The 112002-nt window shown below is 53.9% G+C and carries 118 protein-coding genes, 2 tRNA genes and 2 pseudogenes (2 of these 122 running past the window's edge); 83 read left to right on the forward strand and 39 right to left on the reverse strand.

Annotation, left to right across the window (positions count from 1 at the left end; all coding sequences use genetic code 11):
- From Q0W94_RS04180 to tgt, 5 genes are all read right to left on the reverse strand, one after another.
- A protein-coding gene (locus tag Q0W94_RS04180; protein ID WP_297761544.1) for an AAA family ATPase crosses the window boundary here: on the reverse strand, positions 1-113 show its start. The gene continues 1393 nt to the left of window position 1, outside the view; the window shows 113 of its 1506 coding nt (coding positions 1-113); the start codon lies at positions 111-113; its stop codon lies off the left edge, out of view.
- The gene (locus Q0W94_RS04185) at positions 110-607 is read right to left on the reverse strand and encodes a DUF177 domain-containing protein (RefSeq protein ID WP_297761548.1); all 498 of its coding nucleotides are present in this window, start codon (positions 605-607) and stop codon (positions 110-112) included. The genes Q0W94_RS04180 and Q0W94_RS04185 overlap by 4 nt, the downstream gene beginning before the upstream one ends.
- A 1-nt stretch (position 608) precedes the next feature.
- Positions 609-1040 (reverse strand): BLUF domain-containing protein, encoded by a 432-nt coding sequence (locus Q0W94_RS04190; RefSeq protein WP_297060137.1) that lies wholly within the window; start codon positions 1038-1040, stop codon positions 609-611.
- Between the two features lie 88 nt (positions 1041-1128).
- The gene (locus Q0W94_RS04195; protein ID WP_297761552.1) at positions 1129-1605 is read right to left on the reverse strand and encodes a DUF2752 domain-containing protein; all 477 of its coding nucleotides are present in this window, start codon (positions 1603-1605) and stop codon (positions 1129-1131) included.
- Complete coding sequence (tgt, locus tag Q0W94_RS04200) at positions 1589-2725, reverse strand: tRNA guanosine(34) transglycosylase Tgt (RefSeq protein ID WP_297761555.1); 1137 nt, start codon at positions 2723-2725, stop codon at positions 1589-1591. Before tgt ends, Q0W94_RS04195 begins: the two co-directional genes overlap by 17 nt.
- 366 nt (positions 2726-3091) lie before the next feature.
- Between tgt and rplC the strand changes: the two genes are divergently transcribed.
- The 33 genes from rplC (at position 3092) to Q0W94_RS04365 (ending at position 20414) form a co-directional block, all read left to right on the forward strand.
- On the forward strand, positions 3092-3730 hold the full coding sequence (gene rplC / locus Q0W94_RS04205) for a 50S ribosomal protein L3 (RefSeq protein ID WP_297761558.1): 639 nt from the start codon (positions 3092-3094) through the stop codon (positions 3728-3730).
- Positions 3731-3746: 16 nt separating this feature from the next.
- Positions 3747-4379, forward strand: a complete 633-nt coding sequence (gene rplD / locus Q0W94_RS04210) for a 50S ribosomal protein L4 (protein WP_297761561.1) — start codon at positions 3747-3749, stop codon at positions 4377-4379.
- Positions 4372-4674 (forward strand): 50S ribosomal protein L23, encoded by a 303-nt coding sequence (locus Q0W94_RS04215; protein ID WP_297761563.1) that lies wholly within the window; start codon positions 4372-4374, stop codon positions 4672-4674. The genes rplD and Q0W94_RS04215 overlap by 8 nt, the downstream gene beginning before the upstream one ends.
- 11 nt (positions 4675-4685) lie before the next feature.
- Positions 4686-5552, forward strand: a complete 867-nt coding sequence (gene rplB, locus Q0W94_RS04220) for a 50S ribosomal protein L2 (RefSeq protein WP_297761566.1) — start codon at positions 4686-4688, stop codon at positions 5550-5552.
- A 22-nt stretch (positions 5553-5574) separates the two neighbouring features.
- Positions 5575-5853, forward strand: coding sequence for a 30S ribosomal protein S19 (rpsS, locus tag Q0W94_RS04225; RefSeq protein WP_011055940.1), 279 nt, complete (start codon positions 5575-5577; stop codon positions 5851-5853).
- Between the two features lie 30 nt (positions 5854-5883).
- On the forward strand, positions 5884-6252 hold the full coding sequence (rplV, locus tag Q0W94_RS04230; protein WP_011055941.1) for a 50S ribosomal protein L22: 369 nt from the start codon (positions 5884-5886) through the stop codon (positions 6250-6252).
- A 12-nt stretch (positions 6253-6264) separates the two neighbouring features.
- Positions 6265-6981 (forward strand): 30S ribosomal protein S3, encoded by a 717-nt coding sequence (gene rpsC, locus Q0W94_RS04235; RefSeq protein WP_297761570.1) that lies wholly within the window; start codon positions 6265-6267, stop codon positions 6979-6981.
- A gap of 14 nt (positions 6982-6995) precedes the next feature.
- Complete coding sequence (gene rplP, locus Q0W94_RS04240; RefSeq protein WP_297761573.1) at positions 6996-7427, forward strand: 50S ribosomal protein L16; 432 nt, start codon at positions 6996-6998, stop codon at positions 7425-7427.
- A gap of 2 nt (positions 7428-7429) precedes the next feature.
- Entirely contained in the window at positions 7430-7642 is a 213-nt protein-coding gene (gene rpmC, locus Q0W94_RS04245; RefSeq protein WP_297761576.1) for a 50S ribosomal protein L29, read from the forward strand.
- Entirely contained in the window at positions 7642-7890 is a 249-nt protein-coding gene (gene rpsQ / locus Q0W94_RS04250; protein ID WP_297761580.1) for a 30S ribosomal protein S17, read from the forward strand. The genes rpmC and rpsQ overlap by 1 nt, the downstream gene beginning before the upstream one ends.
- 12 nt (positions 7891-7902) lie before the next feature.
- Complete coding sequence (rplN, locus tag Q0W94_RS04255; protein ID WP_126987913.1) at positions 7903-8271, forward strand: 50S ribosomal protein L14; 369 nt, start codon at positions 7903-7905, stop codon at positions 8269-8271.
- Positions 8271-8624: a 50S ribosomal protein L24 gene (rplX, locus tag Q0W94_RS04260; RefSeq protein ID WP_297761587.1), complete on the forward strand. Its 354-nt coding sequence runs from the start codon at positions 8271-8273 to the stop codon at positions 8622-8624. The genes rplN and rplX overlap by 1 nt, the downstream gene beginning before the upstream one ends.
- A 58-nt stretch (positions 8625-8682) precedes the next feature.
- Positions 8683-9228: a 50S ribosomal protein L5 gene (gene rplE / locus Q0W94_RS04265; protein ID WP_024125571.1), complete on the forward strand. Its 546-nt coding sequence runs from the start codon at positions 8683-8685 to the stop codon at positions 9226-9228.
- A gap of 29 nt (positions 9229-9257) precedes the next feature.
- Entirely contained in the window at positions 9258-9659 is a 402-nt protein-coding gene (rpsH, locus tag Q0W94_RS04270; protein WP_297761590.1) for a 30S ribosomal protein S8, read from the forward strand.
- 18 nt (positions 9660-9677) lie between these two features.
- Positions 9678-10241 carry a 50S ribosomal protein L6 gene (gene rplF / locus Q0W94_RS04275; protein ID WP_297761593.1) on the forward strand — a complete coding sequence of 188 codons (564 nt, stop codon included), beginning with the start codon at positions 9678-9680 and terminating at the stop codon, positions 10239-10241.
- Positions 10242-10604, forward strand: coding sequence for a 50S ribosomal protein L18 (gene rplR / locus Q0W94_RS04280; RefSeq protein ID WP_297761596.1), 363 nt, complete (start codon positions 10242-10244; stop codon positions 10602-10604).
- Positions 10605-10615: 11 nt separating this feature from the next.
- Entirely contained in the window at positions 10616-11140 is a 525-nt protein-coding gene (gene rpsE, locus Q0W94_RS04285) for a 30S ribosomal protein S5 (protein WP_011055952.1), read from the forward strand.
- An 18-nt stretch (positions 11141-11158) separates the two neighbouring features.
- Positions 11159-11623: a 50S ribosomal protein L15 gene (gene rplO, locus Q0W94_RS04290; protein ID WP_297761600.1), complete on the forward strand. Its 465-nt coding sequence runs from the start codon at positions 11159-11161 to the stop codon at positions 11621-11623.
- A gap of 12 nt (positions 11624-11635) precedes the next feature.
- Positions 11636-12946 (forward strand): preprotein translocase subunit SecY, encoded by a 1311-nt coding sequence (secY, locus tag Q0W94_RS04295; protein WP_297761603.1) that lies wholly within the window; start codon positions 11636-11638, stop codon positions 12944-12946.
- The gene (locus Q0W94_RS04300) at positions 12946-13533 is read left to right on the forward strand and encodes an adenylate kinase (protein ID WP_297761606.1); all 588 of its coding nucleotides are present in this window, start codon (positions 12946-12948) and stop codon (positions 13531-13533) included. The genes secY and Q0W94_RS04300 overlap by 1 nt, the downstream gene beginning before the upstream one ends.
- The gene (gene infA, locus Q0W94_RS04305) at positions 13526-13750 is read left to right on the forward strand and encodes a translation initiation factor IF-1 (RefSeq protein WP_011055956.1); all 225 of its coding nucleotides are present in this window, start codon (positions 13526-13528) and stop codon (positions 13748-13750) included. Before Q0W94_RS04300 ends, infA begins: the two co-directional genes overlap by 8 nt.
- Before the next feature lie 60 nt (positions 13751-13810).
- Positions 13811-13924, forward strand: a complete 114-nt coding sequence (gene rpmJ / locus Q0W94_RS04310) for a 50S ribosomal protein L36 (RefSeq protein ID WP_011055957.1) — start codon at positions 13811-13813, stop codon at positions 13922-13924.
- A gap of 35 nt (positions 13925-13959) precedes the next feature.
- Positions 13960-14340, forward strand: coding sequence for a 30S ribosomal protein S13 (gene rpsM, locus Q0W94_RS04315; RefSeq protein ID WP_024125578.1), 381 nt, complete (start codon positions 13960-13962; stop codon positions 14338-14340).
- Between the two features lie 45 nt (positions 14341-14385).
- The gene (gene rpsK / locus Q0W94_RS04320) at positions 14386-14778 is read left to right on the forward strand and encodes a 30S ribosomal protein S11 (RefSeq protein WP_011055959.1); all 393 of its coding nucleotides are present in this window, start codon (positions 14386-14388) and stop codon (positions 14776-14778) included.
- Between the two features lie 29 nt (positions 14779-14807).
- Positions 14808-15773 carry a DNA-directed RNA polymerase subunit alpha gene (locus Q0W94_RS04325; RefSeq protein ID WP_297761611.1) on the forward strand — a complete coding sequence of 322 codons (966 nt, stop codon included), beginning with the start codon at positions 14808-14810 and terminating at the stop codon, positions 15771-15773.
- A gap of 24 nt (positions 15774-15797) precedes the next feature.
- Positions 15798-16148: a 50S ribosomal protein L17 gene (rplQ, locus tag Q0W94_RS04330; protein ID WP_024125581.1), complete on the forward strand. Its 351-nt coding sequence runs from the start codon at positions 15798-15800 to the stop codon at positions 16146-16148.
- Positions 16149-16154: 6 nt separating this feature from the next.
- The gene (truA, locus tag Q0W94_RS04335; protein ID WP_297761616.1) at positions 16155-17009 is read left to right on the forward strand and encodes a tRNA pseudouridine(38-40) synthase TruA; all 855 of its coding nucleotides are present in this window, start codon (positions 16155-16157) and stop codon (positions 17007-17009) included.
- Between the two features lie 16 nt (positions 17010-17025).
- Entirely contained in the window at positions 17026-17484 is a 459-nt protein-coding gene (rplM, locus tag Q0W94_RS04340) for a 50S ribosomal protein L13 (RefSeq protein WP_297761619.1), read from the forward strand.
- A gap of 2 nt (positions 17485-17486) precedes the next feature.
- Complete coding sequence (gene rpsI / locus Q0W94_RS04345; protein ID WP_297761622.1) at positions 17487-17900, forward strand: 30S ribosomal protein S9; 414 nt, start codon at positions 17487-17489, stop codon at positions 17898-17900.
- Positions 17901-17938: 38 nt separating this feature from the next.
- On the forward strand, positions 17939-18214 hold the full coding sequence (gene rpmE, locus Q0W94_RS04350; protein WP_297761625.1) for a 50S ribosomal protein L31: 276 nt from the start codon (positions 17939-17941) through the stop codon (positions 18212-18214).
- Positions 18215-18223: 9 nt separating this feature from the next.
- The gene (locus Q0W94_RS04355; protein WP_297761628.1) at positions 18224-19249 is read left to right on the forward strand and encodes an agmatine deiminase family protein; all 1026 of its coding nucleotides are present in this window, start codon (positions 18224-18226) and stop codon (positions 19247-19249) included.
- On the forward strand, positions 19246-20103 hold the full coding sequence (aguB, locus tag Q0W94_RS04360) for an N-carbamoylputrescine amidase (RefSeq protein ID WP_297761631.1): 858 nt from the start codon (positions 19246-19248) through the stop codon (positions 20101-20103). Before Q0W94_RS04355 ends, aguB begins: the two co-directional genes overlap by 4 nt.
- Positions 20104-20264: 161 nt before the next feature.
- The gene (locus tag Q0W94_RS04365; protein WP_297761634.1) at positions 20265-20414 is read left to right on the forward strand and encodes a hypothetical protein; all 150 of its coding nucleotides are present in this window, start codon (positions 20265-20267) and stop codon (positions 20412-20414) included.
- 206 nt (positions 20415-20620) lie between these two features.
- Here Q0W94_RS04365 and Q0W94_RS04370 read toward each other — a convergent pair whose 3' ends face one another.
- On the reverse strand, positions 20621-20992 hold the full coding sequence (locus Q0W94_RS04370) for a ferredoxin-thioredoxin reductase catalytic domain-containing protein (RefSeq protein WP_297761637.1): 372 nt from the start codon (positions 20990-20992) through the stop codon (positions 20621-20623).
- Positions 20993-21077: 85 nt separating this feature from the next.
- A tRNA-Ile gene (locus Q0W94_RS04375) sits at positions 21078-21150 on the reverse strand.
- A 111-nt stretch (positions 21151-21261) separates the two neighbouring features.
- Between Q0W94_RS04375 and Q0W94_RS04380 the strand changes: the two genes are divergently transcribed.
- Both Q0W94_RS04380 and Q0W94_RS04385 read left to right on the forward strand, forming a co-directional pair.
- The gene (locus Q0W94_RS04380; protein WP_297761640.1) at positions 21262-22413 is read left to right on the forward strand and encodes a cysteine desulfurase family protein; all 1152 of its coding nucleotides are present in this window, start codon (positions 21262-21264) and stop codon (positions 22411-22413) included.
- 307 nt (positions 22414-22720) lie between these two features.
- A complete protein-coding gene (locus Q0W94_RS04385; RefSeq protein WP_297761643.1) occupies positions 22721-23059 on the forward strand; it encodes a hypothetical protein in 339 nt (112 codons plus the stop codon).
- Between the two features lie 6 nt (positions 23060-23065).
- On the opposite strand, the gene Q0W94_RS04390 is transcribed toward Q0W94_RS04385, so the two are convergent.
- The 5 genes from Q0W94_RS04390 to Q0W94_RS04410 all read right to left on the reverse strand — a co-directional run bounded on the left by Q0W94_RS04390 (position 23066) and on the right by Q0W94_RS04410 (position 28285).
- On the reverse strand, positions 23066-23338 hold the full coding sequence (locus tag Q0W94_RS04390; RefSeq protein ID WP_297761647.1) for a DUF3143 domain-containing protein: 273 nt from the start codon (positions 23336-23338) through the stop codon (positions 23066-23068).
- The gene (locus Q0W94_RS04395) at positions 23335-23814 is read right to left on the reverse strand and encodes a J domain-containing protein (RefSeq protein ID WP_297761650.1); all 480 of its coding nucleotides are present in this window, start codon (positions 23812-23814) and stop codon (positions 23335-23337) included. The genes Q0W94_RS04390 and Q0W94_RS04395 overlap by 4 nt, the downstream gene beginning before the upstream one ends.
- Positions 23815-23822: 8 nt before the next feature.
- On the reverse strand, positions 23823-25043 hold the full coding sequence (locus tag Q0W94_RS04400) for a type II secretion system F family protein (RefSeq protein WP_297761653.1): 1221 nt from the start codon (positions 25041-25043) through the stop codon (positions 23823-23825).
- A gap of 50 nt (positions 25044-25093) precedes the next feature.
- Positions 25094-26191: a type IV pilus twitching motility protein PilT gene (locus Q0W94_RS04405; RefSeq protein ID WP_297761656.1), complete on the reverse strand. Its 1098-nt coding sequence runs from the start codon at positions 26189-26191 to the stop codon at positions 25094-25096.
- Between the two features lie 69 nt (positions 26192-26260).
- Positions 26261-28285, reverse strand: a complete 2025-nt coding sequence (locus Q0W94_RS04410; protein ID WP_297761659.1) for a GspE/PulE family protein — start codon at positions 28283-28285, stop codon at positions 26261-26263.
- A 261-nt stretch (positions 28286-28546) separates the two neighbouring features.
- Here Q0W94_RS04410 and Q0W94_RS04415 point away from each other — a divergent pair, with 261 nt between their 5' ends.
- The 3 genes from Q0W94_RS04415 to Q0W94_RS04425 are packed head-to-tail and all read left to right on the forward strand — an operon-like array spanning position 28547 to position 30510.
- Positions 28547-28771: a hypothetical protein gene (locus tag Q0W94_RS04415; protein ID WP_297761662.1), complete on the forward strand. Its 225-nt coding sequence runs from the start codon at positions 28547-28549 to the stop codon at positions 28769-28771.
- Positions 28772-28969, forward strand: coding sequence for a lipopolysaccharide assembly protein LapA domain-containing protein (locus Q0W94_RS04420; RefSeq protein WP_297761665.1), 198 nt, complete (start codon positions 28772-28774; stop codon positions 28967-28969).
- Positions 28933-30510, forward strand: a complete 1578-nt coding sequence (locus Q0W94_RS04425; protein WP_297761668.1) for a right-handed parallel beta-helix repeat-containing protein — start codon at positions 28933-28935, stop codon at positions 30508-30510. The genes Q0W94_RS04420 and Q0W94_RS04425 overlap by 37 nt, the downstream gene beginning before the upstream one ends.
- Here Q0W94_RS04425 and Q0W94_RS04430 read toward each other — a convergent pair.
- Complete coding sequence (locus Q0W94_RS04430) at positions 30507-31478, reverse strand: SPOR domain-containing protein (RefSeq protein WP_297761670.1); 972 nt, start codon at positions 31476-31478, stop codon at positions 30507-30509. The two genes, Q0W94_RS04425 and Q0W94_RS04430, sit on opposite strands and share 4 nt — an antisense overlap.
- Positions 31479-31593: 115 nt before the next feature.
- Here Q0W94_RS04430 and Q0W94_RS04435 point away from each other — a divergent pair, with 115 nt between their 5' ends.
- Complete coding sequence (locus Q0W94_RS04435; RefSeq protein ID WP_297761672.1) at positions 31594-32535, forward strand: glycosyltransferase; 942 nt, start codon at positions 31594-31596, stop codon at positions 32533-32535.
- A 177-nt stretch (positions 32536-32712) separates the two neighbouring features.
- Positions 32713-32850, forward strand: a complete 138-nt coding sequence (locus tag Q0W94_RS04440; RefSeq protein WP_024125599.1) for a hypothetical protein — start codon at positions 32713-32715, stop codon at positions 32848-32850.
- Here the strand turns inward: Q0W94_RS04440 and Q0W94_RS04445 are convergent.
- Positions 32847-35609 (reverse strand): SMC family ATPase, encoded by a 2763-nt coding sequence (locus Q0W94_RS04445; protein ID WP_297761675.1) that lies wholly within the window; start codon positions 35607-35609, stop codon positions 32847-32849. The genes Q0W94_RS04440 and Q0W94_RS04445 overlap by 4 nt on opposite strands.
- Before the next feature lie 343 nt (positions 35610-35952).
- On the opposite strand from Q0W94_RS04445, the gene Q0W94_RS04450 reads away from it, so the two are divergent.
- Positions 35953-36318, forward strand: a complete 366-nt coding sequence (locus Q0W94_RS04450; RefSeq protein WP_297761678.1) for a hypothetical protein — start codon at positions 35953-35955, stop codon at positions 36316-36318.
- Between the two features lie 11 nt (positions 36319-36329).
- Here Q0W94_RS04450 and menD read toward each other — a convergent pair whose 3' ends face one another.
- From menD to ftsH3, 3 genes are all read right to left on the reverse strand, one after another.
- The gene (gene menD, locus Q0W94_RS04455) at positions 36330-38018 is read right to left on the reverse strand and encodes a 2-succinyl-5-enolpyruvyl-6-hydroxy-3-cyclohexene-1-carboxylic-acid synthase (RefSeq protein ID WP_297761681.1); all 1689 of its coding nucleotides are present in this window, start codon (positions 38016-38018) and stop codon (positions 36330-36332) included.
- Between the two features lie 145 nt (positions 38019-38163).
- A tRNA-Gly gene (locus Q0W94_RS04460) sits at positions 38164-38234 on the reverse strand.
- A 55-nt stretch (positions 38235-38289) separates the two neighbouring features.
- Entirely contained in the window at positions 38290-40128 is a 1839-nt protein-coding gene (gene ftsH3, locus Q0W94_RS04465) for an ATP-dependent zinc metalloprotease FtsH3 (RefSeq protein WP_297761685.1), read from the reverse strand.
- Positions 40129-40238: 110 nt separating this feature from the next.
- Between ftsH3 and Q0W94_RS04470 the strand changes: the two genes are divergently transcribed.
- Entirely contained in the window at positions 40239-41078 is an 840-nt protein-coding gene (locus Q0W94_RS04470) for a pentapeptide repeat-containing protein (RefSeq protein WP_297761688.1), read from the forward strand.
- Here the strand turns inward: Q0W94_RS04470 and hisB are convergent.
- A complete protein-coding gene (gene hisB, locus Q0W94_RS04475; protein WP_297761691.1) occupies positions 41075-41707 on the reverse strand; it encodes an imidazoleglycerol-phosphate dehydratase HisB in 633 nt (210 codons plus the stop codon). The two genes, Q0W94_RS04470 and hisB, sit on opposite strands and share 4 nt — an antisense overlap.
- A gap of 6 nt (positions 41708-41713) precedes the next feature.
- Positions 41714-42322 carry a hypothetical protein gene (locus Q0W94_RS04480; protein ID WP_297761694.1) on the reverse strand — a complete coding sequence of 203 codons (609 nt, stop codon included), beginning with the start codon at positions 42320-42322 and terminating at the stop codon, positions 41714-41716.
- A gap of 127 nt (positions 42323-42449) precedes the next feature.
- Between Q0W94_RS04480 and Q0W94_RS04485 the strand changes: the two genes are divergently transcribed.
- Positions 42450-43364 (forward strand): cell division protein FtsQ/DivIB, encoded by a 915-nt coding sequence (locus tag Q0W94_RS04485; RefSeq protein ID WP_297761696.1) that lies wholly within the window; start codon positions 42450-42452, stop codon positions 43362-43364.
- Positions 43365-43426: 62 nt separating this feature from the next.
- The gene (locus Q0W94_RS04490) at positions 43427-44158 is read left to right on the forward strand and encodes a peptidylprolyl isomerase (RefSeq protein ID WP_297761698.1); all 732 of its coding nucleotides are present in this window, start codon (positions 43427-43429) and stop codon (positions 44156-44158) included.
- Here the strand turns inward: Q0W94_RS04490 and Q0W94_RS04495 are convergent.
- Together Q0W94_RS04495 and Q0W94_RS04500 are read right to left on the reverse strand one after the other, a co-directional pair.
- Positions 44118-44654 (reverse strand): DUF2062 domain-containing protein, encoded by a 537-nt coding sequence (locus Q0W94_RS04495; RefSeq protein ID WP_297761701.1) that lies wholly within the window; start codon positions 44652-44654, stop codon positions 44118-44120. The two genes, Q0W94_RS04490 and Q0W94_RS04495, sit on opposite strands and share 41 nt — an antisense overlap.
- 78 nt (positions 44655-44732) lie before the next feature.
- On the reverse strand, positions 44733-45944 hold the full coding sequence (locus Q0W94_RS04500) for an MFS transporter (RefSeq protein ID WP_297761704.1): 1212 nt from the start codon (positions 45942-45944) through the stop codon (positions 44733-44735).
- 345 nt (positions 45945-46289) lie between these two features.
- Between Q0W94_RS04500 and Q0W94_RS04505 the strand changes: the two genes are divergently transcribed.
- Entirely contained in the window at positions 46290-47693 is a 1404-nt protein-coding gene (locus Q0W94_RS04505) for a BCD family MFS transporter (protein ID WP_297761707.1), read from the forward strand.
- Between the two features lie 6 nt (positions 47694-47699).
- On the opposite strand, the gene Q0W94_RS04510 is transcribed toward Q0W94_RS04505, so the two are convergent.
- Both Q0W94_RS04510 and Q0W94_RS04515 read right to left on the reverse strand, forming a co-directional pair.
- The gene (locus Q0W94_RS04510; RefSeq protein WP_297761710.1) at positions 47700-48950 is read right to left on the reverse strand and encodes a hypothetical protein; all 1251 of its coding nucleotides are present in this window, start codon (positions 48948-48950) and stop codon (positions 47700-47702) included.
- Between the two features lie 291 nt (positions 48951-49241).
- On the reverse strand, positions 49242-49646 hold the full coding sequence (locus Q0W94_RS04515) for a hypothetical protein (protein WP_297761713.1): 405 nt from the start codon (positions 49644-49646) through the stop codon (positions 49242-49244).
- A 512-nt stretch (positions 49647-50158) separates the two neighbouring features.
- Here Q0W94_RS04515 and Q0W94_RS04520 point away from each other — a divergent pair.
- Both Q0W94_RS04520 and cobA read left to right on the forward strand, forming a co-directional pair.
- Positions 50159-50800 (forward strand): L-threonylcarbamoyladenylate synthase, encoded by a 642-nt coding sequence (locus Q0W94_RS04520; protein ID WP_297761716.1) that lies wholly within the window; start codon positions 50159-50161, stop codon positions 50798-50800.
- Positions 50801-50853: 53 nt separating this feature from the next.
- Positions 50854-51621 (forward strand): uroporphyrinogen-III C-methyltransferase, encoded by a 768-nt coding sequence (gene cobA / locus Q0W94_RS04525; RefSeq protein WP_297761719.1) that lies wholly within the window; start codon positions 50854-50856, stop codon positions 51619-51621.
- On the opposite strand, the gene Q0W94_RS04530 is transcribed toward cobA, so the two are convergent.
- Complete coding sequence (locus tag Q0W94_RS04530; protein ID WP_297761722.1) at positions 51595-53484, reverse strand: chloride channel protein; 1890 nt, start codon at positions 53482-53484, stop codon at positions 51595-51597. The genes cobA and Q0W94_RS04530 overlap by 27 nt on opposite strands.
- Before the next feature lie 81 nt (positions 53485-53565).
- Positions 53566-54285, reverse strand: a complete 720-nt coding sequence (locus Q0W94_RS04535) for an NnrU family protein (RefSeq protein ID WP_315863099.1) — start codon at positions 54283-54285, stop codon at positions 53566-53568.
- A gap of 151 nt (positions 54286-54436) precedes the next feature.
- Here Q0W94_RS04535 and Q0W94_RS04540 point away from each other — a divergent pair, with 151 nt between their 5' ends.
- From Q0W94_RS04540 to Q0W94_RS04555, 4 genes are all read left to right on the forward strand, one after another.
- Complete coding sequence (locus tag Q0W94_RS04540) at positions 54437-55483, forward strand: AI-2E family transporter (protein WP_297761728.1); 1047 nt, start codon at positions 54437-54439, stop codon at positions 55481-55483.
- Between the two features lie 125 nt (positions 55484-55608).
- Positions 55609-56217 (forward strand): 30S ribosomal protein S4, encoded by a 609-nt coding sequence (gene rpsD, locus Q0W94_RS04545; protein WP_024125616.1) that lies wholly within the window; start codon positions 55609-55611, stop codon positions 56215-56217.
- Between the two features lie 18 nt (positions 56218-56235).
- Complete coding sequence (gene prfA / locus Q0W94_RS04550; protein ID WP_297761733.1) at positions 56236-57330, forward strand: peptide chain release factor 1; 1095 nt, start codon at positions 56236-56238, stop codon at positions 57328-57330.
- Positions 57331-57339: 9 nt separating this feature from the next.
- Positions 57340-57609, forward strand: a complete 270-nt coding sequence (locus Q0W94_RS04555; protein WP_297761736.1) for a YciI family protein — start codon at positions 57340-57342, stop codon at positions 57607-57609.
- Between the two features lie 25 nt (positions 57610-57634).
- On the opposite strand, the gene chlP is transcribed toward Q0W94_RS04555, so the two are convergent.
- Positions 57635-58843 (reverse strand): geranylgeranyl reductase, encoded by a 1209-nt coding sequence (gene chlP / locus Q0W94_RS04560; RefSeq protein WP_297761763.1) that lies wholly within the window; start codon positions 58841-58843, stop codon positions 57635-57637.
- 286 nt (positions 58844-59129) lie between these two features.
- On the opposite strand from chlP, the gene gpmI reads away from it, so the two are divergent.
- Both gpmI and Q0W94_RS04570 read left to right on the forward strand, forming a co-directional pair.
- The gene (gene gpmI, locus Q0W94_RS04565; protein ID WP_297761766.1) at positions 59130-60725 is read left to right on the forward strand and encodes a 2,3-bisphosphoglycerate-independent phosphoglycerate mutase; all 1596 of its coding nucleotides are present in this window, start codon (positions 59130-59132) and stop codon (positions 60723-60725) included.
- A gap of 79 nt (positions 60726-60804) precedes the next feature.
- Positions 60805-62616 (forward strand): ABC transporter ATP-binding protein, encoded by a 1812-nt coding sequence (locus Q0W94_RS04570; RefSeq protein WP_297761769.1) that lies wholly within the window; start codon positions 60805-60807, stop codon positions 62614-62616.
- Between the two features lie 8 nt (positions 62617-62624).
- Here Q0W94_RS04570 and Q0W94_RS04575 read toward each other — a convergent pair whose 3' ends face one another.
- From Q0W94_RS04575 to Q0W94_RS04590, 4 genes are read right to left on the reverse strand one after another with little or no spacing between them, the layout of a single operon-like run.
- Positions 62625-63374, reverse strand: a complete 750-nt coding sequence (locus Q0W94_RS04575) for a cation transporting ATPase C-terminal domain-containing protein (protein WP_297761773.1) — start codon at positions 63372-63374, stop codon at positions 62625-62627.
- The gene (locus tag Q0W94_RS04580) at positions 63283-64707 is read right to left on the reverse strand and encodes an HAD-IC family P-type ATPase (RefSeq protein ID WP_297761777.1); all 1425 of its coding nucleotides are present in this window, start codon (positions 64705-64707) and stop codon (positions 63283-63285) included. The genes Q0W94_RS04575 and Q0W94_RS04580 overlap by 92 nt, the downstream gene beginning before the upstream one ends.
- Positions 64667-65107, reverse strand: a complete 441-nt coding sequence (locus tag Q0W94_RS04585) for a hypothetical protein (RefSeq protein WP_297761780.1) — start codon at positions 65105-65107, stop codon at positions 64667-64669. Before Q0W94_RS04585 ends, Q0W94_RS04580 begins: the two co-directional genes overlap by 41 nt.
- A 3-nt stretch (positions 65108-65110) precedes the next feature.
- Positions 65111-65542 (reverse strand): universal stress protein, encoded by a 432-nt coding sequence (locus tag Q0W94_RS04590; protein WP_297761783.1) that lies wholly within the window; start codon positions 65540-65542, stop codon positions 65111-65113.
- Between the two features lie 491 nt (positions 65543-66033).
- On the opposite strand from Q0W94_RS04590, the gene Q0W94_RS04595 reads away from it, so the two are divergent.
- Genes Q0W94_RS04595 through Q0W94_RS04605 form a run of 3 tightly spaced genes read left to right on the forward strand, consistent with a single transcriptional unit; the run spans position 66034 to position 68897 of the window.
- Positions 66034-67188, forward strand: coding sequence for a Re/Si-specific NAD(P)(+) transhydrogenase subunit alpha (locus Q0W94_RS04595; protein ID WP_297761786.1), 1155 nt, complete (start codon positions 66034-66036; stop codon positions 67186-67188).
- Between the two features lie 24 nt (positions 67189-67212).
- Complete coding sequence (locus tag Q0W94_RS04600; RefSeq protein ID WP_297761788.1) at positions 67213-67491, forward strand: NAD(P) transhydrogenase subunit alpha; 279 nt, start codon at positions 67213-67215, stop codon at positions 67489-67491.
- Between the two features lie 5 nt (positions 67492-67496).
- Entirely contained in the window at positions 67497-68897 is a 1401-nt protein-coding gene (locus Q0W94_RS04605; protein WP_297761791.1) for an NAD(P)(+) transhydrogenase (Re/Si-specific) subunit beta, read from the forward strand.
- Here the strand turns inward: Q0W94_RS04605 and Q0W94_RS04610 are convergent.
- The gene (locus Q0W94_RS04610) at positions 68894-69607 is read right to left on the reverse strand and encodes an HAD family phosphatase (protein ID WP_297761793.1); all 714 of its coding nucleotides are present in this window, start codon (positions 69605-69607) and stop codon (positions 68894-68896) included. The two genes, Q0W94_RS04605 and Q0W94_RS04610, sit on opposite strands and share 4 nt — an antisense overlap.
- Positions 69608-69609: 2 nt before the next feature.
- Positions 69610-70533 (reverse strand): indole-3-glycerol phosphate synthase TrpC, encoded by a 924-nt coding sequence (gene trpC, locus Q0W94_RS04615; RefSeq protein ID WP_297762359.1) that lies wholly within the window; start codon positions 70531-70533, stop codon positions 69610-69612.
- Positions 70534-70650: 117 nt separating this feature from the next.
- On the opposite strand from trpC, the pseudogene Q0W94_RS12380 reads away from it, so the two are divergent.
- The 11 genes and pseudogenes from Q0W94_RS12380 to malQ form a co-directional block, all read left to right on the forward strand.
- Positions 70651-70920, forward strand: a pseudogene (locus Q0W94_RS12380) (cryptochrome/photolyase family protein); the annotation flags it as partial.
- Between the two features lie 67 nt (positions 70921-70987).
- Positions 70988-71167 (forward strand): cryptochrome/photolyase family protein, encoded by a 180-nt coding sequence (locus Q0W94_RS12385; RefSeq protein ID WP_399372385.1) that lies wholly within the window; start codon positions 70988-70990, stop codon positions 71165-71167.
- Positions 71157-71237, forward strand: a pseudogene (locus tag Q0W94_RS12390) (hypothetical protein); the annotation flags it as partial. The gene Q0W94_RS12385 and the pseudogene Q0W94_RS12390, both read left to right, overlap by 11 nt.
- The gene (locus Q0W94_RS12395; protein ID WP_297761799.1) at positions 71234-71842 is read left to right on the forward strand and encodes a hypothetical protein; all 609 of its coding nucleotides are present in this window, start codon (positions 71234-71236) and stop codon (positions 71840-71842) included. The pseudogene Q0W94_RS12390 and the gene Q0W94_RS12395, both read left to right, overlap by 4 nt.
- Positions 71842-72099: a hypothetical protein gene (locus Q0W94_RS12400; RefSeq protein WP_297761802.1), complete on the forward strand. Its 258-nt coding sequence runs from the start codon at positions 71842-71844 to the stop codon at positions 72097-72099. Before Q0W94_RS12395 ends, Q0W94_RS12400 begins: the two co-directional genes overlap by 1 nt.
- Positions 72100-72665: 566 nt before the next feature.
- Entirely contained in the window at positions 72666-73838 is a 1173-nt protein-coding gene (locus Q0W94_RS04635) for a hypothetical protein (protein WP_297761805.1), read from the forward strand.
- Positions 73839-73920: 82 nt separating this feature from the next.
- Positions 73921-74847 (forward strand): isoaspartyl peptidase/L-asparaginase, encoded by a 927-nt coding sequence (locus tag Q0W94_RS04640; RefSeq protein WP_297761807.1) that lies wholly within the window; start codon positions 73921-73923, stop codon positions 74845-74847.
- Between the two features lie 119 nt (positions 74848-74966).
- Positions 74967-75680, forward strand: coding sequence for a photosynthetic/respiratory NAD(P)H-quinone oxidoreductase subunit K (gene ndhK, locus Q0W94_RS04645; protein WP_297761810.1), 714 nt, complete (start codon positions 74967-74969; stop codon positions 75678-75680).
- Positions 75681-75718: 38 nt separating this feature from the next.
- Positions 75719-75949, forward strand: coding sequence for a photosynthetic/respiratory NAD(P)H-quinone oxidoreductase subunit L (ndhL, locus tag Q0W94_RS04650; RefSeq protein ID WP_297761814.1), 231 nt, complete (start codon positions 75719-75721; stop codon positions 75947-75949).
- Between the two features lie 5 nt (positions 75950-75954).
- Complete coding sequence (locus Q0W94_RS04655) at positions 75955-76287, forward strand: DUF3007 family protein (RefSeq protein ID WP_297761817.1); 333 nt, start codon at positions 75955-75957, stop codon at positions 76285-76287.
- Between the two features lie 25 nt (positions 76288-76312).
- Positions 76313-77863: a 4-alpha-glucanotransferase gene (malQ, locus tag Q0W94_RS04660; protein WP_297761825.1), complete on the forward strand. Its 1551-nt coding sequence runs from the start codon at positions 76313-76315 to the stop codon at positions 77861-77863.
- Positions 77864-77865: 2 nt separating this feature from the next.
- Here the strand turns inward: malQ and Q0W94_RS04665 are convergent, their stop codons facing one another.
- Positions 77866-79236 carry a pentapeptide repeat-containing protein gene (locus tag Q0W94_RS04665; RefSeq protein ID WP_297761828.1) on the reverse strand — a complete coding sequence of 457 codons (1371 nt, stop codon included), beginning with the start codon at positions 79234-79236 and terminating at the stop codon, positions 77866-77868.
- A 1495-nt stretch (positions 79237-80731) separates the two neighbouring features.
- Between Q0W94_RS04665 and Q0W94_RS04670 the strand changes: the two genes are divergently transcribed.
- From Q0W94_RS04670 to Q0W94_RS04700, 7 genes are all read left to right on the forward strand, one after another.
- A complete protein-coding gene (locus Q0W94_RS04670; RefSeq protein WP_297761831.1) occupies positions 80732-81871 on the forward strand; it encodes a glycosyltransferase in 1140 nt (379 codons plus the stop codon).
- 371 nt (positions 81872-82242) lie between these two features.
- Complete coding sequence (locus Q0W94_RS04675) at positions 82243-83322, forward strand: glycosyltransferase (protein ID WP_297761833.1); 1080 nt, start codon at positions 82243-82245, stop codon at positions 83320-83322.
- Between the two features lie 90 nt (positions 83323-83412).
- The gene (gene asnB, locus Q0W94_RS04680; RefSeq protein ID WP_297761835.1) at positions 83413-85389 is read left to right on the forward strand and encodes an asparagine synthase (glutamine-hydrolyzing); all 1977 of its coding nucleotides are present in this window, start codon (positions 83413-83415) and stop codon (positions 85387-85389) included.
- A gap of 77 nt (positions 85390-85466) precedes the next feature.
- Positions 85467-86552: a glycosyltransferase gene (locus tag Q0W94_RS04685; RefSeq protein ID WP_297761837.1), complete on the forward strand. Its 1086-nt coding sequence runs from the start codon at positions 85467-85469 to the stop codon at positions 86550-86552.
- A gap of 450 nt (positions 86553-87002) precedes the next feature.
- Positions 87003-88181, forward strand: coding sequence for a DegT/DnrJ/EryC1/StrS aminotransferase family protein (locus Q0W94_RS04690; protein WP_297761840.1), 1179 nt, complete (start codon positions 87003-87005; stop codon positions 88179-88181).
- Positions 88182-88417: 236 nt separating this feature from the next.
- Complete coding sequence (locus Q0W94_RS04695) at positions 88418-89422, forward strand: 2-hydroxyacid dehydrogenase (RefSeq protein WP_297761841.1); 1005 nt, start codon at positions 88418-88420, stop codon at positions 89420-89422.
- A gap of 97 nt (positions 89423-89519) precedes the next feature.
- Entirely contained in the window at positions 89520-90725 is a 1206-nt protein-coding gene (locus tag Q0W94_RS04700) for an argininosuccinate synthase (RefSeq protein ID WP_297761842.1), read from the forward strand.
- On the opposite strand, the gene Q0W94_RS04705 is transcribed toward Q0W94_RS04700, so the two are convergent.
- Positions 90722-90994: a YciI family protein gene (locus Q0W94_RS04705; RefSeq protein WP_297761843.1), complete on the reverse strand. Its 273-nt coding sequence runs from the start codon at positions 90992-90994 to the stop codon at positions 90722-90724. The genes Q0W94_RS04700 and Q0W94_RS04705 overlap by 4 nt on opposite strands.
- Positions 90995-91099: 105 nt before the next feature.
- Here Q0W94_RS04705 and Q0W94_RS04710 point away from each other — a divergent pair, with 105 nt between their 5' ends.
- Positions 91100-92401 (forward strand): pentapeptide repeat-containing protein, encoded by a 1302-nt coding sequence (locus Q0W94_RS04710; protein WP_297761844.1) that lies wholly within the window; start codon positions 91100-91102, stop codon positions 92399-92401.
- Between the two features lie 5 nt (positions 92402-92406).
- Positions 92407-93687, forward strand: coding sequence for a CCA tRNA nucleotidyltransferase (locus Q0W94_RS04715; RefSeq protein WP_297761845.1), 1281 nt, complete (start codon positions 92407-92409; stop codon positions 93685-93687).
- Here Q0W94_RS04715 and Q0W94_RS04720 read toward each other — a convergent pair.
- Positions 93684-94730, reverse strand: a complete 1047-nt coding sequence (locus tag Q0W94_RS04720) for an extracellular solute-binding protein (RefSeq protein WP_297761846.1) — start codon at positions 94728-94730, stop codon at positions 93684-93686. The two genes, Q0W94_RS04715 and Q0W94_RS04720, sit on opposite strands and share 4 nt — an antisense overlap.
- A complete protein-coding gene (locus tag Q0W94_RS04725) occupies positions 94730-96319 on the reverse strand; it encodes a glucose-6-phosphate isomerase (protein WP_297761848.1) in 1590 nt (529 codons plus the stop codon). Before Q0W94_RS04725 ends, Q0W94_RS04720 begins: the two co-directional genes overlap by 1 nt.
- 158 nt (positions 96320-96477) lie before the next feature.
- Between Q0W94_RS04725 and Q0W94_RS04730 the strand changes: the two genes are divergently transcribed.
- From Q0W94_RS04730 to Q0W94_RS04740, 3 genes are all read left to right on the forward strand, one after another.
- The gene (locus tag Q0W94_RS04730) at positions 96478-99948 is read left to right on the forward strand and encodes a helicase-related protein (protein ID WP_297761850.1); all 3471 of its coding nucleotides are present in this window, start codon (positions 96478-96480) and stop codon (positions 99946-99948) included.
- On the forward strand, positions 99945-103658 hold the full coding sequence (locus Q0W94_RS04735; RefSeq protein ID WP_297761852.1) for an Eco57I restriction-modification methylase domain-containing protein: 3714 nt from the start codon (positions 99945-99947) through the stop codon (positions 103656-103658). Before Q0W94_RS04730 ends, Q0W94_RS04735 begins: the two co-directional genes overlap by 4 nt.
- 189 nt (positions 103659-103847) lie before the next feature.
- On the forward strand, positions 103848-104417 hold the full coding sequence (locus Q0W94_RS04740) for a transposase (RefSeq protein ID WP_297761855.1): 570 nt from the start codon (positions 103848-103850) through the stop codon (positions 104415-104417).
- Between the two features lie 330 nt (positions 104418-104747).
- On the opposite strand, the gene ndhD1 is transcribed toward Q0W94_RS04740, so the two are convergent.
- Both ndhD1 and Q0W94_RS04750 read right to left on the reverse strand, forming a co-directional pair.
- Positions 104748-106349: a photosynthetic/respiratory NAD(P)H-quinone oxidoreductase subunit D1 gene (gene ndhD1, locus Q0W94_RS04745; RefSeq protein WP_297761857.1), complete on the reverse strand. Its 1602-nt coding sequence runs from the start codon at positions 106347-106349 to the stop codon at positions 104748-104750.
- A 49-nt stretch (positions 106350-106398) separates the two neighbouring features.
- Positions 106399-108378: an NAD(P)H-quinone oxidoreductase subunit 5 gene (locus Q0W94_RS04750; protein ID WP_297761860.1), complete on the reverse strand. Its 1980-nt coding sequence runs from the start codon at positions 108376-108378 to the stop codon at positions 106399-106401.
- Positions 108379-108736: 358 nt separating this feature from the next.
- On the opposite strand from Q0W94_RS04750, the gene Q0W94_RS04755 reads away from it, so the two are divergent.
- The 3 genes from Q0W94_RS04755 to Q0W94_RS04765 all read left to right on the forward strand — a co-directional run bounded on the left by Q0W94_RS04755 (position 108737) and on the right by Q0W94_RS04765 (position 110854).
- Positions 108737-109456, forward strand: coding sequence for a lipid-binding SYLF domain-containing protein (locus tag Q0W94_RS04755; RefSeq protein WP_297761862.1), 720 nt, complete (start codon positions 108737-108739; stop codon positions 109454-109456).
- A gap of 61 nt (positions 109457-109517) precedes the next feature.
- Entirely contained in the window at positions 109518-109865 is a 348-nt protein-coding gene (locus Q0W94_RS04760) for a YbaB/EbfC family nucleoid-associated protein (RefSeq protein ID WP_011056570.1), read from the forward strand.
- Positions 109866-110329: 464 nt separating this feature from the next.
- Entirely contained in the window at positions 110330-110854 is a 525-nt protein-coding gene (locus Q0W94_RS04765) for a DUF4330 domain-containing protein (RefSeq protein WP_297761864.1), read from the forward strand.
- Here the strand turns inward: Q0W94_RS04765 and Q0W94_RS04770 are convergent.
- Positions 110841-111239: a RidA family protein gene (locus Q0W94_RS04770; protein ID WP_297761865.1), complete on the reverse strand. Its 399-nt coding sequence runs from the start codon at positions 111237-111239 to the stop codon at positions 110841-110843. The two genes, Q0W94_RS04765 and Q0W94_RS04770, sit on opposite strands and share 14 nt — an antisense overlap.
- A gap of 415 nt (positions 111240-111654) precedes the next feature.
- On the opposite strand from Q0W94_RS04770, the gene psaA reads away from it, so the two are divergent.
- A protein-coding gene (gene psaA, locus Q0W94_RS04775; protein WP_399372387.1) for a photosystem I core protein PsaA crosses the window boundary here: on the forward strand, positions 111655-112002 show its 5' end (the start). The gene runs 1860 nt beyond the window's last position; only the first 348 of its 2208 coding nucleotides appear in the window; its start codon is at positions 111655-111657; the stop codon falls past the right edge of the window.

Genomic DNA, 112002 nt, shown 5'->3' on the forward strand with positions numbered 1-112002 from the left:
CGATCGCTAATCCTATGCAGCGTCGCCTCAAGGCGTTCTTCCTCCGTTGTGGCCACATACAACAGGGGATAGCGTGCCCGCAGCAAGAGTTCAAGGTCAGACTGAGCACTCACGGCGATGGTTCTGCGCCCTCCAGAGCCGACTGTAGTTGCGCTAGCATTGCCCAGCGGTGATCCACGGGGGGTTCTGCGGGGGTGGGGGGGTGAATACCGCCACAGTGGGGATCACAGTACTTGGGATAGGGCAGGGCAAGGCACAGTTGCTGGTAGAGCCAATCTCCAAGATCAATGCGACCTGTGGCCGGCAAGGTCTCCACTAGATCATCGTCGGGCTGACTCGTTGGGCTTTCCGCCAGCCAAATCAGTTCACTGGTCGCACACTCTAGGCGGTGATTATAGTACTGCAAACAGCGATCGCAAGAGAGGGTGACAATGGTCTGCACACTGGCCCACAGTTCTAAGTAGGTGTGGCGGTGACTGGCAGTAACCATCCCTTGCACAGGAGTTAGCGTTGCCAAGTCTGGAAAATGGGTATCCACCCGCCACTCGTAGGTCTGGGCGGGCAGCCGCAACAGTTCAGGAATGCTTAGCCAGTGGATAGGGGTCACGTTAGGATCCTTGACTTATATCATAGAGTTCTTTCAGGAAACGGAAGCACTGCTCGGCCGTCATTGAGCTTGGCTGAAACGTTGCTGCTGGAGAGTATTTTAACCGCAGGCGCCGAATGGTGTCGCTATCCATCTCACCCAACTGCACCAGACGCATTGACCAATTGATAAAGGTTCGCTCTTCGATCCCCTTAAATTCAATAATTTCAGCGCTGTGGTGGCGGGGATCCTTAAGAATACGGGCGTAGGTTTCACTGACTTTCTGGCGATCGCCCTCAAGGGTTTGCAGAAACATGCCATTGCCATAGCACAGCATTCCCGTAATGCCATCGCGCACATTGTTCACCTCTGACTTGGCCATAATATCCCGCAGGTCTGGGTAGGACAACCCATCTGTGGCACAACTGAGATAGATTAGGCGATGTAGTCTCATGGGTTTTCTGTTCTCGATCGCACACAGTTGAGTTTTACTATCCCATAAAAGGGTTCTTTTCTTTAGCTGAATTTTGTTATTAGTATTTCTAAAGGATTTTTATTATTAGTATCTCTAAAGGATTGATATAGAACTCCCCTGTGTGGAATAGGCTGTACAGCCGCAGGCCATAGTAGCCAAGGTAAATGCCCCCCAGCCACCACCAGTTTTGAATGCGTTCATTGATGTAGCGAAAGGGGGTGTGCTGCAATCGTCGCCCTGCTTTTAGTTCAAGGGCCATCAATACAGCAGCCACTGTAAATGCGAGAAAGAGTATAGGGCCAAAGAGATGCATTCTCAGGGCATCTGCAAGATTGCCGCGAGCGATCGCCATAAAAGAACGAGTCAGGCCACACCCCGGACAGGGAATGCCCGTTGTTGCCCAAAACGGACACAGTAAGAAAGGCGGCGTTCCCGTATGGTTAAACAGTGCCGCTCCCACTAAAGGTGCCGTAGTCAGTCCCAAAAAGCCCCAACGGCTCAAGCGTTCCTGTTTAGATAAAACAGCATCAGAGAAGCGCAGCATCGGGTTCCTCAGCATTCACCACTAGTCGCTGCTCCCATTCTGCCGCAAAGGCCGCAAATCGCTCCTCTAAAATTGCCTGCCGTGCTGCTTGGGTAAAGCGAATCAGTTCTGTCACGTTATGAATTGAGAGCAGGGTATAGGCGAGGAGTTCCTTGGCACGCACAAGATGACTGAGGTAGGCGCGGCTAAATGTCCTACAGGTATAGCAGGGACAGGTTGGATCGAGGGGGTCATAGTCGCGGCGGAAGCGGGCATTTTTCAGGTTCCAGCGCTGCCCTTGGACAATGGCACAACCGTGGCGAGCCAGACGCGTAGGAATCACGCAGTCAAAGAGGTCAACACCGGCAGCGATCGCCCGCAGCATTTCTAGGTGCGTCCCCACACCCATGAGATAGCGCGGCCTATGGGCAGGCAGCAGGGGAGCTGTCGCCGCAACAATTTCATGCATGGCGCGATTGGGCTCACCGACACTGACGCCACCAATGGCATAGCCCGGCAAGTCGTAGGGCACCATGGCCTCAGCGCACTCCCGCCGCACATCGCCATAGACACCCCCCTGCACAATGCCAAAGAGGGCTTGATCGGTGCGTTCCTTGACCGCAAGACAACGTTCTAGCCACTGAAGGGTACGGCGAGTTGCCTGGATCACCACCTCACGGCTAGCAGGGTAGGGGGGACACTCATCAAAGGCCATGATGACATCTGCCCCCAAGGCCTCTTGAATGGCGATCGCTCGCTCCGGTGACAACTCAACGATCTGACCATCGTGGGGTGACCGAAACACCACCCCCTGATCGGAAATTTGCCGCATTTCACTGAGGCTAAAGACCTGAAACCCCCCCGAATCCGTGAGAATTGGCCCTGACCAGCCCATAAAACGGTGGAGCCCCCCCGCTGCAGCCACAATGTCTTCCCCCGGTTGCAGGTGCAGATGGTAGGTGTTAGCCAAGATCATTTGGGCGCCCGCTGCCTTCAGGTGTTCTGGAGTGAGGGTTTTCACATTGGCTAAGGTGCCCACTGGCATAAAACGCGGCGTTGCCACTGTGCCATGGGGGGTGTGAAACAGGCCGGCCCGGGCTTGGGTATGGGCACATCCCTGCTGGCAGACAAATTCAAACACGCTGTGGATCCACAAGAAGGCGTAAAAAATGTTACCAAATCCCTAGACAAACCCACAACCGCTGATCTATGATTAAAACTTGTGACCAAAAACGGATACTGAGTGGGAGCGATCGCCTCAACCCCCTTAAGTCCTTGGTCCCACTGATCCAGGGATGGCAGCGTGTTCGCAACTTGCAATCATAGCCTTGCCATCTTTACCTGCGCCTGTCCTTGATCAATGATGGATGCGCCCTGGGCGTCATCGTCTTGACCGTATAACTGCTGGGTCAATCCACTATTCCTAACTGTAGGAATCTGCCGAAGTGTAGCCTTGCGGCTACCTCTCGCTGTTTTGTTGTGATTCGTATTTTTAAGGAACGCGATCGTGACAGTTGGTATTTTAGGGACAAAGTTGGGCATGACCCAAATCTTTGACGAGGCGGGCCGATCTGTCCCCATTACGGTGGTACAAGCGGGGCCGTGTCCGATCACCCAAATTAAAACCCCCCAAACCGACGGCTATACGGCGATTCAACTTGCCTATGGCGAAGTGCGGGAGAAAAGCTTAACCCGCCCTGAGTTGGGCCACCTCCAGAAATCACAAACGCCTCCCATGCGCCATCTGCGGGAATTTCGCCTCGAAGATGCCTCCGCCTATCAACTAGGTCAGGCCATCACCGTTGATATTTTTAGTCCAGGGCAGCTTGTGGATGTCCACGGCACCAGCATTGGTCGCGGCTTTGCCGGCTACCAAAAACGCCACAACTTCAAGCGCGGTCCGATGGCCCACGGCTCAAAAAACCATCGTCTACCCGGTTCTACGGGGGCAGGGACGACACCGGGTCGTGTCTTCCCCGGCAAGCGGATGGCCGGTCGCATGGGCAACAGCGCGGTTACCATTCGCAAGTTGCAGGTGGTGCGCGTTGATCCTGAGCGCAATTTGATTCTCATTAAAGGGGCATTGCCGGGTAAACCGGGGGCACTGGTGAGCATTACCCCCGCCAAGGTTGTCGGTCGCAAATAGGGGCTGGAGAGTAGTTATGGTTGCATGTGTGGTTAAAGACTGGCAGGGTGCCGACAGTGGTGAAGCCACCCTTGATCTGGCGACAGCAAAACCTGAAACTGCCAGTCATATTGTTCATCGTGCCCTTGTGCGGCAGTTGGCCAACGCCCGTCAGGGGACCGTTTCCACCAAAACTCGTGCCGAAGTGCGCGGCGGCGGGCGCAAACCTTGGCGGCAAAAGGGAACAGGACGTGCCCGCGCCGGCTCGATTCGTTCTCCCCTCTGGCGGGGGGGCGGTGTGATCTTTGGTCCGAAGCCCCGCGACTATAGCCAGAAAATGAACCGTAAGGAGCGGCGGCTTGCCCTGCGCACAGCTCTGATGAGCCGTGTCGAAGATTTAATTGTGGTTCAGGACTTTGCCGCTCACCTGCCACGTCCGAAAACCAAGGAATTGGTGACGGCTTTGCAACGTTGGGGCATTGAGCCGGCGCAAAAAGTACTGCTACTGGATGCAGACATTACCGAAACGGTGGCACTCTCAGCGCGAAATGTGCCCACTTTGAAACTGCTGCGTGCTGATCAATTGAATGTTTTTGATTTGCTCTATGCCGATCGCATTGTTGCCACCACCGGTGCGATCGCCAAGATTCAGGAGGTGTACGGTGACTAAAGTCCAACCCCGCGCCCTTGCGGATCTCATCAAGCGCCCCATCATCACAGAGAAGGCCACAATTTTGCTAGAGAACAATCAATACACCTTCGATGTGGATCGGCGCGCCACCAAGCCGCAAATCAAGGCGGCCATTGAGGAACTCTTTAACGTTAAGGTGAAGGCGGTGAATACCTATCATCTACCCCCTAAGGAGCGCCGCGTGGGTCGGTTCGTTGGGCATCGTCCTCGCTATAAGCGGGCGATCGTCACCCTTGCCCCCGACAGCAAGATTGTTCTCTTCCCCGAAGTTTAACGGAGTAGATCATGGGCATTCGCGTTTACCGACCCTACACCCCCGGCGTTCGCCAAAAAACCGTTTCTGACTTTGCTGAAATTACCACCGACAAGCCCGAAAAGTCGCTGACCCGTGGCTTCAAGCGCGACAAAGGCCGCAACAATCGCGGTGTGATTACCAGTCGGCGGCGGGGTGGTGGCCACAAGCGTCGCTACCGCATTGTTGATTTTCGCCGCAGCAGCAAGCTCAATATCCCTGCCAAAGTGGCAACCGTGGAGTACGACCCCAACCGCAATGCCCGCATTGCCCTGCTCCACTACCGTGATGGTGAAAAGCGCTACATCATCCATCCTCGCGATTTGACCCCTGGCACGGAGATTATTGCCAGTCCTGAGGCCCCTATCGAAGTGGGTAACGCCCTTCCCTTGGGTAAAATTCCCTTGGGTACCAGCGTTCACAATGTGGAAATTACCCCCGGTCGCGGTGCGCAAATGGTGCGAGCTGCTGGTGCCATGGCCCAGGTGGTGGCCAAGGAAGGTGACATGGTCACCCTCAAGCTTCCTTCGGGTGAAGTGCGGCTCTTCCGGAAGGAGTGCTATGCCACCATTGGCCAGGTGGGGAATGTGGAAGCCAACAACATCAGTTTGGGCAAAGCCGGTCGCAATCGCTGGAAAGGTCGTCGTCCGAAGGTGCGTGGTTCGGTGATGAACCCTGTGGATCACCCCCACGGTGGTGGTGAAGGGCGGGCTCCCATTGGTCGTCCTGGACCTGTTACTCCTTGGGGTAAGCCCACTCTAGGTTACAAAACTCGCAAGAAGAAGAAACTCAGTGATGCCCTCATTGTGCGTCGTCGCAAGAAGTCTTCCAAGCGGGGTCGCGGTGGTCGTCAGTCTTAGGTTTTTGCGGAGAAGTTAGGTTATGGGACGTTCATTAAAAAAAGGCCCCTTTGTGGCGGATCATCTCTTACGCAAGATTGAAGCCCTCAATGAGCGCAATGCCAAGGAAGTGATCAAAACCTGGTCGCGTGCCTCAACAATTGTGCCAGAAATGATTGGCCACACGATCGCCGTCCACAACGGCAAACAGCACGTGCCCGTGTACATCACTGAGCAAATGGTGGGTCACAAACTGGGGGAATTTGCCCCCACCCGCAACTTCCGCAGTCATGTTAAGGGCGATAAAAAAGCCCGCCATTGATTCTCTTGTTCGCCTCTGGGATCGCCGTCTATGGTTTCTACCTCTTCTCCTACTGCCCGTGCCTGCGCCAAGTATGTCCGCATGTCACCCCACAAAGTGCGGCGGGTACTAGATCAACTGCGGGGTCGCACCTACCGCGATGCCCTCATTATGCTGCGCTTTATGCCCTATCGTGCCTGCGAGCCGATTACGAAGGTCCTGCGCTCGGCGGCAGCTAATGCCACCCACAATTTAGGCTTGGATCCCGCCACCTTGGTGATTAGTCAGGCCTATGCCGATCAAGGGCCTTGCCTGAAGCGGTTCCGCCCCCGTGCCCAAGGCCGCGCTTACCAAATTCGCAAACCCACCTGCCACATCACAATTGCTGTGGCGCCCCAAAACACTGCTGACGAATCGTAGAAGGATACCACCGTGGGACAGAAGATTCACCCAATTGGCTTTCGCCTCGGCATTACACAAGAACATCGCTCCCGCTGGTTCGCCGATAGCGATCGCTATCCCGAGCTCTTGCAGGAGGATCACCGCATCCGCACGTTTATTAACAAGCAACTGGCCAACGCTGGCATTGCGGAAGTGCGCATTGAGCGCAAAGCGGATCAAGTGGAGTTGCAAATTCGCACCGCCCGTCCCGGTGTCGTGGTTGGCAAAGGCGGCCAAGGGATTGAGGAATTGCGCAAGCAACTGCGGCAGATGCTTCCTAGTAACCGCACGATCAAAGTGAACGTGGTGGAAGTCAGCCGAGTGGATGCGGAGGCCAGCCTCTTGGCGGAATACATCACCCAGCAACTAGAGCGACGGGTGGCCTTCCGCAGGGCCGTGCGCCAAGCTATTCAGCGGGCGCAGCGAGCAGGGATTGAGGGGATCAAAGTCCAAGTGGCGGGTCGCCTGAATGGGGCAGAAATTGCCCGCACCGAGTGGACACGGGAAGGGCGAGTTCCCCTGCATACCCTCAGGGCAGACATTGACTATGCCTACCGCACCGCCCGCACGATTTATGGCATTTTGGGTGTGAAGGTGTGGATCTTTAAGGGTGAAGTTCTGCCGGGACAAACGGAAGTAGTTCCACGGGAAGCCACTCGCCGTAGCCCACAGCGCCGTCTACCCCAATTTGAAAATCGCTCTAACTAACAGGGAAGCTACCGATGCTAAGTCCAAAGCGTACAAAATTTCGCAAACAGCAGCGGGGTCGCATGACGGGGGTTGCCAGTCGCGGTAACTCCATCCACTTTGGCGACTATGCCCTTCAAGCCCTTGAACCTGCTTGGATCACTGCACGGCAAATTGAGGCCGGCCGTCGTGCCATGACCCGCTATATCCGCCGCGGTGGCAAAATCTGGATTCGCATTTTCCCCGACAAGCCCGTGACGATGCGGCCTGCAGAAACACGGATGGGGTCAGGGAAAGGGTCACCGGAGTACTGGGTGGCGGTGGTCAAACCTGGTCGCATTATGTATGAAATTGCTGGTGTGACAGAGGAGGTTGCTCGCGAAGCCATGCGTCTTGCTGCCTACAAAATGCCGATCAAGACCCGTTTTCTGGTGCGCAATCAAGACGAGCAACAACAGGAGGGTTAAGAATGGCACTCACGAAAATGAAAGATCTGCGGCAACTAACTGATCAAGAGGTGAGCGATCGCATTGCTGCGATTAAGAAAGAGCTTTTTGAGCTGCGCTTCAAAAAAGCCACTCGTCAAGAGGTCAAGCCCCATCAATTTAAACATCTGCGCCACGAGTTGGCACAGCTTTTAACCCTTGAGAATGAACGTCGCCGCAGTGGAGGTCAAGGCTAGTGGCAGTTAAAGAACGTGTTGGCGTTGTCGTCAGCGACAAAATGCAAAAAACCGTGGTCGTGGCCGTCGAAAACCGCGCCCCCCATCCCAAGTACGGCAAAATTGTCGTCAAAACCCGCCGCTATAAAGCCCATGATGAAAACAACGAAGCCAAAGTGGGCGATCGCGTGCGCATTCGGGAAACCCGTCCCCTGAGTCGCACCAAGCGTTGGGTCATTGCCGAGATTCTCAGCCCTCGCACTACCTAAGGAGAGCCAGCCATGATTCAACAGGAAACCTATCTCAATGTTGCTGATAACAGCGGCGCCAAAAAGCTCCTCTGCATTCGTGTGCTCGGGGGCAGTAACCGTCGCTACGGTAGTGTGGGCGATGTGATCATTGCCACCGTCAAAGATGCGACTCCCAATATGGCAGTAAAAAAATCCGATGTGGTTCGCGCTGTCATTGTGCGCACCCGCAAAACCATCCGCCGCGAAAGTGGCATGAGCATCCGCTTTGATGATAACGCCGCTGTCTTGATCAACCAAGATGGCAACCCTCGCGGTACCCGTGTCTTTGGCCCTGTGGCTCGCGAGCTACGGGATAAAAACTTCACAAAAATTGTTTCATTGGCACCGGAGGTACTCTAATGGCGGCCAAGAAAGCAAACAAAAAGCCCGTGCGCTATCGCATGCACGTGAAAAAAGGGGATATGGTTCAAGTCATCGCCGGCAAGGACAAAGCCAAAGTGGGTGAAGTCCTCGCCGTTTTTCCCAAAACCAGTCAGGTAATTGTCAAAGGAGTCAACCTGAAAACCAAACACATCAAGCCCCGCCAAGAGGGAGAATCGGGGCAAATTATCACCAAAGAAGCCCCGATTTACAGTTGCAAGGTGATGCTCTACTCCACCAAGCAAAACGTGGCCAGCCGCATCTGCTACACCTACACCGAAGATGGTCGTAAGGTACGGATGCTCAAGAAAACTGGCGAAATCATTGATTAGGTCTCACCTGTTTCCCCCTCTCTGACCCAGCCCAGAGAATGCCCCTAGGAGAAGCCCCATGTCCCAACGCCTCAAAGATCACTACAACAAAACCGTTGTGCCGCAGCTGATGCAGCAATTCCAGTACAAAAATATTCACCAAGTGCCCAAGATTGTCAAAGTGACCGTCAACCGGGGTCTCGGTGAAGCGGCGCAAAATGCCAAAGCCCTTGAAGCCACCCTGGCAGAAATTGCTACAATTACAGGCCAAAAGCCTGTGGTGACCCGTGCCAAGAAGGCGATCGCTGGCTTCAAAATTCGCAAAGGCATGCCGGTGGGGGTTGCTGTGACGTTGCGTTCCGATCGCATGTATGCCTTCTTGGATCGCTTGATTAACTTGGCACTGCCACGTATTCGTGACTTTCGTGGTGTCAACCCCAAAAGCTTTGATGGCCGGGGCAACTACACCCTAGGTTTGCGTGAGCAACTGATTTTCCCCGAGGTCAACTACGACGACATTGATCAAATTCGCGGCATGGATGTCTCAATCATCACCACTGCCAATACTGATGAAGAAGGACGTGCCCTGCTTAAAGCAATGGGCATGCCGTTCCGTGAGAACTAACGCCGGAGGCAGATTTTTAAGGAGCAACTATGGCAGTAAATGACACGATTGGCGATATGCTAACTCGCATCCGCAACGCAAACCTTGCGCGTCATCAAACCACCACAATTCCGGCCACGCGCATGACCCGCAGTATTGCGCAGGTCCTGAAAGCGGAAGGGTTTATTCGCGATTTTGAAGAGCAAGGGGAGGGCGTCAAACGGCATCTTGTGGTTTCCCTAAAATATCGCGGCAAGCAGCGCCAGCCGATTATTACTGCGCTCAAGCGGGTGAGTAAACCTGGTCTGCGCGTCTATGCCAATTCCCGTGAGTTGCCCCGGGTGCTCGGTGGCATCGGCATTGCCATCATTTCCACCTCAAGCGGCATCATGACTGATCGCGAGGCACGGAAGCAGGGCATTGGCGGCGAAGTACTCTGTTACGTTTGGTAAGTTCGGAGGAAGTCCCACATGTCTCGTATTGGCAAGCGTCCCATCCCTCTGCCAAAGAATGTCACCCTTACCCTAGACGGGCAGCAAGTCACGGTCAAGGGTCCTAAGGGTCAACTCAGTCGCATTTTTCCCCCGGAAGTGAATGTTGCCCAAGAGGGCGAAACGATTGTCGTCAAACGCCGCGATGACTCTCGACCGGCCAAAGAACGCCACGGCCTCTGCCGCACACTACTGGCCAACATGGTAGAAGGTGTCTCCCAAGGGTTTACGAAAAAGCTCGAGATTCAAGGGGTTGGTTACCGTGCCCAGCTCCAAGGCAAAACCCTTGTCCTCAGTATGGGCTACAGCCACCCCGTTGAGATCGTGCCGCCTGAGGGCATTACTCTAGAAATCGAGGACAACCAAGGTAAAAAAGTCCAGCAAGGCACGATTGTCCTCGTCAGTGGTATTGATAAAGAACTGGTCGGCAACACCTCTGCCCGTATTCGCGCCGTGCGCCCCCCTGAACCTTACAAGGGCAAGGGTATCCGCTATATGGGTGAATTTGTGCGTCGTAAAGTTGGTAAGACAGGGAAGAAATAGATGAAGCAAACTCGTATTGCAGCTCGCCAAAGTCGGCATCGGCGCATTCGCCGCAAAGTCAAAGGGACCAGCGATCGCCCCCGCCTCGCTGTCTTCCGTTCCCATCAGCACATCTATGCCCAAGTGATTGATGACACCCGGCACCACACCCTGGTTGCCGCCTCAAGCCTTGAGCCAGAACTGCGGCAAAAACTGGGGGATGGAAGCACCTGCGCTGCCTCCATCGAAGTGGGGCGACTGATTGCAGAGCGCGCCAAAGCCGCTGGCATTGAGCGCGTTGTCTTTGATCGGGGTGGCAATATCTACCATGGTCGTGTTAAGGCCTTGGCGGAGGCTGCCCGTGAAGCTGGATTAGACTTTTAGAGGATCACCCGATGGCAAATCGTCGTAAAAACCCCCGCAAAGTTGAAAAAGAAACCGACTGGCAAGAGCGGGTCGTTCAGATCCGCCGCGTCTCCAAAGTGGTGAAAGGCGGTAAGAAACTCAGCTTCCGCGCCATTGTTGTCGTTGGCAACGAGCGTGGCCAAGTGGGTGTGGGTGTCGGCAAAGCCGCCGATGTCATTGGTGCGGTGCGCAAAGGCGTAGCTGATGGCAAGAAGCACCTTATTGATGTCCCGATCACCAAATCCAACTCTATTCCCCACCCCACCTTTGGCGAAGGCGGTGCTGCCCGCGTCATGATTCGCCCCGCTGCACCGGGAACTGGGGTGATTGCTGGTGGCTCTGTGCGCACCGTCCTTGAACTAGCAGGTGTACGCAATGTGCTGGCCAAACAACTGGGATCCAGCAACCCCCTCAACAATGCCCGTGCCGCTCTTGAAGCCCTTGCGGCGTTGCGCACCTTCCAAGAAGTCGCCGAGGAGCGGGAAATCCCCATTGAAAATCTCTACAGCAAATAGTTTAGTTAGGAGTTATCCATGCGGTTTCAAGATCTGCACCCCCAAGCGGGATCGCGACGGCGCAAACGGCGGATTGGTCGGGGTATTGCCGCAGGTCAAGGGGCAAGCGGTGGCTTTGGTATGCGGGGGCAAAAATCTCGTTCTGGTCGCTCCACCCGTCCCGGCTTTGAAGGCGGTCAAAACCCCCTCTACCGTCGTCTCCCCAAACTCAAGCACTTTCCCCTCGTCAACCGGAAGGTTTACACTACGATCAACGTGGGTCGTCTCAATACCCTACCGGCCAATAGTGTAGTGACGGTTGAGTCCCTCCTGGAGGCTGGCATTCTCACCACCGCCAAATATCCCCTTAAGGTGTTAGGGGATGGTGAGCTAAATGTCAAGCTAGAGGTTCATGCGGCTGCCTTTAGTGGCAGTGCCCGCAGTAAGATTGAAGCCGCTGGTGGGGTATGTGTGGAGACCTCCGTTGCTGCCGACAGTGAATAGAGGAACTCCAATATGATTGTGAATCGCGGCAAGGCACCCACTGCCCAAGAAACATTTATGCAGATGGCTCAAGCGGCGGGTCTGCGGGGGCGACTCCTGATCACCATTGGGCTACTAATCTTAGTGCGGCTTGGTATCTATCTACCCATTCCGGGAATAGAGCGCGCCGTTTTTGCCCAGAGCGTTCAAGATAATGCCGTGATTCGCTTCCTGGACATCTTTTCAGGCGGTGGCCTCTCTGCCCTTGGGATTTTTGCCCTTGGCATCCTGCCCTATATTAACGCCTCCATCATCATGCAGCTGCTGACTGCTGCTCTCCCCTCCTTGGAGCGACTCCAAAAAGACGAAGGGGAAGCCGGCCGTCGCAAAATTTCCCAAATTACTCGCTACGTCGCTGTGGGCTGGGCGGTTCTGCAAAGCTTCGGTATTGCCATTTTTGTCAGTTCAATTCCCGGTGCTGCTTTACACCCGGGGCCGTGGTTTGTAGCTGAGATTGTTCTTGGCCTTACCGCTGGCTCCATGGTGGTGATGTGGATTTCCGAATTGATTACTGAGCGAGGGGTGGGTAATGGCGCTTCCCTCTTGATCTTTTTGAGCATTGTTGCCTACTTACCTGCCTCGGTGGGCCAGACGATCGCCCTTGCGGAAAGTGGTGGCAACATCGGCGGCATTGTTATCCTTGTGGCTGTCTTTTTAGCCATGATTGTCGGCATTGTCTTCGTTCAGGAGGGGACCCGCCGCATCCCTATTGTTTCGGCACGTCGCCAAGTGGGGCGTAAGCTCTACCGCGAGCAAACCAGTTACCTGCCCCTGCGCTTGAACCAAGGGGGGGTGATGCCGATCATTTTTGCCTCGGCGGTACTGATTCTGCCCTCAACATTGGCACAGTTTACCCGTAACGAACTCGTGGCCCGATTCGCCAGTTATGTTTCTCCGGCAGGGCCGACACCCTGGCTATACGTGACTTTTTATTTGCTGTTGATTCTCTTCTTTAGCTACTTTTACTCCTCCTTAGTGGTCAACCCCGTGGATATGTCCCAAAACTTGAAAAAAATGGGCGCCAGTATTCCGGGGATCCGACCGGGGAAAGCGACTTCTGATTACCTCGAGCGGGTTCTCAACCGCTTGACATTCCTAGGGGCAATTTTTTTGGGGCTGGTGGCAATTATTCCCACAGCAGTCGAGAGTGCCACCAAAGTAACAACATTTCAAGGGCTGGGGGCAACCTCCCTGTTGATCTTGGTGGGGGTGGCGATTGACACCTCAAAGCAAATTCAAACCTATGTGATTTCGCAACGTTATGAGGGGATGGTGAAGCAGTAATGCGCTTAATTTTGTTTGGCGGCCCCGGTTCGGGTAAAGGAACACAGGCGGCAATTCTGACCACGCTCTTGGGCATTCCCCATATTTCTATAGGGGATATTCTGCGGGCAGAGCGAGCTGCCGGCACCCCCCTCGGTCAACAGGCTCAACGCTACATGGATCGCGGTGAACTGGTACCAGATCAGTTGATTGTGGATATGGTGGCCAATCGCTTGCAACAGCCAGATACGACAGCGGGTTGGCTTTTGGACGGGTTTCCCCGCAATGTGGCACAGGCAGCGGTCTTTGAGGAGATGCTTAAAAGCATTCACCAAGACTATGATTACTTGCTTTTTTTAGATGTGCCCGCGGCGATTCTCCAAGAACGCGCCCTAAATCGCGCCAAGCAAGCTACCAATGGTCAGCAGCGCTCCGATGATACCCCAGAAACCATCTTTAAGCGGCTACAGGTCTATGAGCGGGAAACCCTACCGATGATTCAACAGTACATGAGTCATCCTAAGTTTGTGCACATTGATGGAACGCGTACGATCGAAGAGGTAACTGCTGCCATTCAAGCACGTATTGGGGAGGTGAACCGTGTCTAAACAGGATGCCATTGAAATTGAAGGGACAGTGACCGAGTCATTGCCCAACGCCATGTTTCGGGTGGATCTGGACAATGGCTTCAATGTCCTTGCTCATATTTCTGGGAAGATTCGCCGCAACTACATCAAGATTTTGCCGGGCGATCGCGTCAAGGTGGAATTGACCCCCTATGACTTGACCAAGGGGCGGATTACCTATCGTCTGCGCAAAAAGTAGTTTGATCTTTACTGGCCACTCTGCTAACATATAAAATTTGCGACTACATGAGCAACTGATATGAAAGTAAGAGCATCGGTACGGCGTATTTGTGAAAAATGCCGCGTCATTCGGCGACGTGGCCGGGTGATGGTGATCTGCACCAACCCGAAACACAAGCAGCGCCAAGGGTAACCCACTGTTGTTGCACACACATAGGAACTAGATTCATGGCTCGTATTGCTGGTGTTGATTTACCCCGCGACAAACGGATTGAAATTGCCCTCACCTACATCTATGGCATTGGCTTAACCCGCTCCAAAGAAATTTTGGCAAAAACGGGTGTCAATCCTGATACACGCACCCGCGATTTAACGGATGCCGATATTGCGGCATTGCGGGCTGCGATTGACGAGTACCAAGTGGAGGGGGATCTGCGCCGCCTTGAGGCCATGAATATCAAGCGGCTCATGGACATTGGCTGCTATCGAGGGCGGCGGCATCGCCTTGGATTGCCGGTTCGTGGTCAGCGCACCCGTACCAATGCTCGTACCCGTCGTGGTGGTCGTCGCACTGTGGCTGGTAAGAAAAAACCTGCTGCTAAGAAATAATAAGTTTTTCCGCTCCTGCTACCTGATTCACGGTTTGGATAGATTATGGCACCCTCTGCAAAACGCTCTGGCCCTCGTAAGCAAAAGCGCAACGTCCCCAGTGGCGTTGCCCACATTCAGTCCACATTTAATAATACGATTGTCTCAATTACCGACCCCAATGGGGAGGTGATTGCTTGGGCCTCCGCTGGCTCCAGTGGTTTCAAAGGTGCCAAAAAAGGCACACCCTTTGCAGCCCAAACTGCTGCTGATAATGCGGCTCGCCGTGCCATTGATCAGGGGATGCGGCAAATTGAGGTCATGGTGAGTGGTCCTGGCTCCGGTCGAGAAACAGCGATTCGGGCGCTGCAAGCCGCAGGCCTAGAAATTACCCTCATTCGGGATGTGACCCCCATTCCCCATAATGGTTGTCGTCCCCCCAAACGGCGGCGGGTTTAAGTTAGTTTGGGTCACTTGGGAGCACAGCTATGGCATATCAAATTGAATGTTTGGAAACACGGGTTGAGGAGGATCAGGGGCAGTATGGCCAATTTGCACTGCATCCCCTCGCCCCTGGTCAAGGGATTACGGTGGGAAATGCCCTGCGGCGGGTTCTCCTTGCCAACTTACCCGGTAGTGCCGTGACAGCGGTGCGGATCGCTGGCGTCAATCATGAGTTTTCGACGATTCCCGGTGTGCGCGAAGATGTCATGGATATTTTGCTGCAAATGAAGCAGTTGGTAATTCGCAGCCACACCTCAGAACCCCAAATGGGTCGTCTTTTTGCTCAAGCCCCTGCGGATGAGCCATTGACGGTCACCGCTGGTATGGTGCAACTTGGCTCTGAAGTGGAGGTGGTCAACCCCAACCACTATATTGCCACGCTGATGCCGGGGGCAACCTTGGAGATGGAATTCAAGATTGAAAGGGATCGCGGCTATCGCTCGGTGGAGCGGGTGCGGGACGATCGCCTTGCCTTGGACTATCTCCAATTGGATGCTGTCTTTATGCCCGTGCGGCGGGTGAACTATACCGTTGACTCTGTGCGCAGTGCCGGTGCAGAGGGCGATCGCCAACTCCAAGACTACCTAAAGCTGGAAATCTGGACAAATGGCAGCTTGACTCCCCAGGATGCCCTCAATCAGGCGGCAACGATTCTTGTGGATCTCTTTAGCCCCTTGAAGGAAGTGCCCCTACACACCTCTGAGGCCACCCCCAGCGATGAGCATGACGAAACGGGGCAAATTCCCATTGAGCAACTTAATTTGTCGGTCCGTGCCTACAACTGTCTCAAGCGTGCCCAAGTGAATACGGTGGCTGATCTCCTTGAGTACTCCCAAGAAGAGCTACTGGAGATCAAAAACTTCGGTCAAAAGTCGGCTGAGGAAGTGATCGAAGCCCTACAAAAACACTTGGGAATTACGCTACCGCCCCAAAAAGCGGCCCGTAACTAGAAAGATGAGTGAGGTTTACCTATTATGCGTCACCAACGTCGGGTTCCCCAACTAGGACTACCAGCGGATCAACGAAAAGCACTGCTGCGGGCATTGACCACTGAGCTGATTCGCCATGGCCGCATTACCACCACCAAAGCGCGGGCGAAGGCTGTCCGCGCAGAGGCCGAGCGGATGATCACCTTGGCAAAGGATGGTTCCTTGGCGGCACGGCGGCGTGCCCTTGGCTATCTCTACGATAAGCAACTGGTACATGCTCTGTTTGCCCAGGCTCCAGGGCGCTATGGCGATCGCAAGGGTGGCTATACCCGTATTATCCGCAGTGTGCGGCGGCGGGGTGATAACGCCGAATTGGCAGTCATTGAGCTGGTGTAGCAGGCAATGATGACAGCGATCGCCCCGCCTCAAAGCGGCCAACGCTTGGCACTGCTCATTCAGTACCAGGGCACCCACTTCCACGGCTGGCAACGCCAAGTGGGCCAGCGCACGGTGCAGGAGGTGATTGAGCAGGCGATCGCCAGTGTTGTCAATCATCCCGTCTCTGTGGTTGCCGCAGGGCGCACGGACACAGGGGTTCATGCAGCGGGTCAAGTGGCCCATGTCACGGTCAACTCGCCTATTCCTGTGCATCGTTGGCCGGGGATTCTCAATGCTCGCCTGCCCGCTGATGTGGTGATTCGGGCGGCGGCGGCTGTGCCTCCTCACTGGCATGCCCGTTTCTCAGCGCTGTGGCGTCGCTATCGCTATACTCTCTATACCGACCCCTGCCCCAATATCTTTCTGCGGCCTTGGACATGGCACTACTACTATGCCCCCTTGGATGTGGCAAAAATGGCAGCAGTGCTTCAGCCATTGTTGGGGCGGCATCACCTAAGTGCATTTCACCGTTCTGGCTCCAATCGTGCCCATTCTTGGGTGGAGGTACAGGCGGTGAGTTGCCAGCGGCGCGGCGCCCTTGTGGAAATTGAGGTACAAGCTTCCGGATTTCTCTACGGCATGATGCGCCTGTTGGTGGGCCTTTTGGTACAGGTGGGACAAGGCCAGCGATCGCCCGCCAGTTTTACGGAAATTTGGCAACAGGAGCAACGCCACCTTGTCAAGTATGCTGCACCCCCCAGCGGCCTTTGTCTATTGGGGGTGGGTTATCCTGAATCACCGTTCCCCCCTGCCCTGTGCACCGAGGCGATGCCCCAGTTCCAGTTAGCCTCTGTTTGCCCTGAATTGTCTATCGCATAGAACTATGGAGTTTGTGATGACCAGTACCCTAAAGACACCCCTGCCGGCTGTGGATGACCTTGCTCCCCAGTGGTATGTCATTGATGCCACCGATCAACGGTTGGGTCGGCTGGCCGCAGAAATTGCCCGCATTCTCAGGGGCAAAAACAAAGCGATTTACACCCCCCACATGGATACGGGTGACTTTGTGATTGTCATCAATGCCGAAAAGGTCACCGTCACTGGCAGAAAACGCTCCCAAAAACTCTACCGTCGTCACTCCGGACGTCCCGGCGGCATGAAAATTGAAACCTTTGATCAACTGCAAGCCCGTATTCCAGAGCGGATTATTGAGCACGCTGTCAAGGGGATGCTGCCGAAAAATTCCCTTGGCCGCAAACTCTTTACCAAGCTGAAAGTTTATGCTGGGCCAGAGCATCCCCACCAAGCGCAAAAACCCCAGCCTTTGACCCTTAACACGATTCCGGGAGCCTAACAATGCAGATTGCTGATCAGTCTAAGCGGGTAGTTTACTTGGGAACAGGTCGCCGTAAGTCGGCCGTAGCACGGGTGCGATTGATTCCTGGTAGCGGTCAGTTATTGATCAATGGCCGCAATGGGGCTGACTACCTGCAAAATAACCCTATCTACCTCAACTTGGTGAAGGCCCCCCTTGAAACCCTTGGACTTGAAAATAGCTATGATATCTATGTCAATGCCACGGGGGGTGGTCTGACAGGGCAAGCGGACGCTATTCGTCTAGGTATTGCCCGTGCCCTGTGCCAACTGGACATCGAAAACCGCAAGCCCTTGAAAATGGAAGGCTATCTCACCCGCGATCCCCGTGCCAAGGAGCGGCGTAAATACGGTCTGCGCAAAGCCCGCAAAGCCCCCCAATACTCAAAACGCTAAAATTTTGTTTTTGACTTCTCGTTTGTGGTGAGACTCCTATGCCAAAACCAAACATTCATCCCCAGTGGTATCCCGAAGCCAAAGTCTATTGCGATGGTGAAGTGGTTATGACAGTTGGTTCCACGAAACCAGAACTGCACGTAGACATTTGGTCAGGTAACCACCCCTTCTTCACCGGTACTCAGAAAATTGTTGACGCCGAAGGGCGGGTGGAGCGCTTCCGCCGTAAATACAGCGGTACCAAACCTCAGCAAACAGCTAAAGGGAAAAAAGCCGCCACTAAATCTACACCTAAGACTAACAAAAAGGGCTAATTGCTCTTTATGTCCCTCTTTTTTCAGCCCGCCGAGTGGCTGCCCCATCGCGCCTGTTGGTTAGCTTTCCCGAGTCACGAAGATCTTTGGGGAGAGTTATTACCGCAGGTGCGCTTTGAGTTTGCTGCCCTCTGTCGGGCGATCGCTGACCCTGATCCGGTTACGGGTCAATGTCGGGGCGAGCAACTGAAAATTCTGGTGCTGGATGAGACAGGAAAAGCCACTGCCCATTCCTACTTAGGCGATCTCAACCCGCAATTTTATCAAGTGCCCTTTGGCGATATTTGGCTGCGGGATACAGCACCTATCGGGCTCATTAATGAAGCAGGGGAGCGGCGACTTCTCTGTTTACCCTTTAATGGTTGGGGCAAAAAGTATCAACTTGCTGACGATAGCGACTTAGCAATCCGCTTAGCCAGACTGATGGGCATACCCTATGGCGCCGTACCCTTGTTCCTCGAGGGGGGAGCAATCGAAGTAGATGGGGAAGGGACTTGCCTCACCACTCGCCAGTGCCTTCTCAACCCCAACCGCAATCCCTATTTAAGCAGTGAAGAAGTGGAAGCCCGCCTCAAGCCCGCCCTTGGCGTGAGTAAAATTCTCTGGATTGAATCGGGACTTGCCAATGATCACACCGATGGCCACATAGATACGTTGGTGCGTTTTGTGGCTCCCGCAAGGGTGGTGTGCATGTTGCCCGAAAGTACTGAGGATCCCAACTATGAGGTTTTGCGGGCGATCTATGAGCAGTTGCAAACCCTGACGGATGCCAAGGGGCGCTCCTTAGAGGTGATCCCAGTGCCTTCACCGGGGCGGGTGCTCAGCCGCAAGGGGGAAATTTTGCCGGCCAGTTATATGAATTTTTATATTGCCAATACTACTGTTGTTGTCCCCACCTATGGTGTTGCAGCGGATACCAAAGCGGTTGAGGCGATCGCCAAGCTCTTTCCCAGTCGCAGAACCATTGGCCGGCCCGCACGGACCATTTTAGAAGGGGGAGGCGCTTTCCATTGCATTACTCAGCAGGAGCCATGAGGACAATTACCGTTGCTGCCATTCAAGCACAACTGACCGATGACGTTGAGACCAATATTCTGCACCTCAGTGATTTGGTACGGGAAGCCCATCGGCAAGGGGCACAGGTGATCGTTCTGCCAGAGCTGTTTGAGGGCCACTACTTCTGCAAGGAAGAGCGGGAGATTCACTTTCAGCGGGCACACCCCGTGAAAAACCATCCGACAATCGCCCACTTTGAAAGGTTGGCGCGGGAACTGGAGGTGGTGATTCCGGTCTCGTTTTTTGAAAAAGCTGGCCCCGCTTACTACAACAGTGTGGCCATGATTGATGCGGGGGGCGTCAATCTTGGTGTCTATCGCAAAAGTCATATTCCCGATGGCCCCGGCTATGAGGAAAAGTTCTACTTTCGACCGGGAAATACAGGCTTTCGGGTCTGGCGCACCCGCTACGGCAGAATCGGTGTCGGCATCTGCTGGGATCAGTGGTTCCCCGAGGCAGCACGGGTGATGACCCTCATGGGGGCAGAGGTGCTCGTGTATCCCACCGCCATTGGCAGTGAGCCCCATGATCCCACGCTGGACACCAAAGACCCTTGGCAACGGGTGATGGTTGGCCATGCAGTGGCCAACGTGATTCCAGTGGTAGCAGCGAACCGTGTTGGTGATGAGGGGGGGCAAGTATTTTATGGCAGTTCCTTTATTGCCAATCCAAGGGGAGATCTGGTGGCCGAAGCTGATCGCTCCCAAGAAGCCGTGCTTGTTCATAAATTTGATTTAGAGGAAATTGAGCGCCTACGGGCGGCCTATGGCTTCTTTCGCGATCGCCGGCCCGGACTCTACAAAGCCTTGTTGACTGCCGATGGTGTTATTTGACCTATGGCGCGATGATCATCGGCCTGGGTTATTCTTAAAGACGGCTGAAGGGTACAGCTACATTTCAGTGTCCTGGTCGCGATCGCCAGCGGCCTAGCCCCACCGACCGCTGCTTTTGCAACTGCGCAATTATCACTGCCCAATTATCAAAAATTATCAAAGTGACGGCTCTAAACTTTGCTGCCTACAGTACTTCTAGTCCCTCTGCTAACGATGCCACAGGTCGAATTATCTTCCTCTGCAGGCATGTCCAAGCTGTGATTACGGTTTGTCTCAGCAGTGGCATTGCCACTGTTTTATCCCTCGATTGATAAATAACCTGCCGCAGGGGGTGCCTTGACTACAATCTTTACAATCTTCACATTAATACTGCTTGCAGGCACATCTGAGCAGAGGGAAGCAGCGAGAGCGGCTTGCCTACCCCCCTGCCTGCAAATAATTAGAACCCCTGAAATTTTTGGCCACATTCCCACCTGTCAGTTCGTGTCTGGGGGCATCGACAGCAATAGGATGAAGACTAAGAAACCGTAAAGCGATTGGTTTCCTCCCGAATTTGCTCAAAGGTAATCTCTTGAGCCGTACCTGCAAAGGGATGATCCGGGGTTAGAAAGAGGAGACAGTGACACTCCCGCCGTTCCCGCATGGGCACACAGGGACAGTTCCAGTAGGCGGCTGCCACCTCTGCTTCTTTATCTTCATAGTGGCGACAGGGACACAAGGGAGAGCCATAGTCGTCTTTATGTTTGGCTAGCCCCTCCAAAACCACAGCGGTTGTCCCTAAGTCTGAACAAAAGTAGGTTCCAGTGCGCTTGGCATAGGTTTCCGCAAACTTGCGCATGGCTTCAAGGTTTTTGTCGGAGGCCTGTTGGGGTTTGTAGCTGCTACTCATGGCAAAATTTGCGACACGAACCTTCTTTCAGTGTAGCGGAAGGCGATCGCTCAATTGGCCTCCCGTGAATTAAAAGATGCAAAGATCCAGGGTGCTGGAGTTGAACCAGCCTATGGCGAATTATGAGTTCGCTGCCTCATCCGCTCGGCCAACCCTGGCAAAATCCCTATCATTTCCAATATAGTCCCCCTTGGTGCCTTCTACTGCTAGCTTGCTTGAATAGTCATTGAGGGGGGGATTTGTGGCTAGAGTTTTTGGGAAGATTCGGAATGAAGCCAATTTACTTAGATGGACTGGCCACTACACCGGTGGACCCCCAAGTGTTAGCAGCAATGTTGCCCTATTTTAGCGATCGCCCCGGCAATCCCAGTAATCGTGGCCATGCCTACGGTTGGGAAGCCGCCGCCGCCATTGATGTTGCCCGCGAAACCATTGCCGCAGCCATCCATGCCCGTCCAGAGGAGATTATTTTTACCAGTGGTGCGACCGAGGCCAATAATCTGGCCATTAAGGGGGTGGCTGAAGCCTACTACAGTCGCGGTCGCCATATCATTACCGTACAGACGGAACACAGTGCGGTGCTTGCTCCCTGCCGCTATTTGGAGTCCCTGGGCTTTCGGGTGACCTATCTGAGGGTGAATGAAAAAGGGTTGATTGATCTCGCTGAGTTAGAGCAGGCCTTTACGCCCGAGACCCTCTTGGTGTCTGTGATGGCTGCCAACAATGAAATTGGCGTGCTGCAACCCTTGGCTGAGATTGGTCGCCGCTGTCGCGATCGCGGCGTACTCTTCCACACTGATGCCGCCCAGGCCCTGGGCAAAATTCCCTTGGATGTTCAGGCGCTTCAGGTGGATCTCATGTCCCTCACCGCCCACAAACTCTATGGGCCCAAGGGTATTGGTGCCCTCTATGTGCGGCGCGATCGCCCCCGGGTGCAACTGGCGCCTCAACTCCACGGCGGTCCTCAAGAACAGGGCTGGCGATCGGGAACCTTAGCCACTCCCCTTATTGTCGGCTTTGGAGCAGCGGTGCAACTGGCTCAGGAACGTCAAGCAACGGATATTCCTTATTTGTGGCATCTCAAGGAACGACTCTGGCAGGGGTTGGTTTCCTTGGGGGATATCTACCTCAATGGTGATTGGCAGCAAAGTTTGCCCAACTGTCTCAATGTCAGTATTGCTGGGGTTGACGGCAATGCCCTGCTGCGCTCCATTTATCCCTATGTCGCCCTCTCGACGGGAGCAGCCTGTAGTAGTGAAAAACCTACCCCTTCCCATGTTCTGCTTGCCTTGGGGCGATCGCCCACCCTTGCCCGCGCTTCCCTGCGCTTTGGCCTATTGCGCACCACGACAGAGGCAGACATTGATACTGCCCTTGAGCACATTGGCCACAGCATTTGGCAACTACGCCATGTGAGATAGAGATTCTTTACATTTTTTAATAGTTATAGTTTCTTGATATAAATTTACAATATTCTCAAATGCCGACAATGTCATAGTTTCCGTGATCTAAATCACATCTAAAAGGGCTCTTACGTGGAATCACGGATGATCCCCAGTTACAGAATTCATAGAATAATAACGTACGCTAAATCAATCCTTAATAAGCAGTTATATCCCCTGTTGATCCCCTACAAAACTTGCCCATGGGCGGAAATAGACAGCGGGAAATCAACTCCTAAGATGCCAACACATAAGGATGTCAACACAATAGTTGGGGGAATGCAGCATGACAAAATTATTGCCCGTTACTGCCTACACCATTCGCCGTCTGTTGCGGCAATATCAAGGACAGCTCAAATCCGTGGTGGTGGAAGGGGCTTGCTTAGTGGCGGATCCCGAAGCAGACCTGAATGCGGTTCTCGAGAGCCTCTATTTAGATGAAGAGGAAGTCCGCACTCAAGTGGCTGAAATTGAAAAGCTGATGCTAACTTACCAACTCCTCTTGAAGAATGGCGCAAAGGAACAAGCCATAGCCATTGAGGATCGAATTTTCTGGATTTTCGGCCTGAAACGGATCGGCAATCCCTCCAGCGAAACAACAGCCGAAATGCTCATGATGATATAACAGCGTTCAGGGACCGGCAAAAATTGCTGCTTCCACATCCCCACGGGGGCAGGAGTACTTAAAAGAACGCTGACTCACACTGCCCGCAAGGCGATCGTGATAGACCACCTGAAGTTCCTCAATATCCAAGCAAATCCGGGCTGACCACTGCGGATACTCTAACTCCCAACAGTGGATATCTGTTTCGTCTCGCACACAGCCCTTTTGCTGTAGCCAGGCTTCAATTTGCGGCAGGGCATGATTATACAGGGGAGTTTGGGGATGCGGTAAGGTATTCATGCGAGTTGAGAAAGACGACTAACAACTTGCAAAATCCATTCTTGCCCCTGTTGGGACAAACCGACAATCACCGCCAAAACCAGACAACTGACAAAGGTGAGCCCCAAGATAAACAGGGCAAATAGCTCCCCCGGCGAGAGGGGGCGATCCTCTGAGGGAATGCTGGTAGAACGCCCAGAGCTTTGGGAGCGAGAGGCCACACCTACCCCTGTCCTATGGGGTGGCTTCAACTGAGGATGGCCACGCAAGCGCAATTGCAAGTCATACCATTGCCGTTGCTCTGGGTTAGTCAGCACGGCGTAGGCTTCATTGAGGCGATGAAACTCCTCGCGGGCGATCGCCAGCGGCAATGTCGTCGTATCAGGGTGGTAGAGCTTACTCTTTTCCCGATAAGCACGGCGAATCTCTGCCAACGAGGCCGTGGGCGCCACCTCGAGAATGTCGTAGTGGGTTCGCAATGGGGACGGCTGGGCCATAGTGAGATTTACTTGACCAGATCGAAGATCTTGAACATGGGCAGGTACATCGCCACCAAAATTGACCCTACCATACCCCCTAACACCGCAATCATCAAGGGCTCCATCACACTGGTCAGAGCCTTCACTGCCTGCTCCACTTCATCTTCGTAGAAGTCAGCCACCTTCATCAGCATCTTATCCAGTTCCCCTGTCTCCTCACCCACGTTAATCATCTGGGTGGCTAGAACCGGAAAGACCCGTTCCTGTTGCAGTGCAAGGCTCAACATCCCCCCTGTCTGGACTTGCTTCGCAGCGCGATCAATGGCATTGGAGATCACTTGGTTTCCCGCTGTGGCACTTACAATCTCCAGGGAGCGCAAAATCGGCACCCCCGAACGGGACAACGAGCCAAAGGTGCGGCAAAACCGTGCCACCGCCGTTTTTTGGATCAAATCGCCAAAGAGGGGCAACTTGAGCAACAGGCCGTCAATCGTTAGGCGGCCGTTAGGTGTTTTGTAATAGAAACGAATCCCTAAGACCAAAGCAATGACAGCAACAATGAGCAATGCCATATACTGGGGTGTGCGCAGGAATTGACTAAGAGCCACCATCATGGCTGTAAAGGGAGGCAACTCACCTCCCAACTGTTTAAAAATCCCCTCAAACACAGGAATCAGAAAAATCACCATCCCTAGGAAGATACCCACCGCCAGCAGACCCACCACCACGGGATAGGTCAAAGCCGACTTAATCTGGTTGTTGAGGCGAGCCTGATCCTCCAGTAATTTTGAGAGACGGTTGAGCACTTCGTCGAGAACCCCCCCTGTTTCCCCCGCTTGGATCATCGCCACAAATAGGTTGTCAAAGGCCTCTGGGTGGGGGCGCATGGCATCGGCTAGGGTACTCCCCTGTTGAATATCATTGTTAACCGCCATGAGGATTTTCTTCAGTTTGGGGTTAGTACATTGGTCAGCCAAAACAGCGATCCCGCGCACCAAGGCCACACCGGCATTCACCAGTGCCGCAAACTGACGAGCAAAGATTGCCCGATCCTTCACTGTAATTTTGGCAAGGAAGCTCAGGTCGAGATCCGACTTGAGAGTAAATTTCTGAGCCTCTTTGACCTCTAGAACCTGTACCCCTTGCAACTGCAAAGCCATGCGGGCCTCTCGAGGGGTTGAGGCTTCCTCACGTACCGTTCTGTATTTGCCTTGGGCATCTCGTATCCGCACCTCATAGGTTGCCATGACTCACTACCTCTCTCTCAGATTCATCTGGTGTGCTCGCTGACGGCTCCCTAGCGCACTGCCGCCGCAGGTGCACCTGCCCCAATAAGACGTTGCAGCTCATCTGGACGTGAAGATTTGGCCATTGCTGCCTCATAGGTAATTACCCCCGCACGATAGTAATCGGCGAGGACTTTTTCGAGGGTTTGCATCCCCAGCTTACCGCCCGTTTGAATTGCCGAATAAATCTGCGATGTCTTGCCTTCGCGAATCAGGTTGGAGATCGCAGGGGTCACTACCATGATCTCTTGGGCCATAATCCGCCCGAATTCACCGGGCTTCGGATTCTTTTTGGGCACCAGTGTTTGGCTGAAGACCGCCACCAACGAGTTGGACAACTGGACACGAATTTGCTGTTGCTGCTCAGGGGGAAACACATCCACCATGCGGTCAACGGTTTGAGCTGCTGAACTGGTATGCAAAGTGCCCATCACCAAGTGACCCGTTTCCGCTGCTGAGATGGCAAGCTGAATCGTTTCCAGGTCACGCATCTCACCCACCAGGATAATGTCCGGGTCTTCCCGCAGCGCTGCCCGCAGGGCATTGGCAAAACTCTTGGTGTCTTCGCCCACCTGCCGCTGATGGATCAGGCTCTTGATCGGTTCATAGACAAACTCAATGGGGTCTTCAATGGTCAGAATATGCTCGGCACGGGTTTTGTTGATCAGGTCAATCATTGCCGCCAAGGTTGTGGTTTTTCCTGATCCTGTCGGCCCAGTCACCAGAATCAGGCCCCGTGGCCGCTCACTCATTTCGCGAACGATATTGGGCAATCCCAATTGTTCAAAGGTGGGGATCTTGGAACTTAAAGCCCGCAGGCAGGCGGCATAGGTACCCCGGTCTTTATACACATTGACGCGGAACCGCGCTAAACCCCGCACACCATAGGAGCAGTCCAACTCCCAGTTTTGCTCTAGGTGCTTGCGTTGGCTATTGTTGAGCATGCTGAAGATCAGGCGCTGGCATTGCTCTGGGGTGAGGGGCTCGTAATCCATAGGGGTTAATTTACCGCTGATGCGCACGTAGGGGGGGATACCTGCTGAAATGTGCAGGTCTGAACCACCGTTGGCCACGACCTGCTCCATGAGATCCTCAATCATCAACTCCATAGGGTGCTCCTCGTTTAGTCGTTAAAAGGTTACTGTCTAGCTTTAGTTTCCTGCAACTTCACTGCTGGTTTAATCCAGAAAGCGGGGAGTCATGCAATAGGGACAATCCAGCCACTCAGGTGCTAGTTCGGCGCCACAACCGCGACAGGTCAGCGAGCTCTTCCGCTTGGCTTTCAGCTCTGCCTCTAGCCCAGTGTCTGTAAAGGTAACCCGCTCCACCTCCTCAAGGGTCGTCAGTCCCTGTTTAACAAGCTCCAAGCTGTAGGCCAACAGGGTTTTCATGCCCTCTTCCACGGCAGCTTCTTTAATTTGCTCGGTGGGGGCACCTTCTGTAATTAAGCGTTGCAACCGCTCGGTGACTCGCATAATTTCGTAGACGCCAACACGCCCTTTGTAGCCTACACCACCACATTTACTGCAGATGGGCTGGCCACTGGCCTTGGCTGCTTGAATCTGCTCGGGGGTGAGTTTATTGGCTTTGTAGAGGGTGAGGTTGACGTCCTTGGAAGCCGAGAGTCCAAAGCGTGCCAGCTCTTCGGGGGTGGGGGTGTAGGGAATGCGACACTCACTACAGACTCGCCGCATTAACCGCTGTGCCACCACGCCAATTAGGGAAGCCGAAACCATAAAAGGTTCAATGCCCATTTCGGAAAGACGGGCGATCGCGCTCGGGGCATCGTTGGTGTGTAGTGTCGTCAGAACTAAGTGACCCGTTAAGGCAGCCTCAATAGCGGTTTTTGCGGTTTCCTTGTCGCGGGTTTCCCCCACCAGAATCACATCCGGGTCTTGGCGAAGAAAGGCACGTAGAATTGAGGCAAAGTCCATCCCTTTTTCCCGAATCACCTGCACCTGTGTTAAGCCAGGCAGGGTGTATTCAATCGGGTCTTCCGCGGTACTGATATTGACACCGGGGCTATTGCACTCAGCAAGGGCAGAGTAGAGGGTTGTTGTTTTCCCTGAACCCGTGGGACCGGTCACCAGAATTAAGCCAAAGGGGCGCTTCGTCATTTCACGGACAATGGCAAGACTCTCTGGGTCCGTGATCAGTTTATCCAAGCCCAACTGGGTGGCGGAATTATCCAAAATCCGCAAACAGACTTTTTCGCCCCAACGGCTGGGCAGGGTATTTACCCGGAAGTCCACGCGTCGACCCTGGAACATTTTACGAATGCGGCCATCTTGGGGGGCACGCCGCTCAGCAATGTCGAGGTCCGCCAAGATTTTGAAGCGAGAAACCACCGCTGGCACGATTTTTTTCGGCAGGGGGTCAAAGGCTTGGTGCAGCACCCCATCTTTGCGGAAACGAATCCGTAGGTATTCTTCCTGGGGTTCAACGTGGATGTCAGACACCCCTTCCGTGAGGGCTTTGGCTAGGATTTTGTTCACAAGGGCAATAATCGGCGCGTCCTCTGCTCCTCTGAGGGCTTCGGCTAGGTCAACCTCCTGCTCCCCTTCAATCTCTTCGAGGCCGCCGATGGCTTCAACATCTTCTTCGATGTTGATTTCACCGATCGCCGCCGGGGCATTTTTGCTGGCGGTGGTTTCTGCCACCTGTTTATTGAGAATCGGATCAATGAGGCGCTGGTAGTCCTCTAGGGTAATCACCATCCGTTTGAGCGTGAGGTTGTGACTGCGCAGCAGACGGGTGAGGTTGTCAATGGCTTGGAGGTTGTCGGGATCCACCATCGCCACCAATAGATAGGGGGGGTCGGCATCGAGGTGCTTGGCAATGGGGATGACTTGATAGGTGCGGCAGGTATCAATGGGTACAATTGTGTTGATCAGTTCCTCGATTTGCTCGGTGGGAAAACGATTGAGTTCGGGATCAAGGCAATCAACCCCATAGATCACTTTGAGTTCAAAAAGCTGCTGCTTGTGGTACTGGCGTAACACATCGGGGGGCATGGTGGTGCCCGTCATCTCCTGCAACACGGCGACTAGGGACTTGCCGGTTTTGCGGGCGGTGTTCATTGCTTCCCGGACTTGATCGATACTGGCGTAACCGGAGGCAACAATGGCACGTTCTGTGGGGCTAGCGGCTCTACCCCGCACGGTAAGTGCTTTGCGAGAGGACGATGGGGATGTGTTGACCATAGGGCGCATTGGGGTCTGGATGACTTGCCTACTATAGTAGCAACAACCTTCCCAGAGATTTAATGGGTATTTTCACGGTTTATTTTTATTGACATTTTTGTTGACAATTCTTTTTATGAACGTTTCCCAACCGCGATCGCTAGGTTTTGCATAGGCTGAAAATGATTGATAGTCCTGCGGCACATTAGAAACTACTAGTTATCTTTTCTCCCTGTTAGCGCGTCCTCTCAATTCCCTCATGATCCTGTGGAGGTTTGCTCTATGCGTGTCAAAGACGTGATTTTGCCCCTACTGGTGGTTAGTTTGGTCTTTGTCGGTTTTGGCGATCGCTTTTTGCCAGCGCCTTTGAGCACGGCGAGTGCCAGTAGCCGCGAGCAATTGAATGGCTTTCTCAAGGGAATGTTTACGGGGTTTAGTACCTATAACCGCTACCATAAGACGGAGGAGATGATTCGCCAAGTAGAACAAGCGGAGAGAAAAAAATAAATGCGCCGCTTTTTGCTCTTTTTACTCTCGATGATCAGCAGTGGGGCGATCGCCCTCTTTTCAGTACAGAACGCAAAAGCGGTGTCCCTAAAATTTTTATTTTGGCAATCCATTGAGATGCCCCTTGGCCTGCTGCTGGTCTTTGTGGCAGCGATCGCCCTGTGGCTACCCTATTTAGCCCAGTCGCTGCGGCGATGAAGTGGCACTCTATTCTTGCCCTTTGGCTTGTTCTCATTTTTTTCATTTTGACGGTGCAACCAAAAATTGCAGCCGTTGCAGCGTCACCCTTGATCCTAGAGGTAAATCCGGTGCATCCCCAAGCCACTGATGCGGGCAAGGGAATGCCAGCAACCCCTTTTCGCACCATTGGCGCTGCTTTGGCCTGGGCACAGAGGCAGGATCGCCCCACCGAGATTTACATTCATGGCGGGATTTATCGGGAGGCCCTGGGTACGATTCGTGATCGGCAGACGCCCCTGCGACTGCTGGCCAGGGCGGGCGATCGCGTGATTTTGCGCGGCAGTCAACGATGGTCAGATTGGCAAGTGGTCTCTAGTACCTCGAACTTCACCATTTACCGTCACCCTTGGACACTGGCTTGGGGCTTTTCGGGTAATCCGTGGACAGCGTTTGATATTGAGTTACCCCCCGTGGCGCAGCGGGGCGAACTGGTGTGGTGGCAAGATACTCCCCTGCGGCAGCGGCTCTCCTTAGGTGAGTTACAGGGTCAGGATTTCTACGTGGATGATGCCCAGCACCAACTGTATGTGGCACTGCCTGCCGGCGTCTCACCCAGTGAATTAGAAGTCGCTGTTCACCGTGAGGCTTTACGAATTTTAGACAGTGGTTTGATCAGTTTGGTGGGGTTACGCTTTGAACACTATGGCGGCACATTTACCCAGGCGGTGCGCATTGAACGCAGCCATGACATTGAGGTCAAAGACTGTACTTTTTGGGCCAATAATTGGGGCGGCCTCGAAAGTCACCAGAGCGATCGCCTGCGGGTGGAGCGAACGCAGTTTCTCCAAAATGGCTGGCGGGGCATGGCGGGGGCTCACTTGCAGGACTTCACAGTCCAACAGGTGCTTGTTCAAGGGAATAATTGGCGGGGGGCATGGGCAGGCTTTTACGATTGGGATGCGGGGGAGAAATACTTTCATCTGCGCCGTGCCGTCTTTGATCGCTACCGCGCCATTGCGAATCAAGCAGCCGGTCTGTGGCTTGACACCGATAATCAAAACGTCGAGATTCGGCGATCGCAATTTGTCGGTAATGCCGTAGTGGGTCTTTTTCTAGAGGCGGGTACGGGGCCAGTCACAATTGAAGATTCCTTGATTGCCTATAACTACAGCATCGCCCCCAACTATTTACAGACGCCGGGCATTTTTGGCTGGGCAGCGGCCCATGTGACCCTGCGCCGCAATTGGATTTGGGAAAATCGGGGTCCACAGATTGGTGTCCGCGATCCTGCACCGCGAACGATCAACCTGCCAGAGACGGGAGCACCAGTCACGATTAGTTCCCAAAATTGGCACCTAGAGGGCAATTGGATTGGCAGCCGCCAAGAGGTGCTCCTGACAACCCTCAAGGGGGAAGCCTTCCTGCAGACACTGAGACTCGAGGATAACCACTGGTGGAGTGAAGCTCCCTACCCCTTTCGCCTAGAGGGGGAAAATGTCACCTGGTCACAGTGGCAAGAGCGATATAGCCATCCCAGCGATCGCTGGATCATCCCCTAGAGGCGACTGCGCACCTGATTCATCAAGGCCTGGGCGGAGGCCTCATCCACAAACATCCCCAGTTGGATCTTCGTTTGATTGCCACTACCCACCAAAAAGGCATCGGGGACAACCGCCTGCATTTTCTTCAAGTCCGCAGGCTCCCTGTAGGAAGCCAGCACATAGTAGCGGCCATTGGGCGTTTTTTCGACAAAAATCTGGGGCGTAGGCTCAGGTTCAGAGGAGGCTGGGCTGGTCGTAGGGGGGGGTGATGCACTCGGAGCTGGACTAGCCGCAGGTTCCAATTGAGCAAGGGTGCTGCGATTGACATCGGGAAACTCCCGGGCACTCATATCCGGGCCAACCGTGGGTGATGCTGCCGTTGGGGTTGCAGGGGTGGGGGCGGGTGATTCCGTGGCAACGGGAGCGGATCGGCGGTTGAACCACCACAGGGTTGCGCCACTCAACCCGGCAAGAATGCCAACCACAATGAACCAGCGTTGCACAAGATGTTGACTATTGCTTTCGTGCCGCTGAAACCAAGGACGCTGTTGATTTTTTCGTGCCTGCTTGAGCAGCTCACGGGTGGAGGCAAAGGGGCGCTTTGTTGGGGAGGGCGTTTGGGGGGTGGGGGGATCACTGGCATAGGACGGGGGTAAGAGTTCTGCTAACTCTGTGGGATCAAACTCGAAAAATGAATCGGCAAGTTCTTCATTGGTGTGTTCAGCGGTGGTGGGTGTTGTCTCAGGTGTGGGTGCTAAGGAATTGACAACGGGAGCAACGGTTTGGGCAATAGGTGTTGCGGTAGCGGTCGGGGAAACAGTCGGCTCTGGGGCGATCGCAGATGGGTCAACAGGCAGTGCCTCAAAGGGCGAATGGGCTTGCACCATGCGATGGCAGCGATATTGGGTGAGTTCTGCCTCTAAACTAAGGTTGAGGCAAGCCAAAGCCGCTTGTAAACGTTGGCGATCGACGGTGGCAGAGGTCATAGCAATCGCTCCGAAAACAGTGCCCTAGAGTCCTTTGAGTTTGAGTTAACGCACTACCCCCATGGATTATGCAACAACCTGTGCAAGTTCGCCAAAATGCCACAAACTCCCACTCTTGAGTGTTTGCATTCCCGCCTATAACCGCCCCCAAGGACTGGTGGAAGGGGTGCGCTCAGTGGTGGCAGCATTGCCCCGTGAGTACCACGATCAAGTGCAAATTATCATTACGGATGATTCTGCCACGCTAACAGCCGTACAGGATTTGCTCGCTCCCTGGTCAGGCCACTGGCACTACCAGCACAATGCCCAACGCCTAGGAATGGTGGGCAACTGGAATGCGAGTTTGGCCAGGGCCGCCGGGGAGTTTATCCTGCTGTTGCACGATGATGATTACCTACTCCCCCAAGGAATCACGACAATTCTAGCAACCCTCCGCAGGTACGGCAGCCAGTTTGATGTCTTTCTCTTTGGGGTGCATCTGGTAGATTCCCATCAGCGCTGTTTGCGACGGCAGATACCCCGCCGGCAAGGATGGCTCCCCCCGGCTCAAGCCCTCAGGCAATTGCTGCGTCATTCTTCATTTGTGCGGTTTCCAGCCTTGATCTGGCGGCGATCGCTCCTCGAGGAGGTCGGCTATTTTGATCCCGCCTACGGCGAAGCCACAGACCTCTACCAGTGGCTACGATTCTTCGCCCAAAAGGGTGTTTACACCGTTCCCTGCGCCACCGCCGCCTACACGATCCACGATCAAGCCCTGACGATGGGAATGTTCCAAGCCCAGACCTTGGCCACGCTAGGGCGTATTTTTGCCGCCGCCGCTGATTTATCTATTCTCTCACCAGCGGAACTACGGCAGTGCCAGTGTGACTTTTTTCACCAGTTTATCTTGGCGGGAACATGGCGATTTTTGCGCCGAGGGCAGTGGCAACGGGCACAGGCGGTTTACCAGCTGTTGACTCTGCCGCAGGTAGTTGCTTTGGGGCGATCGCGCCGCTGGCAAGGCTTGCGTTGGCTCTTTGGAACTTGGCTGTGGCTACTGCAACAGGTTAGCTCCTAGGTGGGCACCCCACCCTCTACCGTTGCGCAGCCGGCCCATAGGGCAGCGGTGAGCGTTGGAGTCTGTCACGGCGTGCCATCAATCGTAACAACTCGTTATCCTTAAGCCACTGTCAAAAAAAGCAGCCTAAAATTAATTTGGTTACTGTGGATTCAATGGTGCTTGGAGTTTATTCCTATGGCCACGGATTTTAATCGCGGCATTATGAAGTTTGATGGTGCCGACAGCCCGGCGATGATCGCGATTTCAGCTGTTTTGATTCTTGGCTTTATTGCAGCCCTGATTTGGTGGGCACTCCACACCGCTTACGCCTAAGGGCGCGATCGCTCCAGGTGGATCGTGTGCTCGGTGAGGGCTTCAAAGGTTTCATCGTGGCTAATGACAAAAAGTTGATGAAAACTTTTGAGGTTGCTGAGGCTCTCGGCCAGTTGTTGGCGGCGCACTTGATCCATATTGGTGGTTGGCTCATCAAAAAAGGCAATGTCGGTGTTCACGAGTACCCGTAGCAGGGCAAGGCGCACCGCAAGGGCAGCACACATTTGCTCACCCCCCGAGAGGCTTTTGAAGGGCCGCCAGTAACCGCCTTCATTCACTTGAATTTCGTAGTCCGATGTCCATTGGAGCGCCACGTCAGGGCGGTTAAGGAGCTCCCGCAGCAGGCGATCGGCTTCGGCAGAGACGGTGTGCAGATAGGCTGCACTGACCCGAGGACCGCTCTTGTTAAAAATGCCGCGGGCGGTCTCAATCAAATGATGGTGCTTTTGTGCTGCTAGCAATTTTTGCAGCGTCTCTTCCTTTGCGGCGGCGACTTCATCGAGATGCTTTAGGGTTGCCAGACAGTTTTGGTACTGCTTTTCCTTTTCGGGAATGGCACCAAGGTACCGTTGATACTCACGGTGTAGGTTCTCGTAGCGATCGCGAACAGCTTTCAAAGCCGCTAAATCCACCTTCTGCTCCTGGGCTTTGTACTCTGCTTGAGCTTTGGCGAGGGCAGCTTTTAACCCATTGGCTTCTTGGGTCGCTGTTCTCAGGGCCGCTTCATAGGTCTCTACTTGGGCAGCCTGCTGCTGATGTTGGAGATAGGTATCATAGCTGGGACGTAGTCTGGCTAGTTCATCCCTCAGCTGTTGCCGCTGTTCTTCGAGGGCGGCGTAGCGTTGGTGTTCTTCATAGAGGGGAGTGAGGCGAGCTTGGAGGCTGGCCTGTTCGCTGCACAAACGCTCGTAGTCTGCTTCCAATTGGGGGGCTGCTGCCTGCTGCTCCAGTAACAGTTGCCGCTGGGCATGGGGTTGACCAAGGTTGGCTCGTTCTTGGCGTAATGTGTTCAGGCGGTGTTTGAGATCAGCCAGTGCTTGGCTGAGGGGTTCTAGGGTTTGCTGGCGATCCCTTAACTGCCTTAGCTCTGCTTCTAAACGGCTGCGTTCCTCCGCAAGGGCTTGGGCCTGCAAGAGCGATCGCTCTGCGGCGGCAGCCAGGGCAATGTCAGCTTCTAACTGTTTTACCCTCTGGTTGAGGGCAGGAATAGCTGCGGGATCGCTGAGGGTTTGTCGCAGTGCCATGAGTTGATCCAAAAGCCAGTGATAGTTCTGCTGGAGCTGTTGGAGTGCCCCTAGCCCCTCTTGAATAGCGGCGGCAACGCCGGAAAATTGCTGAGCGGCCGTGAGGCCTGTAATGGCTGCCGTCACAAGGGCGTCAGTTGCTGCGGCTTGGCTTTGCGCTGTATTGAGGATGGGATCCAGGGTAGCAGCAAAGGCATGGGCGGCGGTGGCATGGTTCAGTTGGGCCTGGAGTCGCTCCCGTTCCGCTTGTTTAGCACTCAAGGTGGCGGCTAAGGGGCGCTGTTGCTCTAGGGCTTGCACTTGTTGGCCAATTTCCTCAAGGCGGGTTTGTAGCATTGCCGCTTGTTGCTTGAGGTGGCGTAGTTCTTGATCCGCCTGTTGGGCTTGCTGGTAGCGTGCCTCAAGGGGAGCAATCTCGGCATCGAGGGATTCGGCGGCGGCAATTTGGGGTTCCAGGTCAGCGAGTTGGCTGGCAATGGTGGCGATGGCTTGGCGTTGGCTTTCAATACTGGCTAATTGGGTGGCTAGCTGTTGTTGCTGCTGCTCCAGTTGGCGAATGTTTTGCTCAAGGGCAGTCCGTCCCCGCAGTTGCTGGTCGAGTTCTTGGCAGCGAGCCTCCTGCTGACGATAGCGATTGTAGTCGGATTGTAATTGCTGGCACTGGGCTTGACTTTCGCGGGCAGCGGTCAACTGGTGCTGGCGATCGCGACACAGTTCCTCCTGCCGCTGCAGTTGGGCTTCGAGGCGTGCGCAGGTTTGCTGAAGACGGTTCAGCGTTTCAACGGCAGCTTCGTATTCCTGTTTTTCAGCGGCCAAGGCCTGACATTCCTGGCGTAGTTCCTCGCACCGCTGGCGATCGCGCTCTAGCTCCGCGGCCAAGGCGGTTTCCTGTTGTTCATACTGCGATCGCGTGGCCAATTCCTGGTTCTGGACAGCCAACTGGCGCTCTAGGGATGCCACCTGCTCTTGAGAAAAATTCACGAGGGCGAGGGCATTGTCAAAGGCTTGGCGATAATCACTCACCTGCAAAATGGGTTCAAAAATTTGACGCCGCTGTGCTGGTGGTTTGAGAAAATCCGCTGTCATCATTCCTTGGGGAATGCCAATGATCTGCTCAAAGAGATCTTTGAGGGGAAAGGCACTGCGGATACCGAGCTGTTCCTGCAACCAAGCGTGGACGTCTTCACGCAAAGACAGACCCAGTTCCCCCACTTGGGGATCAACAATTGAGTAGCCCGTCTGCGTATTGCGGCGCACGATGTAGGAGCGACCATCGGCTGCGGAGATAAACTGGACGATGGCTTCGGCACGCTGAGTGCCCCTGCGAATAATGGCCTTATTAAAGCCACTGCCATAGCCCGATGTTGCATCAAAGAGGACCCAAGCGATCGCTTCAAAAATACTGGTTTTGCCTGCACCATTCTCACCACAGATGACATTCACACCGGGCATAAACTCAAAGGTGCGATCGCGGTGGGTCTTAAAGTTTTTTAGGGTCAGGCACTGAATTTCCACGGGATGTCTCCATTAGCAGGCATTCGATATGTAGAAAACGATCCATACTTTTACAAAAGTTTACTAGGGCTTAAGTCTTCTTGAATAAAGTTGCCATTGTCTGATGATTTTCCTTAGGCTGGATCTCAGTCATCTATGGTAGTGATTGATATTCCTAACTTTCTAGGAACGCTCGGTCTCCGCACCCTATGCCCCCAATCCTAGGTAGCTGCTGCCCGCAGATAATGTTTGCTCTAGCAAGCGTATTTCTAGTGCCGAGGATTAATGACGTCTCACTTCCCTATTTTCCCAAGAGGCAGTTGAGTTGACAACTACAGCATTCCACCGTGAGAGGATTTGAACCGTGGATTTACTACATAAGCAGATTCTGGTTCTGAGTAACAAAATTGATGCTTTGTACCAGATCGTTGAACAACTCAACCAAAAGGTTTCTAAGGCCTTAGAGGAAGGGCGGCTCAAGCCGTTGCCGGCAACCCCTGCAGAGCAGGCCCCCCTGCCAAAACCTCGCCCCTTGGTGAGTACCCCAGAGCACAAGGATATTTTGATGGATGATGACTATGGCCAGGTGCGTCACCTCAGTGGCGATCGCCCCCTGAGTCCCGAGATTCAAATTCAACGGCTCACGGCACAACTCACAGCGGCCTATAACCAGATTGCTGCCCTTGAGGAGCAGTTGCTTTCCCACCATAGTCACAGTCACAGTCACTAAAGCAGCAAAACTCAGCCCCCAAGATGGGCGAGTACCTGCTGCCGCCATTGGGCGTTCTGGTGGCGATCGCTCCTAAATTCTAAAAGCCGTATCTTTGGCCAAGGGGTCTGGCGCAGCTGTGCCTCCACATCAGCCCAGTCCTTGAGACAGTGGTAGGGAATGCCGTAGGCAGCGGCAAGGCAACTAAAATCCACCTGCTGCGGTGTGGCAAAAAAGGCTTCAAAGGGCGGATCAAACTGACGAATGGGCAAATGCTCAAAAATACCGCCCCCCTTATTGTTGATCAGCAGCACGGTGAGACATCCTTGAAACTGGGGTGTGATCAGCCAGCCATTGGTATCGTGCAAGCAGGCCAGGTCCCCGGTGATCAAGAGGGTCGGTTGACCGCGATGGGCAACCCCCAAGGCACTGGACAACGTGCCATCAATGCCGTTGGCCCCCCGATTAAAGTAAAAGCGATGGCGGCGATCGCCCCCATGCCAGACGCTCTCAACATCGCGCACGGGCATACTACTGGCAACAAAAATCGCCGTTTGCGATGGCAACCACTGGGGCAGATGGTAAATCAGCTTGGCCTCCGAGAACCAATCAATGGCCTCAAATGTCCGCTTTAGTTGCTCCCGCACTCGTTGATCCTGGTCTTGCCAGTCCTTGAGGTAGGGGTTGGGGGGCAGGGGGTCGGGGGGGCAGTCCACCCCTTGGGGGGCGATCGCCAACATCTGACAGCGGCCATGGAGGGGATTGTTGTTGTCGCCCGTGGGGTCAAGGCACCAAATCAGTGGATCGCAGGCACTCAGCCATTCCCGCAGGGCTTTACTGGTGGGCAGCGGTCCCAGTTGAATCACCCCTGCCGGACGCAGATATTCCCGCAGGTGGGCATCTCGCAGCAGCAGATCGTAATGGCTAATCCCGTGGGGCAGTCCCCGCGCCGAAGAGAGGGCATCGGCAAGCACCGGCCACTGCAGAGAGCGACTCAGGCGATCAATTGCGGCAGCTTCCGCCAGAGAATCCACCCCATGACTGGGCCCCGCAATAATCACCCCCCGCTGCATCTGTTGCCATGTTTGCCAAGGGAGAGGGGTGACAACCCGAGGCGGCACAAAGGGCTGCACCTGCTCAAAGAAGCCTTTTGGCAGTACCCCATGAAAATTGGCCTCAGAGCGCAGGTCAAGCGGATCCCGTAGAGGAACATTCAAATGTACTGGCCCCGGATCCGGCCAGAGGGCAGTTTGCCAGCTATGGCACAGGGTTTGCCGTAGGTAGGGCAGCAGGGGGAGTTCCGGCAGACTCAGTTCGCGATAGTGACGCACTGCATGACCATAGAGATGCACCTGATCAATGGCTTGCCCCGCTTGGCAAAAGCGCAATTCGGGGGGGCGATCGGCAGTCAGCACAATGAGCGGTAAATGACTGAGGCTCGCTTCAATAATCGCCGGGTAGAAATTGGCAGCGGCAGTGCCTGAAGTGCAGACAAGGGCAACCGGTCGCCCCTGCTGTTGAACAAGGCCAAGGGCAAAAAAAGCCGCCGAGCGTTCATCAAGAATCGGCAAGGCCTCAAGATGGGGATGGGCAGCCGCCGCGATCGCCAACGGTCCAGAACGCGATCCCGGCGAGAGAACCACTGTCCGCAGTCCCAAACGGTAGAGGGTTTCAAAGAGGACGCTGGCCCAGAGGACATTCAGATTTTCAGTGAGAATCATCAATCCCCCCAGAAGTGCTGTCCTAGCCTACGGGGCTGAGCCCTACGCCATAGAGTTCTAAATCCAGTTTGAAATTTGAGCCCCTAACAGACTCAGAATCTCTGAAATGCCCTAAATAGGTTAGTTTTGGGAGCTTTGAGTCCTAAGCGGGCAGCGGGAATCGAACCCGCGTCTCTAGCTTGGAAGGCTAGGGTTTTACCATTAAACCATGCCCGCAGTCCCAAGGAATACTACATTAGCACGACCCTTGGGGCGATCGCAAAGGGCAATTCTAGGGAATCGTTGCCATCTTGACGTCGTTGCGATCCAAGATGCTTTGGAGTTCCTCAGCATCGATTGTCTCTTTTTCAATGAGCACTTGGGCAATTTGGTCAAGGACATGGCGGTTGTTTACCAGCACCTCTTTGGCACGGCGATAGGCCTGCTCCACTAGGTTGCGCACTTCGTCATCAATGGTGGCAGCGGTTTCCTCAGAGAAGTCCCGTTCCGCCATAATGTCGCGGCCAAGGAAGACATTCCCCGTTTGCCGTCCCAAAGCCACCGGCCCTAGGCGATCGCTCATGCCAAAGCGGGTAACCATTTGCCGTGCCACCCGCGCCACCTGTTGCAGATCGTTTGAGGCACCCGTGGTCACCTCATCCTCGCCAAAGACAATTTCCTCAGCAATGCGACCCCCTAGGGCAACGGCCATTTGGTTTTGTAGGTAGGCACGGCTATAGAGACCCGAATCCATCTGATCTTCGTTGGGGGTAAACCAAGTTAGCCCCCCTGCCCGTCCCCGCGGAATGATGCTCACTTTTTGGACAGGATCGTAGTCTGGCATCAGGGCACCCACAAGGGCATGACCCGCCTCATGGTAGGCAACTAACTTCTTGCGGCGATCGCTCATGACGCGGTCTTTTTTCTCAGGCCCTGCCAGGACGCGATCAATGGCATCGTTAATCTCATCCATTGAGATCTCGGTGAGGTTACGGCGGGCCGCCAGAATGGCCGCTTCATTGAGCAGATTAGAAAGATCCGCACCAGTAAAGCCGGGCGTACGGCGTGCAATTTTATCGAGATCCACATCCTTAGCAAGGGTTTTGCCGCGGGCATGGACTTTGAGAATATCGAGGCGACCTTTGTAATCGGGGCGATCCACCACCACTTGACGGTCAAAACGACCGGGACGCAACAGCGCTGCATCCAAAACATCCGGACGGTTTGTCGCCGCAATAATAATAATGCCCGTATTCCCCTCAAAGCCATCCATTTCCGTCAGCAGTTGGTTGAGGGTTTGCTCCCGTTCGTCATTGCCACCCCCTAGGCCGGCACCGCGCTGGCGACCCACGGCATCAATCTCATCAATAAAAACGATACAGGGGGCATTGGCTTTGGCTTGTTCAAAGAGGTCGCGCACCCGTGAGGCACCCACCCCAACGAACATTTCCACAAACTCAGAACCGGAAATCGAGAAGAAGGGGACACCTGCCTCACCGGCAACGGCACGGGCAAGGAGGGTTTTACCTGTCCCTGGCGGCCCCACCAGCAAGACACCCTTGGGAATTTTGGCACCGACTTCCGTAAAGCGATCGGCATACTTCAGGAATTCCACCACTTCCCCCAGTTCCAGCTTGGCCTGATCAATCCCGGCCACATCATTAAATGTCACTTGGGTTTGGGGTTCCATCTGTACCCGTGCCCGTGACTTACCGAAATTCATCGCTTGGTTGCCAGGACCCGCTTGGGCACGCCGCAACAGGAAAAAGAGCAGTACCAAGAGGCCAATGGGAACGAACAAGCTGCTGAGGGCGCGGAACCAGAAGCCATCATTGCTTTGGGGCAAAACAGCAATGTCCACATTGTTGGTTGTGAGAATGTCGAGGAGTTCAGGGTCATTGGGAAGATTAACCAGAACTCGCGTGCCATCTTGGGTAATCGCTTGAGCTTGAGAGCGATCAGGGGTGATACTGACTTTGGTGATTTGCTTACTTTCGACCTGTTGGATGAACTCACTGTAGGGCCATGTTTGTTTGGTCGTGGGTTGGCGATCAAAGAAGGCCGTGGCCAAGGCCAGCACCACGATTGCCAGAAGCACGTATAAACCTGCGTTTCGCCATTGTTTATTCACCGATCGCCATCCTCCGCTAGGAAAACTGAAAAGTCTTTACATAAGTTCATACTAACGCATTCTTTCGCAACCCTAGGTGAGCAGTCCCGTGGTTAAGATCATCAATATCCATGATAAGCCGTCAGAAAATGCTCGATTTAGACACCTGCTATCGGGTACTGGAGTTGGAGCCGGGGGCAACCCTCGAGGAGGTTAACCGAGCTTATCGGGATTTGGTGTTTATTTGGCATCCCGATCGTATTCCCAAGGACAACACACGGCTAATCGAGAAGGCACAGGAGAAGATTAAGCAGTTTAATGAAGCACGGGATCAACTGCGGCAGCATATTGCCCGCCAGAGGACGCAAAGCTCCCACCAGGCGGCTAGCCAGCGGCAGGCCTATCGTGCTTCGCCCCCCCCGCACTCACCGCCGCCGCGCTATCAGTCAAATCCCTACACCTATCGCAGCTATCATGGACCCCATGAGCCGCAGCAAGCTACACAGCACACCTATGGTCAACACCACAACCACACCTACAGCACCCATCAACGCCAACGTACTGCTGCCCCACCGCCCCCAGAGCCACCCCGCACGACGCCACCCCATAAGGATATGGCGGGGGTCAATTTACAGGGGGCAAACCTCAGTGAAAAGGACTTTGAAGGCCGTAACCTCAGCCATGCCAATCTCAGCCATGCCGATCTCAGTGATGCCTTTTTGCATCGGGTGATTCTCCACCGCGCCAACCTGCGCCATGCCAATCTCTTCCGCGCCAATTTGCTGCAGGCGGATCTCAGCTATGCTGACCTCCAAGGGGCCAATCTCATTGGTGCTGACTTGAGTGGTGCCGATCTGCGGGGTGCTGATCTGCGGGGAGCAAAGATGAGTCAAGGCAATCGTCTCCTCGTCAAACTCACCGGGGCGCGCCTCACGGGAGCCATTATGCCCGACGGACACGTCCACACCTAAGCTTGGATCACACCCTTCGAACTGGGAATTTGCTGAGTGCGGCGCGGGTCAAGGGCGATCGCCAGGCGCAGGGCACGGGCAAAGGCCTTGAATGTCGCTTCAATAATGTGGTGGGAGTTAATGCCGTCCAATTGGCGGATATGCAGCGTCATGCGGCTATGATTCACCAAGGCTACGAAAAATTCCCGCACCAGTTGCGTATCATAGGTGCCAACCCGCTGCGTCGGAATCTGCAACCCATAGCTAAGGTGCGGACGCCCCGAAACGTCTAGGGCCACTTCCACTAAGCTTTCATCGAGGGGCGCAACAAAGTGGCCAAAACGCTGAATTCCGCGGCGATCGCCCAAGGCTTGATCCAACGCCATCCCCAAGGTGATGCCCACATCCTCATTGGTGTGGTGGTCATCAATATGGGTATCTCCACTGGCCTGCACCCGCAAATCCACAAGGCCATGGGCGCAAAGCTGATCCAGCATGTGATCCAAGAAGGGAATCCCCGTGTGATTGTCCGCTAGGCCATTGCCATCAAGGGTGAGTTCAATGTGAACCTTGGTTTCTTTAGTCTGGCGATCGACCGTGGCTTGGCGCAACAGAGGTGCGTGGCCATTACTGAGGAGAGAATCATTCATAAAGAGTTACTGACGCGGTTGGGGATTAGTAGAGGTGGCTGGCGGTGAGGTTGCCGCAGGAATTGCCCCCGTACGCGGAAAGGGCACATCCACAAAACCTAATTCTAGCAATTGCTGATAGGCCTTTTGCCCCAGTTCACGGGTGGGGTTTTGGCTCCGGATAATTTCCACTAAAAGGGGCACCGCAAGCTCGGGTTGGTTATTGGCGCGATAGACCAAAGCTAGCTGAAAAGTCGCTTGATCGCGCAGTTGTGCTGCTTCTAGGGCACGGCGACGGTTACTGTCTGCGGCAGTATTATCAATCCCCAAAAAGCTGGCGTTGAGGGACTGATAAAAGTTCGAAAGTTGGTTCATCACCGTGCGGGCTTCCAGTAGCTTGCGGGCGGCGACGGCATAATTTTGCTTATTGACTGCGGCGGCAGCCTCATCTATCAGGCGCTTGCCCCCTTCAAGGGTATAGATTGCAAGGCTGGGGGGGGATGTGGGATTCACAATCTGGACATTGGGGCTATTAGACTGATTCTGGGCAAATACCGCCCGCGGCAGTGCCCCTAGCAGTAGCACCCCAAGGAGCAGGGATGGTCTTGACCAACGAGGAAATGTATTCAACGGCATGGTGTAAAGCCTTTACTAAGATAGAGGCAGTCCAGCGAACAATCAACATGGCGTATCTTATCACCAAGTAATGACAGCCCGTGCAGGATCATAAGTTCCAATTTTCCTCAACACTAAGGCCGTGGCCATGGTAAATCCCACCCCGCAGGGGACAACTACCCATGATGCCATTCGTGAACGGCGCCGCCAATTGCAAAGTAAACGCCGCTGGCGCCAACTGGCAAGGCTTTGGCGTACCAGTGTTCTCTTGACCCTAACGGGAGGGCTAGTCTGGGGACTGACGCTGCCGTACTGGATCATCCGTGGCCCTGAGCAAGTGGTGATTCGTGGCAATCAACTGCTGAAGACGGAAGCGTTGCGGGCACAATTGCCCCTTCAGTATCCTGAGTCGCTGCTCCGTTTGCGGCCACAGGAGATCATTCATGTCCTAGAAACCACGCTACCTCTGCAACGAGTGACGATCGCCCGCCAACTTTTTCCGCCGACCCTGATTGTTGAAGTTCAAGAACGCAAGCCTGTCGCCGTCGCCACCTGTAATCAATGCTGGGTGATGAGTGAAACGGGTCAGCTTCAAGGTCCTGCCAGTCGCTGGTTGGTGGATAGCCTCGGATTTGTCGCGCCGCTGAGTAGTTATCAAGCCAGTGCCGTGAAGCCAATGCCGACCCTCCAGTTGCAGGGGTATTTTGTACCGGTTAAGGGGGCGCCGCGTCCGCAAACATTGGCGGTGGATAGCGATCGCCAGCAGCAGTGGCAGCAGATTCACCGGCTGCTGCAGCAGCAGGATTTACCCATTACGGGCTTAGATTGGCGCAATGAACAGAATCTTGTGGTCCAAACTCCCCTCGCGCCGGTTCACCTTGGGGTAGTGCAGTGGAATAGTCCCACCTTCAATAAACAACTCAGTGCCTTGGCCCGTCTCAAGCAGTTACCCCAGTATTTGGATCCTCGGCAAATGGCCTTTATTGATCTGGTGAACCCCGATGAACCCTTGGTGCAACTGCGGCAACAACCTACACAGCAGCCGCTTCCCCGCAGCAATTAACCGCAGCAATTAAGGGTCAACAGCACAGCATAATAGAGAGGTTAGCTTGGAGTGGCTGGTCAATGAAACCCCTGAAGTTCGGCACAGTATTGCCACGATTTCTGCAATGGTTGGTGATGCTGCTCAGTGTGCTGCTGCTGGTGAGTTGCGCCTCCCTCTCCTCAGTTGCTGACACGAGTTCAATTCCAGGAGCACAAAGCCCAACCCCTATGGCCAACTTACCGCGACTCAATGGCGATGCAACGGTTGTACTGACGGTCAACGATCGCCCGATTACGATTCAAGTGAGGGGGGATGCTGCCCCAATTACTGCTGGCAACTTTGTGGATTTAGTGAATCGGGGGGTCTATGATGGCACTATTTTTCACCGCGTCGTCCGTGAACCCCGACCCTTTGTGGTTCAAGGGGGAGATCCCCAAACTAAAGATCCCAAAGTATCGCCACAACTTTACGGCACGGGTTCCTTTATTGATCCAGTGACCAACCGCCCCCGCTATATTCCCCTAGAAATTCTCGCGGAGGGCAGCGATACTCCCACCTATAGCCAAGCAGGCACCGTCTCTCCTGTTCTGCACCACACCCGTGGAGCCGTGGCCATGGCGCGATCGCAACTCCCGGACTCCGCCTCAGCCCAGTTTTACATTGCCCTTGATCAACTGGATTTTCTGGATGGCAATTATGCTGTCTTTGGCTATGTCACCGATGGCATGGATGTGGTAGATAGCATCCAACAGGGCGATCGCCTGCAGTCTGCTAAGGTTGTGGCCGGTTTGGAAAATTTACAGCAGCCATAGCAGAACGCCGGCGAAAGCGTTGCCGCAGGGGGGGTAACAGCCGCAAACACAGGGCATAGGTGAGGAGTCCAGCTATTACGCCCACCCAAACACTGCCAAAAATGAGAATCGTTGCCAGTTGCCCCCCTTGTTCTAGGAGCTTTTCCCAAGAGTGCCATTCACCAAAAGATAGGGAAGGCTGCCCCATCAGCCACCAGCCCACCTGAAAGTTAAACCAATACAAAGGCACATAGGTGAAGGGGTTGCTCACCCAAGTGGCAAGGGCGGCCAAGGGTTTATTTCCCCGCACTAGCAGCGCTAGGGTGACGGCAATGAGCATCTGCCCGCCAAATAGGGGCAGCATACCAGCAAAGACGCCAGCCCCTAAGCCACGGGCAATACTCTCAGTACTACTGTGGGAGCGCATCAGGCGCAAATAGTGATAGCGGAGCGATCGTTGCCAACAATAGAGCCAACGGGGCTGTCGAGCAGGCTGAGGAAAAGACAACCGCATCATAGGTGAGCTTCGAGACGGTTTAAAGGTTGGAAAAATAAGGGAATGACAGTCTTTGCTTAGCAGTTTGACATATTTTGCTTAGGGAGTGCTAGGGGTCGCATCCTTGGGCTTGCCCAATCCCAGCGCCAAAAAGCCAAGGGCGATCGCCATCATCACACTGCTTTGCCAAGCGGGTGCCACCCCACCCCAGCGATCGAAGGCCCACCCTGCCCAGGCCGGTCCGGCAATCCCGGCCACACTTTGGAGGGATTGGCTGGCGCCAATAATTTTCCCCTGATCTTGATCCCGCACGCGATTGGAGATCACCCCCCGTAGGGAAGGCAACATAATCCCCACCCCAAAGGCCAAAGCCACAACACAGCCGTAGAGCAAAGGCACCCCCAAGCCGCCGGCACTGGGAACCGCAGCAATTCCCAACAGGGCCAAGGCCACCAGGAGTAGTCCCGCCAGGCTCAAGTGCTGCTCACCAAAGCGAGGAATCAACGAGCGAATCAAGCCCGCCTGCACAATCGTGCTGACAGCGCCAATCATCACAAAAATGATCCCCGCCTGTGCCGGTCCCCACCCTAACTGTCGCTTCAAAAAGAGGACGAAGATACTGGTAAAGCCGGCAAAGGCAAAGTTGAAGATAAAAAAAGCCATCAGTAAGGCTTGCAGTGTGCGTTGATTGAATAGCGCCAACCACTGCTGCTGCCAGGCAAAACTCTTTAGGGTCAGGGGCGATCGCTGGGCTGCGGGCAATGACTCCGGCAAGATGCAGTAGGCCAAAACTACATTTGCCAGGGCCAAAACAGCGGCAAACCAAATCGGCAACTTGAGATCAATCGCTGCTAAACTGCCGCCAAGGGCCGGCCCAAAAATGAAGCCAATCCCAAAAGCCGCCCCCGTTAAACCAAAGTTCTTAGCTCGATTTGCCGGGGCTGAGGTATCGGCGATATAGGCCTGAGCCGTTGAAACCACCCCCCCGGTGAGGCCGTCAATAATCCGCGAGACAAAGAGCAGCCAAGGTACGGTAGCCACAGCAAAGAGAATGTAGGACACAGCGGTGCCAGCAATACAAATCAGCAACACTGGGCGACGCCCCCAGTGATCCGAGAGGGCACCCAGTAGCGGAGCAGCAATAAATTGAGCAGCGGCAAAGGCAGAAAATAAAAGCGTCAGGCTCAACGCATCAAAGTGAAATTGCTCCACGAGGAAGGGCAAAATGGGGAAAATGAGACTTTCACCCAGACGATCAATAGCAATTGTTAATAAAACAACTAATAATGGTGAGCGTAGGTTTATCCCCATTGATCTGACTCGTCCTCAAGTGATGGATCCCTGCCCTGTACAGTTTTGACGCTGAGAAAAAGGCAGTACAATAAAAGACTACAACTTAACACAATACAGCCCTTTTGCCCTTGCTCAGACACAGTACGCATTGATCAGATACGGCGAAAACACCCTACTGATTCCTACTGATGAGGTATGCAACCCATGTCTGCTTATATCGAATCGTTGAAGCGATCGCTCTTTTTGACACTGATTGCCTTGGTGGTCTCATTAACAATTTCTTTCTTGATAGCAATCTAAAATTTACCCTGAAAATCATTTATCATCCTCTATCAGTTATCAGTGATGTGAGTTGAGTGAGGTATGGCCACTCCTTCTGCCGCTGCACCGCCCCCTCTGCCCCTATCGGTCATGTTTCGCTTAGGTCTCTTTCAGATGGGACTGGGCATGATGTCTATTCTGGTACTGGGGGTACTCAACCGCCTCCTGATTAAGGAACTGGCAGTTCCTGCAACACTTGTGACGCTGACGATCGCCATGCATCAATTTGTCTCACCTGTGCGGGTGTGGTTTGGTCAGCTTTCCGATGCCCATCCCATTGGTGGCTATCATCGCACCGGGTATGTCTGGGGTGGGGCGTTGGTCTTTACCTTGATTACCTACGCCATTGTGCAAGTGATCTGGCAGGTGGGGCAAAGTTTAGATCAAGCAGGCTGGAGTCTGGTCACCCAAGGGTGGATTGGCCTATTGGCATTACTCTTCGCTGCCTACGGCATTTCTGTCAGTAGTAGCTCGACCCCCTTTGCTGCCCTGCTAGTGGATGTTTCCGAAGAAGAAGATCGGGGCAAGTTGGTGGGCATTGTCTGGTCTATGTTGACCGTGGGCATTGTTGTCGGTGCCATTCTCAGTAGTGCGCTGCTGCGGCAGTTAGAGCTAAATACCCCCATTGAACTGCTGCAACAAAGTGTCAATCGTCTCTTTTTGGTGGTTTTGACGGTGGTCTTTGCTCTGGCGATCGCTAGCACCTGGGGAGTTGAAGCCAAATATTCCCGCTACCACCTGCGCAGTCGTACCTGTGACAACCCTGAAAACATTACCCTTGGTCGCGCCCTCAAAATTCTCACTGCCAACTCGCAGACAGGGCGCTTTTTTCTCTTTCTTGTCCTGATGACCCTGAGTTTATTTATTCAGGAGCCGATTCTTGAACCCTTTGGCGGTGAAGTCTTTGGCATGACGATCGCCGAAACCACCCGCTTGAACGCCTACTGGGGCATGGGCACCCTGGTCGGCCTAAGTTTCACAGGATTTTTGATTGTGCCGCGCCTCGGCAAGATTCGAACCACCACCTATGGGTGTTGGGGGGTGGCCTTGATGTTCTTACTGCTCATCATTTCAGGTGTCACGCAGCAGGTGTGGCTCTTTCAATTGCAACTCTTTCTCTTTGGCATTGCCGCTGGCGTGACAACAACCGGTGCCCTGAGTCTGATGTTGGATTTAACGGCGGCGGAAACAGCAGGGACATTCATTGGTGCCTGGGGCTTAGCTCAGGCCATTGCCCGGGGCTCAGCCACCGTTGTCGGTGGAACAGCCCTCGATATCGGTCGTCAACTGTTCGGCGTGCCGATCCTCGCCTATGGTTTTGTCTTTTGTCTACCAATGCTGGGAATGCTGGCCGCTGTCTGGCTTCTCAAACGGGTAGATGTGAGTCAATTTCGGCACCAATCTCAGCTGGCGATCGCCAAGGTTTTGGCTCAGGACTTGGAATAAACAAGCTTACCAGCGGGCAAAAAAGGAGAAATCCAACTGACCAAAGTGGGTGACATGGGCAATATTGAAATGCTCCAGGCAATTTACCAGCCAGCGCACCTTGCCGCGACTAAAGGATTGATAGTGGTTAAACAAGATGGCAAAGCGTTTTTCGAGGTAGGGTTTTACCTTCTTGCTGAGGAGCACAACCTTGAGCAATAGGCCAATGGTTGCCGCCGTGCCGATGTTATTGAGCAAGTCAACAAAAACCAGATGGTTGGGATTTTGGGCACTATCCACGACCAAGTAGTTGAGGGTCTGGCTACAGGTGCGCACAATAGTAAATTCATTTAGAGGCTGCGGCTGCTGAAAAAGGGGCAGCGTTTCCAAATACTGATAAAAGCGCTGGCGAAACCGACCCCGACCCATATCCGCTGTGGTGTCCGTCAAGTAGTGGAAAAAGGCATCCCGAAACTCATGGGTGGATCGCATCCGTGGCAGCCGCCGCTCAAATTGACTGGCCAAGTCGCGATAGGTGTGGCGGCCATCCACCTTACCGACAAAATGTTGAATCGAGCTTCGTACTTCCTCAGCAGAAAGCAAGGTAGGATTTTTCGCTGGTGGGATATTGTTGTGCCCCTGCGCACGGCGAAACTCACTCGTGAGATATTGACTCAAGTTCATTTCAAACTGCTGGGTCGCCTTTTGCTGAACCTCTTGAATGTAGCACCGGTCTTCGGGTGTTGTGTCCTCTCCCACCAGGCAATGGCTGTAGAGGTAAGGGTAGCGGCGAATTAAGGTGGCAAGGGGGCGATCGCCATTTTGTTGAATTTGTACCGTATCCTGGGCATCCTCTTGAAAGAATTGCACCATGCGCTGCAGCTTTTGAAAGGTTTCACTCTCTAGATAATCCTTGACAAGTAGCCGCAGCTTGCGCACAATCGGTGCCCGGCTCAGACCCCCCGCCGGCATCCCCACAGGCGTTTGCAGCATGGCCAGGAATTCGGGAACAGCTCCTTGGAGTAAGGGACGCGACTGCCAGCGGTTAATTAAAATGTGGCAGCAGCGGTTCATAAAGGGGCGGAAATTGCCCGTCACCTGTGCCTCGGTCACAATCCGATCCATCGCCCCTTGAATCTGGCGATCGGGATAGGTATAACCCATGAGGAACAGAGCACGAAACCGTTCAATGACCTGCTGCGGACTCTCACGCTGCACGCATTCCAGCAAGTGATCGTAAATCAGTTGGTAGTCGTTTGCCCTCATCTGAGTATTCATAGGGGGTAATGCGCTCCTAAGCCACGCCGCTACCGACAGTGCTGGAATCCGAGGACATAACTAGAGGCCCTAATATATCTGCATCATAAAAGGCAAGATGTCGCTAACTTGTGATCAAAATCCCGTTTTTTTTGTGATCCTAATCACAAGAATGACCTAGGTGCCTTCGAGCCCTGATTAGTGCCAATACCCTACTCGAGGCCGATGATAATCAACAAGACAATCAATTGACAACTGCCTGTAAAAATTGTTACTAAATTTTCTCCTCAAAAGCATGTTTAGTCGAGGGCATCAATGCCCCTGATACCCGGAAAGCTGAGCTAGACCCTCTAGGGGATAGACCCCCTCATAGCGTTTACCGTTGATTTCCCAGGTGGGATAGGCACGGATATTGGCCTGTTTGCATAGTTCTGGTTGGCCATTGGTGCCCTGTGGATCGCACTCAATGTAGTTGATTTTCTTAAAGGCGCTGCCAAAGAGTTCTTTTTGCTTCATACAAGCGGGACACCAGTAGGCCCCGTACATCTTGGCATTGATTTTCTTCAGGTGGTTCGCCAGCCCTTGGGGAGAAATGGCCTGACTGGTTCCCTGCGCCATGACCATATCGGCAGATGGAGTAACAGCTAAACGGGGCACAAGGGCGATCGCCAATCCCACACCCAGGCCAAACAGGAGATAGCGCAAGGAGTTTTTCATCGAGAACCATCCACTAAGTCAGTACAGTGTACTGCATTCTATACATACAGTGCTAGAGCTAAAGACCGCGAGTAACGTTTTATAGTTCCGCCTGTAGGTCTGCTCTGGTGAAAATTCAATGCCAACGAATGCTGGCGCACTTCATTTAAGAACAATGAAGCAGCAACATGACCAATAGGAACAAGATTAGAGCCCGTCGGTTACAGAAACAGGGCCATGATTGCGCGATGACTATAGCTGATAGCCCCTAGTTGGGGGATTACCTAGCTAGCCAACTCTCTATAAGCGGTGAGCCTGCTCACCGCCAAGCAGCAGAGCAAACGGGTTTACCACTAAGCACCTTTCCTGAAACCTTGCCATAGCTCCTAGAGAGGGTTTTGACCCAGAATTGGCTCCCCCCAAACGTAGTCAGCCGAAGATTCGCTGGAAAGACTGGACGGGGTGCATTCGCGCATGCCGTTGCCGCTAAACTAAAACTACACTATAGCGGCAGTGCCCTTGCGGATTGTTTAATGGCAGCCATTTTTGAGCTTCATCCTGTTAACCCCCAGCCCCGCACGATCGCCCAAATTGTTGAGGCTCTCAAAGAGGGAGCAGTCATGCTCTACCCCACGGATACGGTCTATGCCATTGGCTGCGACATGAACCACAGGAAAGCGGTGCAGCGGGTACGCCAACTCAAGCAACTCTCCAACGATAAACCCGTCACCTTTCTGTGCTCTTCTCTGGCCAACATTGCCCAGTATGCCTATGTCAGCGATTCCGCTTACCGCCTCATGCGTCGCCTGATTCCGGGACCCTACACCTTTTTGCTGCCAGCTACCAAACTGGTGCCCCGCCTTGTCCAAAATCCCAAACGCAAAACCACGGGGATCCGTGTGCCTGACCACGTCGTGAGCCAAGCACTGTTGACCGCCTTGGGGAATCCGATTATTTCCACCTCAGCACGACTACCCGACGACGAGACTTATTATGTGAATACCGCAGACCTCTTCGATGCCTTTGACAAGCGGGTGGATTTGATTATTGATACCGGGGAACCACCGGGACAGCAAATGTCGAGTATTCTTGATCTCACCGGCGAACCACCGCTGCTGGTGCGCAAGGGACAAGGGTGGGAAACGCTACCGGCAGAAATAGTGACTGTTGAGTGAGCTACTTTCGCTACTCGGCAGGTAGAAACCGTTATCCAAGGTTTAATTCAAGAATGAGTTCATCACAATTGATTGGCAAGGTATATTTGGTGGGGGCAGGCCCCGGGGATGTCGGGCTGCTCACGCTTCGCGCCAAAATGCTTCTGGAATGTGCCGACGTGGTGCTCTACGATGCCCTGATTAGTCCGGAGATCCTAGGACTAATTAATCCCCAAGCGGAAAAAATTCATGTGGGCAAGCGGCGTGGCAACCATACCCTTTCTCAGGCCGAGATTTGCCACCTGTTGATTGAGTTGGCAGGGCGCCATGCTGTCATTGTGCGCCTCAAGGGGGGTGATCCCTTTGTCTTTGGCCGTGGCGGCGAAGAGTGTCTCGCCTTGGTTGAGGCGGGTATTCCTGTGGAGGTGGTCCCCGGCGTTACCAGTGGCGTAGCTGCACCTGCCTATGCTCAAATTCCCTTAACCCATCGGGATTTTAGCTCCTCGGTGGTCTTTGTTACCGGCCATGAGGCGGCTGGCCGCTATCAACCGCGGGTTAATTGGTCGGCTCTGGCCACGGCGGTGGATACGATTGTGATTTACATGGGGCTGCACCATTTGGGGGAAATTGTGCCCCACCTACTCGCTGGGGGGCGATCGCCCCAGACTCCCTTGGCCTTTATTGAATCAGGGACAACGCCGCAACAACGAGTGGTGGTGACCACCCTAGAGCGAGCGATCGCCACCTGTGACGAGGCACAGATTAAAACCCCTGCTTTGATTGTCATTGGTGAGGTCATTCAGCTGCGCTCCCAGTTAGGGGGAAGTCTCCACCAGGTCTGAAGCAACAGGTTCAGGTTCTAGGGGCAGCGACAGCATTGCCCGCTCCAAATAGGGTAGTAGCTTACGTCGCGTTTGGTCCAAAGAATAGGCAAGGCGGATATTCTCTCTAGTGAGGAGCCCTAGCACCCGTTGCGGGTTATTGCGATCCACCACAGGCAACTGCCTTAAATCCCGCGCTGCCATGCGATCGATGGCGTCCTTCAGGGGTTCATCACCATAGGCTAGCAACAGCTCCCGCGTACAGACACTCCCCACCGTTTGGGTTTGATACGCGGTTGTTTCCTGATCCGCTTCCCAACGGGTCAGCACCCGATTAATATCCCCAAGGGTGATCAACCCCACCAAGTCCTGCTGACTATCGGTCACAAAGGCACAGTAGACTTTTTTTTCAATGAGTTGCAAGCCCGCTTCGACCACAGGTGTCGTTTCGCTAAGAAACAGCACCTGCGATTGCATGGCCTCTGCCACAAAAAGGTTGGGGAGACTGTCCTCCTGCTCCTCCTTGTGGGGCTCAATACTGCTGGGTGCCAAGGCGGGCAGCTCACCCGGTTTTTGCACACTAAAACTATTCACTAGCCAGACACTTAAGCCCACCGCTGCCATCAGGGGCAAAATAATGCGATAGTCTTGCGTCATTTCAAAAAGCAGCAAAATAGCGGTTAAGGGCGCATTGACACTGGCCGCAAGGACGGCGGCCATTCCCACGGTTGCGTAGGCAGCAGGAGCAGCAATACTGTTGGCAAACATCGGTAAGAGAAGAGGTAACACCTTACCGTAGGCCGCACCCAGGGAAGCTCCCAAAAAGAGGGCCGGCGCAAAGATGCCCCCCACTAGACCACTGCCTAGACTCACTGCCGTTAAGAGCATCTTGGTAACCAGCAACACCAGCAGTAAGCCGAGGGAGAAATTCACATCCCTGAGGATTGCTTCCACCGTTTCATAGCCAATGCCCAGCACCTGCGGCAAATACAGGGCAACCAAGCCAACGCAGAGACCCCCTATCAAGGGACGCAGGGGTAGGGGAATGTGACCTAAAAACTGCATAGGTGGCATCTTCCCCTGAAAGACTTGCGGCAGCCACTGAAGTAACTGGGTATAGACAATGGCAACACCGTAGGCCAACAGTCCCAAGCCCAAATACAAGGGCAACTCAAGGGAACTGCGCACCTCATAGGCCGGCAGTTCAAAAGCAGGCTGTGACCCCAAGCCAATTTGGGTAATTAGGGCAGAAATCACAGCGGCCAAAAGCACCACGCTCACAGCTGTTGTTTCAAAGGTGGTTCCTAAGACGACCTCTAGGGCAAAGAACACACCAGCGATCGGAGCATTGAAGCCTGCTGCTAAACCTGCCGCTGCCCCTGCCCCAAGGAGCAACTTTTGCCGTTCTCGCGAGACCTTCAGCCCTTGACCAAGGAGAATGCCGATGTTGGCGCCCACTTCCACACTGGGTCCCTCTGGACCAAGGGACGCACCTGTACCAAGGGAAATTGCCGCCGCAAGGGTTTTGGCAATGGGGCGAATGAGGGGAATTTCCTTGCCAGCTTCGACAGCACCCATCAATGACATCAGGTTGGGACTAAACTCTTGGACAAACCAACGGACAATCCCCACCAGCAAGCCCCCTAGGGTCGGAACACAGGCCAGTGTCCACCGCCCCCAGCGACCAATGATCCCCATCAAGTTTTCAAGGGCAAGGTAATGAATTGTTTCAATCAGGTAACGAAACAGCAGCACACTGAGGCCAGCGCTGCCGCCAATGAGCACCGCCAAGATCAGGACGACCGTTTCCGGGGGGGGTTGCAATTGATTGAAAAGGCGAGTGAGGCGAGATTCAGCAGTAGACAGGGGGGAGAGGGAGGACACTGGTGGAAAAATTTTTCCTGAAACCGGATAGCTCTAACTCAATTATGCGCAATTTATTATGCGCAATTTCCAGGGGAGAGACTAGAAGGGCAACAGTTGCGGTGTCACATGGTAAAAGGTGGGATGCAGCCACCACAGCAAGGCGACAAAAATGACCACTCCCCCATAGGCGGGGCGCAAAAATTCCTGCCATACCAGTTGTTGTTTGCCCTCCCAAATGGCTTTGAAGGGAATGATGGAAGTGCGGTTTTTCAGGGCAGCAAACGCTTCTCCATGCCGTGCGTACCAGCGGCGATCGCCATGCCAAACCCCAAAGCAGTGATGGGCAATCAGACCAAGGGAGGTCAGCAGGGTAAAGGAGGTGCCCAGCCACAGTGTATGGGCCACACACCAGATCACCTGTCCCCACAACTGGGGGTGGCGAGTAATGCGAATAATCCCTGTCTCGTAGAGGTGCACCTCTGGCTTTTGCACAGCGGCAATTTCCAGCAGGTTAAAGGTGGCTGGGTAAAGAAAGAGAAACGAGAGCGCCGATAGTCCCCACACTAGCGCCCCCATTCCCGGCACCCCTTGAAGTTGCCACAGTTGGACGCCGTCGTAGCGATGGGCCAAAAAGTAGAGAATCAAGATTGTGGCCAAAGGCAGACTCACTAAGGCGAAAAAAATGCGATAGAGGCGGGCACCTATCCGCTTTTCTGCCCAAGGGCGTAAGCTGGCCAAGCCACTGTGGGCGATCGCAAACAGGAGCAATAGCCCCACCATGATCCACTGCGAACTGGTTTGCCAACTGTGGTAATCCATGCTCATCTACTCCCCACGGTTGAAATCCCTTCCCATGATCCCAAAGGGTCAGAGGATTTGTAAAGCAATGTAAATGAGCAAAAAAACCAAGCCTATGAGCTATAGTCAAGGCGTTGGGGGCATCCGGCGTCAATATTTATGTTTAATTGTTATGTTTAATTGGCTCGATCGCCTCGAAAACCGCCGCCTACTGCGCCTGCTCCTGCTCTTTGCTCTGGGCTGGATTGCCGTGCAGCTTTTGCACTATTTTGCCTACGTCTTACTAATCTTTCTTTCTTCGTCCATTCTGGCGTTTTTACTCAACTATCCCGTGCGCTGGCTCAAACGTTACTTGCCCCATGGTTTTGCGGTTACCATTGTGTTTCTGGGGACATTGGCACTGTTGATCGGCTTGGGGATTACTCTTGGGTTGGCGATCATTGGCCAGTTGCAGGACTTAATCGCCCATTTGCCCAGCCAAGTTGATCTGTGGATTAACTCCCTTGAGAGAATGCAGCAGTTTCTGGGGCAATGGAATCTAGACATCAATTTTCAGCAACTGGAGTCAGAATTACGCAACTTTGCCCTTGCTGGGATTCAGTTTGGGTTTGGTAAGCTCCAGTCCATCTTTGCCCTCTTGCTGGGGGGCATGATTGTTGCTGTGATTACGTTCTTTATGCTGTTGGAAGGGGAACGGCTATGGCAGTACCTGTTGAGTTTTTTGCCCGACCCGTGGCGCGATCGCCTGCCCCAGGCCTTAGAGCGGAACTTTTTGGGCTTCTTTAGTGGCCGTTTCCTTCTGTCTCTATTCTTTGGTATCGCCACATTCATTGTCTTGCTGGTGTTAGGTGCCCCCTACGCCCTTGCCCTTGGGGCGATCGCCGGCGGCTTGGATCTCATTCCCGGGATTGGCTCAACAATTGGCATTTGCCTAATCTGCTTGATCCTGTTGCCCAAAAGCATTGCCCTGAGTGCCCAGGTTCTGATCAGCTGTATTGTGCTCCAACAGGTAGAGGAAAATATCCTCATGCCCCGTGTAATGCGCAACTCCGTCAACCTCAATCCGGTGGTTCTATTCTTTTCCCTCCTGGTGGGGGCAACGGTCGCAGGAATTGTTGGTATCTTCCTGGCCATTCCCATGACGGGGACAATCGTCAGTTTGTTGGATCTCAAAGCCTTACAGGCAAGCCGTGAGGCTGCTCCAAAATCCTCGTCCTAGGGTTGCGATCGCCCCCATCCCGTTGATATACTAGACAAGCTGATTAAGGTGCCCTCGGCACATCAGTGTATTTTTTGTGCATTTTTGGTTGGACACCATCATCACTGTAGGTTGGGTATAGTTGCATGGCTCGATATCGTGGCCCTCGTTTGAGAATTGTCCGTCGTCTGGGTGAGCTGGCTGGTCTCACCCGCAAAGTCCCCAAGCGGAGCTATCCCCCTGGTCAACACGGCCAAGCCCGCAAAAAGCGTTCGGAATACGCCCTGCGCCTTGACGAAAAGCAAAAACTACGCTTCAACTACGGGGTCTCGGAGCGGCAACTCGTGCGCTATGTGCGCAAAGCCCGCCGCGTGAGTGGTTCCACCGGACAAACCCTCCTGCAGTTGTTGGAAATGCGGCTAGACAACACCGTTTTCCGCCTTGGAATGGCACCCACGATTCCAGCCGCTCGCCAACTGGTGAATCATGGCCATATTCTCGTCAATGGTCGCACTGTTTCTATTCCTAGCTATCAGTGCCGTCCGGGGGATGTGATTACTGTCCGCGATAACGAGCGATCGCGCCGCCTCGTGGAAACCAACCTTCAAAATCCTGGGCTGGCCAATCTCCCCAGCCACTTGGAACTCGATAAAAGTACCCTCACCGGCAGAGTCACCGGTATCGTTGAGCGCCAATGGGTTGCTCTCGAAGTGAATGAACTCCTCGTGGTTGAGTACTACTCCCGCAAAGTTTAGAGTATCGCCGCCTTTCCTATGGCAGAAGCCTATCTTCTGGAAAAACTCCGCACTGTCGAGCAAACCTTTACGGAACTTACCCGCCGCTTGGCGGATCCGGATGTGGCAGTCAATCCAACCGAGTTTCAGAAGATAGCCCGCTCCCGGGCTGCTCTAGAGGAGACGGTAAATGCCTACCACGAATGGCAAAGGTTGAATCAGCAACTGCTGGACGCGCGTCAGCTTCTCAAGGAAGCCATCAATGAACCGGAGCTGCGGCAAATGGCTGAGGAGGAAGTGGATGATCTCAGTTACCGCATTGTCAAACTCGAGGAGCGCCTGAAAATTCTGCTGCTGCCCCGTGATCCCAATGATGAGAAAAACATTATGCTGGAAATTCGGGCAGGTGCAGGCGGTGATGAAGCAGGGATTTGGGCCGGCGATTTGGTACGGATGTACTCCCGCTATGCTAAAACCCAGGGTTGGCAAGTGACCCTCGTGAGTGAATCCCTGGCTGAAATGGGCGGCTTCAAAGAAGCCATCCTTGAAATCAAGGGCGATCGCGTCTATAGCAAGCTGAAGTATGAGTCGGGTGTCCACCGGGTACAGCGGGTACCAGCAACAGAAGCTAGCGGCAGAATTCATACCTCCACTGCCACCGTCGCTGTGATGCCCGAGGTGGATGAGGTGGAGGTCGAGATTGATCCGAAGGACATTGAACTCACCACCGCCCGATCTGGCGGAGCCGGCGGCCAAAACGTCAATAAGGTGGAAACCGCTGTTGATTTATACCACAAGCCAACGGGAATTCGTATTTTCTGCACCGAAGAGCGGAGTCAACTGAAAAACAAAGAGCGAGCGTTCCAGATTCTCCGTGCCAAACTCTACGAAATAAAGCTGCGGGAACAGCAGGAAGCCATTACTTCCATGCGCCGCTCTCAGGTGGGTACTGGCGATCGCTCCGAAAAAATCCGTACCTACAACTACAAAGATGACCGCGTGACCGATCACCGGCTGGGACAAAACTTTAGCCTCAGCAGTGTCCTAGAGGGGGATTTGGAACCGATTATCCAAGCCTGCATCAGCCGTGATCAGCAGGAACAACTGGCGCAACTTGCTGCCGAACAAGCCTAGGAGGATCAAATGACCAAATTTGTGGCTTGGGGACGCTACTGTGAAGATGTCCGGGAACGGCGTGCCCCCTATCGCCAGGCACACCTCGATGGCCTTGCGGCTCAAAAAGAGCAAGGCCTGCTCATCACCATTGGCCCTACCAAAGACCTGCGCTACTTTTTTGCTATTTATGAGGCGGATAGCGAAGAGACCGTGCGCCAATTGATTGAAAACGACCCCTACTGGCAGCATCAGGTCTGGACAGACTACAGTATTCATGAGTGGATCCAAGCCCTCTAAGGGCGAGGGTGGATCCAAAACTCACCTAGGGTGCAAGGGCATTGCCCCGCATCAGGCTCCCAATCGTTTTTGCCGTAATTTTCAACTGCACTAAGGGATTAGCGGGCACAACGGTCTTGTAGAGGTAGCTATCGAAGGTGAGCTTTTGCACATCAAGATCACTACACATCTCCACAAAAGCCTCACGGGTGGCATCGGAGCGATAAAAGACTCGTTGCAGCAGATCCAAAACAAGATAGGTCATGCCGTAGGCTTTGTCCCAGCGCTTTAGGTAGAGCTTGAGATCTTCTTCGGTAGGGATACGGCGACCGCTGTTGGAGGTCTCGACAATCGTTTCAGCACACAGGCGCGCTGACTTGGCGGCAAAGTAAATGCCTTCTCCGGAGGACTTGGTCACGGTACCCGCCGCATCCCCCACAAGGGCCACGCGACCGACCACTCGCCGAGGTCGAGGATGCTCAGGAATGGGGTGGGCTTCCACTTTAATAATTTGCCCCCCCTCCAGTTTGGCGGCAGCGCGGTTGCGGATTCCTGCTTGCAATTCCCGAATACGGTCTTTATTGACCTTCATGGTGCCAGTACCCACGGCTACATGGTCATATTTCGGGAAAACCCACGCATAAAAGTCAGGGGACACGTCATCCCCCACGTACATTTCTGCTAACTCGTTGTAGTAGGCCATTTTGTCCTCAGGCAGGCGAATCCGCTCCTGGTAGGCAATGGCGTAGTTGTAATCGCCGGCATCAATTTCCTTGGCAATGCGAGAATTTGCGCCATCGGCACCAATCACCACATCCACTTCGAGGGTCTGAACTGCGCCATCTTCTTGGACATAGTGGAGGGTGTAGGGCTGATCGCTGGTGATGGGCTGCTCTAGCTTAAAGACAGTGCCATTGATCAAGTTGGCGCCCAAATCCGCTGCCCGATTGCGCATAAAGCTATCGAGGACTTCGCGGCGGCACATACCGATATACTCGTGCTCCTTGAGGGTATGGCCAATGTTCACCTCAATGTTGGAGGGGGATATCATTTTCATTTTGCGCACGCGGCGGTCAATGATTTCCGGGGGTAAGTCAAATTCACTGACCATGCACAGGGGGATCGCACCGCCACAGGGCTTGGCATTGTCTAATTTACGTTCAAAGAGATAGGTTTGGATTCCGGCTTTGGCTAAGGTTTCGGCGGCTGAGGAACCCGCTGGACCACCACCGACTACGGCTACCCGAAGTGACAACGGACGACTCCCAAATTTTGGCTAACAAACAACAGTTTGGATACTATCACGGGAATTTTTTGTCTTCAAGGATTTAATCCCGAAAAGCCACATCTGTAACAGTTTTCAACATTTGGTCATCCTTAGTGATCTGCTAGGATAGATCCATCTATTGGCTAATAATTGGTCCAACCTGGGGACTGGAGCGTGAAGTGACCGGATTTGTCTCTCGCGGTCGAGAATGGTATCATTTGCGAGGTTGTAAAATTTACGCCATTTCCCAGAGAAGTTAAGGTAGGGCATTCACATGGCATCGTCTCCTGTTGCGCCCGTTGTTTTGGTGATTTTGGATGGCTGGGGCTATCGCGAAGACACCTACGGTAATGCGATCGCCAGCGCCAATACCCCTGTGATGGACAGTTTGTGGGAAGCCTATCCCCACACATTGATTTACACGTCTGGGAAGGCGGTGGGACTCCCCAAGGGACAAATGGGTAACTCCGAGGTGGGGCACTTAAATATCGGTGCCGGTCGCATTGTTCCCCAAGAATTGGTGCGCATTTCCGATGCGGTCGAAGATGGCAGCTTCTTTAGCAATCCCGTCCTTGTGCATCTGTGTCAAACCGTGAAGGAACGCAACGGTAAGCTGCATTTTATCGGTCTGTGTTCTGCTGGGGGGGTGCATTCCCACATTGAGCATCTTTACGGCTTGGTGGAACTCGCCAAACGCCACGGGTTGCCCGCCTGTATCCATGCTATTACCGATGGTCGTGATACGCCCCCCCGCGATGCAGCAGGGGTCCTTGAGGAATTGGAGCAACGCCTGAAAACCGCCGGCTGCGGACGAATTGTGACGGTAAGTGGTCGCTACTATGCCATGGATCGCGATCGCCGCTGGGACCGCACCGAGGCCGCCTACCGCGTTATGACCAGCAATGAGCATATTCAACCCCTCCGGGCAGTGGATGTGGCCCGTAAGTCCTACGCACAGGATATTGGCGATGAATTCATTGTGCCCACACGCATTGCTGAAGGAGCCGTTGAACCTGGCGATGGGGTGGTGTTTTTCAACTTCCGTCCTGATCGCGCTCGCCAGCTGACCCAAGCCTTTATTGATTCTGACTTCAGCGGTTTTGAACGGACGCTGATTACGCCCCTTGAGTTTGTCACCTTTACCCAGTACGACGCTAGCTTTAACTGTGGGGTTGCTTTCCCGCCGCAAAATCTCAGCCATATCCTCGGAGAAGTGATTGCTGAGCATGGCCTCAAGCAACTGCGGGCAGCCGAAACAGAGAAATATGCCCACGTCACTTACTTCTTCAACGGCGGCCTTGAGGAACCCTTCCCCGGCGAAGATCGCATCCTCATCCCCAGTCCCATGGTGGCCACCTATGATCAAGCCCCCGCCATGGCTGCCCTCGCTGTAACCGAATCCGTCAAGAGGGCCATTGAGAAGCAGGAGTATGCCCTCATTGTAGTTAACTTTGCCAACCCCGATATGGTGGGGCACACGGGGCAGTTGGCGGCGACGATTCAAGCCATTGAAACCGTGGATCGCTGTGTGGGGGTCTTGGTGGAAGCGGCCACAAAAGTGGGGGGAACGCTGCTCATCACCGCAGATCACGGCAATGCCGAATACATGATTGATCAGGACGGCAACCCCTGGACGGCTCACACCACCAACCCGGTCCCCTTTATTTTAGTGGAAGGGGAGAAACGCAAAATTCCTGGCCATGGTGGCAATGTCATTCTTCGGCAAGATGGCTGTCTTGCGGATATTGCCCCTACGATTCTTGAAATTCTGGAGCTGCCCCAACCCCCGGAAATGACGGGGCGATCGCTAATTGTCAGTGCACCCTATGAAACGCGCCTAAATCGCACCCCTGTTTCCCTCAAGATCTAAAGCCTTCTCAAGGGCGACGGCAAAGGAATTTTAAGATTTTAAGAAATCTTAAAATAGGAATAGTGCTTGTCGTATTTTTATGGCCTCATTTCGCTCCATTCTGGGTTACTATCGTGCCTACCGGGGGATAGCGATCGCCAGCATTACCGCCGCCAGTGTGTGCGAGCTGGTGGACTTACTTGTGCCCTATGCCATTGGTCAAATTCTCAACCTGCTCTCCCAACAACCCCTTGACCCGCCAGTGGTGGCGATCGCCCATAGACTCCAAACATGGACAGGCTGGGGCGATACCTTTAGTGCTCATCTCGCCGTTCTCGGCAGTATTGTTTTTTTGGCCACTGTGGTGCGCGCCCCGATTCAACCGTGGCTGGGGGTATGGTTCCACTGGTGGATTGCCTTGGCGGCCCGTCGCGACCACACGCGCCAAGCCATCGAGAAAATTCTGACCCTTCCCCTCGAATTCTTTGAGGAAAATAACCCTGGCCGCATTGCCAACCGGGTCACCAAAGGGATTGCCAACCATACGTGGAGCTATCCAGAAATTGCCGGTCAACTGATTCCCAAACTCGTACGGGTCCTGGGGATTGGCGTGATTGTCTGGTGGTTGGATTGGCCGATCGCCCTTGGGCTGTTGATCTCCTTTACAGTCATCTTGGTGCTGACCCTGCGCATCCTAAGGCGCATTATTCAAAAGGAAGAAATCCTCGACAGCCACATCGAAAGCACGGAAAGCCGCACCTCAGAGATCATCACCAATATCAAAACCGTCAAGGCCTTTGCCACTGAAGCCCGTGAACTCGCTCGCCAGAAGCAGCGGCTGGATCGCGAGTTCAAGATGGTGATTGACCGCATCCATCGCGGCTACATGCACCTAATCACTTGGCAGGGAGCGGTGGTGCAGTTTTGCCTTTTTAGTTTGTTGGGATTTTCCCTAGCAGCGACCATCGCTGGACGGGTCTCCATTGGCCACTTTATTACGATTTACACCCTTGCCAGTATGGCCTATGCGGAAATTACGCCTCTCTCGCAGGTGTCTGAGGTGTTTGCGCGGCGCTATGCCTCAATTTTACGCTTCCATGAATTTATGGAATTGCCCGCCGGTCGCGATGCCATTGATCTTGAGCAACCGGAAATTCCCAGCCTGAAGTTTTCGGGCAAGGTGGATTTTCAGCATGTTTGGTTTAGCTACACGCCAGGGCGTCCCATTCTGCGGGATATTAACTTACTCATTGAACCCTGCCAAACGGTGGCCCTAGTGGGGCGATCGGGTTCGGGGAAATCCACCCTAATCAAGCTCCTCTTTCGTTACTTCCAGCCGGAGCAGGGACACATTCTCATAGATGGCCAAGATATTCAAACCCTCGATGTCCGCGCCTATCGCCGCCGGCTGGCTATTGTCCACCAAGAAGTCGATGTCTTTAATGGCACCCTCTGGGATAACCTGACCTATGCTAACCCCAATGTCAGTGCCGACGCCGTCTATGAGGCCTGTGCCATTGCGCGGGTGGATGAATTTGTGCAGCAGTTGCCCTTCGGCTATCGCACGATTGTCGGTGAACGGGGGTTGCGGCTTTCGGGGGGACAGCGGCAGCGGTTAGGGATTGCCCGTGCCCTCTTGGCGGATCCTGATGTGCTGATTTTTGATGAGGCAACGTCAAGTCTGGATTACGAATCAGAGCGGGAAATTCAGCTAGCCCTACGCGCCATTACGGGTACTCGCACAATGATTGTGATTGCCCACCGCCTGAGTACAGTGCGGGATGCCCATCAGATTGTGGTGCTGGATCAGGGCACGATCCGTGAGCAGGGCGACCATGACACCCTCCTTGCCCAAGGGGGATTGTATGCCCATCTCTATTCGATTCAGCGCGATCGCCCCCCCACCGCTTAAACTACCAACTAACTGAGATTTACCCCCAAGAAGCGATCCAAGAGCCGATACCGCCAAAAGCTGCGCAAAAGAATCATCCAGAGTAGGACAATTAGCACAATGAGTGCCCACAATGACCAGGAGAGGGGTTCTAGCTCCGCCACCGATCGCAGGGTGGGCGATGTGCTAATGATGACAAAGCCAGCCAGTAGGATAACTACAACCGCAACATACCGCCAGTTGCCCACTAGGGGAGCACCGCCGACCCATACGGGATGGGGAGGCTTTAGGAAAAGCACTAAACAGAGGGAGGCCAAGATCAGACTCGTCACCAAGGCCGTGCGCGCGATCGCTACACTCTGGCTCAATTCCGAGAGCATCTCGCGATCATTCACCAGGTCTGGATCAAACCGTCCTTGGAGCAATTCCACAAGGGGTGTTAGTTCCCGTGCTAAAACCCCTAAGTACATGAAAATGGCTAACAGCGCCAGGCTCAGGGTGGCGGGGATGACAAAGTGCAGCAGTGAACGAATCAAGGAGCGATGGGGACGCGGCCCCGGCACTGCCCAAAAAGCCACCGCCAGTGTGGGTAAACCCACTCCCCACAGCGTTAGCAGGCTATTGTGCTTAATCAGCAGTGGGAAGGCGCGCCCTGCCATAACAGTGACAAGGCACAGTAAACTAAAGCTAAAGACCCGTACCAAAAAGAGCTTGCTGACATCTTGAATACCGTTGTAGATGCGCTGCCCCTCGCGAAAGGCCTGCCGGTAAGGCTGCAAAGGAATCCGCAAGCAGCACAATATCAGCCACATTGCGGGTAATGGCACTGCCACTTTCCATAGCGATTCCCACATTAGCTTGCTTCAGGGATAGGACATCATTCACACCATCACCAATCATTGCCACCTGATGTCCGAGGGCACGCAAGCGAGTGACGAGTTTAGCCTTTTGCTCTGGTGTAATGCGACCAAAAACCGTGGCTTTCTCAGCCATTTGATCAAAGCTGGGATCATCCATAGCGGCCAGTTCTGTCCCGGAGATGGCGATCGCCCCCCCATCGAGGCCAATTTGCTTGCCAAGGGCAACAACAGTTTCCGGGTGATCCCCGGAGATAATTTTGACTTGAATTCCAGCTTGCTGAAAACGGGCTAGCACCTCACGGCATTGGGGTCGCAGGCGATCGCCCACCCAAATCACTGCCAAGGGTTCCAACTCTGAGGGCAACACAGGAGTTTCCTGCCGCTCATCCCAAGTGGGATCACTGCCACTGCGGGCAAAGAGGAGCACCCGCAATCCCTGCTGTCGCCCTCGCTGGAGCAGCTCAACCACCCTAGGGGAGAGGTCCTCACTCTTGAAGAGGACATCCGGTGCCCCCAAAATAAACGTTTCCGAGTCGTGCCAGGCGACTGCACTCCACTTGTAGGCGGAGGAAAAGGGAATTTCGAGGCGCATCGGCTGGGGAGTTCCCGCAAAAGCCTCCGTTAGGGCAACAATGGTACGGTTGGGACTGCTGACACTAGCCGCAAACTTCCCTAGGGTTGCTGCCGTTTGCTGCTTCGCCTCGCTGAGAGGGTACCAGCTATGGAGTTCAAGGGCATTGGCCGTTAGGGTTCCCGTTTTATCAAGGCAGAGAATATCCACCCCACTGAGGGACTCAATGGCATTGACCTGCTGCACCAAGACATTGGCACGGGAAATGCGCAGCGCCCCCAGGGCATAGGTGAGAGTAATCGTAAGGTACAGGCCCACAGGGACAAGGCCGGCAATTACGGCTGCGGCTTGCACGCTCATTTGTAGAGTGGTCAGGCGCACCAAGAGCGAGAATAGAACCAATAGCCACAGGAAAACCGCCAGGGCAAGAATCACGCGGATAATCAGGTTAATTTCCTGCTGGAGGGGTGTGAGTTTATGGTGGTGGGTTTTGGCGGCAGCAGTCAGTTGATGGGCAGTGCTCTTTTCCCCCACCTGCTCGGCAACATAGGCAGCGGCACCGCGCACACAAAAGCTGCCGGAATAGAGGCGATCGCCCGCCCGCTTGGGAACGAGATCTGACTCCCCTGTGAGCAATGACTCATCCACTTGGATCTGTCCATCGCCAACCACTCGTACCATCAGCAACGATTTGATCTCCAGGCGCCAAAAGGAGAATATCCCCTTCTACGACCTCTGCAGGATCGATAATCACCTCCTGGCGATCGCGCAGCACCTTAACGCGGGGTCGGCTTAAAAGGCTAATGGCATCCAGTTGGCGTTTGGCGCGAATTTCTTGAATGATACTGATGATGGCATTGAGAAACACAACAACAACAATCGCCACCACATCCCCTGGGCGACCTAAAAAGATCAAGATGACGCTAATAAAAGCAAAAACCCCATTGATAAACGTGAAGAGGTTTTCCCGCAAAATCTCGCCATAGGTGCGATTGCTTTCACTCACCTGACGGTTAATGCGGCCTCTAGCTTGCCGCTCCGCTACTTCCGCTGCAGTAAGACCGATTAATGGGGTTGTCATATTTCAGGTTTCCGCTGGCTTCACCACCAATACCGAACAGAGGGCATCGGCAAGGACGGCACTACTGACGGAGCCCTGAACCACGCGCTCCACGCCAGTGAGGCCGCGACTGCCCAGCACAATCAAGTCAGCACGGTAGATATTTGCAAGGCGTAAAATTTCCTCTACGGGATCACCGCTCACAATTTCAATTTCTGAATCACAGGGAAGCTGGCGTTGAAACCGTTGTAAATGCCACTCAATACTGCGGTAGGTTCCCATTTGGGGATGCAAGGAGGGGCGATCAGCGCTGACCCCAAACCCCGACTCCACCGGTGAAATCACATGACTGAGAATCACTTGGGCATCTGGGTCTAAGTTTAACTGTGCCACCGCCGCCATCACCCGTGCCGATAACTCACTGGTATCGAGGGCAACTAAAATTGTTTTGAACATACCTGTGACGTTGTACTTGCAATCTCCTAGTCTGCCACAAGAGCGCCAGCAGCGGTCAAAGTGCCCCTTGGGATACCCTCTTCCGAGGATGATTAACCACACCCATAATTCATTTTCCTGAAAACTCGTAAAACCGCTGGCACCCGTATTAAATTACCCTCTCTCAGTTTTGTACTAAAAGTTTTGTAGTAAAGAGGATATTATCATTGCAGCAATGGCTACTACCGGCAAACCACATCAGCTAAGTAAAAGTACTCAATGATGGTGTCAACATTTGTTACAAAAGCGGCCGGGGATCATAAGACTTATGGAGAACCCCTATGAAACGCTGACATTTCCTCGCATTCCCAAGGGGATCGCAGTAGCTTGAGGATCAGTACAGGACAGCCTGTGAATATGTTGTGACGGTGTCGGGCTGTTATAAAAAAGGCCTTGATAAGTACACCAAGGAATTGTTCTGTAAAGACTGCAAACCCTATCCAAGAGTGCCTATGAAAGTTGGGGTCGTTAAGGAACGCGAAGTAGGAGAACAACGAGTTGCCCTAATTCCCGAGGTCGTTGCCAAGCTGGTGCAGCAAGGATATCGCCTCTGTGTGGAGTCCGGTGCAGGGGATATGGCTCACTTTAGCGATGATGACTACCGGGCCGCGGGGGCAGAAATTGGTTACTCCATTGAAGAGGTCTGGGGCGGTGTGGATGTGCTGCTCAAGGTGGCGCCCCTGCGCGATCGCGAGGTAGAGTGGATTCGCCCTGGCACCACCTTAATTAGTTTTCTCAATCCCTTGGGCAATCCATGGCAGATGCAGCACTTAGCAGAGCGGCATATTACTGCCTTTGCCCTTGAATGTATTCCCCGCACCAGTCGCGCCCAGAGTATGGATGCCCTGTCTTCCCAAGCGGCAGTGGCGGGCTATGGGGCGGTGATATTGGCGGCTTCCCATCTACCGCGCTTTTTCCCCATGTTGACGACGGCAGCGGGTACGATTCCTCCTGCCAAGGTGTTTGTGATTGGGGCAGGGGTGGCTGGCTTGCAGGCGATCGCCACCGCCCGACGTTTGGGAGCCGTGGTTGAGGCCTTTGATATTCGCCCAGCGGTCAAGGAAGAAGTGCAAAGCCTCGGGGCCAAATTCGTTGAAGTTAATCTTGAGGAGGATACCGTTGCTGCCGGCGGCTATGCCAAAGAGGTTTCTGAGGCTGCCAAGCACAAAACCCAGGAGGCGATCGCTGCCCATGTCCGCAGTGCCGATGTGGTCATTACCACCGCCCAAGTTCCCGGCAAACCGGCTCCCCTGTTGGTTACAGAACATATGGTGGCCAGCATGAAACCGGGTTCAGTCATTGTGGATTTAGCCGCTGAACAGGGGGGCAACTGTGCCTGCACAGAACCGGGGCGCTCCATTTGTCATCAGCGGGTTACCATTATTGGCCCGATTAATCTGCCCTCGACAATGGCGGTGCATGCCAGTCAAATGTATGCCAAAAACATTTCCACACTCTTGAAGTATCTCACCCCCAAAGGGGAATTGATCTTGAACTTTGGCGATGACATTGTGGATGCCGCCTGTATCACCCATGAAGGCCAGGTCCGCAACCCACGGGTACTGCAACTCCTGCATCCTGCCCAAACCTTGGCACCAATGCTTTAGTTCTTTTCTCAGGGGGTTAGTTCAATGACAGATCCTGTGCTTGTTGGTCTGATGATTTTTGTCCTGGCCAGTTTCATTGGCTTTGAGGTGATTAACAAAGTCCCACCCACGCTGCATACTCCCCTCATGTCTGGCTCCAATGCCATTTCTGGTATTGCTGTGATTGGTGCCCTGCTGATGGCGGGGAGTGGGCAGACAGCCTTAACAGTGGTCTTGGGATTTATTGCGACGGTGCTAGCCACGATTAACGTGGTGGGCGGTTTTTTGGTCACGGATCGCATGTTGCAGATGTTTAAGCGGTAGGAACCATGGATTGGCTAACACGCATTGAAGAATTGAGCTATCTGGGTGCTGCGGCGCTCTTTATCCTCGGTTTGAAAAAGTTGGGGTCGCCGGCCACGGCCCGCCAAGGCAATCGCCTTGCCGCCTTGGGGATGTTGATTGCGATTGTGGTTACGCTTCTTGATCGCCAGATTATTAACTACACGGGCATCCTAACAGCCATTGGTCTCGGCAGCGTCATTGGCGCGATCGCTGCCTACAAAGTGGAAATGACGGCCATGCCCCAGATGGTGGGGTTACTCAATGGCTTAGGAGGGGCCGCCTCTGCCCTGGTGGGCATTGGTGAATTTTGCCGCACTGTGGCCATGGGTGAACCACTGACTCCCAGCGCACTTATCACCATTATTTTGGGGGTGCTCATTGGCGGGGTCACCCTCACTGGTAGCCTTGTTGCCTTTGGTAAACTTCAGGGACTGATTTCAGGAACCCCGATCATTTTTCCGATGCAGCAGGTCATTAACCTCGGCTTGCTGGTGGTTTTCTTGGTTGCCAGTGGCTGGGTGGGGTTGCATCCAAGTCAGCTGCCGATGTTCTGGGGCTTGGTGGCGATCGCCAGCATTTTGGGGGTGCTCTTTGTCCTGCCCATTGGTGGTGCCGATATGCCAGTGGTGATTTCCCTCTTGAACTCCCTCTCAGGGCTGGCTGCCAGTGCCGCTGGCTTTATCGTTGGCAACAGCATGTTGATTATTGCAGGTGCCTTGGTGGGAGCTTCAGGGCTGATTTTAACGCAGATTATGTGCAAAGCCATGAATCGCTCCTTGGCCAATGTCCTCTTCAGTGGTTTTGGTAGTACGACGACCGGTAACGCGGCGGTGACGGCTCAGGCCACGGCGAAGTCAGTGCGCACCATTGACCCTGAAGAAAGTGCAATGATGCTCGGCTATGCCAAGTCGGTGGTCATTGTCCCCGGCTATGGAATGGCGGTGGCTCAAGCGCAGCACAGCGTCAAAGAACTAGCAGATCAATTGGAGCGGCTCGGTGTCGATGTCAAATACGCAATTCACCCCGTTGCCGGTCGCATGCCGGGACACATGAATGTGCTGCTGGCCGAGGCCAATGTCCCCTACCCCCAACTTAAGGACATGGAGGACATCAATCCAGAATTTGAGAATGTGGATGTGGCACTGGTGATTGGCGCCAATGATGTTGTCAATCCCGCTGCCCGCACCAACCCCGGCAGCCCCGTGTATGGAATGCCCATTCTCGATGTGGATCGGGCACGGCACACAATTGTGATCAAGCGCAGCCTCAACCCGGGCTTTGCTGGTATTGACAATGAGTTATTCTACAAAGATAAAACCCTGATGCTTTTTGGCAATGCCAAGGAAGTACTCAATCAACTCATTGCCGAGGTGAAACACCTCTAGGAGGGGCTGGAGGCCACACTGCGCTCAAATACCGGGGCAATTTCCGCAAGGTCAAACTGATCTAGGCGATCAAGTACCCAATGACACCGACGCTGCAGCATATGGAAGGGATAGGTGTGGGCTACCCCCAAGACTTTGACATCAGCTTCGCGGGCGGCTTGAATCCCCACTAAGGTGTCCTCGATCGCCAGACAATCAGCGGCTGTGAGATCACTCCCTAGGGCTTGCAAGGCTTCAACGGCACGTAGATAGGGGTCAGGATAAGGTTTGCTGCGTTCCACGCTTTCGGCACTGATAATGCAGTCCACAATCGAGTGGAGCTGGCCACGCTCAAGGGCTAAGTCCACATCGGATCGCACAGCACCGGTGACAATGGCGATTTTCAATTGCGCAGCATGGAGTTTCTGCAGCAGGGCGATCGCCCCCGGAAAGAAGGGAAACGGTTCGATACTAGCCAAGCGAGTGCGGTAGGCGGCTGCCTTTTGAGCCACCAGTTTATCCAAATAGGCCGGGGTCACTGCCCGTCCTCGGCGGCTGAGGAGGTTATCCAAACAGGCGCGATCGCTCCGTCCCAAGCAAAAAAGGTCGTACTCCCCCCGCTGCGGTCGCAAATTTTCTTGCAGCAAGATCTCCTCAACGAGGGCAGCATGAATGGCCTCATCGTCGAGAATCACACCATTGAAGTCAAACAAAACAGCCTTTAGGGGCATACCTAGGGGGCTAACTCTGGGAATAACCGCTGAATCTGCGCTTGGAGTTGCTCCGCCTCGCTGAAGTGCGCCATCTCCGCTGGGGGGCGCATGAGGGATTCTCCGACTAAAATGGCTTGGGCGCCGGCTCGTGCCACCCGTTCGACATCGGCCCGCTGCTGAATGCCCGATTCGCTGACCACGAGGATGTTGCGATCGCGCAATTGCGCCCCATACTTGGCCAAAAGTTTTTCAGTAGTGGCCAGATCAACACTAAAGTCCGTCAAGTTGCGATTGTTGATCCCCACAAGCTGTACTTCCTCCAGTGCCAGCACCCGTTCCATCTCCTCGGCGGTGTGTACCTCCACGAGAGCCGTTAGACCCAACCCACGGGCAATCCGCAGAAAATAGCCCAAATCCTTGTCCGAGAGGATAGCCGCGATCAGGAGCACTGCATCGGCACCCCGCAGCCTTGCCAGAAACATCTGGTAGGGATAGAGGATAAAGTCCTTGCATAGCAGTGGCACCTCCACCACTTGGCGAATTTGGGCGAGGTATTCAAAGCTGCCCTGGAAAAACTCACTGTCCGTTAGGACGGAAAGGCAGGTGGCACCGGCGGCAACGTAGGCTTGGGCGATTGCCACCGGGTTAAAATTGGGCCGAATCATGCCTTTACTGGGGGAGGCCTTCTTGACCTCAGCAATCAGCGCTGGCTGGGTAACAGGATTCTGGAGAGCCGCCAAAAAAGAACGCACCGGTGGCGCATCCAGTACCTGGCGCTGCAAATCAGCCAAGGGCAGGACTTCCCGCAGTTGCTCCACCTCCTGTTCTTTGTGCCAAACAATCTTCTCAAGAATGTTGCGAGGGGCATCATCGGCCACCGGCACTTGGTAGTGGAGGTTGTGAACAGTGACAGCGGGATTGGGAGGACGGCGGCGAATTTGCATAGTCAGCTTCGTAGGGAGTTGCAATCGTTGACCATAAGAATAAACCACAAGGACAACCCTTAACCACCCTGCCTAACCCTGCTATGGTGTCAAAGGAGCAGTAGGAAACCACTGTTGATGGCCATTGGCGTTTGGGTTCTAGGGGATCAACTGTCGCTACAGCAGGCTGCGCTGCAAAGTTGCGCCCATCCTGTCCCCGTCATCCTCATTGAGTCCCACCAGTGGGTAAAACAACGCCGCTACCATGCCCAAAAACTGGTGCTGGTGTGGTCGGCGATGCGGCACTTTGCCCAAGACCTGGAAGCGGCCGGTTGGCCAGTGACCTACGCGATCGCCCCCGACTTTGCCACGCCGCTGCGGCAGTGGATCAGTGCTTACAACATCCACGAAGTGCGGGTCATGCAACCTAGCGATCGCCCCTTTCGTGACTTCATTGCCACCTTGGACCTGCCCTGTGCCATTAAATTCCTGCCGAACAATCACTTTCTCTGGTCAGAAGCGGACTTTCAGCAGTGGGCAGCCGCTCGCAAAACCCTTGTCCTGGAGCACTTTCTACCGTGCAGGGCGGCGGCGGTTTCAGATCCTGATGGAGGGCAAATCTCCCTGCTGGCGGCAAATGGAACTACGATGCTGAGAACCGCCAAGGCGCCCGCTGCCTAACCTCAAACCCCCGCCACCGCTGCGCTTTTGTCCCGATAGGATGACCCAAGAAGTCATTGAAACAGTGCGCCAAGGAAACTTTGACACCTATGGCCAGATCGAACCCTTTTACTGGGGGGTTAGCCGCGCCCAAGCCCTGCAAGTCTTGGAAAACTTTATTGAATACCGCTTGCCCCAGTTTGGCCCCTACCAAGATGCCATGGTGGTAGGAGAAGAGACCCTGTGGCACAGCCTTCTTTCCCCCTATTTGAATTTAGGCCTCCTGTCTCCCCAAGAAGTGATTGATGCGGCCTTAGTGGCCTACGGTGAACGGCAACTCCCCCTGAATAGCGTTGAGGGGTTTATTCGCCAAATTCTCGGCTGGCGCGAGTATATGTATGGCCTTTATCACTACCTCGGTGCCGACTACTGTCAGCGAAACTTCTTTCAGCACCGCCAATCTCTGCCGGCTTTCTTTTGGCAGAGCGATCGCACCGCCAAAATGAACTGCCTGCGCCACGTTCTGCAGCAAATTGAGTGCACTGGCTATGCCCATCACATTCAGCGGCTGATGATCCTGGCCAACTTTGCTCTCATCGCTGGCCTCTCGCTCCTCACGAGGTGGAAAACTGGTTCCACAGTGTCTTTATTGACGCCTATGATTGGGTGATGCAAACCAATGTCTTGGGAATGGGCTTATTTGCCGATGGCGGCCTCTTGGCCTCCAAGCCCTATGCCGCCTCCGCTAACTACATTCAGCGCATGAGTAATTATTGCCAAGGATGCGCCTATGATCCAAAGCAACGTGTGGGCGATCGCGCTTGCCCCTTTAACTTTTTTTATTGGCATTTCCTAGCACGCCATCGCCACAGTCCTGAGTCGGCAAGGACGCATGGGCCATTGCCCTTAAAAATCTGGAAAAATTGAGTGCCTTGGAAATGGCCGCAATTCAACAGGAGGTAGCAGCGGTGGCATTTTGAAAATTCATAGACCGAGAAGATATCAACTGTATTTCAGATGTATTTCAGATTACATTTACTTGTAAAACTTGAACCCACCTTTTCTGAGTCATCCAGTCATCTATTGATGATCTAATTGATGATCTATAGATGTTTCGAAAGGGAGTGATATATTACAAAGAGAGATAAATTACCCTTGAAGAATCCTCTGACACCCTTAAAAAACATGAGCGATAGCTTAGACTACAAGAGCCGGTTATCTCCTATGCTAAGCAAGGTAGCGAATGATGATGAGATGATTTGCAATTATGCTGCTTATTCTGCCGCCTAATGCCTCATTCTTTGTTGGAGTAGCTATCATTCAAACCTAAGGTATTTTTCAAATCCACTAGGGAAAGCTTAACCAAAAGATAACCGAAAAATAATGTTCTCCTATGCTGAATTCGACATAATTTAGACAGGTGGCATCAAGCGTAAGTGCAGTTGTCGCTTTCGAGCAATTCAATTCGATGCTCATTCCGGGGGGATACGCAAATGAATGAGACACTAAAGGGCACATCCAAAGTTCAGCTTGCCGCAGCCACCACCTTGGCAGACCTGCCCTATTTTTCCTATCAGGTTTCCCCCGAGACCATGGCCGAAGAGGTGGCTGAGCAATTTCAACGTGATCCTGAGCTACCAGGGGTCTTAGTGGTAGCAGGCGATCGCGTCATCGGCATGATCTCCAAGGTCAAGTTTTTTGAGCGCATGAGTCAGCAATTTGGCCGGGATCTATACTTGCCGCGCCCCATTAAGTTAATGCCGGAAATTGCCAATCCCAAAGTTCCTCCGCTTGTCTTGATGGCACGCACCCCCGTTGAAGAAGCTGTGGAGCAGGCCTTGAATCGCCCCCCTGCCTTTGTCTATGAACCCATTGTCGTGCGCACGGGCAAGCAACTGGTCTTGGTGGATATGCGGGTCGTCCTAATTGCCCAGGCTCAAGTCCTGAGTAGGAAAAATCTTTTTATTCAGCAGCAGCACCTCCACACCCAGCAAATCCTTGAGAGCCTAAGAGTGGAAAAAGAGCGCAACCAGGACTACGCCAAGCGCCTTGAAAGCGAGCTCACCCGCACTCAACAGATGAATGAAGCCCTAGAGCAGCAGGAGCGCTCTGTCCGTGAGCAAGCAGAGCGGATTGCTCAACTGAACCAACGGTTTATTTCCATCAGCCAAGTGCTCTCAGAGCGCGGCCAAAAGGCCTTTCAGGAAACCTTCACAGGGGTTAACCAAATTACCCGCCACACCGCGGAGGTCTATCGTCTCAGTGAAAGGCTGAAGCGGGACGTGGAGATTATTGACCAAGCCACCCATCAAATTGCCGAGATTACCCGTCAGGTGAAGAACCTGGCGGTGCAAGCGGGGTTGATTGCCAGTCGCAGCGGCCAGCGAACGGCGGGCTTTGATTTTATTACTGAGGCAATTAACAAACTCGCCAACCAAGTGGTTGTTGCCAACCAGCAGGTGGAGGAAATGGCCAATCATTTTCGCCATCACATCCGCGAAGTGGTGCAGTCCACCGCCTCTGGCGAAAAAATCGCGCGATCGCTCCTCAGTCAAGTAGAAACTACTCAGCAAGCCATCCAAGAACTGCAAACCCTCCTGGATGCTGAGGGTACAGCCGCCGCGGAAACGGAGGAGGAGGTTCGGGCAACCGCTGTGGTTGCTTAAGGCGGTAGATTTAGGCCATGGCTACAGGGTATCTTGGAGCTAGAAACCCTGTAATTTCTAGGCTTGATTTCTAGGATTGAGGATGCCCCAACCCACTGTTATTCTCCATGGCGGTGCCGGCAGTTCGCTCCAAGACAAAGGTGGTCTCATTCCTGTCCGCCAATCCCTCCATGGCATTGTCACCCAAGTGGTTCACGCCCTCAAAGAAGGGGCAACGGCAATTGAGGCAGTGGTTTTGGGGTGTCGGCTCCTAGAAGATGAACCGCGCTTCAATGCCGGCACAGGCTCGGTGCTGCAGTCCGATGGGCAGATTCGCATGAGCGCCTCTTTAATGGATGGGCAGCGGCAGCGTCTTAGTGGTGTCATCAACGTCTCGCGGGTAAAAAATCCCATTGATCTTGCCCACTGGCTACAACAGTGTCCCGATCGCGTTCTGTCCGAAGTGGGGGCAGCAGAATTGGCTCGTGAATTGCAGCTTCCTGTGTATCAACCCCTAACGGATCAGCGACTCTACGAGTGGCTCGAGGAACGCAAGGGCAATTTCTCAAAATCAATGGCGAGGGTGGTGGCCGAAGAGGCAAGACGGGGCACGATTGGTGTCGTGGTTTTAGATCAGCAGGGACACTTGGCTGTGGGGACTTCCACTGGCGGCAAGGGTTTTGAGCGTATTGGGCGGGTGAGTGACTCCGCAACCCCAGCTGGCAATTATGCCAACCGCTTAGCAGCGGTCAGTTGTACAGGCATTGGTGAAGACATTCTCGATGAGGCGCTGGCCACGCGGATTGTGGTGCGAGTAACCGATGGCCTGTCCCTCGAGGCGGCCTTTGAAAAATCCTTTCGGGAAGCTGCCAGTCGGCAACGGGATTTTGGCGCCATTGGCTTGGATCATCAGGGGGCGATCGCCTGGGGTAAGACCTGTGATGTTCTTCTTGCGGCCTACTGGGATGGCACGGCCATTGGCGATACCTTGGAATTACCACCGGGGCTACAGGTGGGCAGTCAGAAATAATTTATCCTTGATGTCAAATTTTTTTATTGCTTGCTGCATCGGATTGGGTGCATCCGTTGGGGCAAACGCCTATAATTTAAATGTTTTTACATTTGGCCGATGTCCCTTGAGGGAACCCTATGACCAACACGACCTCGCCTGCCATTCTCAATCCGATCGCCCGTCCTGAAGTTCCCCAAGAACTTGCTGAAAATATCATCCTCACATCCCTCAATGATGTCTATGACTGGGCACGGCTATCGAGTCTCTGGCCACTCATGTATGGCACGGCCTGTTGCTTTATTGAGTTTGCGGCCATGATTGGCTCGCGTTTTGACTTTGACCGTTTTGGCTTGGTGCCCCGCAACAGTCCCCGTCAGGCAGATTTGATCATCACCTCCGGCACCATCACGATGAAGATGGCACCGGCTTTGGTACGCCTTTACGAGCAAATGCCCAACCCCAAGTATGTGATTGCCATGGGTGCCTGCACGATCACAGGGGGCATGTTTAGCTCTGATTCTTATTCCGCTGTGCGTGGTGTCGACAAGCTAATTCCCGTAGATGTCTATTTGCCCGGCTGTCCGCCCCGTCCAGAGGCCATCATGGATGCCATCGTCAAGCTGCGCAAGAAAATTGCCAACGAACATATCAATGAGCGGGGTAACCTTGCCCAAACCCATCGCCTCTTTACCGCCAAGCACAAAATGAAACCCGTGCCGCCCCTTCTGACTGGCCAATATCTCAATGCTCCTAGTCGTCAAGCGCCTCCCCCTGCCCTTGCGGCAGCGATGGGAATAGCCGTTCCTGCCCTTGCAGAAGCTGTGAGCGAAACCAGCAGCGCTGCAGAATAATTCAAATTCAATCTTTCTTGGTAAAAAGGTAGTAAGCAATGGCAGTTTCAACAGAGCTTTTAATTCTTGGTGCGTATGTGGCCTTGGCAGGGCTGTATCTGCTGGTGGTGCCGGCGATCGTCTATGCCTATTTGAATGCGCGCTGGTATGTGGCTAGCTCCTTTGAGCGGGCGTTTATGTACTTTCTAGTTACTTTCTTCTTTCCGGGGTTACTCCTGCTCGCCCCCTTTATTAACTTTCGTCCACAACCGCGCTCCCTCAATTCCTAGGTGCTATGCGCCGCATTGATGTCCTGAGCATTGGTGTTGGTCTTTTCTTTGGCGGTGGTTTGGTCTATCTCCTGTTGCGGCTGGCCGAAGTTGAGCCACTTCAGGCGGGAGTTTGGAGTCAGGCTATTTTTGTCTTGGGAATTCTAGGCTGGCTGGCTACTTACCTACTGCGGGTCTTTACGGGTCGGATGACCTACCACCAACAACTCAAGGACTATGAAGAGGCACTTCTCAGCGATCGCCTAGCACGGCTGTCGCCAGAGGAGCTAGCGGCCCTCGAAGCTGAAATTCTCGCGGAAACCACCCCTACGGCTGATCCTGAATTGGGGGATAATTAGCTCAGGTTTCCCCTATGGCTTGGCAATGCACTTTCCCCGCTCCTGTGGTTTATTGCTCCATCCCACCTCCCTTCCTGGTGGTCACGGCATTGGTGAGTTGGGTGCCGCTGCCCGTGAGTTCTTGGAATTTTTAGTGGCCAGTGATCAGCAGTACTGGCAAGTGCTGCCCCTAGGCCCCACCGGCTTTGGGAATTCTCCCTATATGTGCTATTCCGCTATGGCGGGTAACCCGCTGCTGATTAGCTTGGAGGAGGTCGCAAAAGCGGGTTGGTTAACGGAGGCTGATCTAGCGCAGATTACCCTTGAGAATCGCGATCGCGTCGATTTCGACGCTGTGATCAGCCAGAAACTGCCGCTCCTACGCCTTGCCGCGCAACGTTTTCAGAGTCAAGCCACCCCAGGAGACTGGCAGGCCTTCCGCGACTTCCAAGCCCTTGCCCACTACTGGCTGCCCACCTATGCCCTCTTTATGGCGATTAAGGAGCACCATGAGGGACAACCGTGGTATGAATGGCCCGCTCCTTTGCGCGATCGCGAGCCAACCGCCCTTGCCGCTATCCAAGTTGTTCTCAAAGACCGCATTTTTGAGTACGAGTTTCAGCAATTTCTCTTTTACCAGCAGTGGCACGCCCTCAAGGAAGCCGCCAATCAACGGGGAATTCAAATTATCGGTGATATTCCCATTTACGTTGCCCACGACAGTGCCGATGTCTGGGCTTTTCGCCAATTTTTTGAACTCAATCCAGAAACGGGGGCAGCTGCCCTCATGGCCGGTGTGCCCCCCGACTACTTTAGTGCCACAGGACAACTGTGGGGCAATCCCATTTACAACTGGAAAGCCCTGGCTGCCGATGGCTACTCTTGGTGGATTGAGCGCTTCCGTGCCCTCCTCTCCTATGTGGACATTATCCGTGTCGATCACTTTCGCGGCTTTCAGGCCTACTGGCAAGTGCCGGAAGGGGAGAAAACAGCTGTCAACGGCAAGTGGCAACCAGGTCCTGGTGCTGCCTTCTTTGCAGCGTTGCAAGCAGCCTTGGGACGATTGCCCATTTTAGCGGAGGATTTAGGGGATATTACCCCCGATGTCATTGCCCTGCGGGATCAGTTTCAGTTTCCGGGGATGAAAATTCTCCAGTTTGCCTTTGGCGGTGGTTCGGATAATCCGTTTTTGCCCTTTAATCAAGAGCGCAACTGTGTGGTGTATACCGGCACTCACGACAATGACACAACTGTGGGCTGGTATCGCAACCTGAGTGACTGGGAACGGCAGCGTTTTATTGACTATTTGGGCTATACTCCCAGCGAACCCCACTGGGCATTGATTCGCATGGCCTTGGGCACCGTTGCCAACCAAGCCATTATTCCCGTTCAAGATTTGCTGGGCCTCGATAGCCATGCCCGCATGAATTTTCCCGGTACTGGCGAAGGCAACTGGGCGTGGCGGCTGACTGCTGGGCAGCTCACCCCTGAACTTGCCGCTCATTTGAAGCATCTGGTACACCTCTTTGGCCGCCAAGCGCCCCCCAGACCTCAACCTAGTGAAGCCGAAGCAGGATTTCTCAGACTGGAGAAGTAGCCCTAAGCTCGCCGTCGGCCATCGGGCATAATCGTACCCCGCAGATCCACTTCACTGAGATTGGCACCACTCATATCCGCAGCAGTCAGGTTGGCCCGCGTCAAATCGGCCCGCGACAGGTTAGAGCCTGAGAGGTTGGCATCCCCCAAGTCGGCCCCACTCAAGTTAACACCGCTGAGATCTACGGTTCCCAGCAAGCCGCCGCTAAACGTTGCCCGGCTCAGGGTGGCTCCGCTCAGGGTGGCGCGGCTCAGGTTTGCTTCGGAGAGGGTAGCACGACTCAGGTTGGCTCCCACCAAGCGGGCGCGGCTGAGATTGGCTTCTACCAAGTCGGCACGGCTAAAGTTAGCTTCCGTTAGCTCCACCTCGCGGAGATTGGCACCGCTCAGATTGGCCCCCCGCAGCTTCACCCCATTAAAGACTAGACCACTGAGATTAGCGCTGCGTAGATCCGTTTGACTCAAATCCGCATTATCCAGCAATGCTCCCTGCAGATTTGCCCCTTGGAGATTCGCGCCCCGCAGATTGGTGCCCACCAGCTTAGCATGGCTGAGGTTGGCGCCCTGCAAATTTGCGCCACTGAGATCCGCACGGCTCAGGTTGGTATGACTCAGGTTCGCGCCACTGAGATTGGCACCACTGAGGTTGACATCTGATAACTCTAGGGACGATAGATCCGCCTTTGCCAGTTCGGCGCCAACAAGGTTGGCCTTGGCAAGGTTGGCGTCGCTGAGCTTGACTTCGGTGAGATCAACGCGACTCAGATTCGCACCTGTAAGATTTGCCGCCGTTAAATTAGCACCACTCAGGTTGGCACCGCTGAGGTTTGTGCCACTGAGATTGGCATTACTGACATCCGCCTGAATTAAATCCACACGGGTCAGGTTTGCCTGCTTTAGCTCTGTTCCGTGCAAATTGGCGCCCTGTAAATTTGCTCCCGAAAGGTTAACGCCGTCGAGCGTCAATCCCCGCAGATCGGCATTGGCCAGATCCACACGGGAGAGATTTGCTCCCTGCAGCACCGTTCCCCGCAGGGTGGTTTCGCTCAGTTCGGCACGGCTGAGATTGGCCCGCGTTAGGTTGGCCCAACTGAGATCACTGCGGCTTAGGTTTGCCCCCGCAAGGTTGGCATCCACCAATTCTGCTTTGATGAGCATCGCATTGACAATTTCGGCACCACATAGCACGGCGCCACTGAGATTTGCGCCGCTGAGGTTGACCCACTCCATGTCGGCACGGGAGAGAATAATCCCCCGTAGATCAGCGTTAATAAACTCGCCATTTGTCAAACTGGCGCGATTAAAGTCCCGTTCACCGCTGGCGTAGCGTTTTAACAACTCTTGGGGATTCATCAAAAAAAATTGGGTCTGCAACTCCGCCCCTGAGAGCGGCTCTACACTCTAAGCCTAGCTTAATTCGCCAAAGTTTCAGACTACACGTGGTAGAGTTTGCCAATATGGCTTTATTCTGCTGATCAGTTAAAACCTGCTTCCCTGCGCCAGAATATTCAAGGGCAGAACCTTTCCCTTTGGGGAATTACAACTGGCACGTGGCATCATAAGAAGCAGTCATTTAACCACTCACGTTGCCACAACATTGGCCACTGAGCTGCTGTATATTCAAATATACATGTACATGCAGCAGGACAACCAGGCAAAGGCGTGATTGGCAAAGCGGTATGCAACAATGATCAGTACCAAATTAGCACCCATACACCCTACTGTGAAGAGTTCCTCAATAGGTTGATCATCAACCGAGGTGCACCGGCAATTGTTGCCCGTTGTTACGACAATGGCTCAGACCACCCGCAAGTACAACTGAAAAGCATGCCCTAGAGTCTGAATCGAGAGATTTTGCAACCCTTACTGAAAGAATTCCAGAAATAATAACAAGCGTTCAACTGTGAGTGCAACCTGCAGTTAATGTGCTAAAGTGTGACGGAGACTTGGCAAAAAACCGCTGTGCAAGCAGGTCAAGTGGTTAAAGAGGCATAAGCATTAATTATCCATGGCTCCATTCGAACATTCTGGGATTGGTAGCTTTTTTTGGAGTGTATAGTTATTTCTTCAACTGGCTGAGTTCTCCTTTGCTGCAGCTTTTGATTTCGGGCTTAAGCGCTGGGCGATGGGCTTTCCTTTGCTAACTGGAATACCCTTTGGTAGACTCACTTTTCTTCGCTGGCTGGTAAGAATTCTCATTTCTTGGTGATTGGTATTCTACCTGCTTGTTTCTGTTTTCTTGCGCAAGGTATCGCCCCGTGGCCTTGGGAAACTTGGATTCAGCATATGAAGGCCTTATAGGACTTATAGGGGCGATCAAGACTTCCATATAGGCCATTCCATACGGGTCATTGTTGTTTCGTTCGCCTATCCCTACTTTTGAGGAGATCCACGAATCTAGCACCTTAGACTTTGAATCGCTCTCGTTGCTTTGGTGGTCAGTGTTCTGCTGGAGTAATCGTTGCCTCCCACAACCATCTTTACTGAAGCGGGTTATACTCTTTAGTTGGAATAAATTTACCTATTCTAGGCCAAGGTCTGGGGTACACCTTGAGGTAGACAACAGAAATCGATAAACATAGTTTAATTTTGCTTTGCAACACTTAGTAGAGTCCTGCTTTTCTCTATCGTGCAATTCAATCCTCACCCCCTGGTGTAATTATGGGCCGTGGCGATTGTTGGACTGCTGCTGAGCTTTTTTTACTCACAACCTGCTAGAGCACACCTCACTTTCTTTATTTCTATGGCTATCCTGATATCTAATTCGGACTGATCAGCAGTCGACAGATAATATAGTAGCGAGATAATATGATAAATATTAACGGATCTGAGTTCTAAGAATAATTTATAGTTCAAATAAAATAAAATAATGAAAAACAATCGAATTTCAATCTTCCTGCCTAGTTTGGCTGGCGGCGGTGCCGAGAGGGTCATGGTAACCCTAGCCAATGGTTTTGCTGCTCGTGGGTATACCACAGACCTTGTAGTTGTTATGGCAGAGGGCCCCTACCTCAAGGATGTCGCACCGACAGTGCACATTGTTGATTTCAAAGCATCTCTCCGTGAATCATTATGGCCCCTCATGCGCTACTTACAGCGGGAACAGCCGGTGGCAATGCTATCTGCATTGACCCCTGCTAATATCGTGGCATTATTGGCAAAAATGTGCTCCCAGGTGAGAACGCGCCTGGTTATCTCGGAGCGTTCCACCATCAGTGTGGAGTGCAAGCATGCAGTCCACCCTCGAGAGAGGATAGCCCATGCGCTGGTACCATTCCTCTATAGAAAAGCGGAGGGCATTGTTGCCATCTCCCAAGGCGCTGCCTCCGATCTTGAGCAATTTGCCAAGTTACCCCGCAATTCTGTGCGCACCATTTATAATCCGTTTGACCTGGCCCGTATCCAAAAGATGGCCAGTGAACCCTCGGGGCACCCGTGGCTTGATGCCCCATTAGAGCGGCGACCGGTCATTATCGGAATTGGACGTTTAACAAAAGCAAAAAACTTTCCCCTCCTGTTGCAGGCTTTTTCTTGGTTAGCTAAGACCCATAGGGCGCGCTTGCTGATTCTGGGGGAGGGGAAGTTGCGGGAGAAATTGACACACCTGGCAAGAAATTTAGGACTGGGTCATGATGATGTTCAGATGCCTGGTTCTGTTGCCAATCCATTTGCCTATCTGTCTCGCGCAGCTTTGTTTGTCCTGTCGTCTGATTGGGAGGGGTTGCCCGGTGTGCTTATTGAGGCTCTGGCCTGTGGGACACCGGTGGTGAGTACTGACTGCCCCAGTGGTCCACGGGAAATTCTAGAGGAAGGGAAATGGGGACGATTGGTACCGGTGGGGGATGCAAAGGCATTGGCTGAGGCGATGGATGAAGTGTTGCGCACTCCTAGAGATAGGTTGCCTGATGTTCGCAAGCGGGCAGAGGATTTCAACCAAGAGCGAGCGATCAATAGTTACCTTGAAGTATTGGGTTTGCCTCCCTATGCGGAATTTCCCTTGGTACTATAGAAATCGGTAAACACAATGTAATTTTGTTTTGCAACACTTAGTAGAGTCCTGCTTTTCTCTATCGTGCAATTCAATCCTCACCCCCTGGTGTAAATCAGCGTTGGTTATGGGCCGTAGCGATTGTTGGACTGCTGCTGAGCTTTTTTACTCACAACCTGCTAGAGCACACCTCACTTTCTTTATTTCTATGGCTATCCTGATGTCTAATTCGGACTGATCAGCAGTCGACAGATAATATAGTAGCGAGATAATATGATAGATATTAACGAATCTGAGTTCTAAAAATAATTTATAGGTCGAATGAAGTAATGAAAAATAATCGAATTTCAATCTTCCTGCCTAGTTTGGGTGGCGGCGGTGCTGAGAGGGTCATGGTAATCCTAGCCAATGGTTTTGCTGCTCGTGGGTATACCACAGACCTTGTAGTTGCCAGGGCAGAGGGCCCCTACCTCAAGGATGTCGCACCGACAGTGCGCATTGTTGGTTTCAAAGCATCTTTCCTTCGTAAATCAACATGGCTCCTCATGCGCTACTTACAGCGGGAACAGCCGGTGGCAATGCTATCTGCACTGACCTCTGCTAACATTGTGGCATTATTGGCAAAAATGTGCTCCCAGGTGAGAACGCGCCTGGTTGTCTCGGAGCGTTCCACCATCAGTGTGGAGTGCAAGCATGCAGTCCACCCTCGAGAGAGGATAGCCCATGCGCTGGTACCATTCCTCTATAGAAAAGCAGAGGGCATTGTTGCCATCTCCCAAGGCGCTGCCTCCGATCTTGAGCAATTTGCCAAGTTACCCCGCAACTCTGTGCGCACCATTTACAATCCGTTTGACCTGGCCCGTATCCAAAAGATGGCCAGTGAACCCTCGGGGCACCCGTGGCTCGATGCCCCATTAGAGCGGCGACCGGTCATTATCGGAATTGGACGTTTAACAGAACAAAAAAACTTTCCCCTCCTGTTGCAGGCTTTTTCTTGGTTAGCTAAGACCCATAGGGCGCGCTTGCTGATTCTGGGGGAGGGGAAGTTGCGGGAGAAATTGACACACCTGGCAAGAAATTTAGGACTGGGTCATGATGATGTTCAGATGCCTGGTTTTGTTGCCAATCCATTTGCCTATCTGTCTCGCGCAGCTTTGTTTGTCCTGTCGTCCGATTGGGAGGGGTTGTCCAATGTGCTTATTGAGGCTATGGCCTGTGGGACACCGGTGGTGAGTACTGACTGCCCCAGTGGTCCACGGGAAATTCTAGAGGAAGGGAAATGGGGACAATTGGTACCGGTGGGGGATGCAAAGGCATTGGCTGAGGCGATGGATGAAGTGTTGCGCACTCCTAGAGATAGGTTGCCTGATGTTCGCAAGCGGGCAGAGGATTTCAACCAAGAGCGAGCGATCAATAGTTACCTTGAAGTATTGGGTTTGCCTCCCTATGCGGAATTTCCCCTGGTACTATGAAAGTTGGGCACAGCAGAGAGCGGGGTTGAGGTTATTTGAGAAAAATTTTCTTTCATCATCTGCGCCAGTAGGGGGTAAACTAACTGAACTATGTGTGGTTTAGCTGGATTTTGGGCTTTTCGCCATCTGCCCTACTCCCCTACGGACACTGCCCAGCGCATGGCAGATACTCTTATCCACCGTGGACCCGACGATGCCGGCGTGTGGGTAGATGAGGCAGCGGGTCTGGCTTTTGCCCATCGGCGGCTGGCAATTCTCGACTTGTCCCCTGCCGGACACCAGCCGATGGTTTCGGCCACTGGTAGATACGTGATTGTCTTCAACGGAGAAATCTATAACCACCAAGACCTGCGTCGGGACCTTGATATCTTAGGGTCAGCACCCGTCTGGCGGGGTCATTCAGACACCGAGACACTCCTAGCTTGTTTCGAGAGCTGGGGTGTCGAGAAAACCCTAAGAGCCACGGTTGGCATGTTTGCCCTTGCCCTTTGGGATCGGTCAACCCGCACGTTAACCCTGGCGCGCGATCGCATGGGCGAAAAACCACTCTATTACGGGTGGGTGAATCAAGCCCTCGTTTTTGGCTCAGAACTTAAGTCCCTGCGTGCCTTTCCTGGGTTTGACAATCCCATAAACCGCGGAGCACTCTCCCTTTTTCTGCGGTATGACTATGTGCCAGCACCCTGGAGCATTTACGAGAAGATCTGGAAGTTACCACCAGGCTGCTATGTACAATTTCACGGCTGCTCTGAGCCCTACGAAACTGGAGGAGACGTCAAGCCCTATTGGCGGGTAGTGGAGGCAATAGAGGTTGGTCTTCAGGAGCCATTTATCGGCAGTGAGACAGAGGCCACTGAGGAGCTGGAGCAACGGTTGCGCTGCTCCATTGCAGGACAGATGATTGCCGATGTACCGGTGGGCGCCTTTCTCTCCGGCGGTATTGACTCCAGCACTGTGGTAGCGCTAATGCAAGATCTTTCCCCCCGACCGGTGAAGACGTTTACCATTGGCTTTCACGAGCGCAACTACAATGAGGCCGAGCATGCCAAGGCAGTAGCACGCCACTTGGGGACAGATCACACGGAGTTTTACGTCACCCCTAAAGACGCAATGGCAGTGATTCCGCAGCTGTCGAGCCTGTATGACGAGCCCTTTGCCGATGCCTCTCAAATCCCGACCTTTATGGTCAGCCAACTGGCTCGCAGTCAAGTGACGGTCAGCCTCTCGGGGGACGGGGGCGATGAGCTTTTCGGCGGCTATCACCGCTATTTTGGACGTTACACCCTATGGCGGCGTTTGGCGGGCTTACCCATGACCCTACGGCGGGCCTTAGCCTTCTTCCTCACCATTCCTTCCCCCCGGGGATGGGACCGTTTGTTCGCAATTCTTCAACCGGTCTTACCTCCATTCCTGCAGGCAAAGCTCACTGGCGACAAAATACCCCAGTTGGTGGAACTATTGGTACTAGATTCTGTAGCTATATACCACTATTATTGCCTCTCCCACTGGAGGCATCCTGCTAAGGAGCTGGTACTGGGGGCCACTGAGCCTGAAACGATTTTTTCCTGCCCTCACCAATGGCCGCCAAGTATGGCAAAGGGGCGACGGTTCTTTGAAGAGGTCATGATGTTTTTAGACCAGCTCACCTATTTGCCGGATGATATTCTGGTAAAGGTAGACCGTGCCGCCATGGGGGTGAGTCTGGAAACCCGCGTGCCGTTTTTGGACCATCGGGTGGTGGAATTTGCCTGGCAGTTGCCGCTGGCGATGAAAATCCGCCGGAGTCAGTCCAAGTGGCTGTTGCGGCAGGTGCTCTACAAATACGTGCCAAAGGAATTGATCGAGCGGCCCAAAATGGGCTTCGCCGTGCCGCTAGACCAATGGCTGCGCGGCCCACTACGGGAGTGGGCGGAGGATTTACTGTCGGCAGAGCGGCTTACCCGCGAAGGCTTCCTTGATCCTAAGCCCGTGCGTCAGAAATGGGCAGAACACCTTTCCGGCCTCTGCAACCGGGCATCTTACCTCTGGGGTGTACTCATGTGGGAGGCCTTTTTAGAGGGAACATGAGTCGCGGGGTCGAGGCTTAGGTCAGTGCCGTTAGGACGGTAAATTATCAGATTTGGTGAGTGATGGCCGCAAAACGGATGAAGCTAATCTCCCTTCTCTTACCTGACCTGCGGGGTGGCGGTGCCGAGCGTTCGCGGCTGCGGCTGGCGCGGGAATTGGCACGCCATGGCCATAGAGTGGAATTGGTGCTGGTGCGGGCCAGAGGGGATTTGTTAGCGGAGGCGCAAAGTGAATTCCCAGTGGTGGATTTGGGTGGCGATCGCCCTCGTAACTCTCTACCGGCAGTGGTGCGTTACCTGCGACAGCGGCGCCCCGATGCGTTGCTTGCGGCCATGTGGCCTTTGACAGTCATTGCTCCGATAGCCGCACGTATTGCAGGGTTTCGTGGCAAGGTTTTGATCAGTGAGCACAATGTAATCTCAGGCCACTGCAAGATGTGGGACTGGCTGCCTCGGCTGGCTTTGCGCCCTTCAGTTATTCTAGGTTACCGCCTTGCTTCGGCACGTATTGGCGTTTCCCAGGGCGTCTGTGCGGATATTGCTTCCCTTTCCCTAATGTCGCCAGAGCAGTTCGTTACCATTTATAACCCAATTCCCCCTGCTATTGAACCTGGGGCTGAGCAACGCAATGCCGCCCATGCCCTCTGGGGGACCAATGGCCCACACATCCTCACGGTAGGCAGGTTGGAACCGGTGAAGAATCAGCCACTGTTACTGCGAGCCTTTGCTGCCCTTGCCCAACCAGAGGCCCGATTAATGCTGGTGGGACAAGGGCCAAGTGAGGCTCCCCTACGCACCCTGGCTGCTGACCTGGGTATTGCGGATCGGGTCATATTTGCAGGTTTTCACCCTGATCCTTCCCCCTTTTACAGCACGGCTGACCTGTTTGTCCTCTCCTCAAACAATGAAGGGTTTCCCAATGTTCTTGCTGAAGCGTTATCCTTCGGCCTGCCAGTCGTCTCTACCGATTGCCCTTCGGGTCCTGCAGAAATCCTAGAAGGCGGGCGATATGGTCGTCTTGTGCCGGTGGGGGATGCCCAGGCTCTCACCCGCGCCATGGAGGAGGCGCTAGAGTCTCCAGTGGATCGCGATGCCCTACAGCGTCGTGCTACTGAGTTTGCCCCTGAAACTGCGGCGCGCAAATATCTGGAGCTGCTGCTATGACTGCAACTTTTCAGTTTACCCGCAACAGCTTGAGCCGCTAGAGCAAAGTCAAGTGCTAGCCTGCCTGTGCGGATTGCTGCAGGAGTCTTGGATCGCGCTGAGCACCTACTAAATAAACCAAAACTATAGGTCAAGACCAAGACCACACCAATGCTGTACCTATGGCGGCCATGCAGGTGGAATATTCATGATTGGGCATTCATTCCCCCCTTAAAAGGGGGGGCTTTCGCGGCGGCAACTCATTCATACTCATTTATAAAATAGCAACCCAATACTTTCTTCAAGTATGGAAGCCAAAAGTAGCGCATCTACTGCATAGCATCCCATCTTAGTAGGTCGAAATGCCAAGTGGTTACACACCCCTTGGAAAAGGGTGCCGAGACCGTCGAGAATCTAGAATGACTACATTGCTCTACCGCCACTGCCACAGGCAGGTGGTAAAGGTACTTAATGGATAGCTACGTCGCCCCGGTCATGGACACCATCCCCCTTTTAGATCTGAGAGCTCAGTATTACTCCCTGCAAGCCGACATCGATCGCGCCGTTGCCCGGGTACTCGCATCAGGTCAGTTCATTCTCGGGCCAGAGGTACAGGCCTTTGAGGAAGAGGTGGCCGCCTATTTAGGGGTGCGCCATGCGGTAGCAGTTAATTCCGGTACGGATGCTCTGGTGATTTCCCTGCGCAGTTTGGGGGTGGGTGCTGGGGATGAGGTGATTACAACACCATTTTCCTTTTTTGCCACAGCAGAGGCAATTAGTTTGGTGGGTGCCCGCCCTGTGTTTGTGGATGTGGAATTGGACTCCTTTAACCTCGATCCCAGTAAAGTTGCTGCAGCGATTACCCCTCGCACCAAGGTGATTTTGCCCGTGCATTTATTTGGCCGACCGGCGGCGATGGGAGCAATTATGGAACTTGCTCAGGCTCATGGGTTAGCCATCCTTGAGGATTGTGCCCAGTCCTTTGGGGCCCGCTATTGCCCGCCCTGTGAAAATTGTCAATGTGAAGCGGCAACTCAAGAGGCCTTGGCCCAGCGGTTCACGGGCGCGATCGGTACCATGGGTGCTTTTTCTTTTTTCCCCAGCAAGAATTTGGGTGCCTATGGTGATGGCGGTCTGATTACCACCAACGATGAGGATTTAGCAGAGCGATCGCGCATGCTGCGGGTTCACGGCTCTCGTCAACGCTACCACCACGAAATGATTGGCTACAATTCCCGCTTGGATAGCCTCCAGGCAGCAATTCTACGGGTGAAGCTGCCCCATATCGATCGCTGGAATCAACAGCGACGGCGAGTTGCCCAAACCTATAACCAAGCCTTGGCCGGTCTTGAGGCAGTGGTGACCCCAGCCGTGTCTGCGGGGCATGTGTTTCATCAATATACACTTCGGGTGCTGAATGGCCAGCGGGATGCGCTTGTGGCTTACCTAAGGGAGGCTGGCATTAGTTCAATGATTTACTACCCCATTCCCCAAGATCACTTTCCGATGTACAAGGGGCAATCTCCTCCCAATCCCGTGAGCGATCGCCTTGCCAGGGAGGTTCTTAGCTTACCCATTTGGCCTGAATTAAGCGATGCCACCATTGAGTATATTGCGGCAACCATTCGTCAGTTTTTTCACCAGTCCTGAGGCGTTTCTGTGAGTATCCCTTCAGGCCTTGCCTTAGCATCTGCACTAAGGCAGTATTTGCGCCAACTTAACAGAACCTTAAACTGAGACTCGCTAGGCTAGCTACAGCTTTTTGCCAAGATGGGGCGTTACAAACACAACACGGGACATGATGTCCTACATTAGCTTTCTGGGTATTGGCTGTGTTTACCCCCTCTGGAAAGGGCTGTCCTGTTGCTTGCCCGAGGAGATCCCCCATGAAGGTTGCGGTTTTTAGTGCGAAATCCTACGATCGCCAGTTTTTGGATGCTGCCAATGCGGCTCAAGGGCATCCCCATCGCCTGACCTATTACGATGTGCTGTTGGCGCCTAAAACAGCTGCCCTAGTCGAGGGGCACAGTGCAATCTGTGCCTTTGTCAATGACGATCTTGGGGCCCAGACCCTAGAACGACTAGCAGAGTTGGGGGTGCGTCTGGTCACCCTGCGCTGTACGGGCTTTAACAATGTGGATTTAGCCACGGCTGCCCGCTTGGGCATAACGGTCACCCGCGTCAGTGTCTATTCCCCCTATTCCGTGGCTGAACATACGGTGGGACTGATGCTGATGCTCAACCGCAAACTCCACCGTGCCTACAACCGGGTGCGCGATGATAACTTTTCCCTAGAGGGACTGATGGGCTTTGACCTCCATGGTTGTACCGTTGGCATCATTGGCACGGGTAAAATTGGCCGAGTTGTTGCGCAGATTCTGCACGGCTTTGGCTGCGACCTCTACGGCTATGACCCCTACCCTAGTGAAGCTTTTAGGGAGATTGGTACCTACACAACCTTAGAAACATTGCTGGCGGCATCCGACATTATTACCCTCCATTGCCCCCTGCTTCCCGAAAATGAACACCTGATCAACGCCACCACGATCGCCCAAATGAAGCGGGGCGTCATGTTAATCAATACCAGTCGCGGCAAACTGGTGGACACCAAAGCCGTCATTGAGGGCATTAAAAGCGGCCAAATTGGTTATCTGGGCATTGATGTCTATGAAGAGGAAGACTCCCTCTTTTTCCAAGACCTCTCGGACACCATCATCCAGGACGACACCTTCCAACTCCTGCAATCCTTCCCCAATGTGGTGATTACTGCCCACCAGGCCTTCTTTACCCGCAATGCTCTCACGGATATTGCCCGTACCACGATTGAAAATTTGACCTGTTTTGAGCAAGGCCTGCCCCTAGCAAACGAAGTGAAACAGCCTTCACCCTGAGGCTCAACCAACTCAACAGGGGGACTAATGACTTTTCGGGCAAACAGATCCGCTATAGTAGCGATCGCGTTTGTTTCAGATAAGTCAGGAAAGACTCATGGGGCGTGCAGAAAAAGTCATTTTGGCCTATTCGGGGGGGGTGGATACCTCCGTATGTATTCCCTATCTCAAGCACGAGTGGGGAGTGAAGGAAGTTATTACCCTCGCAGTGGATTTAGGACAGGGGGATGAACTGGAGCCCATTCGCCAAAAGGCCCTTGATGCAGGTGCCAGCGCCTCGTTAGTGGCTGATGCCAAAGCTGAGTTCATCCGCAACTATGCTTTTCCAGCCATTCAAGCCAACGCCCTCTACGAAAATCGCTATCCCCTCTCGACGGCCCTTGCTCGCCCCTTGATTGCCAAGCTCTTGGTGGAGGCGGCTACCCAATACGGTGCTGACGCTGTTGCCCACGGCTGTACTGGGAAAGGGAATGATCAAGTCCGCTTTGATGTGGCGATCGCTGCCCTCAATCCCCATCTCAAGGTCTTAGCACCCGCCCGTGAATGGGGCATGAGCCGTGAAGAAACCATTGCCTATGGCGAACGCTTTGGCATTCCTGCTCCTGTAAAGAAATCTTCCCCCTACAGCATTGACCGCAATCTTTTGGGACGCAGTATTGAAGCTGGCCCCCTTGAGGATCCGTGGATTGAACCCCTTGAGGAGGTCTATTTGATGACCCAAGCCATTGAACACACCCCCAACTCCCCGGAGTATGTGGATATTGGCTTTGAAGCAGGGGTTCCTGCCAGCCTCGATGGTCGCCCCCTTGATCCGGTGACATTGGTCAGTGAACTCAATGAGCGAGTGGGTCGCCATGGCTTTGGCCGCATTGACATGATTGAAAATCGCCTGGTCGGCATTAAATCCCGTGAAATTTACGAAGCCCCTGGTCTACTGGTCCTCATTGACGCTCACCGCGATTTGGAAAGTTTGACTCTGACTGCTGATGTGACGCAGTATAAGCGGGGCATTGAGGAAACCTACAGCCGCTTGGTCTATAACGGTCTCTGGTATAGCCCCCTCAAGGAAGCCCTTGATGCCTTTATTCAACAGACTCAGCAGCGGGTTACAGGTACCGTGCGCGTCAAGCTCTTTAAGGGAACTGCACGGGTGGTGGGACGGCAGTCTCCCTACTCCCTTTATACGCCTGATTTGGCCACCTATGGCGCCGAGGATCAATTCGATCACCGGGCAGCCGAGGGCTTTATCTATGTGTGGGGGCTCCCCACCCGTGTCTGGGCAGAAAAACTGCGCCAAGGCTAATCGGGGGCCTCGACAATACACCACTCATGGAGTTCGTAGTGAACGCACTGGTGTTGGACGAGGGGATCGCGGGCAACAATTTCCTCAGCCGTCTTGCGGGAATCGGCCTGAAACAACAGCATGCCACCCCCTCGCTCAGCCCAGTATCCCGTGCGGGCTTGATGGCCGGCGGCAATGAGGGAGCGCACATAGGCCCGATGGGCAGGAACATAGCGATCGAAAGTTGCTTTGTCCACAATGCCGCGCTCAATTTTGACAAACCATGGCATTGGTGATTGGCTCCTGTGGATTGGAATCAAGACCTAGAATAGCTATAAGCAGTGTGCCTGAGTGACGCTGTTTTGCCCTGATGGTGAGCGGCTATGAGCAAAGCCATGACCCTTGAAACCTTGTTAAGTGAATTTGCCCGTGGCGTGCGGAATTTCCGTGGTGTTGATTTGGCAGGCAGTGTGTTTCCTTTAGTACAACTCAGCCATATTGATCTGGCGGGAGCCAATCTGCAGGGCATTAATTGGAGTGGGGCGGATTTGATCAAGGCTAACCTTGCCAATGCCAATCTGCGGGGAGCTAACCTGATTGGTGCAGATCTGAGTGGGGCTAACCTCACCGATGCTAACTTGCAGGATGCCATTCTAAGTGGGGCTGTTTTGGTGGGAGCCTACCTCTCCCGAGCCAATTTGCAGCGAGCAGTCCTCAGCGGTGCCATCCTCAAGGGGGCAGTTCTCCACGACAGTAACCTCAAGGATACGAATGTGGTGGGCGCGGATTTGTCGGAGGCGGATTTGACTGGGGCGATCGCCCGCCGGCGGGACCTAGAGGAGGCCAAGCTCTCAGGCACCATCCTACCCAACGGTGAAGTGGTTTTTGATCAAGGGGAAGTTGAGGAGGTACCATTGCCACCCCCTACCGCAACTCCCCAGCCAATGGCGGTTGCTAACGAAACCACTCTCATTGAGTGGACAAATGAGCAGGTGATTCAAATGCTGATCCTGCAACAGCACCCCTTGCCCAGTACCTATCAAAGTGCCGATTTGAAGGTGGTGGATTTGGGCAATCACTGTTATCAACTGCGCACTGTCACTGACACGGTCGTTGCGGTGGTGGAGGGAGCCAGTCTGGCCGATGAAAAAATAACCCTTTTTACCGAGGCACCCTTTGCAGATTTAGTGGCCAGCGTACTCCAAGCCCATTCATTTTTGCCCACCCAATACGTCAGTGAACCGCTGCCGGCATGGCAGTACGAGCAGGTGCCGATTCCCCAGGAGGGTGAGGTGCGTTTAGGAACGGCGCGGCAACTCTGGAAGACCTGGTGGCTGCTGCTAAAGTCGGCTGCTGCCGAGGAACAGCAGTCGCAATTGCAACTTTTGGTGGGTAAGGAGTGGCAGCCCATTCAGGAGATTGCTTTTTCACCCGCGGCGGCGGGGGGGCTGATCATTAAGACACCTGGGGGCGATCGCCACTATGCGGGGGATGCCTCACTGATTTGGCTAGAAAAGATGTCCCCGGCATCCCTAGCAACGAGTACCTCAGCACCAACTCTGACTGTTCCTCCCTGGAGGGGGCTACTGAAATTTGCCAATAACCGTTTGACGATTCAAACCGCAGCTGGACCAGTCTGTGTTGAGGGGGAAAATCTGAGGGTTATCATTGGTGGGCAAGCGATCGATCTCAACTAGCTCTGATGGTCGTCGTTCAACCCTTTGATTTTAGCCGCTGGCCCCTTGCTGTCAGTGATTTACCCGCCGATACGTACCTTGTGGGGGGGGCGGTGCGGGATGCTCTCCTCGGTCGGACAACGTTGTACCCCGACTGGGATTTTATTGTGCCCAGGGATGCTATTGCCCTGAGCAAAAAACTGGCGGATAAGTACAAGGCTGGCTGGGTTCTTTTGGATCGCGATCGCGGGATTGCCCGCTTAGTCTTTCCCCATACGACGGTGGACATTGCCCAGCGGCATGGTGAGACGCTCTTAGCCGATTTGCGCGATCGCGATTTTCGGATCAATGCCATTGCCTACGACATTCACCACCACCACATTGTTGATCCCCTCGGTGGCCTCTTAGATTTGCAACGGCGCCAAATTCACTATGTGGCGCCAGAAAATCTTGCCGCTGATCCATTGCGACTCCTACGCGCCTATCGCCAAGCCGCTCAACTCCAATTTACGATTACGCCCGAAACACGGCAGGTGATCCAAACCCTTGCCCCCCAACTGCGGCGAGTGGCCCCAGAACGGGTGCGGGTAGAACTCAGTTATCTCCTGAGTGCTGTTGAGGGTGCGGCTCAAGTGACCCTTGCCTTTCGCGATGGGGTATTGGCGGTGTGGTTGCCGGCAGTAACCGAGGAGCGGATAACCCATTACCATGCCCTTGAGTCTACCCTAGGGAATTTCCCTTTCCCTGCCCTGTGGCCGGCGCTGACGAAATCCATTGCCGCAACGCATGCCCCCGGTGAACCCCAACGGCGAACCCTAGCGGCTTTGGCCAAGCTCACCTGCCTCGTGAATGCCAGCGATCGCCAGGCTGCTGAGGAATTGACTGCCCTCACCTACACCACCGATGAAATTCGCATTGTCCAAGTTCTGTGCCGCCTCCTCAGCCACTGGCTAGTCCCCCTCCAGCAGCCCCTGAACCGTGAGCAAGCCTTCTATCTATTCCGCGCCGCAGGCAGCTCTTTTCCAGCCTTTGTTGCTCTTGCCCTTAGCCGTGGCATCCCCAAAGCGCATTTGGTACCGCTGGTCAAAGGGTGGTTAGACCCTAGGGATGCCATTGCCCATCCCCCCCAGTTGGTGCGAGGTGCTGATCTGGTGGAAGCCTTTCACGTCTCGCCAGGGCCGCGGGTGGGTGAATTGTTGCGAGCGGTGGAAGCGGCCCAAGCGCGGGGAGAAGTTAGCGATCGCCCCCAAGCCCTAGCCTATGTGGCCCAACTCCTCAAGGGGGCAACTGAACCAAGGCCGAGTTAGGAACTCGTTAGAAAAATCTCTTGCCAAAGGGTGTCATAGGCCTTTTGGGTCGCCCCATCGAGGGGAAGCAGGACTTCACTCTTGGCAAAGGCCGGCGGCGTTGCAAAGGGAATATACCGGCTTAACAGGGTTTCCCTAAGATTCCTAACAAGGGGTGAAGGAGCATGGCTAAACTGACTCAGTTGTTCAGCAACCTGGGGTTGCCACCAGTAGTTCAACCAGGCCAGTGCTGCGGCACTGGGCTCCTGAGGACAGACCCACAGATCCACCCAAAGGGCTGTGCCACTGGCTGGAAACACTGCCCCGTAGGTCTGGGGATCTTGCTGCAGGAGCGGCAGTAGATCCGTTGACCAACCCACTGCCAATTGCGTGCTGCCGAGCATCAGCGGCTGCAAGTAGGCCTCAGAACTAAAGAAACGACAGCCTTGGCGCAGTTGCTGCAAGCGTTGCCGCAATTCCGGGTGGGTGGGGGGGCCGTTGTAGGATAGCCCCAGGGATTTCAGGGTTAGGCCAATCACTTCCCGCGGCTGATTCAACAGACTGTAGTGACCTTGAACCGCTGGATGCCATAGGGCATCCCAATCGGTCGGTTCCCAGCCCAAATTGGCAAAGAAATCGCGGCGATAAATGAGGGCGGTTGCCCCCCAGCGATAGGGGAGCCCCCATAAAGCATCCCCTTCGCTGAGGACTTGGAGAAGTGGCTGCCACGGTTCAGCCCAGTCAAGCCGGTTTTGAATTCGGGTTTTGGGAAGAGGGGCGATCTGGTGTTGGCTCATCGCCTGATTTAGCCAGGCGTCCCCGAGACTGAGAACGGCTGACCCTAGGTTGCCTGCTGCAAGGGTATGGGCTAAAGCTTGGGGGGTTTCCTGAAGCCGTAGATGAATACCCACACCCGCCTGTTGACGAAATCGCTGAATCAGTTGAAGCGGTAAGGATTTGCGCAGCAGATGAACGGTTAGCCCGCCATTGGCACTTGCTTGGCAACCACTGAGGGCGATCGCCCCCAGGGCAAACAACCCCTGACAAAATTGCCGCCGCTGCATTAGCGTCGCCACCGAAACTGTAATTCACTCAGCTGAGCGGGATCCCCCAGCTGCTCGATGCCGCGATCGTTGGCCACCAGGTGCCGCAGAATCAGGTAAATCCGCTCCAGTTGATCGGGCGCATTGACAGCGCGGGCGATCGCCCCCAAGTCGAGGGGCTCGTCACTTTGTTCTAACACTTTGACAATCTGCCGTTGCAGCGCCAAGTTGGCTGCCGCTGCTTTTTTGCCTGCTTCTACCCCCGGCTGATGGTAGGCATTGATATTCACCAAGAAGCCATAGAGACCCACCGCTCGCTCGTAGAGGGCAATCAAGGCCCCCACGGTTTTTGGCGTCACCTCCGGAATGGTCACCGTCAGTGAGGGGCGATTTTTTTCATAGAGGGCTTGGCGCGTGCCCAGGAGCAGGCCACTGAGGTAATCCCCCGCGGTAATCCCGGGCTCCACGTCAATGCTGGGCTCTTGACCATCCCGCAACACTTCAATAAAGGTAACAAAAAAGTTAGGTAGGCCATCCCGCAACTGCTGCACATAGGCGTGTTGATCGGTGGTTCCCTTGTTGCCATAGACGGCAATCCCTTGGTGGACAATGTTGCCGTCGAGATCTTTTTCCTTGCCGAGGGACTCCATGACCAACTGCTGCAAGTAGCGGCTAAACAGCAGCAGACTGTCTTTGTAAGGCAGGACAACCATATCTTTTTCCCCCCGACCCTTGCCGGCATGGTGCCACGCTAAGGCGAGGAGGGCGGCGGGATTTTGGCGGATATGCGGCACACGAGTTGCCTGATCCATCAATTTCGCTCCCATGAGGAGGTCATCAATGTCAATCCCTTGCAGGGCAGCGGGCAATAGGCCCACCGTTGAGAGTTCGGAGGTGCGTCCCCCCACCCAGTCAAACATTGGGAAAATGGCGAGCCAACCGTTGGACTCCGCTACTTGGGCAAGGCCACTGCCGGGCAGGGTGATGGCCACGGCGTGATCGGCAAAGGCCAGACCGGCGCGTTGGAAGCGGGCTTGGGCTTCTAGCATGCCGTTGCGGGTTTCCGGTGTCCCCCCCGATTTGGAAATGACCAGCACGAGTGTGGTGCGCAGGCGATCGCCCAACTGCGCAAAGACCCGCTCAAAGCCTGCTGGATCGGTGTTGTCCAAAAAATGAATGTTCAAGGGGGGATTCACGGGCGCGAGGGCCGAGGCCACAAACTGCGGACCCAGGGCAGACCCCCCAATGCCAATTGAGAGAATATCCGTAAAGCGACCCCCTTGAGGTGGGGCAATGGCGCCACTGTGGACTTGCTGGCTAAACTGCTTGACTTGGGCGATCGCATCGCGGATTTGCAAGCGCAAGTCCGGACTGGGGGCTAAGTCTGGATCCCGCAGCCAGTAGTGACCCACCATGCGGCCTTCATCGGGGTTGGCGATCGCCCCCGCCTCCAATTCCTTCATTTGCTGAAAGGCGCGCTCAAAGGCTGGCTCTAGGCGACGGACCCCTTCCGGAGTCAGCCCCATGCGACTGACATCCACATAAAATTCCAGTTCGGGGTGATAGTACAACCACTCTTGGTAATGCTGCCACAGAGCCAACGTATCCATAAAACCATTCCTGCCCTACGATCTCAGGGTACCTCAACGACCGTCCCCTGCTGACTGTAAGTAAAATACTCCTAACTGAGGTCAAAGGTGCGCCCCTTGCAGTTACCGGTCCTCCTCTACCTCAGCCGCTCTTCCTTTGGCCCCACAAACAGATAGCAATGCCCCAGATTTACGACAACATCAGCCAATCACTTGCCGATGGGCTGCGCCAATTCATCGGCAGCGCCCAGTCATGCGCGTTCTGCGTTGGCTACCTCAACCTGCGCGGTTGGGACCAATTGGCCGACCTCGTGGATGCGTTGCCCGGCGGGAGAGAAGAGGCCGCCTGCCGCGTGCTGGTGGGAATGCAACGCCCGCCCGAAGAGGAGATGAAAGCCCTCGCCCGCCTCAAGCGCGATCCCGAAACCGTTGATGGTCTGAAGCTTGCACAACTCAAGCGCCGCATGACCGAGAGCTTCAAGCAGCAACTGGAATTCGGCGTGCCGTCGGCGCAAGCGGAAAGCACCCTGCGGCGGCTGGCCGCGCAGCTTCGGGCGCACAAGGTGTTCCTCAAGGCGTTCCTGCCCTATCCGCTGCATGCCAAGCTCTATCTCGTGCGGCGCACCGATAGTGTGACCCCATTGATCGGCTTTGTCGGCAGCAGCAACCTCACCCTGGCAGGCCTTTCTCAACAAGGCGAGCTCAACGTAGATGTGGTCGAACAAGACGCCGCCGCCAAATTACAAGCGTGGTTTGACGAGCGCTGGCGCGATGAGCTGGCGATAGACCTTACCGATACGCTCGCCAACCTCATCGAGACCAGTTGGGTACGTACGGAGTTGGTTCGCCCCTACCTGCTCTACCTCAAGATCGCCCACCACCTCTCGGAAGAAGCCCGCCAGGGTGAGCGTGAGTTTCGCCTCCCTCCCATTTTCAGCGAGAAAGGTACCCCGCTGCTCGATTTTCAGGAGCGGGCCGTATCGCTGGCGGCCCACTACCTCTACCGCCGGGGCGGCGTCTTGCTCGGCGATGTCGTGGGACTGGGCAAAACGCTCATGGCCACCGCCATTGCCCGCATCTTTCAGGAGGACGACCAGAGCAACACGCTGGTCGTGTGCCCACCGAAGCTTGCACCCATGTGGGAGCAGTATCTGCAAAACTACGAAATCAACGGACGTGTCCTGTCGCTCGGCAAGGTAAGCGATGTCATTGGGCGCGACAACGCCCCCCGCTACCGGCTGCTCGTGATTGACGAAAGCCACAACCTGCGCAACCGCGAAAGCAAGCGCTACCGCGCCTTGCGCGACTACATCGAACGCAACGATCCACGTGTGCTGCTGCTCACCGCTACACCGTACAACAAACTCTTTACCGACCTCGGCAACCAACTGCGGCTTTTTCTGGACGAAAACCAAGACCTACACGTGCGACCCGAACGGTTCTTCCAAGGGTGGGCCGCGAGCGGAAAAAGCGAAATGGACTTCATCGCGTGCTTCCAGACGTCGCCGCACTCGTTGCGCGCCTTCGAGCAAAGCACCTTCCCGGAGGACTGGCGCGACCTGATGCGCCTGTTTCTCGTGCGGCGCACGCGCCAGTTCATCATCCGTCACTACGCCACGTTCGACCAAGCAAAGCAGCGCTACTACGTTTTGCTGAATGGACAACCAGCGTACTTTCCTGTCCGGAAGCCCAAAAGACTCGAGTTCACCATTCGCGAGGACGACCCCACCGATCAGTACGCACGACTGTTTCGCGACGAGGTCGTGCAGGTGATCGAAGGCCTCGCGCTGCCACGCTATGGCATGGCGCAGTACCTCGTCCAAGATGCCGAAAAACTCGCTCAAGGAGACGAAAAGCGCATCCTCGATAACCTCAACCGTGCGGGCCACCGCCTCATCGGATTTTGCCGCACCAACCTCTTCAAACGACTCGAATCCAGCGGCTATAGCTTCCTGCTTTCCGTGCGCCGGTACATTCTGCGCAACCTCGTTACGCTTCACGCGCTCGAAAATGGTCGCCCCATTCCCATCGGCACGCAGGATGCCGCGATGCTCGATACTGCCGTCAGCGATTCCGACGACGACACCGCCGTCGTTCCCGATGACGTTGATCCCCCACTCGACGAAAGCGCTGCCGAGAGCGCAGCATCAGGAGCCGCTCTCGACCCACTGGCGCCGTTCAAAGCACGCGCTGCCGCTGTGTACAAGACCTACGTCCAGCAATTCCACAACCGCTTCGATTGGCTCGATGCGAAATTCTTCCGCCCTGCGCTCAAGCAAGCCCTCGAAGCCGACGCCACCGCGCTGCTGGCTATTCTTGCGAGCATGGGCGAGTGGGATCCCGGACACGACGCGAAACTTGGTGCCCTCGAAACGCTGCTGACGGAACATCACCCGAACGATAAGGTGCTCGTCTTCACCCAGTTTGCCGATACAGCCCAGTATCTTGGGCAACAACTCCCTAAGCGAGGCATCACCGGTCTCGAGATCGTGACCAACCAGACCGGCGATCCGGTCGCGCTGGCGCGCCGCTTCAGCCCTTCAACCAACGGTGGCCTGCGTGCGGGCGAACAGGAGCTTCGCATCCTGATCGCCACCGATGTGCTGGCGGAAGGGCAAAACCTACAGGACTGCCACATCATCGTCAACTACGACCTCCCTTGGGCGATCATTCGCCTCATTCAGCGTGCCGGCCGCGTGGACCGTATTGGCCAGAAGCACGACACCATCCACGTGTACTCCTTCCTCCCCGCCGAAGGCGTCGAGCGCATCATCCGCCTACGTAAACGGCTTTTCGAGCGCCTGCAAGCGAATCAGGAAGTCATCGGCACCGACGAAACCTTCTTCGGCGAGGAAGCAGCGAATAGACTGCGCGATCTCTACACCGAAAAAGCCGGCACGCTCGACGACGACCAATCCGACGAGGACATTGACCTGGCGAGCCTGGCGCTGCAAGTTTGGAAGAGCGCTTCTGAGACCGATCAAAAGGAAGCCATCGCCCTGCCGCCCATCGTCTCTGCCACACGCGCACTGGCAGAGACTGCCGATCCTGATCAGCATCCTCCGGGCGTCATCACCTACCTGCGTTATCCCGATGGCACGGATGCGCTGATACGGGTGGACAAAGATGGCAACCTGGTTTCCCAGTCCATCTCGGCCATTTTCCGCGCGGCTGCCTGCGCGCCAGATGAACCAGCGCTGCCGCGGGCAGAGAACCATCACGCCCTTGTCGCCCGCTGCGCAGAGATTGCCACCGACGAGCAGACCGTCCTCGGCGGCCAGCTCGGCCCGCCGCGCAGTGTCCGCCGCAAGCTCTACGAGCGGCTCGATCGCTACCGCGAGCAGCTTCAGGCGAAGCCCACGCTCTTCACCTCAGAGACCTTGCAACAGCTCGACCGGGTGCTTGATCTCATTTACCGATATCCACTCAAGAATGCAGCCAAAGAAGCCATCAGCCGGCAGATGCGCCTGGGCATCACCGATGAAGCGCTGCTCGAGCTGGTAATGCGCCGCGCAGCAGATGAGAACCTCTGTGAAATAACCGCCGAAGAGACCCAAGCGCCAACCGAACCCAAAGTCATCTGCTCGATGGGATTAGCCTCGGCTGCGCCTTCGAATCATTCGGCTCTCACAGGAGATGTGCAACAATGAACACCCTGCTCCAACGCATCCAGTCGTGCCTGAACGCCGCCGGCTCACCGCAGCAGCTCAGCAATCTCTTCTGCCGAACCCTCCACTGGGGCGCACCGCGCGGCTTGACGCCGCGCACGCTCGATCTCGGCACGCCCATCAACCAGCGCATCACGCTCCATCCGGTAGCGCAACTCTCAGGGCTGCCGGTGTATCGCGTCGAGTGGCCTGACGACCAGCTTCCCGGTGTTACCGCCCGCCGCGCGGTCCAGCGCGTCCTCAAACCCATCCACGCTGAGCATCTTCTGTGCTATGTAACCTCCGACCAGCGACAAGTTGCCTTCACCTGGGCGCGCCAGCGATCTGACGGCAAGATCGAACTCCGCACCCTGCCCTACGAGGTCGGCTCCGCTGCCCGCACCACCATTGAACGCCTGGGCGAACTTGCCTTTAGCCTCGACGAGCTGATGTCTGGTGAGCCGCCGATCACCACCCTCACCGACAAACTCGATCGCGCCTTCGATGTTGAAGCAGTTACCCAGCGGTTCTATCAGGAACTTGCCAACTGGTTCTTCTGGGCGCGCGAGCATGTGCAGTTCCCGATGCCGCCGACCGAAAAGAACTCTGAAGCCTACATTTCCCAAAGCCTCATTCGCCTGATTACCCGCCTCATCTTCTGCTGGTTTGTGAAAGAGATGGGGTTGATCCCACGCGAACTCTTCGATCTAGGCACACTCTCAAGGCTCCTCAAAAACGGCGACAAGCTGCCGGAAAGCAAGAACACCACCTTCTATAAAGCGATCCTGCAAAACCTCTTCTTCGCCACGCTCAATCAGGAAATCGGCAAGCGGCAGTTTCGCAAACGCAACAAAGACCCACGCGGGCGCGATCCCCACTGTGGCATCACCAACCTCTACCGCTACGAAGACTACTTCAACAATCCCGACCAATTTCTGCAGCTGGCGAAAAATATCCCCTTCCTCAATGGCGGACTGTTTGAGTGCTTGGATCGGGTCTATCGCACCGAAGAGAACCGACCTACCATCCGCATCGATGGCTTCTCCGATCATCCGAAAAACCCGCTCTTTATGCCCGATTTTCTGTTCTTCAGCGACGAGCAGGTGGTGGACCTTTCCCAAGCCTACGGCCAAACCAAATTCAAGCGCGCTACTGTGCGCGGTTTGATCCACATCTTCCATCGCTACAACTTCACGGTCACTGAATCCACACCGCTCGATCAGGAGGTGGCGCTCGATCCTGAATTGGCTGGAAAAGTCTTTGAGAATCTGCTGGCGGCCTACAACCCGGAAACCGCCACGACCGCACGGAAAGCCACAGGTTCCTATTACACCCCGCGTTCCATCGTGGAGTACATGGTGGATGAGTCACTGTTGGCGTATCTCAAGCCGAAGCTCCAGGCGGTTCATCCGTCAGACACCCATGAGTCCCGCCTCTGCCATCTGCTGGCCTACAACGATGAACCGCACCAGTTCAGCCCTGAAGAGGTGGAAACGCTCATTACCGCCCTTGATAATCTGAAGGCGATTGACCCGGCCTGCGGTTCGGGTGCATTCCTGATGGGGCTACTGCATAAGCTGGTCTTCATCCTAGGCAAACTCGACCCACGCAACGAAGGCTGGAAAGAGAAACAGATTGCCAAAGCCCAAGAAATCCCCGACGCCACTATCCGCGATAAAGTGCTCGCGGACATCGAGCAGGCCTTTGCCGCAGGTGAACTGGATTACGGCCGCAAGCTCTATCTCATTGAGAACTGCCTCTACGGCGTGGACATTCAGCCCATCGCTGTTCAAATCGCCAAAATGCGCTTCTTCATCTCGCTAACCGTGGATCAGAAAGTGGATCCGTCTGCCCCCAACCTGGGCATCCGCCCGCTGCCGAACCTCGAAACCAAATTCGTCGCCGCCAACACGCTCATCGGCATCGAGCGACCGGCACAGTTCGCCTTTCGCACCCCGAAGATTGAGGAACTTGAGCGCGAACTGGCACGCGTGCGCGAGGCCCATTTCACAGCCCGCACCCCGCAAACCAAGCAGAAGTACCGCGAGTGCGATGCCCAGCTCCGCGCCGAGCTCGCCGAGTTATTGAAGCACGACGGCTTGGGAAGCCAAACAGCGGAGAAGCTCGCCGCCTGGGACCCTTACGACCAAAATGCTTTTGCCAACTGGTTTGACCCGGAATGGATGTTCGGAATCCGCAATGACTTCGATATCGTGATTGGCAACCCGCCTTATATCTCAACAAAAGGCATAGACGCAGAAAACAAAAAACAACTTGAAAAACATTTTGGTTTTACTGACGATACTTATAATCATTTCTTTTTTAAGGGACTTGAATTATTAAAAGATGAAGGTATTTTAACATACATTACTTCAAAAAGCTATTGGACCATACAAACCAAAAAAAATCTTCGTGAACTTTTGCTTAAAAATACTATACTTCAGATTTTTGATACTGCCAATCCGTTTGAAAATGCAATGGTCGATACCGGTGTGGTTATTGTTAAAAAAGCTACACCAACACCCACACATGAAGTTGTATTCTTAGATGGCAAAACGAGTATTACCCAACCACAAAAGTACACCATCCAGCAAAACGATTATGCCACTGCTCCCAATAAAGTAATATTTGTACCCACCGATTTTAACAAAAAAATATATCAACGCTTGGGAAAAACGGTTAACGAATTACTAAACCAATGGTGGGATAAAATTTCCACCAGCAAAAACATAGATAAACATAAAAAAGAACTTGAAACATACCGCAATTCGTTAAAACCAGGTGATATTACGCTACTGGGATTAATTACCGAAGGTGGTCAGGGACTTGCTACAGCTAACAATGGTAAATACATTGGGGTATTGGAAGGCACCAAATGGGCTGATAATGTTCGTAAGCAACGCCCCGAAAAACTTCTGTTAGCAACGAAATTTTGCAAAGAAAAAGGCATACGAACCAAAAACGATGCCCAACAGTTTCTGAACAACCTAAACGAAAAAGAAATTCGACAGCTTTTTGACGATCTAAAAGAAAAATACGGACGCGATATTTTTGGGCAGGGCTGGCTGTACCGCATTGTAAGTCCCGATGAAATAGCTGATGTAGACACCCTTACCAACGATGAAAAACTCAACGGTATTGACGGCGAAAAAACTTTTGTGCCCTACGACAAAGGCGATAAAGATGGCAACCGCTGGTATGCTCCTACACCTTATTACATCGATTGGAGCAAAGAAAATGTGAAATTTTTAAAAGAAAATTCAGGGAAAAAAGGCGAAGGAATGCCTGTTGTACGCAATCCACAATTCTACTTCCGGGAAGGTTTTTGCTGGACAGATGTTAGTTATGCAATTAGATGTAGAATAAAGGAAAATAGTCTGCACGATGTTCTTAGTATGTCATTATTTCCAATTTTTTCTTTGATAAATTCAAAGTTTATTGTAAGTCTATTAAACTCGGATTTTATGTCAACGTATTTAAATGCTTTTGTGAATACGACTGTTCATTTCCAAATCAACGATGCCCGTCAATTGCCGATAATTATTCCCACTGCAGAGCAATTAAAAGTGTTTGAAGATATATTTAACCGTGCGGTTTCGGTGCAAAAGCAAAAATTTGCGGGCAAGCTGAGCGAAAAAGAGGCGGAAGCAAAATTAGAAGAAATACAGCGGGAGTTGGATGAAAGGGTGTTGGAGATGTATGGGGTAACATGAAAGTATGATGAGGCGGTGGTGGAGCTGGTGCGGGCGCGGTTGGAGAGGGCGCGCAGCGTGTAGGGGCGAAAGATTTTTCGCCCCACCGTCGATACGTATTTTTTAGCCATGCCCTACGACCCGCAAAAGCACCATCGGCGCAGCATTCGGCTGAAGGGGTACGATTACACCCAGCCGGGGGCGTATTTTGTGACCATTTGCACGCAGGGGCGGGCGTGTCTGTTTGGCCAGGTGGTGGAGGGCCAGATGCGGTTGAACGAATTCGGCGAAATCGTTGCCCAAACCTGGTATGACCTACCCAACCATATTCCCAATGTGGCATTGGATGCATGCATCGTCATGCCCAATCATATGCATGGGATTATCGTCATCACCGATGCGTCCCCACAAATTGTAGGGGCAATTCATGAATTGCCCCTACATGAATTGCCCCTACATGAATTGCCCCTACATGAATTGCCCCTACAATCCCAACCGCACCAACAATTACCTCAACATGAACGGCGTCGCATGTTGTTGCCGAAAATCATTGGACGGTTCAAAATGGCATCAGCCAAGGGCATCAACAAAATCCGGAATACCCCCGGCATCCCTGTCTGGCAACGCAACTATTACGAACACATCATCCGCACCGAAGACGCCCTGCAACGCATCCGCCAATACATCGTCACCAACCCCCTGCGCTGGCACCTCGACCGCGAGAACCCCAACCCCACGGGCAGAAACCCCGACGAGGAAATGTGGTTCGGCAGTGCATGAAGTGGCATAGCGATGGGAGCCGAGGCGTTGACCTGGAGCGATCCTTCAGCTGCTGCGCGCACCGCTGGAAAAGGCAGACAGCGCTTAGGGGCGAAAATTTCTTGCCCCAGTGTGGATACGTAATTTTTAGCCATGCCCTACGACCCGCACAGGCACCATCGGCGCAGCATTCGCCTGCCCCGATATGACTACACCCAGCCGGCGGCGTATTCTGTGATCCTTGTTAGGAAGGATTGGATGTGTTTTTTTGCGAAAGTGGTGGCAGCGGAAATCGTAAACCAATGCCAGCAAGAAATTGCTATTTTTGCCATGCCGCCGTCGATGCGTTTATTACAACTTGCTCCAATCACTCACAGTGTCCAAGCGTGGGGCCACCATTGGCAGGATTGCCAGGGGCTGCTCTCTCTGCTGAGCCAGTGTCGGTACCACCTCCCGCACGCGAGCAATCACTTGACCTGTCGTTGCATCGTAAATTTGCGTCAATAGCTTCGGATAGAGGCCAATGCCAATAATTGGCACCAACAGGCAGGCAATGATAAACACTTCACGGGGTTCAGCATCCACAAGGGCTTCATGCTCGACCAGTTCCTTATTTTCGGGGCCGTAGAAAATTTCTCGCAGCATCGAGAGCAGGTAAATCGGTGTCAAAATCACCCCCACTGCCGCCAAAAAGACCACAATCACACGGAAGGGCAAAGAATAGGCATCGCTGGTGGCAAAGCCAATAAAGACCATCAGTTCAGCCACAAAGCCACTCATCCCCGGCAAGGCAAGGGAGGCCAAGGAGCAGGCCGTAAACATGGCAAAGATCTTCTTCATTTTCTGGCCAACGCCGCCCATTTCCTCCAGAATCAGTGTATGCGTACGATCATAGGTGGCCCCGACCAAGAAGAAAAGGCTGGCCCCAATTAAGCCGTGGGACACCATTTGCAGCACCGCCCCACTCATACCCAAATTGGTAAACGAGGCAATACCAATCAGCACAAAGCCCATGTGGGAAATCGAAGAGTAGGCAATTTTGCGCTTGAGATTGCGCTGGGCATAGGAGGTCAGCGCCGCATAGATGATGTTGACCACACCCAAAATCACCAAAACGGGGGCAAACTTGGCATGGGCTGCCGGCAGCATATCCACGTTCATACGAATAAGGGCATAGCCTCCCATCTTCAGGAGAATCCCCGCCAGGAGCATGTGCACTGGCGCCGTTGCCTCACCGTGGGCATCCGGCAGCCAGGTATGTAGGGGGACAATCGGCAGCTTGACGCCGTAGGCCACCAAAAACCCTGCATAGACCAGCAATTGAAAACCAATGGCATAGTCCTTGGCCGCCAAGGTTTGCATATCAAAGCTGACGGTGTCGCCATAGAAGGCCATGGCCAAGCCCGCCACCAAAATAAAGAGGGAGCTACCAGCGGTGTAGAGAATGAACTTTGTTGCCGCGTATTGACGCTTGTGGCCGCCCCAAATTGCCAAGAGCAGGTACACCGGGATGAGTTCCAGTTCCCAGGCCAGGAAAAACACCAGCATATCCTGCACGGCAAAAACAGCAATCTGGCCACCGTACATCGCCAGCATCAAAAAGTAAAACAGCCGCGGTTTCAGGGTCACTGGCCAAGCCGCCAAAATCGCCAGCGTCGTAATAAAGCCCGTGAGTAAAATCAACGGCATTGAGAGCCCATCGGCTCCCACTGACCAGCGCAGGCCAATTTCGGGAATCCAATCATAGCTTTCCCACAGCTGCAGGCCAGGGGTGTTTAGGTCATAGAAATAGGTGAAGGCATAGACAATCAAGGCAAAGTCAATCAACCCCACCGTCAGGGCATACCAGCGGATTGGGCGTCCTTTGCCCGTGGCATCTGGAATGAAGGGAATCGCCAAGGCAGCCACAATCGGAAACAGGATAATTGTTGTCAGCCAAGGAAAGGTACTCATGGCAATCGTGTTTACTCCTCCAGCAGTTGGGAAAGAACTATGACCGGGGCTAGGCTTGCACTGAGAAGATGACAAATCCCAACACCGCCAGTAGCACAATTAGGGCATAGAATTGGGCACGGCCATTTTGGAAGTATTTCAGCCCTTCACCGGTGACCATCGTGACAAAACCCGTGAGGTTAACCACACCATCGACAACGTTGTAGTCCACTTCCAAAACCTGACGCGCCAAGCGCCGACAGCCTTTGATAAAGACTGCTTCATAGAGTTCATCGAAATACCACTTATGCAGTGAGAACTGGTACAGCGGTTGAATGGCTTTGGCGATCGCCTGCGGACGGGGGGTGCCCTTGACGTACATCAGGTAAGCCACAGTGATGCCAATCAGGCCAATCCCCACAGAGCTACCCCCAAGGATGAGGAACTCCGTCAAATCCACCGCGTGCTCCGCCACCCTCTCCTCACCAGGGGCATGAATAAAGGCCTCAAAGAGGTTGTTGAAGGGAGTGCCCACAAAGCCAATCAAAGTCGAGGGAATCGCTAGCACCACCAAAGGCAGCGTCATTGTCCAAGGAGATTCATGGGGTGCAGCAGCGTGGTGATCCTGGTGGGCATCGTGATCATGGTGCTCCTGTAGCTCTGGGGGCGCATTGCGGAACTTGCCCTCAAAGGTCATGAAGTACATGCGGAACATATAAAAGGCGGTTAAGCCAGCCGTGAACCACGTCAGCAGCCACATTGCCGGGTTGGCATGAAAGACGGCACCTAAAATTTCATCCTTTGACCAAAAGCCGGCAAAGGGAGGCACGCCAGAGATGGCCAAGCACCCCACTAGAAACGTTGCTCCCGTAATGGGCATATACTTGCGCAGACCCCCCATGTAGCGCATATCTTGAGCTAGGTCTGGGTTATGGCCAACCACCCCTTCCATGCTGTGAATCACTGACCCCGATCCCAGGAAGAGCATCGCTTTGAAGTAGGCATGGGTCATGAGGTGAAAGAGGCCAGCACTATAGGCCCCCACCCCCATCCCCATCACCATGTAGCCCAGTTGGGAAATCGTTGAGTAGGCCAGACTTTTCTTAATGTCGTTTTGGGTGATGGCAATGGTCGCCCCCATAAAGGCCGTAAAGGCACCCGTCCAAGCAATGAGGGTCATGACTTGGGGCAGTTGTTCAAAGACGGGGAACATGCGTGCAATCAGGAAAACCCCGGCGGCCACCATCGTTGCCGCGTGAATGAGGGCAGAAATGGGTGTAGGGCCCTCCATCGCATCCGGCAGCCAGACGTGCAGGGGAAACTGGGCAGATTTGGCCACCGGCCCTAGAAAGACCAAAATGGCGAGAATGGCGGCAAGACTCGGAGAGAGTAGACCGCTGTTGACCAGGTCTGTCAGGCGATCGCCCATGCCGGCAAAGTCGAATGTGCCCGTTGCCCAAAAGAGCCCCACCATCCCCAACAGCAGACCAAAATCCCCAACTCGGTTAGTGACAAAGGCCTTTTGTGCCGCTTCTGCGGCGCTTTTGCGGTCATACCAGAAGCCAATCAGCAGGTAGGAACACATCCCCACCAGTTCCCAAAAGATGTAAACCTGCACCAAGTTGGGACTGACCACCAACCCCAGCATTGAGGAACCAAATAAGCTCAAGTAAGCAAAGAAGCGCACGTAGCCGGGGTCATGGGCCATATATCCATCGCTGTAGAGCATGACTAAAAAGGCCACCGTTGTCACGATGACCAACATCAATGCTGCTAAGGGGTCAATCACGTATCCCATAGCAATGTGGAGATTGCCCGCCGCCGCCCATTCAATCATTTGTGTGTAGGGGGCGTGGCCTTGAACTTGGCTCCAGAAAAGGCTCAGGGAATGCACCATGGCGATCGCCATCAACGCCATGATGAAAATGGCACTGGGACGCCGTAGTTTCGAGGTGGTCTCTGAGAAGGCAATCAAACCAAAGCCAACAATGAGCGCTCCCAACAGGGGTAAAACGGGAATCAGCCAAGCGTACTGATACAGGGGTTCCATGCGTGCCACCTAACTTTTCGTGAGAGCTGCCTGCCTAGACAACCAAATAGGTATGAATCGCTAGTGTAGGCAAAGCCCTTTACATTCTGCCATATCCCTTTTAGTAAGCAACGAGGGGTACCAGTTACAGAAAATTAAAAATATAGATTTTCTTTAGCTTTGCCGCCAGCCATGCGTACACCCTTCCCTGAAACCCAGGGTATTTAACAGAAATGAGAGGATCTGTTGATGAGCTCTGCCAGTGGCTTTGACAGCGTTGTGGCTCTTGCCGCCTTGTGAAAAGGGCTGTAGGGATGGAACAGGCAAGAAGGGCTCACCCGTCTAAGAATACATTGAGGTAGCGATGAGGGAGACCGCGATGGAATTGCGTTTTGTCATGGGACGCTTGCACTGGCTAGGGTCTGTCATTGGGGGGGCGATCGCCCTGATTTTCATCCCCCATCCTACCCTTGCCCAAAATGCCCCCGATTCGCGCCTGGTGCAGCGGGTCGAAAACGCCACATTTGTCCTCGGCGAGTTTACATTTAATAGCAGCAATCGCATTCCCCCAACAATTATCCAGCGTGCCCAGGGAATTGCCATTATTCCCAATGTGGTTCAAGCTGGCTTTATCTTTGGTGGTCGGCGTGGTGCCGGCATTCTGCTTGTGCGCAATGAAAAGAACCAATGGAGTAAGCCTGCTTTTATTACAATAACCGGTGGCAGCTTTGGCCTGCAAATCGGCGCCCAAGCCACCGATGTCGTGCTGGCCTTCATGGATAAATCCGTCGTCATGCGCAGCTTGGCGCGGTCCTTTCGCTTAGGGGGCAATGTCTCCGTAGCTGCAGGCCCTGTGGGTGGAGAAGTCGTCAGTCCTACCGACCCTAGTCCCCAAGTCCTTTCCTACACACGCAGTGCAGGTCTTTTTGCCGGCGTTGCCCTTGAGGGCGCCAACATTAGTTTTGACCCTAGCGCCAGTACCCGCTTCTATGGCCGCTCCAACCTGACCCCGACGCAAATTTTCGAGAACTCGCCACCCCTCCCTTCCCCTCCTGTCCTCAATGGTCTCTACAATGCCCTTGCTCGTGGCGCTCGCTAATCCCTCATCAAGACAGTGATAAGATAGCAGTCAATAGTCCGTACTGTATAGAGAGAACACTATGGCACAGGGACAGGGTTTTGGCTTCGGCCTTGGCAAAATGAAGGAGCTGGCCGCCGCTATCCAAAAAGCGCAGCAAGTTCAAGAGGGCGCTAAGAAGCTGCAAGAAGACCTTGAAAGAATGGACATTGAGGGTCAAGCTGCCGGTGGTGCCGTCAAGGTCATTATGAGTGGTACCCAAGAGCCGCGGCGGGTAGAAATCAGCCCCGATCTGCTGAGTGAAGGGGCTGAAGTGCTTTCCGATTTGGTGACAGCTGCCATGCGCGATGCCTACCAAAAATCCACCGCCACTATGCGGGAACGGATGGAAGAATTAACCGGCAGTTTGAATGTTCCAGGTCTTGGTTGATGCCCGTGCCTGCCTACCATAGCATTCGAGTCGCAGCTTCTGATTGTTGAAGATGAGTCAATAGGGAAGCAATTTGCTGTGGTGGCGGGTAGCAATACCGCTTTGCAACAGCCCCCAGGGGTCACTATGGGCCTTAACCTGCCCTTGCAGAGGTGGCCTGCCTAGGGGCACAAGCACCCACGGTGCTCTAGAGAAAGGGTTGAGGTATGATTGAGGGCGATCGCTACCGCCTATGCAGGAGTCACCTATGTTGATTCCCAAATTTGTGTTGATTCCCAAATTGGCCCAAGGTGATCTTTTTTCTTTGCTTTTTTCGTTGACCCGGCCTCATTTGCAGCCATCTCCAAAGGACCTAGCCCCCAAGCTGCTGAACCTTGGATAGGGCAACTCATTTAAATCATCTAAAAAGTCAAGGCGTGGTAGCATGGTCCTACCGGTTCGATTCAACTGCCAATGAAACTTAAATGAAACTTAAACTTATTGATCGCTATGGCCGTCTTTTTGGCAAGGTAAGTCTTTTAGACCTTGGGGCAGGAGTCGTTCTTCTTTGTGTTTTGGCAGGATTATTCCTACTTCCGGGGCGATCGGGCACCTCCTTGGCACAAATGACTGCTGCACAACCCATTGAAGTAGATGTGCTTGTTCTGGGCCTGAGTACCCCCACTCCCCAAGACCTGATCCCCAAGGGCAGTACCGCCAACTTTATTATTCGTAACCAGCCCTACGGCCAAGTCACTGTGAAAAATGTCCGGGTTCTACCGCGCACGGTTACCGTTTCCCAGCCCGATGGGTCGGTTAAAGCCCTGCCAGATCCCCGCCCAGAGATGGCCTTTAGTAGCAACCTGCTGTTGACCCTCGAAGGCCGTGGCCAAATTACTAACAATGGCCCTGTACTGGGGAATACTGCCATTAAGGTAGGGACGCCCGTAGAACTAGAGGGCAAAGAATATAATTTCCGTGCCTCAGTAACTGCCGTTAGGCCGTTGTAGGACAGTAGGCAATGCAGTCAATTTCAACCTTGACCCCCTTTGGCAGCCGCGATACCTCCACACAGGCACGGGCAGGCGCCGCTTCAGCATCCATGTACTGAGCATAGATTTCATTCATGGCTCCGAAGTCATTGAGGTCGGCGAGATATACAGTTGTTTTCACCACCTGTGACCAATCGCTGCCAGCGGCCTTGAGGACAGCACTGAGGTTCTCCATCACTTGGCGGGTTTGCTCCCTGATATCTTCGCCACCAACAATCTCACCCGTTTTTGGATCAAGGGCAATTTGCCCTGCAAGAAAGACCCAGTCCCCTTGCCGCACGCCTTGACTATAGGGACCAACGGGCATAGGCGCATCGGTAGTATAAATAATCACTTTCGTCATAAAACTTAAAACAATTACTAGCGAGGGCGCGATCGCCCCAAATGCTCATTCTACAGGGGATTGAGCCACATCTACCCATGTCAAATCAATGGATATGATAGCCCATATATTATGCATTTATACCCCCACAATCATGTCAAGAATTCAAGCATCTTAAATAATGTTAATTATCGGCAAAGTCTGTACTCCCCTTCTATAATGCTGAATTGAGCATTCGCCTCCTGAACGGGCTTGACTGTTCGATTGTGGGTCTTTAGATTCACGATTCTTCACAATCATTGATCTAAAGATCTTTACTATATTCTCGAGGTGAATGCCCTCGTTCCTTCCTTGCCTAAGAGAGAGGAGAGACTCGATGACCATCAGTCCACCGGAGCGAGAGCCAAAAGTCAGAGTCGTGGTTGATAATGACCCAGTGCCCACCTCCTTTGAAAAATGGGCAAAACCCGGGCATTTTGACCGCACCTTGGCCAGAGGACCCCAAACCACCACATGGATTTGGAACCTCCACGCTCTTGCCCACGATTTTGATACACACACGAGCGACCTTGAAGATATTTCCCGCAAAATCTTCAGTGCACACTTCGGCCATCTGGCTGTGGTGTTCATCTGGCTGAGTGGGATGTACTTCCACGGTGCAAAATTCTCAAACTATGAGGCTTGGCTGGCCGATCCCACCGGTATCAAGCCCAGTGCTCAAGTGGTCTGGCCCATTGTGGGTCAAGGCATTCTCAATGGTGATGTCGGCGGTGGTTTCCACGGC

Origin of the sequence: Thermosynechococcus sp., from assembly GCF_025999095.1 — a bacterium.
GTDB lineage: Bacteria > Cyanobacteriota > Cyanobacteriia > Thermosynechococcales > Thermosynechococcaceae > Thermosynechococcus.

Bases quoted from the DNA above. Each gene is read 5' to 3' on its own strand.
- Q0W94_RS04690 (WP_297761840.1), top strand. From the start codon at position 87,003: ATGGATAGCTACGTCGCCCCGGTCATGGACACCATCCCCCTTTTAGAT.
- Q0W94_RS04325 (WP_297761611.1), top strand. From the start codon at position 14,808: ATGGCATATCAAATTGAATGTTTGGAAACACGGGTTGAGGAGGATCAG.
- Q0W94_RS04400 (WP_297761653.1), bottom strand. From the start codon at position 25,043: ATGGCAACCTATGAGGTGCGGATACGAGATGCCCAAGGCAAATACAGA.
- truA (WP_297761616.1), top strand. From the start codon at position 16,155: ATGATGACAGCGATCGCCCCGCCTCAAAGCGGCCAACGCTTGGCACTG.
- Q0W94_RS04590 (WP_297761783.1), bottom strand. From the start codon at position 65,542: ATGTTCAAAACAATTTTAGTTGCCCTCGATACCAGTGAGTTATCGGCA.
- Q0W94_RS04395 (WP_297761650.1), bottom strand. From the start codon at position 23,814: ATGGCCCAGCCGTCCCCATTGCGAACCCACTACGACATTCTCGAGGTG.
- rplF (WP_297761593.1), top strand. From the start codon at position 9,678: ATGTCTCGTATTGGCAAGCGTCCCATCCCTCTGCCAAAGAATGTCACC.
- rplB (WP_297761566.1), top strand. From the start codon at position 4,686: ATGGGCATTCGCGTTTACCGACCCTACACCCCCGGCGTTCGCCAAAAA.
- rpsI (WP_297761622.1), top strand. From the start codon at position 17,487: ATGCAGATTGCTGATCAGTCTAAGCGGGTAGTTTACTTGGGAACAGGT.
- Q0W94_RS04430 (WP_297761670.1), bottom strand. From the start codon at position 31,478: ATGACCTCTGCCACCGTCGATCGCCAACGTTTACAAGCGGCTTTGGCT.
- Q0W94_RS04480 (WP_297761694.1), bottom strand. From the start codon at position 42,322: ATGCCGTTGAATACATTTCCTCGTTGGTCAAGACCATCCCTGCTCCTT.
- rplV (WP_011055941.1), top strand. From the start codon at position 5,884: ATGGTTTCTACCTCTTCTCCTACTGCCCGTGCCTGCGCCAAGTATGTC.
- prfA (WP_297761733.1), top strand. From the start codon at position 56,236: ATGGCAGAAGCCTATCTTCTGGAAAAACTCCGCACTGTCGAGCAAACC.
- cobA (WP_297761719.1), top strand. From the start codon at position 50,854: ATGAGTTCATCACAATTGATTGGCAAGGTATATTTGGTGGGGGCAGGC.
- Q0W94_RS04750 (WP_297761860.1), bottom strand. From the start codon at position 108,378: ATGGAACCCCTGTATCAGTACGCTTGGCTGATTCCCGTTTTACCCCTG.
- Q0W94_RS04605 (WP_297761791.1), top strand. From the start codon at position 67,497: ATGGATTGGCTAACACGCATTGAAGAATTGAGCTATCTGGGTGCTGCG.
- Q0W94_RS04585 (WP_297761780.1), bottom strand. From the start codon at position 65,107: ATGACAACCCCATTAATCGGTCTTACTGCAGCGGAAGTAGCGGAGCGG.
- trpC (WP_297762359.1), bottom strand. From the start codon at position 70,533: ATGCAAATTCGCCGCCGTCCTCCCAATCCCGCTGTCACTGTTCACAAC.
- hisB (WP_297761691.1), bottom strand. From the start codon at position 41,707: ATGAATGATTCTCTCCTCAGTAATGGCCACGCACCTCTGTTGCGCCAA.
- Q0W94_RS04380 (WP_297761640.1), top strand. From the start codon at position 21,262: ATGAAGCCAATTTACTTAGATGGACTGGCCACTACACCGGTGGACCCC.
- Q0W94_RS04470 (WP_297761688.1), top strand. From the start codon at position 40,239: ATGATAAGCCGTCAGAAAATGCTCGATTTAGACACCTGCTATCGGGTA.
- rplE (WP_024125571.1), top strand. From the start codon at position 8,683: ATGTCCCAACGCCTCAAAGATCACTACAACAAAACCGTTGTGCCGCAG.
- Q0W94_RS04600 (WP_297761788.1), top strand. From the start codon at position 67,213: ATGACAGATCCTGTGCTTGTTGGTCTGATGATTTTTGTCCTGGCCAGT.
- Q0W94_RS04195 (WP_297761552.1), bottom strand. From the start codon at position 1,605: ATGCTGCGCTTCTCTGATGCTGTTTTATCTAAACAGGAACGCTTGAGC.
- Q0W94_RS04710 (WP_297761844.1), top strand. From the start codon at position 91,100: ATGACCCTTGAAACCTTGTTAAGTGAATTTGCCCGTGGCGTGCGGAAT.
- Q0W94_RS04670 (WP_297761831.1), top strand. From the start codon at position 80,732: ATGAAAAACAATCGAATTTCAATCTTCCTGCCTAGTTTGGCTGGCGGC.
- Q0W94_RS04700 (WP_297761842.1), top strand. From the start codon at position 89,520: ATGGGGCGTGCAGAAAAAGTCATTTTGGCCTATTCGGGGGGGGTGGAT.
- rpsK (WP_011055959.1), top strand. From the start codon at position 14,386: ATGGCACCCTCTGCAAAACGCTCTGGCCCTCGTAAGCAAAAGCGCAAC.
- Q0W94_RS04735 (WP_297761852.1), top strand. From the start codon at position 99,945: ATGAACACCCTGCTCCAACGCATCCAGTCGTGCCTGAACGCCGCCGGC.
- rplD (WP_297761561.1), top strand. From the start codon at position 3,747: ATGGTTGCATGTGTGGTTAAAGACTGGCAGGGTGCCGACAGTGGTGAA.
- Q0W94_RS04385 (WP_297761643.1), top strand. From the start codon at position 22,721: ATGACAAAATTATTGCCCGTTACTGCCTACACCATTCGCCGTCTGTTG.
- Q0W94_RS04505 (WP_297761707.1), top strand. From the start codon at position 46,290: ATGGCCACTCCTTCTGCCGCTGCACCGCCCCCTCTGCCCCTATCGGTC.
- Q0W94_RS04420 (WP_297761665.1), top strand. From the start codon at position 28,772: ATGCGCCGCTTTTTGCTCTTTTTACTCTCGATGATCAGCAGTGGGGCG.
- Q0W94_RS04720 (WP_297761846.1), bottom strand. From the start codon at position 94,730: ATGCAGCGGCGGCAATTTTGTCAGGGGTTGTTTGCCCTGGGGGCGATC.
- rpsH (WP_297761590.1), top strand. From the start codon at position 9,258: ATGGCAGTAAATGACACGATTGGCGATATGCTAACTCGCATCCGCAAC.
- Q0W94_RS04515 (WP_297761713.1), bottom strand. From the start codon at position 49,646: ATGAAAAACTCCTTGCGCTATCTCCTGTTTGGCCTGGGTGTGGGATTG.
- asnB (WP_297761835.1), top strand. From the start codon at position 83,413: ATGTGTGGTTTAGCTGGATTTTGGGCTTTTCGCCATCTGCCCTACTCC.
- Q0W94_RS04725 (WP_297761848.1), bottom strand. From the start codon at position 96,319: ATGGATACGTTGGCTCTGTGGCAGCATTACCAAGAGTGGTTGTACTAT.
- Q0W94_RS04500 (WP_297761704.1), bottom strand. From the start codon at position 45,944: ATGGGGATAAACCTACGCTCACCATTATTAGTTGTTTTATTAACAATT.
- Q0W94_RS04485 (WP_297761696.1), top strand. From the start codon at position 42,450: ATGGTAAATCCCACCCCGCAGGGGACAACTACCCATGATGCCATTCGT.
- Q0W94_RS04765 (WP_297761864.1), top strand. From the start codon at position 110,330: ATGAAACTTAAACTTATTGATCGCTATGGCCGTCTTTTTGGCAAGGTA.
- Q0W94_RS04510 (WP_297761710.1), bottom strand. From the start codon at position 48,950: ATGAATACTCAGATGAGGGCAAACGACTACCAACTGATTTACGATCAC.
- Q0W94_RS04695 (WP_297761841.1), top strand. From the start codon at position 88,418: ATGAAGGTTGCGGTTTTTAGTGCGAAATCCTACGATCGCCAGTTTTTG.
- Q0W94_RS04520 (WP_297761716.1), top strand. From the start codon at position 50,159: ATGGCAGCCATTTTTGAGCTTCATCCTGTTAACCCCCAGCCCCGCACG.
- Q0W94_RS04635 (WP_297761805.1), top strand. From the start codon at position 72,666: ATGAATGAGACACTAAAGGGCACATCCAAAGTTCAGCTTGCCGCAGCC.
- Q0W94_RS04640 (WP_297761807.1), top strand. From the start codon at position 73,921: ATGCCCCAACCCACTGTTATTCTCCATGGCGGTGCCGGCAGTTCGCTC.
- rpmE (WP_297761625.1), top strand. From the start codon at position 17,939: ATGCCAAAACCAAACATTCATCCCCAGTGGTATCCCGAAGCCAAAGTC.
- aguB (WP_297761631.1), top strand. From the start codon at position 19,246: ATGAGGACAATTACCGTTGCTGCCATTCAAGCACAACTGACCGATGAC.
- rplM (WP_297761619.1), top strand. From the start codon at position 17,026: ATGACCAGTACCCTAAAGACACCCCTGCCGGCTGTGGATGACCTTGCT.
- Q0W94_RS04610 (WP_297761793.1), bottom strand. From the start codon at position 69,607: ATGCCCCTAAAGGCTGTTTTGTTTGACTTCAATGGTGTGATTCTCGAC.
- Q0W94_RS04390 (WP_297761647.1), bottom strand. From the start codon at position 23,338: ATGAATACCTTACCGCATCCCCAAACTCCCCTGTATAATCATGCCCTG.
- Q0W94_RS04655 (WP_297761817.1), top strand. From the start codon at position 75,955: ATGCGCCGCATTGATGTCCTGAGCATTGGTGTTGGTCTTTTCTTTGGC.
- rpsM (WP_024125578.1), top strand. From the start codon at position 13,960: ATGGCTCGTATTGCTGGTGTTGATTTACCCCGCGACAAACGGATTGAA.
- rpsD (WP_024125616.1), top strand. From the start codon at position 55,609: ATGGCTCGATATCGTGGCCCTCGTTTGAGAATTGTCCGTCGTCTGGGT.
- Q0W94_RS04685 (WP_297761837.1), top strand. From the start codon at position 85,467: ATGAAGCTAATCTCCCTTCTCTTACCTGACCTGCGGGGTGGCGGTGCC.
- Q0W94_RS04570 (WP_297761769.1), top strand. From the start codon at position 60,805: ATGGCCTCATTTCGCTCCATTCTGGGTTACTATCGTGCCTACCGGGGG.
- Q0W94_RS04535 (WP_315863099.1), bottom strand. From the start codon at position 54,285: ATGGATTACCACAGTTGGCAAACCAGTTCGCAGTGGATCATGGTGGGG.
- Q0W94_RS04370 (WP_297761637.1), bottom strand. From the start codon at position 20,992: ATGAGTAGCAGCTACAAACCCCAACAGGCCTCCGACAAAAACCTTGAA.
- rpsS (WP_011055940.1), top strand. From the start codon at position 5,575: ATGGGACGTTCATTAAAAAAAGGCCCCTTTGTGGCGGATCATCTCTTA.
- ndhK (WP_297761810.1), top strand. From the start codon at position 74,967: ATGACCAACACGACCTCGCCTGCCATTCTCAATCCGATCGCCCGTCCT.
- secY (WP_297761603.1), top strand. From the start codon at position 11,636: ATGATTGTGAATCGCGGCAAGGCACCCACTGCCCAAGAAACATTTATG.
- Q0W94_RS04595 (WP_297761786.1), top strand. From the start codon at position 66,034: ATGAAAGTTGGGGTCGTTAAGGAACGCGAAGTAGGAGAACAACGAGTT.
- rplO (WP_297761600.1), top strand. From the start codon at position 11,159: ATGCGGTTTCAAGATCTGCACCCCCAAGCGGGATCGCGACGGCGCAAA.
- rplR (WP_297761596.1), top strand. From the start codon at position 10,242: ATGAAGCAAACTCGTATTGCAGCTCGCCAAAGTCGGCATCGGCGCATT.
- Q0W94_RS12400 (WP_297761802.1), top strand. From the start codon at position 71,842: ATGCAAACCAATGTCTTGGGAATGGGCTTATTTGCCGATGGCGGCCTC.
- rpmC (WP_297761576.1), top strand. From the start codon at position 7,430: ATGGCACTCACGAAAATGAAAGATCTGCGGCAACTAACTGATCAAGAG.
- Q0W94_RS04755 (WP_297761862.1), top strand. From the start codon at position 108,737: ATGGAATTGCGTTTTGTCATGGGACGCTTGCACTGGCTAGGGTCTGTC.
- Q0W94_RS04730 (WP_297761850.1), top strand. From the start codon at position 96,478: ATGCCCCAGATTTACGACAACATCAGCCAATCACTTGCCGATGGGCTG.
- Q0W94_RS04355 (WP_297761628.1), top strand. From the start codon at position 18,224: ATGTCCCTCTTTTTTCAGCCCGCCGAGTGGCTGCCCCATCGCGCCTGT.
- Q0W94_RS04705 (WP_297761843.1), bottom strand. From the start codon at position 90,994: ATGCCATGGTTTGTCAAAATTGAGCGCGGCATTGTGGACAAAGCAACT.
- Q0W94_RS04675 (WP_297761833.1), top strand. From the start codon at position 82,243: ATGGTAATCCTAGCCAATGGTTTTGCTGCTCGTGGGTATACCACAGAC.
- rplQ (WP_024125581.1), top strand. From the start codon at position 15,798: ATGCGTCACCAACGTCGGGTTCCCCAACTAGGACTACCAGCGGATCAA.
- rplP (WP_297761573.1), top strand. From the start codon at position 6,996: ATGCTAAGTCCAAAGCGTACAAAATTTCGCAAACAGCAGCGGGGTCGC.
- rpsE (WP_011055952.1), top strand. From the start codon at position 10,616: ATGGCAAATCGTCGTAAAAACCCCCGCAAAGTTGAAAAAGAAACCGAC.
- Q0W94_RS04405 (WP_297761656.1), bottom strand. From the start codon at position 26,191: ATGGAGTTGATGATTGAGGATCTCATGGAGCAGGTCGTGGCCAACGGT.
- Q0W94_RS04495 (WP_297761701.1), bottom strand. From the start codon at position 44,654: ATGATGCGGTTGTCTTTTCCTCAGCCTGCTCGACAGCCCCGTTGGCTC.
- Q0W94_RS04440 (WP_024125599.1), top strand. From the start codon at position 32,713: ATGGCCACGGATTTTAATCGCGGCATTATGAAGTTTGATGGTGCCGAC.
- menD (WP_297761681.1), bottom strand. From the start codon at position 38,018: ATGATTCTCACTGAAAATCTGAATGTCCTCTGGGCCAGCGTCCTCTTT.
- malQ (WP_297761825.1), top strand. From the start codon at position 76,313: ATGCACTTTCCCCGCTCCTGTGGTTTATTGCTCCATCCCACCTCCCTT.
- rplN (WP_126987913.1), top strand. From the start codon at position 7,903: ATGATTCAACAGGAAACCTATCTCAATGTTGCTGATAACAGCGGCGCC.
- Q0W94_RS04770 (WP_297761865.1), bottom strand. From the start codon at position 111,239: ATGACGAAAGTGATTATTTATACTACCGATGCGCCTATGCCCGTTGGT.
- Q0W94_RS04410 (WP_297761659.1), bottom strand. From the start codon at position 28,285: ATGGTCAACACATCCCCATCGTCCTCTCGCAAAGCACTTACCGTGCGG.
- gpmI (WP_297761766.1), top strand. From the start codon at position 59,130: ATGGCATCGTCTCCTGTTGCGCCCGTTGTTTTGGTGATTTTGGATGGC.
- Q0W94_RS04190 (WP_297060137.1), bottom strand. From the start codon at position 1,040: ATGAGACTACATCGCCTAATCTATCTCAGTTGTGCCACAGATGGGTTG.
- Q0W94_RS04555 (WP_297761736.1), top strand. From the start codon at position 57,340: ATGACCAAATTTGTGGCTTGGGGACGCTACTGTGAAGATGTCCGGGAA.
- ndhL (WP_297761814.1), top strand. From the start codon at position 75,719: ATGGCAGTTTCAACAGAGCTTTTAATTCTTGGTGCGTATGTGGCCTTG.
- Q0W94_RS12395 (WP_297761799.1), top strand. From the start codon at position 71,234: ATGACCCAAGAAGTCATTGAAACAGTGCGCCAAGGAAACTTTGACACC.
- ndhD1 (WP_297761857.1), bottom strand. From the start codon at position 106,349: ATGAGTACCTTTCCTTGGCTGACAACAATTATCCTGTTTCCGATTGTG.
- Q0W94_RS04580 (WP_297761777.1), bottom strand. From the start codon at position 64,707: ATGGTACGAGTGGTTGGCGATGGACAGATCCAAGTGGATGAGTCATTG.
- rplX (WP_297761587.1), top strand. From the start codon at position 8,271: ATGGCGGCCAAGAAAGCAAACAAAAAGCCCGTGCGCTATCGCATGCAC.
- Q0W94_RS04715 (WP_297761845.1), top strand. From the start codon at position 92,407: ATGGTCGTCGTTCAACCCTTTGATTTTAGCCGCTGGCCCCTTGCTGTC.
- Q0W94_RS04490 (WP_297761698.1), top strand. From the start codon at position 43,427: ATGAAACCCCTGAAGTTCGGCACAGTATTGCCACGATTTCTGCAATGG.
- Q0W94_RS04760 (WP_011056570.1), top strand. From the start codon at position 109,518: ATGGCACAGGGACAGGGTTTTGGCTTCGGCCTTGGCAAAATGAAGGAG.
- Q0W94_RS04540 (WP_297761728.1), top strand. From the start codon at position 54,437: ATGTTTAATTGGCTCGATCGCCTCGAAAACCGCCGCCTACTGCGCCTG.
- rpmJ (WP_011055957.1), top strand. From the start codon at position 13,811: ATGAAAGTAAGAGCATCGGTACGGCGTATTTGTGAAAAATGCCGCGTC.
- Q0W94_RS04300 (WP_297761606.1), top strand. From the start codon at position 12,946: ATGCGCTTAATTTTGTTTGGCGGCCCCGGTTCGGGTAAAGGAACACAG.
- Q0W94_RS04415 (WP_297761662.1), top strand. From the start codon at position 28,547: ATGCGTGTCAAAGACGTGATTTTGCCCCTACTGGTGGTTAGTTTGGTC.